The 107,323-nt window shown below is 45.9% G+C and carries 91 protein-coding genes, 4 pseudogenes and 2 riboswitches; of the genes and pseudogenes, 19 read left to right on the forward strand and 76 right to left on the reverse strand.

What is annotated here, in order from left to right:
* The 3 genes from Q5C82_RS17865 to hmoA form a co-directional block, all read left to right on the forward strand.
* Positions 1–380: hypothetical protein (locus tag Q5C82_RS17865; RefSeq protein ID WP_302268184.1), on the forward strand; the 380-nt coding region annotated here is incomplete at its 5' end.
* 94 nt (positions 381–474) lie between these two features.
* Complete coding sequence (locus Q5C82_RS17870; RefSeq protein ID WP_003219543.1) at positions 475–837, forward strand: VOC family protein; 363 nt, start codon at positions 475–477, stop codon at positions 835–837.
* Positions 838–936: 99 nt separating this feature from the next.
* Positions 937–1,260, forward strand: a complete 324-nt coding sequence (hmoA, locus tag Q5C82_RS17875; RefSeq protein ID WP_003219541.1) for a heme-degrading oxygenase HmoA — start codon at positions 937–939, stop codon at positions 1,258–1,260.
* Positions 1,261–1,296: 36 nt separating this feature from the next.
* Here the strand turns inward: hmoA and Q5C82_RS17880 are convergent, their stop codons facing one another.
* The 27 genes and pseudogenes from Q5C82_RS17880 to Q5C82_RS18010 all read right to left on the reverse strand — a co-directional run bounded on the left by Q5C82_RS17880 (position 1,297) and on the right by Q5C82_RS18010 (position 31,176).
* Positions 1,297–1,992: a DUF421 domain-containing protein gene (locus Q5C82_RS17880; RefSeq protein WP_003219539.1), complete on the reverse strand. Its 696-nt coding sequence runs from the start codon at positions 1,990–1,992 to the stop codon at positions 1,297–1,299.
* A gap of 75 nt (positions 1,993–2,067) precedes the next feature.
* On the reverse strand, positions 2,068–3,411 hold the full coding sequence (lplD, locus tag Q5C82_RS17885) for an alpha-galacturonidase LplD (protein WP_003219537.1): 1,344 nt from the start codon (positions 3,409–3,411) through the stop codon (positions 2,068–2,070).
* Positions 3,412–3,419: 8 nt separating this feature from the next.
* A complete protein-coding gene (locus tag Q5C82_RS17890; RefSeq protein ID WP_003219535.1) occupies positions 3,420–4,307 on the reverse strand; it encodes a carbohydrate ABC transporter permease in 888 nt (295 codons plus the stop codon).
* Between the two features lie 13 nt (positions 4,308–4,320).
* Complete coding sequence (locus tag Q5C82_RS17895; RefSeq protein WP_003219533.1) at positions 4,321–5,277, reverse strand: sugar ABC transporter permease; 957 nt, start codon at positions 5,275–5,277, stop codon at positions 4,321–4,323.
* A 54-nt stretch (positions 5,278–5,331) separates the two neighbouring features.
* Positions 5,332–6,840, reverse strand: a complete 1,509-nt coding sequence (locus tag Q5C82_RS17900; RefSeq protein ID WP_032727356.1) for an extracellular solute-binding protein — start codon at positions 6,838–6,840, stop codon at positions 5,332–5,334.
* A gap of 122 nt (positions 6,841–6,962) precedes the next feature.
* Positions 6,963–9,536, reverse strand: a complete 2,574-nt coding sequence (locus Q5C82_RS17905; protein WP_013307934.1) for a hypothetical protein — start codon at positions 9,534–9,536, stop codon at positions 6,963–6,965.
* A gap of 44 nt (positions 9,537–9,580) precedes the next feature.
* A complete protein-coding gene (locus Q5C82_RS17910; protein ID WP_003219529.1) occupies positions 9,581–11,575 on the reverse strand; it encodes a beta-galactosidase in 1,995 nt (664 codons plus the stop codon).
* Positions 11,576–11,580: 5 nt separating this feature from the next.
* Positions 11,581–12,234, reverse strand: coding sequence for a rhamnogalacturonan acetylesterase (locus tag Q5C82_RS17915; protein WP_003219526.1), 654 nt, complete (start codon positions 12,232–12,234; stop codon positions 11,581–11,583).
* A gap of 162 nt (positions 12,235–12,396) precedes the next feature.
* The gene (gene rhgX, locus Q5C82_RS17920; RefSeq protein WP_045590040.1) at positions 12,397–14,235 is read right to left on the reverse strand and encodes a rhamnogalacturonan exolyase; all 1,839 of its coding nucleotides are present in this window, start codon (positions 14,233–14,235) and stop codon (positions 12,397–12,399) included.
* Between the two features lie 46 nt (positions 14,236–14,281).
* The gene (gene rhgW, locus Q5C82_RS17925; RefSeq protein ID WP_079996301.1) at positions 14,282–16,144 is read right to left on the reverse strand and encodes a rhamnogalacturonan lyase; all 1,863 of its coding nucleotides are present in this window, start codon (positions 16,142–16,144) and stop codon (positions 14,282–14,284) included.
* Between the two features lie 120 nt (positions 16,145–16,264).
* On the reverse strand, positions 16,265–16,891 hold the full coding sequence (locus Q5C82_RS17930; protein WP_003219519.1) for a YesL family protein: 627 nt from the start codon (positions 16,889–16,891) through the stop codon (positions 16,265–16,267).
* Complete coding sequence (locus tag Q5C82_RS17935) at positions 16,888–17,550, reverse strand: YesU family protein (protein WP_003219517.1); 663 nt, start codon at positions 17,548–17,550, stop codon at positions 16,888–16,890. Before Q5C82_RS17935 ends, Q5C82_RS17930 begins: the two co-directional genes overlap by 4 nt.
* Positions 17,543–18,241: a rhamnogalacturonan acetylesterase gene (gene rhgT, locus Q5C82_RS17940; protein ID WP_079996300.1), complete on the reverse strand. Its 699-nt coding sequence runs from the start codon at positions 18,239–18,241 to the stop codon at positions 17,543–17,545. The genes Q5C82_RS17935 and rhgT overlap by 8 nt, the downstream gene beginning before the upstream one ends.
* Before the next feature lie 13 nt (positions 18,242–18,254).
* Positions 18,255–20,540 (reverse strand): helix-turn-helix domain-containing protein, encoded by a 2,286-nt coding sequence (locus Q5C82_RS17945; RefSeq protein ID WP_003219514.1) that lies wholly within the window; start codon positions 20,538–20,540, stop codon positions 18,255–18,257.
* Positions 20,541–20,562: 22 nt separating this feature from the next.
* A complete protein-coding gene (gene yesR, locus Q5C82_RS17950) occupies positions 20,563–21,597 on the reverse strand; it encodes a rhamnogalacturonyl hydrolase YesR (protein WP_003219512.1) in 1,035 nt (344 codons plus the stop codon).
* A 15-nt stretch (positions 21,598–21,612) separates the two neighbouring features.
* Positions 21,613–22,503, reverse strand: coding sequence for a carbohydrate ABC transporter permease (locus Q5C82_RS17955; protein ID WP_003219510.1), 891 nt, complete (start codon positions 22,501–22,503; stop codon positions 21,613–21,615).
* 3 nt (positions 22,504–22,506) lie between these two features.
* Positions 22,507–23,436, reverse strand: a complete 930-nt coding sequence (locus Q5C82_RS17960) for a carbohydrate ABC transporter permease (RefSeq protein ID WP_003219509.1) — start codon at positions 23,434–23,436, stop codon at positions 22,507–22,509.
* The gene (locus tag Q5C82_RS17965; protein ID WP_003219507.1) at positions 23,433–24,716 is read right to left on the reverse strand and encodes an ABC transporter substrate-binding protein; all 1,284 of its coding nucleotides are present in this window, start codon (positions 24,714–24,716) and stop codon (positions 23,433–23,435) included. Before Q5C82_RS17965 ends, Q5C82_RS17960 begins: the two co-directional genes overlap by 4 nt.
* A gap of 103 nt (positions 24,717–24,819) precedes the next feature.
* Entirely contained in the window at positions 24,820–25,926 is a 1,107-nt protein-coding gene (locus Q5C82_RS17970; protein ID WP_003219505.1) for a response regulator transcription factor, read from the reverse strand.
* The gene (locus Q5C82_RS17975; protein ID WP_003219504.1) at positions 25,926–27,659 is read right to left on the reverse strand and encodes a sensor histidine kinase; all 1,734 of its coding nucleotides are present in this window, start codon (positions 27,657–27,659) and stop codon (positions 25,926–25,928) included. The genes Q5C82_RS17970 and Q5C82_RS17975 overlap by 1 nt, the downstream gene beginning before the upstream one ends.
* Entirely contained in the window at positions 27,656–28,285 is a 630-nt protein-coding gene (locus Q5C82_RS17980; protein ID WP_079996299.1) for a YesL family protein, read from the reverse strand. Before Q5C82_RS17980 ends, Q5C82_RS17975 begins: the two co-directional genes overlap by 4 nt.
* A gap of 114 nt (positions 28,286–28,399) precedes the next feature.
* Positions 28,400–28,675: pseudogene (locus Q5C82_RS17985) on the reverse strand (YesK-like family protein).
* A 51-nt stretch (positions 28,676–28,726) separates the two neighbouring features.
* Positions 28,727–29,269: a GNAT family N-acetyltransferase gene (locus Q5C82_RS17990; RefSeq protein WP_003219496.1), complete on the reverse strand. Its 543-nt coding sequence runs from the start codon at positions 29,267–29,269 to the stop codon at positions 28,727–28,729.
* 124 nt (positions 29,270–29,393) lie between these two features.
* Positions 29,394–29,963 (reverse strand): spore coat protein CotJC, encoded by a 570-nt coding sequence (gene cotJC / locus Q5C82_RS17995; protein WP_003219494.1) that lies wholly within the window; start codon positions 29,961–29,963, stop codon positions 29,394–29,396.
* A gap of 14 nt (positions 29,964–29,977) precedes the next feature.
* Positions 29,978–30,241: a spore coat protein CotJB gene (cotJB, locus tag Q5C82_RS18000; protein WP_003219491.1), complete on the reverse strand. Its 264-nt coding sequence runs from the start codon at positions 30,239–30,241 to the stop codon at positions 29,978–29,980.
* Positions 30,225–30,473 (reverse strand): spore coat-associated protein CotJA, encoded by a 249-nt coding sequence (gene cotJA / locus Q5C82_RS18005; RefSeq protein ID WP_003219489.1) that lies wholly within the window; start codon positions 30,471–30,473, stop codon positions 30,225–30,227. Before cotJA ends, cotJB begins: the two co-directional genes overlap by 17 nt.
* A 73-nt stretch (positions 30,474–30,546) precedes the next feature.
* On the reverse strand, positions 30,547–31,176 hold the full coding sequence (locus Q5C82_RS18010) for a TetR/AcrR family transcriptional regulator (protein ID WP_003219482.1): 630 nt from the start codon (positions 31,174–31,176) through the stop codon (positions 30,547–30,549).
* Positions 31,177–31,425: 249 nt separating this feature from the next.
* Between Q5C82_RS18010 and Q5C82_RS18015 the strand changes: the two genes are divergently transcribed.
* Positions 31,426–32,409 (forward strand): amidohydrolase family protein, encoded by a 984-nt coding sequence (locus tag Q5C82_RS18015; RefSeq protein WP_003219480.1) that lies wholly within the window; start codon positions 31,426–31,428, stop codon positions 32,407–32,409.
* A 38-nt stretch (positions 32,410–32,447) separates the two neighbouring features.
* Here the strand turns inward: Q5C82_RS18015 and Q5C82_RS18020 are convergent.
* The 8 genes and pseudogenes from Q5C82_RS18020 to Q5C82_RS18055 form a co-directional block, all read right to left on the reverse strand.
* Positions 32,448–33,316: pseudogene (locus Q5C82_RS18020) on the reverse strand (NmrA family NAD(P)-binding protein).
* Positions 33,313–33,756 (reverse strand): nuclear transport factor 2 family protein, encoded by a 444-nt coding sequence (locus Q5C82_RS18025; RefSeq protein WP_003219474.1) that lies wholly within the window; start codon positions 33,754–33,756, stop codon positions 33,313–33,315. The pseudogene Q5C82_RS18020 and the gene Q5C82_RS18025 overlap by 4 nt, the downstream one beginning before the upstream one ends.
* A 77-nt stretch (positions 33,757–33,833) precedes the next feature.
* The gene (locus Q5C82_RS18030; RefSeq protein ID WP_003219472.1) at positions 33,834–34,418 is read right to left on the reverse strand and encodes a TetR/AcrR family transcriptional regulator; all 585 of its coding nucleotides are present in this window, start codon (positions 34,416–34,418) and stop codon (positions 33,834–33,836) included.
* Positions 34,419–34,519: 101 nt separating this feature from the next.
* Positions 34,520–34,975, reverse strand: coding sequence for a hypothetical protein (locus Q5C82_RS18035; RefSeq protein WP_003219467.1), 456 nt, complete (start codon positions 34,973–34,975; stop codon positions 34,520–34,522).
* A 135-nt stretch (positions 34,976–35,110) separates the two neighbouring features.
* Positions 35,111–35,830, reverse strand: coding sequence for a YebC/PmpR family DNA-binding transcriptional regulator (locus Q5C82_RS18040; RefSeq protein ID WP_003219465.1), 720 nt, complete (start codon positions 35,828–35,830; stop codon positions 35,111–35,113).
* 159 nt (positions 35,831–35,989) lie between these two features.
* On the reverse strand, positions 35,990–36,166 hold the full coding sequence (locus Q5C82_RS18045; protein WP_003219463.1) for a hypothetical protein: 177 nt from the start codon (positions 36,164–36,166) through the stop codon (positions 35,990–35,992).
* A complete protein-coding gene (locus Q5C82_RS18050; protein ID WP_003219461.1) occupies positions 36,156–37,298 on the reverse strand; it encodes a Rap family tetratricopeptide repeat protein in 1,143 nt (380 codons plus the stop codon). Before Q5C82_RS18050 ends, Q5C82_RS18045 begins: the two co-directional genes overlap by 11 nt.
* A gap of 143 nt (positions 37,299–37,441) precedes the next feature.
* Positions 37,442–38,463: pseudogene (locus tag Q5C82_RS18055) on the reverse strand (hypothetical protein).
* 179 nt (positions 38,464–38,642) lie between these two features.
* Here Q5C82_RS18055 and Q5C82_RS18060 point away from each other — a divergent pair.
* The 3 genes from Q5C82_RS18060 to Q5C82_RS18070 are packed head-to-tail and all read left to right on the forward strand — an operon-like array spanning position 38,643 to position 41,611.
* Positions 38,643–40,652 carry a ribonuclease YeeF family protein gene (locus Q5C82_RS18060; RefSeq protein ID WP_003219458.1) on the forward strand — a complete coding sequence of 670 codons (2,010 nt, stop codon included), beginning with the start codon at positions 38,643–38,645 and terminating at the stop codon, positions 40,650–40,652.
* A 4-nt stretch (positions 40,653–40,656) separates the two neighbouring features.
* Positions 40,657–41,142: an antitoxin YezG family protein gene (locus Q5C82_RS18065; protein WP_003219457.1), complete on the forward strand. Its 486-nt coding sequence runs from the start codon at positions 40,657–40,659 to the stop codon at positions 41,140–41,142.
* A 13-nt stretch (positions 41,143–41,155) separates the two neighbouring features.
* A complete protein-coding gene (locus tag Q5C82_RS18070; protein ID WP_003219456.1) occupies positions 41,156–41,611 on the forward strand; it encodes an antitoxin YezG family protein in 456 nt (151 codons plus the stop codon).
* Between the two features lie 81 nt (positions 41,612–41,692).
* Here the strand turns inward: Q5C82_RS18070 and Q5C82_RS18075 are convergent, their stop codons facing one another.
* The 7 genes from Q5C82_RS18075 to srfP all read right to left on the reverse strand — a co-directional run bounded on the left by Q5C82_RS18075 (position 41,693) and on the right by srfP (position 55,384).
* Complete coding sequence (locus tag Q5C82_RS18075) at positions 41,693–42,337, reverse strand: DUF1643 domain-containing protein (RefSeq protein WP_003219455.1); 645 nt, start codon at positions 42,335–42,337, stop codon at positions 41,693–41,695.
* A gap of 90 nt (positions 42,338–42,427) precedes the next feature.
* On the reverse strand, positions 42,428–45,418 hold the full coding sequence (locus tag Q5C82_RS18080; RefSeq protein WP_003219454.1) for a type I restriction endonuclease subunit R: 2,991 nt from the start codon (positions 45,416–45,418) through the stop codon (positions 42,428–42,430).
* A 6-nt stretch (positions 45,419–45,424) separates the two neighbouring features.
* Complete coding sequence (locus tag Q5C82_RS18085; protein ID WP_003219453.1) at positions 45,425–46,726, reverse strand: restriction endonuclease subunit S; 1,302 nt, start codon at positions 46,724–46,726, stop codon at positions 45,425–45,427.
* Complete coding sequence (locus Q5C82_RS18090; protein WP_003219452.1) at positions 46,723–48,735, reverse strand: class I SAM-dependent DNA methyltransferase; 2,013 nt, start codon at positions 48,733–48,735, stop codon at positions 46,723–46,725. The genes Q5C82_RS18085 and Q5C82_RS18090 overlap by 4 nt, the downstream gene beginning before the upstream one ends.
* A 990-nt stretch (positions 48,736–49,725) precedes the next feature.
* On the reverse strand, positions 49,726–51,105 hold the full coding sequence (gene rlmD, locus Q5C82_RS18095; RefSeq protein ID WP_003219450.1) for a 23S rRNA (uracil(1939)-C(5))-methyltransferase RlmD: 1,380 nt from the start codon (positions 51,103–51,105) through the stop codon (positions 49,726–49,728).
* A gap of 56 nt (positions 51,106–51,161) precedes the next feature.
* Complete coding sequence (locus Q5C82_RS18100; RefSeq protein WP_003219448.1) at positions 51,162–52,073, reverse strand: diacylglycerol kinase; 912 nt, start codon at positions 52,071–52,073, stop codon at positions 51,162–51,164.
* A gap of 152 nt (positions 52,074–52,225) precedes the next feature.
* The gene (gene srfP / locus Q5C82_RS18105) at positions 52,226–55,384 is read right to left on the reverse strand and encodes a surfactin resistance protein SrfP (protein ID WP_003219446.1); all 3,159 of its coding nucleotides are present in this window, start codon (positions 55,382–55,384) and stop codon (positions 52,226–52,228) included.
* 131 nt (positions 55,385–55,515) lie between these two features.
* On the opposite strand from srfP, the pseudogene Q5C82_RS18110 reads away from it, so the two are divergent.
* A pseudogene (locus tag Q5C82_RS18110) lies at positions 55,516–56,377 on the forward strand (TetR/AcrR family transcriptional regulator); the annotation flags it as partial.
* Positions 56,378–56,395: 18 nt separating this feature from the next.
* Here the strand turns inward: Q5C82_RS18110 and gatB are convergent.
* Genes gatB through gatC form a run of 3 tightly spaced genes read right to left on the reverse strand, consistent with a single transcriptional unit; the run spans position 56,396 to position 59,603 of the window.
* The gene (gene gatB, locus Q5C82_RS18115) at positions 56,396–57,826 is read right to left on the reverse strand and encodes an Asp-tRNA(Asn)/Glu-tRNA(Gln) amidotransferase subunit GatB (RefSeq protein ID WP_003219444.1); all 1,431 of its coding nucleotides are present in this window, start codon (positions 57,824–57,826) and stop codon (positions 56,396–56,398) included.
* A gap of 13 nt (positions 57,827–57,839) precedes the next feature.
* A complete protein-coding gene (gene gatA / locus Q5C82_RS18120) occupies positions 57,840–59,297 on the reverse strand; it encodes an Asp-tRNA(Asn)/Glu-tRNA(Gln) amidotransferase subunit GatA (RefSeq protein ID WP_003219443.1) in 1,458 nt (485 codons plus the stop codon).
* Positions 59,298–59,312: 15 nt separating this feature from the next.
* Entirely contained in the window at positions 59,313–59,603 is a 291-nt protein-coding gene (gene gatC, locus Q5C82_RS18125) for an Asp-tRNA(Asn)/Glu-tRNA(Gln) amidotransferase subunit GatC (RefSeq protein ID WP_003219442.1), read from the reverse strand.
* 414 nt (positions 59,604–60,017) lie between these two features.
* Between gatC and putP the strand changes: the two genes are divergently transcribed.
* Both putP and Q5C82_RS18135 read left to right on the forward strand, forming a co-directional pair.
* On the forward strand, positions 60,018–61,496 hold the full coding sequence (gene putP, locus Q5C82_RS18130; RefSeq protein WP_003219441.1) for a sodium/proline symporter PutP: 1,479 nt from the start codon (positions 60,018–60,020) through the stop codon (positions 61,494–61,496).
* A gap of 105 nt (positions 61,497–61,601) precedes the next feature.
* On the forward strand, positions 61,602–62,300 hold the full coding sequence (locus tag Q5C82_RS18135) for an MgtC/SapB family protein (protein ID WP_079996296.1): 699 nt from the start codon (positions 61,602–61,604) through the stop codon (positions 62,298–62,300).
* A gap of 36 nt (positions 62,301–62,336) precedes the next feature.
* On the opposite strand, the gene Q5C82_RS18140 is transcribed toward Q5C82_RS18135, so the two are convergent.
* The 5 genes from Q5C82_RS18140 to Q5C82_RS18160 all read right to left on the reverse strand — a co-directional run bounded on the left by Q5C82_RS18140 (position 62,337) and on the right by Q5C82_RS18160 (position 69,725).
* Positions 62,337–63,338: a phosphotransferase enzyme family protein gene (locus tag Q5C82_RS18140; RefSeq protein ID WP_003219439.1), complete on the reverse strand. Its 1,002-nt coding sequence runs from the start codon at positions 63,336–63,338 to the stop codon at positions 62,337–62,339.
* 183 nt (positions 63,339–63,521) lie between these two features.
* Positions 63,522–64,712, reverse strand: a complete 1,191-nt coding sequence (locus tag Q5C82_RS18145; protein ID WP_003219437.1) for a CamS family sex pheromone protein — start codon at positions 64,710–64,712, stop codon at positions 63,522–63,524.
* 15 nt (positions 64,713–64,727) lie between these two features.
* Positions 64,728–66,734, reverse strand: coding sequence for an NAD-dependent DNA ligase LigA (gene ligA, locus Q5C82_RS18150; RefSeq protein WP_003219436.1), 2,007 nt, complete (start codon positions 66,732–66,734; stop codon positions 64,728–64,730).
* 23 nt (positions 66,735–66,757) lie between these two features.
* Positions 66,758–68,977, reverse strand: a complete 2,220-nt coding sequence (gene pcrA, locus Q5C82_RS18155; RefSeq protein ID WP_003219434.1) for a DNA helicase PcrA — start codon at positions 68,975–68,977, stop codon at positions 66,758–66,760.
* Positions 68,978–69,038: 61 nt separating this feature from the next.
* Positions 69,039–69,725, reverse strand: coding sequence for a heptaprenylglyceryl phosphate synthase (locus Q5C82_RS18160; protein WP_003219433.1), 687 nt, complete (start codon positions 69,723–69,725; stop codon positions 69,039–69,041).
* A gap of 245 nt (positions 69,726–69,970) precedes the next feature.
* Between Q5C82_RS18160 and Q5C82_RS18165 the strand changes: the two genes are divergently transcribed.
* Complete coding sequence (locus Q5C82_RS18165; protein ID WP_003219431.1) at positions 69,971–71,548, forward strand: FMN-binding glutamate synthase family protein; 1,578 nt, start codon at positions 69,971–69,973, stop codon at positions 71,546–71,548.
* 37 nt (positions 71,549–71,585) lie between these two features.
* On the opposite strand, the gene Q5C82_RS18170 is transcribed toward Q5C82_RS18165, so the two are convergent.
* From Q5C82_RS18170 to Q5C82_RS18180, 3 genes are read right to left on the reverse strand one after another with little or no spacing between them, the layout of a single operon-like run.
* Positions 71,586–71,900 carry a YerC/YecD family TrpR-related protein gene (locus tag Q5C82_RS18170; protein ID WP_003219429.1) on the reverse strand — a complete coding sequence of 105 codons (315 nt, stop codon included), beginning with the start codon at positions 71,898–71,900 and terminating at the stop codon, positions 71,586–71,588.
* A gap of 2 nt (positions 71,901–71,902) precedes the next feature.
* Complete coding sequence (locus tag Q5C82_RS18175; RefSeq protein WP_003219422.1) at positions 71,903–72,898, reverse strand: DUF3048 domain-containing protein; 996 nt, start codon at positions 72,896–72,898, stop codon at positions 71,903–71,905.
* 26 nt (positions 72,899–72,924) lie between these two features.
* The gene (locus Q5C82_RS18180; protein ID WP_003219420.1) at positions 72,925–74,667 is read right to left on the reverse strand and encodes an adenine deaminase; all 1,743 of its coding nucleotides are present in this window, start codon (positions 74,665–74,667) and stop codon (positions 72,925–72,927) included.
* A 129-nt stretch (positions 74,668–74,796) separates the two neighbouring features.
* Between Q5C82_RS18180 and Q5C82_RS18185 the strand changes: the two genes are divergently transcribed.
* On the forward strand, positions 74,797–75,030 hold the full coding sequence (locus tag Q5C82_RS18185; RefSeq protein WP_003219419.1) for a DUF2892 domain-containing protein: 234 nt from the start codon (positions 74,797–74,799) through the stop codon (positions 75,028–75,030).
* Positions 75,031–75,044: 14 nt separating this feature from the next.
* Here Q5C82_RS18185 and Q5C82_RS18190 read toward each other — a convergent pair whose 3' ends face one another.
* On the reverse strand, positions 75,045–76,319 hold the full coding sequence (locus Q5C82_RS18190; RefSeq protein ID WP_003219418.1) for an APC family permease: 1,275 nt from the start codon (positions 76,317–76,319) through the stop codon (positions 75,045–75,047).
* Positions 76,320–76,462: 143 nt separating this feature from the next.
* Between Q5C82_RS18190 and Q5C82_RS18195 the strand changes: the two genes are divergently transcribed.
* Positions 76,463–76,885 carry an Lrp/AsnC family transcriptional regulator gene (locus Q5C82_RS18195; RefSeq protein WP_003219417.1) on the forward strand — a complete coding sequence of 141 codons (423 nt, stop codon included), beginning with the start codon at positions 76,463–76,465 and terminating at the stop codon, positions 76,883–76,885.
* A 39-nt stretch (positions 76,886–76,924) separates the two neighbouring features.
* Here Q5C82_RS18195 and purD read toward each other — a convergent pair whose 3' ends face one another.
* The 22 genes from purD to mneS all read right to left on the reverse strand — a co-directional run bounded on the left by purD (position 76,925) and on the right by mneS (position 101,182).
* A complete protein-coding gene (gene purD, locus Q5C82_RS18200; RefSeq protein WP_003219416.1) occupies positions 76,925–78,193 on the reverse strand; it encodes a phosphoribosylamine--glycine ligase in 1,269 nt (422 codons plus the stop codon).
* A 15-nt stretch (positions 78,194–78,208) separates the two neighbouring features.
* Positions 78,209–79,747: a bifunctional phosphoribosylaminoimidazolecarboxamide formyltransferase/IMP cyclohydrolase gene (gene purH / locus Q5C82_RS18205; protein ID WP_003219415.1), complete on the reverse strand. Its 1,539-nt coding sequence runs from the start codon at positions 79,745–79,747 to the stop codon at positions 78,209–78,211.
* Positions 79,744–80,331, reverse strand: a complete 588-nt coding sequence (purN, locus tag Q5C82_RS18210; RefSeq protein ID WP_003219414.1) for a phosphoribosylglycinamide formyltransferase — start codon at positions 80,329–80,331, stop codon at positions 79,744–79,746. Before purN ends, purH begins: the two co-directional genes overlap by 4 nt.
* A complete protein-coding gene (purM, locus tag Q5C82_RS18215) occupies positions 80,328–81,368 on the reverse strand; it encodes a phosphoribosylformylglycinamidine cyclo-ligase (protein ID WP_003219413.1) in 1,041 nt (346 codons plus the stop codon). Before purM ends, purN begins: the two co-directional genes overlap by 4 nt.
* 100 nt (positions 81,369–81,468) lie before the next feature.
* Positions 81,469–82,899: an amidophosphoribosyltransferase gene (gene purF, locus Q5C82_RS18220; RefSeq protein ID WP_032727235.1), complete on the reverse strand. Its 1,431-nt coding sequence runs from the start codon at positions 82,897–82,899 to the stop codon at positions 81,469–81,471.
* On the reverse strand, positions 82,875–85,103 hold the full coding sequence (gene purL, locus Q5C82_RS18225; RefSeq protein WP_003219411.1) for a phosphoribosylformylglycinamidine synthase subunit PurL: 2,229 nt from the start codon (positions 85,101–85,103) through the stop codon (positions 82,875–82,877). Before purL ends, purF begins: the two co-directional genes overlap by 25 nt.
* The gene (purQ, locus tag Q5C82_RS18230; protein ID WP_003219410.1) at positions 85,087–85,770 is read right to left on the reverse strand and encodes a phosphoribosylformylglycinamidine synthase subunit PurQ; all 684 of its coding nucleotides are present in this window, start codon (positions 85,768–85,770) and stop codon (positions 85,087–85,089) included. Before purQ ends, purL begins: the two co-directional genes overlap by 17 nt.
* Positions 85,767–86,021 carry a phosphoribosylformylglycinamidine synthase subunit PurS gene (purS, locus tag Q5C82_RS18235; protein ID WP_003219409.1) on the reverse strand — a complete coding sequence of 85 codons (255 nt, stop codon included), beginning with the start codon at positions 86,019–86,021 and terminating at the stop codon, positions 85,767–85,769. Before purS ends, purQ begins: the two co-directional genes overlap by 4 nt.
* A complete protein-coding gene (gene purC / locus Q5C82_RS18240) occupies positions 86,014–86,739 on the reverse strand; it encodes a phosphoribosylaminoimidazolesuccinocarboxamide synthase (RefSeq protein ID WP_003219408.1) in 726 nt (241 codons plus the stop codon). Before purC ends, purS begins: the two co-directional genes overlap by 8 nt.
* Before the next feature lie 74 nt (positions 86,740–86,813).
* Positions 86,814–88,109, reverse strand: a complete 1,296-nt coding sequence (gene purB / locus Q5C82_RS18245) for an adenylosuccinate lyase (protein WP_003219407.1) — start codon at positions 88,107–88,109, stop codon at positions 86,814–86,816.
* On the reverse strand, positions 88,106–89,248 hold the full coding sequence (purK, locus tag Q5C82_RS18250) for a 5-(carboxyamino)imidazole ribonucleotide synthase (protein WP_032727237.1): 1,143 nt from the start codon (positions 89,246–89,248) through the stop codon (positions 88,106–88,108). Before purK ends, purB begins: the two co-directional genes overlap by 4 nt.
* Positions 89,241–89,729, reverse strand: coding sequence for a 5-(carboxyamino)imidazole ribonucleotide mutase (purE, locus tag Q5C82_RS18255; protein WP_003219405.1), 489 nt, complete (start codon positions 89,727–89,729; stop codon positions 89,241–89,243). Before purE ends, purK begins: the two co-directional genes overlap by 8 nt.
* Before the next feature lie 140 nt (positions 89,730–89,869).
* A riboswitch (purine riboswitch) is annotated at positions 89,870–89,971 on the reverse strand.
* 79 nt (positions 89,972–90,050) lie between these two features.
* Positions 90,051–90,248 carry an NETI motif-containing protein gene (locus tag Q5C82_RS18260; RefSeq protein ID WP_003219403.1) on the reverse strand — a complete coding sequence of 66 codons (198 nt, stop codon included), beginning with the start codon at positions 90,246–90,248 and terminating at the stop codon, positions 90,051–90,053.
* The gene (locus Q5C82_RS18265; protein WP_003219396.1) at positions 90,248–90,802 is read right to left on the reverse strand and encodes a DUF2179 domain-containing protein; all 555 of its coding nucleotides are present in this window, start codon (positions 90,800–90,802) and stop codon (positions 90,248–90,250) included. The genes Q5C82_RS18260 and Q5C82_RS18265 overlap by 1 nt, the downstream gene beginning before the upstream one ends.
* A 214-nt stretch (positions 90,803–91,016) precedes the next feature.
* Positions 91,017–91,184, reverse strand: a complete 168-nt coding sequence (locus Q5C82_RS18270) for a Fur-regulated basic protein FbpA (RefSeq protein ID WP_003219394.1) — start codon at positions 91,182–91,184, stop codon at positions 91,017–91,019.
* Positions 91,185–91,342: 158 nt separating this feature from the next.
* Positions 91,343–92,146 carry a hypothetical protein gene (locus Q5C82_RS18275; protein ID WP_003219392.1) on the reverse strand — a complete coding sequence of 268 codons (804 nt, stop codon included), beginning with the start codon at positions 92,144–92,146 and terminating at the stop codon, positions 91,343–91,345.
* A gap of 210 nt (positions 92,147–92,356) precedes the next feature.
* Positions 92,357–93,679 (reverse strand): hypoxanthine/guanine permease PbuG, encoded by a 1,323-nt coding sequence (gene pbuG / locus Q5C82_RS18280; RefSeq protein ID WP_003219390.1) that lies wholly within the window; start codon positions 93,677–93,679, stop codon positions 92,357–92,359.
* A 135-nt stretch (positions 93,680–93,814) separates the two neighbouring features.
* A riboswitch (purine riboswitch) is annotated at positions 93,815–93,916 on the reverse strand.
* A 143-nt stretch (positions 93,917–94,059) separates the two neighbouring features.
* Positions 94,060–95,601: a glutamine-hydrolyzing GMP synthase gene (guaA, locus tag Q5C82_RS18285; protein ID WP_003219388.1), complete on the reverse strand. Its 1,542-nt coding sequence runs from the start codon at positions 95,599–95,601 to the stop codon at positions 94,060–94,062.
* A 163-nt stretch (positions 95,602–95,764) separates the two neighbouring features.
* Positions 95,765–97,978: a transglutaminaseTgpA domain-containing protein gene (locus Q5C82_RS18290; protein ID WP_003219386.1), complete on the reverse strand. Its 2,214-nt coding sequence runs from the start codon at positions 97,976–97,978 to the stop codon at positions 95,765–95,767.
* 21 nt (positions 97,979–97,999) lie between these two features.
* Positions 98,000–99,196, reverse strand: a complete 1,197-nt coding sequence (locus Q5C82_RS18295; protein WP_003219384.1) for a DUF58 domain-containing protein — start codon at positions 99,194–99,196, stop codon at positions 98,000–98,002.
* A complete protein-coding gene (locus tag Q5C82_RS18300) occupies positions 99,196–100,158 on the reverse strand; it encodes a MoxR family ATPase (protein WP_003219383.1) in 963 nt (320 codons plus the stop codon). The genes Q5C82_RS18295 and Q5C82_RS18300 overlap by 1 nt, the downstream gene beginning before the upstream one ends.
* Before the next feature lie 151 nt (positions 100,159–100,309).
* Positions 100,310–101,182 carry a manganese transporter MneS gene (gene mneS / locus Q5C82_RS18305; protein WP_003219380.1) on the reverse strand — a complete coding sequence of 291 codons (873 nt, stop codon included), beginning with the start codon at positions 101,180–101,182 and terminating at the stop codon, positions 100,310–100,312.
* A 413-nt stretch (positions 101,183–101,595) separates the two neighbouring features.
* Here mneS and gabP point away from each other — a divergent pair, with 413 nt between their 5' ends.
* From gabP to Q5C82_RS18335, 6 genes are all read left to right on the forward strand, one after another.
* Positions 101,596–103,005 (forward strand): GABA permease, encoded by a 1,410-nt coding sequence (gene gabP, locus Q5C82_RS18310; RefSeq protein WP_003219378.1) that lies wholly within the window; start codon positions 101,596–101,598, stop codon positions 103,003–103,005.
* Positions 103,006–103,156: 151 nt separating this feature from the next.
* Entirely contained in the window at positions 103,157–104,698 is a 1,542-nt protein-coding gene (gene cotA / locus Q5C82_RS18315; RefSeq protein ID WP_003219376.1) for an outer spore coat copper-dependent laccase CotA, read from the forward strand.
* A gap of 98 nt (positions 104,699–104,796) precedes the next feature.
* Entirely contained in the window at positions 104,797–105,786 is a 990-nt protein-coding gene (locus Q5C82_RS18320) for a DUF4003 domain-containing protein (protein ID WP_003219374.1), read from the forward strand.
* Between the two features lie 13 nt (positions 105,787–105,799).
* Positions 105,800–106,615 carry an alpha/beta fold hydrolase gene (locus Q5C82_RS18325; protein ID WP_003219372.1) on the forward strand — a complete coding sequence of 272 codons (816 nt, stop codon included), beginning with the start codon at positions 105,800–105,802 and terminating at the stop codon, positions 106,613–106,615.
* A gap of 82 nt (positions 106,616–106,697) precedes the next feature.
* Positions 106,698–106,907: a cold-shock protein gene (locus tag Q5C82_RS18330; RefSeq protein ID WP_003219370.1), complete on the forward strand. Its 210-nt coding sequence runs from the start codon at positions 106,698–106,700 to the stop codon at positions 106,905–106,907.
* 186 nt (positions 106,908–107,093) lie between these two features.
* Positions 107,094–107,252 (forward strand): hypothetical protein, encoded by a 159-nt coding sequence (locus Q5C82_RS18335; protein ID WP_003219369.1) that lies wholly within the window; start codon positions 107,094–107,096, stop codon positions 107,250–107,252.
* The last annotated feature ends 71 nt before the right edge of the window (positions 107,253–107,323 follow it).

The following is a 107,323-nucleotide window of genomic DNA, read 5'->3' on the forward strand; positions in this document are numbered from 1 at the left end:
TCGGCGGCGGCTCCGGCCCTGGTATTGGCGGCGGCGCTGTGCCTGGCTTCGGCGGCGGCTCCGGCCCTGGTATTGGCGGCGGCGCTGTGCCTGGCTTCGGCGGTGCGCCGCAGGGACCCCCGCCTTCAAAAAAGCCGGCGAAACCGAAAAAGCCGCAGAGCCCTCAGGGAGTTGCTTATTTAGTTGAACCCGTTGCCATTCAGCCTTGCCTTTTTCGCTTTACCTATGTTTGGTTAACCAACGGCAGCTCATTTTGGTTCTACCCGATCATTCTAGGCAGAAGATCCGTCGGAGGCTTTTACTGGGATTCTTCACGGCGCCGCTGGGTTTATTTCGCCTTAGACACAAATCTGATAGATGTCGTGAGCTGCTCATATTAATCGAAAATCAGCCGGTTTTTCCGGCTGATTTTTCATGTTACTTCGGCCGTGAACAGGTTATAGTATAATTATCTTTCAAATTGGAGGTTTCCCTATGATCAAACAAATTGGCACTGTTGCTGTATATGTTGAAGACCAGCAGAAAGCGAAGCAATTTTGGGCGGAGAAGGTTGGCTTTGATATTGCGGCGGACCACCCGATGGGACCTGATGCAAGCTGGCTGGAGGTTGCGCCAAAAGGAGCCCAGACCCGTTTAGTCATTTACCCAAAAGCCATGATGAAAGGCTCTGAACAAATGAAAGCTTCTATCGTGTTTGAATGTGAAGACATCTTTGGTACATACGAGAAAATGAAAGCAAACGGTGTAGAATTTCTCGGCGAGCCCAATCAAATGGAGTGGGGCACCTTCGTACAATTTAAGGACGAAGACAGCAATGTATTTTTATTGAAAGAATAACAATGGACGGTGGCTCTATTCCGCCGTGCGCTTCCTTTGACATTGAGAATCAATTTCATTTACAATCATTCATATATGAGAATGATTGGAGAGAGACAAATGTTTGTTCAGTTGAGAAAAATGACGGTAAAAGAAGGCCATTCAGATCAAGTTATAGAACGTTTCAGCGCTGAGGGAATCATTGAAAAACAAGAAGGTTTAATTGATGTGACAGTGCTTGAGAAAAACGTCCGCCGCGGTGATGAGGAAGTCGTTGTCATGATTCGCTGGGAATCCGAGGATCACTGGAAGCAATGGGAAAAAAGCGATGCACATATCGCCGGCCATAAAGCGAACAAAAGCAAACCAAAGCCTGACTATCTGATCAGCACTGAAGTGAGCATGTATCATGTAAGAGCTGTTAAACAAGGGACTCATCAATAACGAAAAAGAGCTTGGGCTATGCCGCAAGCTCTTTTTTCATGAGGACCTGCTTTCTTCAAATGTGATGGCATACAGCGGTTTATTAGGATGCCATTCAGCAAATAATACATCCTCAGTCTTTTCAATTCCCTGCTTTTTCAGCGTTTGCTTCAGCCACTGTTCGTCTACCCCTGCTTCTTGCAGGTTGTCATACACAATCTCCCCATCAAGAATTAACGTGGTGGGCAAAGACACATTTTGCTGCGGAAGATTCATATCTTTTCTCGTCGGATTGCCAAAATCTGATTTCTGAAGAACGCTGACCATCCCGTTTGTTTCTAATATGGCATATTCCACTTCCTGTATGGAAAAGCAGCCTGCCTGCCTTAAAAGGCTTTGCAGCTGATTAATGTCGAGCTTGTTTTTCTTTAGCATTTCATATTTGAGCTTTCCATTATGGATGACGATATTCGGTTCGCCTTCCAGAAACTTTCTGGTTCCTTTAAGTTTTTGTGTAATCAATTCAATCAAATAAATAAGCAAGCCCCATAGGAGTGATGCATAAATAATTTCTTTTATCTTGATTTCATGATCATAGACGGCGTTTCCAACCAGTTCTCCTAAAATTAAAGCAGAAATAAAGTCAAACGGGGTGAGTTGAGAGAATTGGGTTTTCCCAAGAAACTTCAAAATGACAAATAAAATAAAGAGACCGCAAACTAATTCTATTGCTACATTCAGATAATCTCCCACGTTGATAGCACCTACTTCTTAAGAGCTACTACCATTATGGTCAACTTCACGTTTTCTAAACGGTCACTGCTCCTATTATAATATCGGCTGGTGCTTTAAGAGCATGTCGTCAAAAAGCTGCTCCGCATCACGTCGGTCGAGCGTGACAAGCGGGTCATTGAGAAACGCTTGAAAAGCGAGACCGCGGTCCTTTGTTAACCCCGCTTCCACCACTGCCTCCTGATTGGATACGTGTCGTGCCGCCAGCATTTTCACACCCTTCGGCAACGCTCCAGAGAAAATCGGCTGTACGCTGTTGCGGGTAACCAAGGCGTTCGTTTCGACAATCGCTTGTAAAGGAAGACTGGAAACCTGGCCTTGATTCGGCACATTTACATTCGTGACGAGTTCACCCAATCCGAGGAGAGCCGCTATGATGTTCACGCCTTCTTCTCCCGAGGCTTTCCCGGCAACGCCCCGTTTTTGCGCGATTAATTGTTCTGTTTCTTTTCGTTTCTCGTCTCTGTCTTGTTTTCTGAATGATACAGGTGTGAGGTGAAATTTCCAAACCTCAGGCTGTTTGAGGTAAGGGCCGGGAAGAAACTCTGCCAGATGCCTGTCACCCGCAGCGGGGATGGCGCTATACATTTCAAATAAATCAAACGCAACACGGTGTGCCGAACGAAAGACACTGTCCCTCCAGCTTTCCCCCTCTAGCTCATATCCTGATTCTCCATAATGCGAGCTGAATTCATGGAATATAGGCAGCAGGTCAATATGGCGGTAAGAGGCTTCCGTAACCCATGTGAAATGGTTAATGCCGAGTACATTGACACGGATATCTTCGCGCCGGAGCACCTCTACTCCGAGCCTTTCTGTGACCATTTCCGCCAGTAGTTTTTGCGTGCCGAATACTTCGTGGCAGCAGCCAATCGCTTTGATGCCCGGAAACACTTTATACAGCACTCTTGTACAGACAGACATCGGGTTTGTATAATTGATCACCCATGATTCAGGTGCGTAGTCTCTTATTGCCCGGGCAATGTCTGCAAACATCGGAACGGCCCGCAAGCTTCTGATGATCCCGCCCGGCCCGACAGTATCACCCACAGACTGATAAATGCCGCAGCGCTCAGGGAAGTGGACATCGATTTCCATATCCTCCAGTGAACCCGGCAAAATGGAAATAATGACGATATCCGCGCCCGATAACGCCTTTTTCAAAGTAGAAACCGCTTCGTACCTCCATCTGCCGTCTCCGCTGTGATTGCCGATCACTTCATTTTTCTGAGCGGCTTCAAAATCAAGATCATAGAGCGCCACCGTGCCTGACATCCGTTCATCAATCGACAGATCACTCATCAGGCTTCTGGCCCAGCCTTGAGACCCCCCGCCGATATAGGCGATTTTAATTTGATCTAACGTACTGATATGAAACACTCCCTTTCTCAGCCTTTCACCGAACCGATCAGCATTCCTTTTGCAAAGTGTTTTTGCAGGAATGGATAGACCGCCAAAATAGGCAGCGTCGCAATGACAATGACGGCGAGTTTTATTCCCTGCTCCGGCGGAACGGTATTTTGCATCGTATCGCCATTGGTTGCCGTTAAATCCGATAAGATTGTAACTTGGCGGAGCACCATTTGCAGCGGCCATTTTGCACTGTCATTGATATATAAGAGAGCGTGGAAGAAATCATTCCAAATCCCGACCGCATAAAACAGCGCAAAAGTCGCAATAACCGGCTTTGACAGCGGCAGGGCGATCCGCCAGAAAACGCCGATTTCGGAACAGCCGTCAATCTTTGCCGATTCCTCCAGCTCGCGCGGCAGCTGCTGAAAGAAGTTTTTGATAATAATAAGGTTGAACGGATTAATCGCCATCGGCAGAATCAATGCCCAATACGTATCCAAAAGGCCAAGTGATTTTACGACAAGGTATGTCGGGATCATCCCGCCGGAAAATAGCATAGAGAAGATCACCAGGTTCAACAGCAGATTCCGCCCCTTCACATGCCGCTTCGCCAGCGGATACGCCATCGTAAAGGTGAAAAACAGCTGCACAGCCGTCCCGACCACGGTAATGAAGATGGATACGCCCATGCTTCGGATGAACGTCGGTGTTGAAAACACATACTTGTAAGCATCGAGTGTAAAGGTTTTCGGGAATATAAAGAAGCTGCGCTGGGCAAGTTCAGCTTCTGTCGCAAAGGAACCTGCGATAATATACAAAAACGGCAAAATGGTAATTGCACCGACACCGCCGAGAAATAGAATGTTGCAGACGTCAAACACCCGTCCGGCTTTTGTGTTGTGCATCGTGTGAATGTCAGCCATACCTCTCCCTCCTCTAAAACAATCCTTCCTGATCAAACTTTTTCGCAATGTAATTGGCGCCGAAAATCAAGATAATCCCGACAACCGATTTAAACAAACCGACCGCCGTGCTGTAGCTGTACGCGCCTTGGGTAATCCCCATCATGTATACATACGTGTCAAAAATGTCAGCCACGCTGCGGTTGAGCGAGTTCGTCATCAAATACACCTGTTCAAAGCCGAGATTCAAAAAGCTGCCGATTCTTAAAATTAACAAAACGATAATGGTGCTCCTGATTGCTGGCAGTGTAATATGCCACATTCTCCTGAAGCGGCCCGCTCCGTCCATGATAGCAGCTTCATACTGCTCCTGATCAACCGTCGCCAACGCGGCCAGAAATAAAATCGTTCCCCAGCCTGTCTCCTTCCAGATACTTTGCATCACAATCATCGGCCGGAACCAGTCCGCGTCCGATAAGAAAGAAATCTGCTCACCTGTCAGGTTCATAATGAATTTGTTGATCACACCTGTATCGACAGTAAAGAAAACAAAGGTGATGCTGACCACGATTGTCCATGAAACAAAATGGGGCACGTAAATAAAGGTTTGGATGCATCTTTTATACACGGCCTTTCTCACCTCATTCAAAAGCAAAGCCAAAATGAGAGGCGCCGGAAAGGCAAATAAAAGATCCAGGCTCGCGAGCATGAGGGTGTTGCGCAGAAGCCGGAAAAAATCCGGATTCATAAAAAAGTCTTTGAAATAATCAAAGCCGACCCATTCGCTTTTCCAGAAGCCGAGATATGGCGAATAGTCTTTAAAAGCGATCAGCACGCCCCACATCGGCAAGTATTTGAAAATCAAAAAATAAAGCAGACCGGGAATAAGAAGAAGATAAAGCCATTTGTCCCGCTTGAGCGCAGCCATCCAGCTGGTGCCTTTTCCAGCAGTGAGAACAGGTGAATCTCCCTTCTTTGGCACTGTTTCCATATCTGTTCTCCTTTCGTGGTACCAGTGCGCCTGCCGAACGGCAGGCGCACCGGTTTATTTTGACGATTGATGCAATTTGTTCAAGTCCTTCATCAGGTCATTGCCGCCGCTTTTTTTCCAAAGCTCCACCGCATCCTCGAACCCTTTTTCGTCAATTTCTCCAATGATAAATTGTGTTCTCGCGTCGAGAATGATGTTGTCAAGCTGGGCTCCTTTTTGGGTATAGACATCAGATACAAGCGACTCAGCCGGGTTAAAGACGGCTATTTTTTCTCCTTCAGTTATGATGTCCTTGCGATGCTGGAAGAGCTTTGTTTTCTGGTCTTCGATGTAATACTCGCTTTTCGGAATCGACATGCTGAACTGCGCCAAACCTTCATGCTCATACAGGAGAGACTTGTTGTTTTTTTCAAGCGAGGTGAATACCCCATCCTTGAGCTCGTAATTGCGGCCCTCCACTCCGTTGTTCGTGAGAATCTGTGCTTCCTTATCATTCATCTTATCGAGGAAGGACAGCACCTCTTTCAGCTCTTTTTCGGTTTTGACACTTGATTTTGGTATCGCGATCATGCCTGAATAACCGGATGTCGGGAAGGTGCGCTTGCCATTCGGCCCCTCAAGCGAGCCGACGATATCAATCACATCCTTTTTCGACTTATCCGCCTCCTCCATCGCGCTTTGGATTTGAGACGCTCTGGAGCCTGTATCAACGATGACACCCGCTTTTCCTTTCACAACCGGATCATTCCACTTCGCTGAATCCATGACCGCAAAGTCCTTATTGATCAAGCCCTCATCATACAGCTTTTTAAAAAACTTGAGCGCATCCATGTATTCCTTCGTTGTAAAATCAGGAATCAGCTTTCCGTTTTCAACGCCGTAGCGGTTCGGAGCGCCGAACCAGATTTGCAGAACATCCCACGGGCTTCCGTTGCCGAGCCCCATCCATTTCGGCACGACCATGCCGTACGTATCATCCTTGCCGTTTCCGTCAGGATCTTTTTCCTTAAAGGCTTTCAGCACTTCATAGAAATCATCAATCGTTTCCGGCATATCCAGACCGACGTTTTTAAGCCAGTCGGTTCTGATGATCATACACGCTCTGATCAGGTCCCTCGTTCTGTAGATTCCGTACACCTCGCCGTTCACCGAGCTGTTCTTCAAAATCTTTTCATCTGCCTGGCTTAAATTCTTGTAGTCTTTTAAATAAGGAGACAGCTCCCAAAATGCCCCTGCTTTGACAGACTTGATAAAGCCCGCTGATTTATCTTTAATCACAATCGCATGAGGCATCTCTCCGGAAGCCATGACGATGTTGAATTTGTCGTTGTAGGATGAATCAGGCACCCATGTGACTTTAATCTCTTTGCCTGTGTATTTTTCGAGCGCTTTTAACGAAGGGCTCTTTTCACTCGGGCTTTCCGGCGATAAGAGCGGCGCCATAATTTTAATCGTGTCTTTCGAACCGCCTGCTGAACTGGATGTTTCCGAATTGCTGCATCCGGTGATCATCATGGCAGCGAGCGGCAATGCCAGCCATTTTTTTCGCATTCTATTTTTCATGATGCGTAAGTCCCCCTTTTTTTCATTTTGCATTTCCCCTTTGCCCCTCCCAATATAAAGCGCTTACATAATTTCTTGCAATCTTCATTTTTTGCATCATTTCTCCTATGAAATTCCGGCTGTTATCCTTTCTTGCCGGATGTATCTTTTTTTGCCGGAAGGGAATCCCCGATCAGTTCCAGCGCTGCTATGACGTTCAAACACCATTGAGAGACGGTGTTCGTTGTGACCCATGGGAGCTCCTCCAGCTGCGTCCATGTCTCAATGCGCTCTGGTTTGATCGGAAGCGGCGTATGGCTCAGCTTATCATCGAGCAAAAGATTCCACGCTTTGGCGGCGAGCTTCTGATCTTGTTTTTTTCTTGCGGCGTAGGCGGTCATGGCAGCGGCGAACATCGGCCAGTGAAAATGCCTGTCATGAAGCGCGCCTCCGCTTTTTTTCCGTTTTTCTTCATCACTGAGTGTGTAAAATTCGCCGAATTCACTCAGCATTTCCTCCCATTCCCGGTCATCAAGAAGCTCAGCCAGCTCCATCCACACTTGCGGCGCGCCGAAGGCAATGATCATATGATATCCGCCCGCTATGCCGTCTCCCATGTGATGAAGCCTCGAGGTCGCCGGATCATATTCAAATGTCGGGCCAGATAATAAGCGGAGCGGGAGCCGCTTCAGACAGCTAATGCCCGTTTCGATTTTTCTGAGATATTCCGGATTTTCGGTTCGCTCCCATTCAGCCAGCCAGTTCGAGCAAAATGCCGCCCAGTCCGGTCCCGTTCTGGCGTGGGTCGGGTGCTTGCCTTTCTCGTAAAAAGCACGCATCGGATCGGTTTTGACGAGGGCGTAATCGGCGTCCTTTACTTCTGTCAAAAGATCTCCCGTCCGCTCATCTCCCGTCAGATAGTAATAGAATTTATAAAGCCCGGCCATGCTGATCCTCGCTTCCTTGCATCCGCATCCCCAGTGAACAACATTATGCCGTGAGCCAAGCCCTGCATATTCCCCGAGGTGAAAGCTGTCCGTTTCGCTCGTGTGGCGGGTCATGGCTTCAGCCATGCGGAAGATATCCTCTCTGCCAGAGCGGAAAAACGCCTGCCACAACCATAAGGTCGGAACGAGCTCATTATTTTGCCATGCATACCCGCCGAGATCATACCGCCACATATGCCGGATCGGGTCATACGTATGCATGACATCGCCATAATGCCAAAACCCGTACCACCTGCGCTGCTCTACTTCCTTTTTGTAAAATAGAAATGCGGCGTCGAGCTGTTCTTCCAGCTCTTTTTTGAGCGGATGAGATGTGTCAATGACACTCCAAACCCCGAGCGCCTTTGATTCGTAATAGACGTCCGGCTCACATACAAGCAGCGGCGGCGCCTGCCATTTATCAGCGAGCGTATGAAGGACATCATCAGATGGCATATGCGAAAAGCACGACAGGCTGATTTCATTTGTGTTGGCAATGCCGGTCGGATCAGCGCGCATTTCATCAAATCCTTCATATGCGCTGGCCACGTGGGTGTTTCCTGTATAATGCCGCAAATCCATCACCTCTCCATCCGGAGGCCAAAACCAGACGGTCATTTTTGGATGGCTGCCGGCAAGGCCTGTGATTTCCAGGGCTGACGGATATTTCTCAAAAAAGTACCGCAGACCGAGGGCTATGCCGCCATTTTCGCCGCCCGCATAGCAAAGCCCCTTCGCCCGGCTGCCATGCAGCATGCCTACCCACGCATAATCTTTTCCGGTCCGTTTTGACAGGCTGTAATGATCGCTGGAATCCTGCACGAGCTTGACATCATTCCAAACCGCGTTCTGTGTGCCATGCGCAAACCATTCCTTGTGCTCTTCACTTGGAAACAGCGTTTCACCATTAATTTGTTTTTGATAAAGCGGATACCGTTCATTGAATTTACGTGTGCCAAACAGCTGGACTGGTTCTTTGTACATCCCTTTCTCTCCCGCAAAACGGAAATGGCGATTGTACGGCTCCCCTTCCAAAAAAAGGTCGAACACTATGCCAAGTCCCCTAATGAATTCTTGTTTACCGTTCCTGTCAATTAGCTGCGTATGTACGATGCCGATTTCAGACAGCCCGGTATAAAACGTCAATCTGGCCACAAACGGCAGCCATTCCTCATTTGTTTTTTGGAGGATATGCACGCCCTCTATTTTGATCACTGCTTTGACAGGGCCGCTCTTCTCAATCGCCGCACGTTTGATGAGGCTGACAGACGTTTCACGAAAAAGAACCGTTTCCGCCGCCGTCTCTTTTCTCGTTTCTCTTATGGCAACGAGCCTCCCGCCTGCGGCGATCGGCTTTCCATTGATCTGCAATGATTGAATGAAATCGGAGCCTGTTTTATGGATGGCACAGACGAGTGTTCCTGTATTCACTTGGATGTCATGCTCTGACTCATTGATACGGAGCACTTCTGTTGGCTGCGGGGATTCTCCTTTTTGCACTGCAAAGCTTTGGTGTTCCTGTCCTCCGAACACCGCTGCGTGCTTCGTCCACTTGATGCTCCCGTCCGGCCAATAGGCCGACGGTTCGCTTTGCACATATTGCCTTTCCGCGTTTTCATTCACAAGCGACAGACGGTTACCTTTTTTCAATTCCCCTTTTTTCCATGGCACGCCCCACGTCACACCGCATGTCATCTTTGGCTTTTCTGATAACCATTTCATCTTTTTCATCAGTTCTCCCCCTCCATAGAAAAAAGCTGATTCGATGCAAAGAATCAGCTGTGATTATCAAACTGAATCACACGGTATTCATGCGGTCCGACTGCCAGCCTTCCCGCTTTCGCTGAACGGTTCGTCAACAGATCCATACCTGCTTCCGGCAGTGTCACGCTCCCGCCTTTTCCATCCATATTGACGATGATCCACACAAGGCCGTTATCGCCTTTGCGCGGGGCAACGATCGTGCCGGGTGTCACATCCGACCGGACGGAAATGGCTGCTTCAGCAGCGTAATGCCTGACGAGCGCTTCCAGCATCGCATTCCCTTCTTTCCCCGATGGAAGCGAGCCAAGCATAATGATTTTTCCCTTGCCGTGCTTCTGTTCTGTCAGAAAGGCATGGCCTGCTCCCGGTCCTGACTCAACCGTGCCTAGGGTGTTTCCATTCTCTGTATCAAACACCGCGCTCCACATCCCGAGAGGCGCTGTGATGCCAAACGCTTTTCCTGTATTTACGTTCTCGTTCATTGGAAAGGTAAACCGCGTTTTGATCCCGGCTGTTTTCTCAAGTTCGCCAAGCCCGCAATCGGTATGAATCGTATGCTCGCTTGAGCGTCCCCCTGCAAGAGGCCCAACAATCCAAATGCCGCCAGCTTTAGCAAATGCCGAAGCTTTTTTGATAAAATCAGAAGACAGATACGGCACAAATGGCGTAAACAGCAAGCGATAGCCGTCCAGCGGAACGCCTTCTGGAATGAGGTCACGGTGAATCCCCGTGTTAAGAATACGCTCATAAAAATAGGTCACAAGCGAACGGTGCTGGAGTCCCCGGTGAGGCTCTGTTTTGATAAATGCTTTTGCTCTGTCGGAATAAGTCATCGCCGCCTCGGCTTGAACGGGCACAGTCGATAAAATCACCTGTTCGACTTCCTTTCTTGCCCGCTCGACTGCCATCACGTTCTGATAGCCCACGGTCGGCTCGCCCCAGGCACTGAGAACCGAACCGTGTGAAATCTCGCTGCCCGAACGCTGCTGGCGCCACAGCCAATAGCAAAAACCCTCGCTTCCTAAGGCGTAGGAAGATACGGCTTCGGCCTGTAAATACCCGTCGGCATGCGGAAAAGCGGAGCTTTCGAGCGAGGCAGCATACGACGGACTCGTTTCCAAAATCCAAAACGGGCGCCCTTGTTTCAAGTTCCTCCACAAATCACAGTTTAATAAAAATGCAGAGGCGTTTTCCTGCGAAGCGTACGTATCATAGGAGGCAAAATCGAGATTCCGAAACATCCGCTCATTGTCCACGCTGAACATGACGGAGCTGTTATGCGTGATCGGCGCATCCGAATAGCAGCGGATCATTTTGGCCTGTTCATCTGCAAATGAAGCGATCATCTCCATCGAAAACAGCTGATACATTGTGCTTAGAGAGGCGTGATGCAGAAACGGTGCCGGCCCCGGCTGCGGCACCTGCTCAAACGTCTGGTAGGTTTCGCTCCACACATCCGTTCCCCATGCCTCGTTTAACCGCTCAATCACGCCATAGCGGTTTCTGAGCCAGTCATGCCACAAGTGCAAGCACGTCTCACACATGCATTCAGCCACATGGCATTTAAACTCATTGTCAAGCTGCCAGCCGATGAGTCCCGGGAGCTGGCCAAGCTCCTTGGCGATGCTTGTGGTAATGATGGCGGCTTTTTTTCGGAAATACGGGTTGTTCGTACAAGCATGCTGACGGGAGCCATGCCCCATGACCTCTCTTTTTTCGTTTACATGCATACGCTCCGGCCGGCCGTGCGACAGCCAAATCGGCGGTGTAGGCGTCGGCGTGCACATGATCGTTTCGATGCCGTTATCATACAGACGGGTGATGATCTCTTTGAAAAAACTGACGTCAATTTTTCCTTCTTCCGGTTCCATGACAGACCAGGCAAATTCACCGATCCGCACAACATTCACGCCAACTTCACGCATGATGTCAATGTCCTGCTGAATCGTCTCTTCATCCCATAATTCGGGATAATAACAAGCGCCGTGATACAGTTTTCTCCTCACATTTTTCACCCTTCTTTGATGATCGATTCTGTCAATGGCAGGCCGAGTTCCTTTATGCCTTTTGCCACAAGTTTCGCCATTTCATTTGCGCCTTTTTTTGTAAAGTGCGTGTAATCGTTAATTCCTTCTGACACCATAAAATAGGTGTACACTTTTTCCTCGCCCTTCTCGGTAAAGAAAGCAAGACTTTTCTCCATCAGATCAATGAGCTGGACATTCTCCTCAGCAGCCGTCTGCTTCATGGCAATGCAATAGTCAGGAAAGTCGTTCAAAAACATGTCATTTTCATAATGAAAGCGTGCTACAGGGGTAATGAGAAGCGGATGGGCGCCTTTTTCCCGCGCGCCTGCGATATACTGCTTTAAATATTGTTTATAGGTGGTATAGGGCTCGGTGTAGCGCTCCGGCTTATTTTTCGACGCGTCATTATGGCCCATCTGCACAAACAGCCAGTCATCCGGCTCAATCACATCAAGAATCGCCTGAAGCCTGCCCTCTTCCACAAATGTTTTCGAGCTTCTTCCCCCGATTGCTCTGTTAATCACTTGAATATGCTCCGGCAGATGCGAGCCGAGAAACTGCCCCCACCCCCCTTGATTTGTGCTGTCTCCATACGTTTGAACAGTTGAATCGCCAGCAAGATAAATGTGATTTGCCATTTCTCATTCCCCCTCGTTTTTTTCGTTTCATATGGCATCAATCATGGACAGCTCTTCCCTTGAAAAAACCGGTGATTTCAGCGCCTGAACATTAGTCGTCCTGGCTTTGATAAGTCATCTTGTCGTACTGTTCAGCCTTTGCTTCTTATCCCTTAGTTCCTCCTATAGCGGCGCCTCCGCTTTGCTGCCCGCTATGTACAGGGCGGGCTTCGGTGGTTTTTTCATTCCCGTTCCGAGATAAAAGCCCGTGTGCGGCGGCTGGTTGTAGGCGGTATTCTGCCAGGCGATGCCGAGCCTGTAAACCGGATCGTGCATAAGCGTGTAAAAGCGATGGCGGGTGAGATGTGTCGTTGTATAGATGCGGAGTGCGCTGCTGTCTTCCGTTCTCCATATCACTTCTTCCCGCCAGTCTCCGAACAGGTTGGCCTGAAGAACAGGATTTCCTTTTGTGCCGTTGTTGGACAGCACGCCGTCCGGCTGAAAAATCGTCTTCAGACAGCGGTTTTCAGCATCCCACTTTTCAATCTTCGGCCTGCCGACCGTTCCGTCCCAGTCATGATCAAGCAGCTCCCTGACCAAGTCGCCGTCCCACCAGATGGCGAAATTGGCTGAGGCGGGCGCTTTGTCACTGATCTTTTCTCCTTTACTGGTAAAAAGGCCGTATGACATTCCGTCATTGCCAGGCGGATCAATTCCCCAGACGAGCGATCCTTTGTAATTTGGGTCGATATGAGCCGCCATGCCCCTGCCGACGTCAGTTCCGGCATGAACGCCCCATAAAATCTCGCCGGTTCCGGCATCACGCAGCGACAGTCCGTATGGCTTCGAGGCATCCTCATGCACCTGAAACACTTCAAGCCCTTTGCGGGACGGATCCAGATCCCCTACATGCATCGCGTCTCCGTGTCCGAGCCCCGTTGTGTACAAGCCTGTACCGTCATGATCAACCGCCATGGCGCCGTAAATGATTTCATCCTTCCCGTCTCCGTCAACATCTGCCACGCTCAAGCTGTGGTTGCCCTGCCCAGCATACGCTTCATGGCCCGGCTGATTGGAATCAAATATCCAGCGTTTTTTGAGCCTTCCGTTTCTGAAATCGTATGCCACGAGTACAGCTCTCGTATAGTAGCCGCGCGCCATCACGAGGCTCGGCCGCTCCCCATCCAAATACGCGATCCCGGCGAGAAAACGGTCCATGCGGTTTCCGTAGCCATCTCCCCAATCTTCCAGCTTTCCGCGGGGCGGTTCATATTCCACGGTCGTGAGCGCTTCACCGGTTTCTCCTTTAAACACAGTCAAATATTCCGGACCGGACAGGATTCTGCCCTGTTCGTTCCTATAATCGGCATGCTCATCGCCGATGATGTGTCCTTTCCCGTCTGTTGTGCCGTCAGCGGTTTTCATGGCGATTTCTGCTTTTCCGTCACCGTCCAAGTCATAGACCATAAACTGGGTATAATGCGCGCCTGCTCTGATGTTTTTGCCGAGGTTGATGCGCCACAAAAAGGTGCCGTCCAGTTTATAGGCATCTATGAGAACCTCCCCGGTGTATCCGTCATGGGCGTTGTCTTTTGCATTGGACGGGTCCCACTTCAGAATGATTTCATATTCTCCATCTCCATCCACATCCCCGACACTGGCATCATTGGCGCTGTACGTGTACGGCTTTCCGTCCGGCGTGATACCGCCTTCCGGTTTGTTAAGCGGCACCTCTAGGACATTTTCCCGCCAGACGGGAGCTTCTTTGGACAGCTTTTCTTTCCGTCCTTTATTGACGGCCGCCACCTGGTAAACAGAGTCCGCCGTTCCGTTTTGATCGAGAAAATTGGTGCTGTCCGCGATCGGCATGCGGGTGATCCGCGCTCCATCCCGATAAAGGTGAAAAGCCGTCGTCTCATGATCCGTTCCGAGAAAACGCCAGCTGACAAACACGCCCTGCTCCGTCTTAACCGCAATTAAGCCTCTGGTCAAGTACTCCATCTGCCTCTTTTTTGGTTTCATTTTAATGGGAACGGGCTGCACGCAGCCCGTTCCTTCCCCCCTTCTATTAAGGCGTATACATATTCGGTTTTGGCAGTTCCGCCATGCCGTCTCCTAAAAAGAAGCTCGTGTGCGGCGGCTGGTTATACGCGACATTTTGCCAGGCGATGCCAAGCCGGTACACAGGATCGTGCATCAGCGTGTACAGCCTGTACTCAGTCGGAATGGTTGTCGTGTAAATCCGGAGCGCACTGCTGTCCTCCGTTCTCCACACGACTTCCTCGCGCCAGTCCCCAAGCAGATCAGCCTGAAGCGCCGGTGTTGCTTTTGTGCCGTTGTTGGAGGCCACGCCTGATGCAGTCAGCATATTTTTCGATACGCCGTTTTGATAATCCCACTTATCGATTCGGTTGCTGTCCAGCTGTTCCCGCAGCAAGTCGCCGTCCCACCAGATGCCAAAGTTGGTCGATGACGGAACACTGCTTCCGATTTTGACCCCTTTCGCTGTGTAGAGAGAACCGTTTGCCCACACTTCCTGTCCCGGATAACGCGGGTCAATATCAGCAGCCATCCCCCGGCCTACATCCTTGCCGGCATGAACGCCCCAAAGGATTTTTCCGGTTGCCGCATCACGGAAGGATAAGCCGTATTTTGCATTTTTGTCCTCATGAACTTGAAACACCTCAAGACCCGGCCGGCTCGGGTCAAGATCCCCGGTATGGAGGGCATCCCCGTGGCCTAAGCCAGTTGAGTACATGCCTTTTCCGTCATGATCAACAGCCATTGAGCCAAAAATAATCTCATCTTTTCCGTCACCGTCAACATCCGCGATGCTCAGGCTGTGATTCCCCTGTCCGGCAAACGCCTCATTTCCAGACTTCGAAGAATCGAACGTCCAAAGCTTTGACAGCTTTCCGTTTCTGAAGTTATAGGCGACAAGCGCGGTTTTGGCATAATACCCTCTGGTCATGATCAGGCTCGGCCGCTGTCCGTCGAGGTAGGCAATGCCAGCGAGAAAACGATCAACCCGGTTGCCGTAGCTGTCTCCCCAATCTGACACATTGCCGCGGGCCGGTTCAAAATTTGTTGTGACAAGCTCTTTTCCGGTAGCACCTTGAAACACAGTAAGGTATTCGGGTCCTGAAAGCACACGCCCCTGTTCATTTCTGTAATCAGCATTGGCATTTCCAATCACTTTGCCTGTGCCGTCTTTTGTCCCGTCTGCCGTTTTCATTGCCACTTCCGCTTTTCCGTCACCATCAAGGTCATACACCATAAATTGGGTGTAGTGCGCTCCCGCTCTGATGTTTTTGCCGAGATTGATCCGCCATAATTTCGTTCCGTCCAGTTTATAGGCGTCAATCAGCACGTCACCCGTATAGCCATCCTGTGAGTTGTCCTTTGAATTAGACGGGTCCCATTTCAGGATCAGCTCGTATTGCCCGTCACCATCCACATCGCCAACACTTGCGTCATTGGCGCTGTAGGTGTAAGCTTCACCCTTTGGCGTCGTGCCGCCAGCCGGTTTATCCAGCGGGACGGAATGATACGGCTGCGCCCATACGGAGGCTTTTTCAGAAGCCGCTTGTTCAGTACCGTTTACGACAGCTCGAACCGTATACGTTGAGCCCGCCGATCCGTTTTTATCCACATAGTTCGTGGTTTTGACAGGTGCAGCATTCAGCTTTTGCCCGTCTCTGTACACATTGAACGAAACAGATGCGTTTTCAGTGCCAAGAAACCGCCAGCTGACAAAAATGCCGCCGTCCGTCTTGACCGCCACAAGCCCCCGGTTCAGTGCTTCCATCTGCCGCGCTGCTCCTTCAGCTTTCATAGGAAATACAGAGGCTCCCATCACCAACAAGACAAGCAACGTAACAGCGGTAAACATGCGTTTCCTTCGTTTAATCATCAGACAGCTCCTTCTCATTTTTCTGTAAGCGCTTACTTAAATTGGATTTTATGCGCTGTGTGAGCTGTCTTCAATTACACTTTTTTGCATCTGCCTTTTTCGGACACTGTACTTTTTTGCATGATTGTCATTTTTTTGTTAACCTGCTTGGTGGTGCTGAGCCTCCGTCTTTTGAAATCCTCTGAGAGCAAAAAACATCATCACTAGCCCAAATAAACACGGGCCGTAAAATGGGATCAATCCCGGCAGCGTATACAGCAAGTAAAGGACAAATCCGCACCCGATCAGCATACAGCCGGTCGTCAGCGGCCGCATGGCGCCAAACAGCAGCGCTTGCGGAATATATTTTCGCAGCGGGAGCTGGTAATGCACATAAAGGGGAAACACATACATCAGCGCGATGATATACAATACCCCCGCAAACAGCGTGCAGCTGGTTACAGCAAAGGACAGCCAATCCGTACTGGCTGAAAAATAATGATAATTCGCGGACAATATGAGCAAAAGCGCCGCAAACGCCAATCCAATCGCATTGACCTTGAGAAATTCTTTTTTGTAGGTATCGAGAAATAACGGAAACACCGGGATATCCTTTTGCCCCATCAGCCATTTCCGTATGACGGCACACATCGCGGCAGTGCTCGGCGCCCATCCGAAAAGAACGCCGCCCAAAAGCGTAAACAACAGCCACAGCCCATTGAGCCACGCAATTTTCACCACCGCTTCACAGCCTGCATAAAGCGCATCCGTTACCGTCGTCTTCATCTTCTCACCGCTTGATGTACAGCAAAATCTCGATAAGCGGCTTTCATGGGCGCCATCTGCCGGAACCCGATTTTCCCTTTTGTTAATACAGGCCCGTATGTGCTGCCGTCGTCCATCCATTCAAGAATGGGCAAATCATTGATTGAAAAGTGCACATAGCCTTTGTCTTTAATGAGCTTCATATGATACGGGGAATCAGCGTCGTCTGGAGATGGCAGCGGATCGGCTCCCATCGCGGCAAGGTGGAAACCGCGGCTTTTTCTTAAATTGCAGGTGCGGAACGCTCTTTCCTCCGCGTATTTTCTGCGGAAATACGACAGATGGAGCGCATTGATGTCCCCCGAATGATACTCAGGGTATTTTCCCGTTCTTTTCTTGAGACTTGGATCAAACAAATCTTCGCCTCCAATCCCCGCAGCGGAAAAAAACAGCATACACAGCCCAGGCTGCTCAATCGGGAAGAAGTCCCACGTCACAATGATGCCGTCCGGAAACGTTTCCGGGCACCAATAGACAAAGTGTGCTTCGTCCTGAACATGCGACAGATGCAAGCGGTGATCGTCAAATGAGATCTGTCCGCCCCCCTCCATCCGCCAGTCCTTCACATCGCTTGCTGACCGGAGCGGATTGCGGTACAGGCACGTGCCTTCCTTATACATATTCTTTTCCCTCCCGGCTCACAAGATGGTCCTTCAGCGGAAGGCCGAGTTCTTCAATGCCTTCTGCCACAAGCTTCGCAACCTCCATTGCCCCTTCTTCTGAAAAATGCGTATTGTCCTCAATACCGTCCGGATAATTCGGATGTTCATTCGGCTGAAACCAAACGAACAATCTTTTCGATTCCTCCGGTCCGTATGCTTCATAGAGCTCCTTTGTTTTTGCCTGCAGATCAATCACAGGCACATCAAGCTCCTTCGCCAGTGCTTTCATCGCATCAGGGTACTCGCCGAGTGTATGCTCGATCCGTCCGTTTTCATCAAAGCGGCGGCGCTGCACCGATGTGACGAATACAGGATGCGCTCCTTTTTCGCGTGCCGTATCTGCAAACAGGGTGAGAAATTGCTGAAATGTAGAGTACGGCTTCGTCCCCCGCGGTTTCTGGTCATTATGGCCGAATTGAATAAACAAATAATCGCCCTGTCTGATGCGCTCGGCAATCGCTTGGAGCCTTCCTTCTTCCACAAAAGAATTGGTGCTCGCCCCTCCTTTGGCGTGATTGTGCACCTTCACATCTTCAGAAAACAATTGCCCGAATACCTGCCCCCACCCGGCCATCGGCGCTTCATGAGGCGGGCAATCACTCACGGTGGAATCCCCCGCTAAAAACACTTGAATCACTTTCTCCATCACATGTTCTCTCCTTTCACGGCGTTTCCTGATACATTTGCCTGAAGACACCCGGCGGCATGCCCACCTGTTTTTTAAAAATCCGATTAAAGTAATTGTGGCGGTAGCCGACTTCTTCTGACACGTCATGAATTTTTTTATTCGTATTCACTAAAAGCTCTTTCGCTTTTTCGATTCTGATTTGGGTCACATAATCTATAAAATTAATGCCGGTCACTTGCTTAAATGCCTTGCTTAACGTATATGAATTCATGCCGAGCGCATCGGCACAGCTTTCCAGCGAAATATCCGCCATATACTGTTCGTGAATCATGGCGATGACACGATCCGCCACCTGTTTTTGCTGTCTGTTTTTTCTGCCCTCAAGCTTGGAAAGGTAAGGCGTCACCACAGCATCCATCAGCCAAGCTGTCGCTTCAATAGGTTCGCATAATTCTGAAATTTCAAGAAGCAGAGCCCGATGCTGAAATAGTTCACTCGGATTGAGTCCGGAATGCAAAATATCCTCCTGAATGCGGGAAAACAGCTGAATCAGGGCGGCGTGCACATGCCTGTCTATGGCCGCCTTTTCCGCCAGGTCCTCCATGCATGCACGTATCAATTCCTCGGCCTCCTGTTTTCTTTCCAACCGGATGGCTTGAACAATTTGTTTTTCCAGTTCAAAAGGATAATAAGGGGCGGAGTGCTCTCCCTGAGGGAAGTCGGCCTGCAAATCAATCACCTGATGCCGGTTTGCAAACTGCCTGCGGGATTTGCCGCTTTTTACATCCTGAAATAAAGCAGGGATCTCCGTAACACGCTCTTTCTTCCTGCTCATCGTTCCGGTCAGGCTTAATCCGGTAACATCGTCAAATTGGCGTGCCAGCTCCGTTACATACGCCTTCAGATCAGAGCTGTTTGTTTTCATCACAAGCAAGGTGACGGAAAGCCGGCCGATATCAAGAATGGAGGGCTGAAAACAGTGTTTTGCTGCAAGCTCCTCGGCCAGATTGGTCAGCGTAAATATAGCAAGCTGTTCATCACCGGCTCGGAAGATGCTTTTTTCACAGCGGAGGCCTGTTACCTGGAGATCAAGCACCTGAAACACATTTTCTCCGATACTCCATCCAGCCTCCTCCATCCGCGATCTGAGACTTGCCTCGTTGTCATAGTAAAAATCGCCCTGCAAGAGGTGCTGTAAGAAACTCTTTTTCATATGGGGTGTCTGCCGCAGGAGTTGCTCTTGAAGCTTTCGGCTTTCAAGGGATAGATCATTCCATCGCTTTTCAATCCACTTGAATTCATCCTGCCCGGACGCCTGCCATGTTTTCTTCTCTCCACAGGTAAATAAGCCAAGCAAATGCTGTATGGGACGGTAGATTTTTTTTGATGCATACCACGTCATGCACACCGCCAAGCAGATGCAAATGACAAGCATCACGATAATCACTTTCGATAAAAACACCATCGGCGCTGTAATGGCAGAAAGAGGCGCCGCTGACACAAAGGTCCACTGCTGATGCATACGGTTCATGTCTCCAAAGGAGACGGAATACACCTTGCCGTCCCATTCCATCTGAAAATGGCCTTTCCCTTCCGGCTGTTTTTTTACCTCTTTAAGTAAAGTCTTTTCAAAATCTATTTCTCCCTCGTGAAAAAGCACCTCCTGATTTTGATCCAGAAGCAGCGCACTGCCATCAGGATAAGGGGACAAGCTTTGCAGGATCGACTCCATTTCTTTCGGATCAACCGCCAGCATGATCGCGCCGAACGGTTTCTCTGCTGCACCCGGAATAAGCTGGATCAGCATCGCTTGATTTCCGGATCGGTTCCAATAAATACTGTTGTCTGCGGCAAGCAGCGAGCGATACTTGCGAAGCGCCTCCTGTTCTGTCAAAGCGCTGTATTCGGGGTTCAGCACAAGAGGCCGGGGGCTGTTCAGAAAGATGGAAGCCTGCTCGATCAGCGGCTGCTGGTCCCGTAAAAGAAACAGTTTTTTCGTTAATTGATAGGAGAACGTAAAGTCTTTCTCCAAATCCCTCTCGGCCAATCCGTTCATCAGCGAAGAATCATATGCCATCTGGGTGAGAGTCAGCTCCAGCACTCCCAGCTTCTCATCCATTCGGCTGACTTCACGCGCCACCTGTGTTTCATGCGATCTTTGCAGCTCTTTCTCTACCTTGTCGATCGAAAGAAAGTAGACAGCGCCGCCAGTCAGCAATCCGGGAATACAGGCAATCAGCAAAATGAAGACAAAGTTTCTTTTGAAATACGTTCCCTTCCAGCGTGAAACCCGTTCCTTCTGTTGAGGCTGTTTTTTCATCCCTTTCCCCCCGCCGCCAGCTTTACTGATACACGCGTTTTTTCGTTCTTAACACATCAGCAAGAAACGTCAGCGCAAGTCCCTGTCCCCATCCTTGTATTCGTTTGTAAGGCACCTGTTTGTATCCTTCGGCATTTTTCATGACGGCTGTCCCAGCCGATACCTTGCTGACCCGTCCGTCCTCTTCCACCGCATCTAAAATGGCGGCAAGCGATTTCTGCACATATTTTGTATAGAGCTTTCCGCTCGACAGCAGAGCAGAGCCAATGCCAGCCGATGCCGAAACTTCGAGATACGAATCCGGGTCATCCAAAATGGTATGCCACAGCCCTGTATCGTCCTGGAGCCGGACGAGCGCGCTCAGCTGATCTCTGAGCGATCCATCAATGATCATAAAGGATGGATGCGTCACCTCAATGAGCGGGAGCGCCTTCGCCATCGTAAGTGCCGCCCAGCCGTTCGCCCTGCCCCAATAAATCCCCGACAGATGATTTTGCGCTTTATTGTCCCAGGCGTGGTAATACAGATTCGTGACAGGGTCCTGAAGCACGTCTTCATGCCCGTGAAACTGGCGCAGGCCATCTTCAAAATAATCCTCACGCTCCATCACTCGCCCGATTCTCAGCATAAACAGCCCCGCCATCATCAGCGTATCCGCCCATGCCTGCTCGGGAAACACATAATCCGCCGAGTTAACCGTATGCTGAAGAATACCTTCTCCAAAGCGCGGCGCATGATGAAGCACATATTCCGCCATCTCGCCAGCCGTTTCCAAATAGACGTGATCTCCCGTCACCTGATGCAGAAACAAAAGCGTATGGCCGATGGAAACCCCGTTGATCGAAAGCGGCGGCAGCCCATCCTCCAGCTGTTCATCCACCCACGTTTTTAACAGATTGATATATTCCTCGTTTTCTGTCGCTTCATACGCCTCCGCCACGCCATAAAACGCGACGCCGCCCGGCCAATCCCACGCAAAATCCATCTGAAATGTCCGTTTCACGATCCGGTCAATGACGGACGTCACCTTTTCTTCATCAAAAATAAGCTGTGCCATCTGCAACACTCCTTTTTATTTTAATCCGGTCGTACTAATGCCCTGAACGATATATTTCTGAAACAAAAAGAATACAAGAATCACAGGCAATAACGAGACGGCCGACATCGCAAACATCGCGCCCCAGTTCGAAGCCGATTCCGTATCGAGGAAAAGCTTCAGCGCAAGCGAAACCGGATAAAGCTCCGGCTTATTCAAATACAGGAGCGGCTGAATCAGCTCCTCCCACTTCCAATAGAAGGAGAAAATCGCAGACGTCGCAAGCGCCGGGGCAATCAGCGGAAGAATGATCCGCCAAAAGCAGGCAAAACGCCCGCAGCCATCGATTCGAGCGGCTTCATCCAGCTCCTCGGGGATCGTCCGGATAAACTGGATCATCAGAAAAATAAAAAACGCATGCCCGAAAAATTGCGGAACGACAATCGGTTTAAAAGAATTCAGCCAGTCTAATTTCGCAAACATAATATACTGCGGAATCATCAGCACTTCATGCGGCAGCATTAACGTCCCCATCATGCAGGCGAACCAAAACGTTTTCCCCTTAAACGGGATGCGCGCAAATCCGTATGCAATGACGGCCGATGACAGGACGGCGCCGATTGTTGACAGCCCGACAATGATCGCCGAGTTTTTAATAAAGGTCAGAAACGGCTGCCCCGCAATGCCCTTCCATCCTTCAGCATAGTTGCTGAGAATAAAAGGATCGGGAATGAGAGAATGAGAGGTTGTAAAAATACTGGAGCTTTCCTTAAATGAGCTGACAAACAGCCAAATGACCGGGTACAGCAATAACACTGCCAGCGATGCCGTAAAAACGTGGAACAGTATGCGTTTGGGCCTGACGCGCCCGGCTTTTTTTCTCTTAAAAACCGGGACTTCTCTGACAGGCTGGTTGACCGGCTCCATCCGTCATTCCTCCTTTGACTCGTAATGAACCCAATATGACGATGTTTTAAACAAAATCAGCGTAATCAGCCCGACAATGATAAGCATGATCCAAGCCATCGCCGATGCGTATCCCATTTGAAAATAGTTGAACGCCCGCTGGAACAAATAGAGCGAATACAAAAGCGTCCCGTCAAGCGGCCCGCCCTCGCCCTTCGAGATGATATAGGCAGGTGTAAATGTCATAAAAGCAGAAATCGTCTGCATCACAAGATTAAAGAAAACAATCGGCGTGAGGATCGGAAGCGTAATTTTAAAGAAACGCTGCACCCGATTTGCCCCGTCCACGCTTGCCGCTTCCAAATACGAAGACGGAATGTTTTTCAGCCCGGCCAGAAAAATCAGCATCGATGACCCGAACTGCCAGACGGACAGCAGAATCAATGTCCACAGCGCACTTGTCGGGTCCTGATACCAAAGAATTTTTTGATCAATCCCGACAAAAAACAGCAGTGCATTGATGACCCCGTCATTGCCAAAAATATTGCGCCACATAATTGCCACGGCCACACTCCCGCCGATGATCGAAGGCAGATAAAAGAGCGTTCTGTAAATGGCCGTTCCTTTTGATGCATTGTTTAAAATGACAGCGATAAAAAGCGCGAAGCCGAGGCGGAGCGGAACCCCGGCAAGCACATACGTAAACGTCACCTTCAGTGACTGCCAATACTTTTCGTCACCCGTAAACATTTCCTTGTAGTTATTGAGCCCGATCCATTTCGGCGCTGTAAACAAGTCATAGCTTGTGAAGGACAGAAACAGGGACGCACCCATCGGAATCACCGTGAAACATAGGAATCCGATAATGAACGGAGAAATAAAAGCATATCCCGCCAGATTGTCTTTTCTCATACTCCGGCTTTTTTTCATTGCATCAGCCCCATTTCCCGTCAATTATTCCTCTCTAATATCTCATTAGCCTGCTTCCGGAACGTTTTGGCGGCTTTTTCCGGCGATACCTTCTGATACAGAATCTGATCAGACGTATCCTTCAGCAGCTTGATGACCTCCGCGCTTCCCACAGGCTCCGGCGGATCGGCTTTGCTGATGTTTTTTGATGCGTTTTCTACATATTCCACGATGTTGGCTTCTTCCTCATTCAGCTTCGGTTTAATCGCGTCCGCCACCTTGTCAGATACCGGTACACCCCGCTCGCCTTTGATCAGCATGTTGGCTTCTTTATTGTTGACGAAGAAATCGATAAACTTTGCGGCCTCTTTTTTATGCTCAGAGCTTTTCGGAATCGAAAACAGCATACTCGGCTTCAGCGTCAACGCCTTTTCCTTCATTTGCTCCGGCGGCAGATAAAGAGACAGCGGCGAGTCTGTCAGCCGGGCAAAGCCCAAATATTGATTGGAGTAGTTCCACGTAATTGCTGACTTGCCTTTGACGATAAAGTCATCCTCCATCCCTTTAATCTGTGCGCTTTCATCAGGTGTTGGGGATGTTTTAGCTTTCACCAGCCTTAGCTGCCGCTCAAAATAATCGACAAACAGCTGATCATCCTGATACGCGAGGCCTGTGCCGTCTTCTTTATAAAAACGCTCACCCTTCGTGCGCAAATAATAAGGGAAGAAAATATCAGGCGGATGCATTCCGTTGGAGCCGTAGACACCGGCTTTTTCCTGAAGGTCATACGCCAGCTTCTCGTAATCCTCCAACGCCCAGTTTTCCTGATTGATGGACACACCGGCTTTCTTAAGCAAATCATTATTCGCAATCACAGACAGTACGTTGACGCCTAGCGTAAACCCATAGAGCTTATTGTCAATTTTTCCGCCCGACAGCATATTCTCGTCGATTGAACTGACATCAATCGTTCCATCCTTTGTATACGGCGTTAAATCTTCCAGCTGGTTCTTCTTTCCGTACTGTGCCAAATAAGCGGTATCCATTTGAATGACATCAGGAAGCTGGCCGGCGGCAGACATCGGCGCGAGCTTTTTCCAGTAGTCATCCCAGTTCGCAAATTCCGCATCAATATGGACGTGCGGATTCTTTTTCTCATATAGCTCAATCACCTTCGTTGTATAATCATGCCTTGGCTGCCCGCCCCACCATGCGATTCTGAGCGTAATGTCTTCTTTTTTCCCCGATGCCTCTTCACCTGCAGAACATCCGCTGAAAAAAAAGACGCAGACAAGCGATAACAGCACGTAACAAATCTTCTTCAAACCAATCCCCCCTTTAATGTAAGTGCTTACATTTTATTTTAAAGCGTTCGGATGGGGCGAAACACTCAAAAAACAGTGGCGAAAGTAAAAAAAACAGAGATGGCTATCCTGCGGAAGCGCCTCCCTGTTTTCTTCTGAATTCTGACGGTGTCAGACCGGTATATTTTTTAAAGACGAGACTGAAATACTTCGGATTATCGCCAAATCCAATCTCTTCTGCAATTTCTGAAACACTCGCGTCCCGCCTTATTTTCATCTGCTTCATCGCATGCTCAAGACGCACTCGCGTAACGTATTGGGAAAATTTCTCTCCTGTTTCCTGTTTAAATAATTTCCCGAGATAATCAGGATTCATAAACAGCATATCCTTCGCCGCCCATTTCAAGGACAGATTCGGATTTCCGAGCTCGTCGGCAACAAGCCTGATCATTTTCGAAATCACTGTGCTTCCTTGCAGGTCACCAGACGCTTCGAGTGTGTCGCGAAACAGCTGCCCAGCGTGCCGGAGTTCTCCCGCCTGACTGATTGCTACTTGGCGGTCCGCGAAAACGTCCACCGCCTTTTCAGCGGCGTTTTCCTCCACGGCGATCACGGTCCATTCTCCGCTGCTGCAAACCGCTGTCAACGCCGTGCCGAGCACTTCTCTAGCCGCGGCATCAACAGATTGTTCCCCTTTTAAAATCAGGAGGCGGACCTTTTTTTCGGCAAGGGAAGAAGGCGGAGACAACTGGGCCACACCGGCGATCACCCCCTCCAAGTATTGATCGGCAGCAAAAGAACGGATATGATCGAGCTCATGTTTCAGATGAGCGGTTTTCTTTTTCCGCACCTCATGCTGCTTCAGTTCGGCAATGATTTCCTCCAGTGAGCTGATAATCTGCTGTTCATTGCAGGGCTTCAGCAAATAATGCTTGACCCCATATTTCATTGCTTCCTTCGCGTACTCAAACTCTCCAAACCCGGACAGGACGATAAATTGAACCGACGGACTCACGGCTGACACCTTTTTGATCAGCTCAAGCCCGTCCATGCCGGGCATTTTGATATCTGTAATGACGATATGCGGCTGCTTATGTAAGATCTTCTCATACGCTTCATTCCCGTTCTGCGCCTTGCCGATTAATGAAGCGCCAAGCGCCTCCCACTCAATGATTCCTGCCATTCCGTCAAGAATAATCCTCTCATCATCAGCTAGCAATATCTTATACATCACACCACCTCATTTCGGCACGGTATTGTGATCACAATCCTCGTTCCCTTTCCTTGCTCACTCTGAATGCGCAAGCCGTACGGCTCTCCGAATGTCAGCCGAATGCGTTCACGAATATTCCAAAGTCCGATCCCTCTACCGCCAGATGTTTCAAGCATCCGTTCATCCATACCGGGCCCGTTATCTTCGACCGTAATACAGACACAGTCTGTCGTCTTTTTCGCCTGAAGGCGGATGGCGCACGGCCTTGTGAAGGGCTCAAGCGCGTATTGAATCGCATTTTCCGCCAGCGGCTGGAGCGTCAGTTTCGGAATGAGGCAATGCTTCACCTCTTCGTCGATATCCAAAGTGAAGTTCAGGCGCTCTTCAAATCGAAACCGCTGAATGGTCATATAGTGAAGAACGATATCCGCCTCCTCCTGAATGGTCACTGTATCCTTCTTCATATGAATGCTGTTTCGCAGAAGAAAACCGAGCGCTTCCACCATTTTTGAGATTTGCTTTTGCTGATTCGCCTTTGCCAGCCAATTGATGGACTCGAGCGTGTTATATAAAAAATGCGGGTTGATCTGGGCTTGCAGTGCCTTCAATTCGGTTTCTTTAATGATGAGCTGTTTTTCTACATTTTCTTCCATCAGCTCGTTAATCCGTTTCATCATGACAGTAAAGTGACGGTTCAGCATACCGGCCTCATCCTGTGTATGTTCCGGCAGAGAAAGCGACACGCCCGCCTCAATGCCACCGTCCTGCACCGATTTCATCGCGGACACAAGCTGCTCGATCGGCTCCGTGATACTGTTGGCAATTTTCCTTCCGAAAAGCAAAACCACACAGAAAAACAGAAGAAAACACGTGCCGATCACCGTTTTCATAAAGGAAATTTTTTCGAACATCTGATCAAAGGGGATGACGTTATAGTAGCTCCAATTTTGATAGGATGATTGAAGGAAAGAAATAAAGTAACGTTTGCCATTCTTTTTTATCAAATCATATCCGGGGTGCTTTAGCGTCTCTTTTGCCGCTTCAGGCGCAAGCACCGAAGCATGGGCCGAATACACCAAATTCCCGCCTTGGTCGGCGATCATGATGTCTCCGACCGAATCGCCCCAATCCTTTGGCAAATCACGGATCATCTGTTTCACATTGACTTGGATCAGCACCATGCCCAAGCCGTTCAAACTCAGCTGGTGATAGGATCTAATCTGCCGCGCTGAAATCAGGACAGGATCTGAACCGCCGAGCGTCATCCAAAGATTTCTTCCATTTTTCGCTTTGGCTCGCTTAAACACCTCTTCCTGCTCCTGCTTTAAAAGATCTGAAGAACTGCTTCCAGCTGAATACTCTGAGCCGCGGGCATCAATCAAATGAATGGAATCGATGTACTCTTCATCGCCGGCATATTCCGCCAGCTGATCCCACAGCTCCTGCTTCATTTGATACTGATCGTACGTATCATCACGGTTTTGCATGCTCAAGATGCGCTGAATCTGTTCGTCTGTAATGATTTCATATGACACATCCTCTATCTTCTTCAGCTCGTCTTCGATCCTTTCAGAAGACATCCGGAGCACCTCCGAGGATTTGCGGAAAATTTGCTCATCATACACGTGAAAGGCGTACTGCACCCCGCTGTATACAAACAAAAAGGAAATGGCCATAATCAGTGAAAGAAACACAAACAGCTTATCCCTAATCTTGATCCGCCTGTACCAGCCAGCAGCTCTTTTTTTCATGCCGCCTTTTCTTTCTCCTGACGCTGATCCATTGACCGAAACGCTTTAAAGGATAGCTTCGTTAAGATCAGGCTCAGTAAACTCCCGCTGAAAAACAGCAGAAACGTGACGTGAAACAACACGAGAAACAACACACCGACAGCACCCGCCGCCATCATGAGCGTCACCGCCGGACGGCTGAAGGCGATCAAAAAGCTGATGCTCAGCACTTCTCTGATTTTCACGTCAAAATGAGAAAACACCGGAAATACATACAGCACAACAAATGCGAAAATCAAGCTGATGCTCAGGAACACATTGACGAGCACAGGCTGATTCATCTGAGCCGCAATCCGCATATCCGCAAACAGAAACAGGCCGGCCGTCACCAGAATGAGCCCGAGGATCTGTGCTGCCCGCCACTCCTTTTTGAACGCCCGAAAAAAGACAGAAAACACTGGGGCATCCGTGTTCCCCTTCGCCCATTCTCTCGTGACTGAAAACATCGCGGCAGTAGCAGGCAGCAGCCCAAACACAATCAGACCTGCAAGAGAAAACAATATCCAAAGCACATTCAAATACGCCAGTCTCATCACCCACGTACAAAAACGATTCAGCCCATTCGTCACACTGTGTATCATCAACATCACCTTCCTGCTTCAGAAAACGCTTTCATTCGAAGTAATAAGTATTTCTCTTTTCGAAAGAAAATTCCTGCCACCCTGTTTAAAATTCGACATGATTAGAGACAGCAGACGTCCTTATCTTCTCCTGTATCGCTGGATGGCCCTATCGATCAAATATCCGGCAACCGATCCGCAAATCACATTGAATCCAAGCATTCCGAGCGCAGCCCCTTCCCAGCCGCGTACATACACGAGGCTGTACCAGATCGCAAACACACCAAGGACGATCAGCCCAGCCAAAATCCATTCCGGACACCTTATATCAGGAAACTACAGCCGTATAAAAACGGATACGCCAGCGAACAGACAAGCCATCCCGATCCCTGTCACAAATAAAATTGGCCACAACATCGCCTGTCCTCCTTTTTAGAAAAAGACAAAAAAGCCTCCTGCAAAGGACGCTTATTCTGCCGAAATCTCTTTCTCAAACAAATGATACCCGGATGCATCAGCACCCATGAATTCATATCCCATACGCCGATAAAAGGAATGCAAGGCATCGTTATCAGCGACACAATCAAGCCGGATCCGTGTTTTTCCCGGAAAGTATATGCCTGTCTCCACCCAATGAAGGACGCGTGCTCCAAGCCCCTGTCCCGCAAACCGGCGGCTTACTGCGAGGCGGTGCAAATAAATGGACTCCTCATGCCCATCGTCTCCCCAAAGCGTCCGGTCCCACTCGCTAGGTTCAGGCAGCAGCATCACGACAGCTGCAAGCTCTTCGTCTTTTTTAAACACAAACACATGTCCATTTTCAATTGACCCCGTGATGTCATGTGTATCTTGCCCTTTCAGCAGTCCGCTCCATTGGTTAGAACCCCGATCCCGGAGCCATTCAGCTGTTCGGACGAGCAATCCAGTAATCGATTCTGCATCCTCATAGACAGCCGGACACGCGTAAAATCCATCTGCAATCGTTTCGTTCTTCATCTTAAAAGCTGACATAAAGGCCTCCCAATCAAAAAGTAAGCTTGCACACACACCTTGATTATAATGCAGACTAAACAGCAAAAACAGACCATTTTCTCTGTATGTAAAAGGGTGTATGAAAGAGAGGCCAATCTGCCCATTAGAAAATCTTCTTTTTATCCCGCTCTTCTTTTAAAATTTCAACCGCTTCCCTAAAGCGCATGGAGTGTACAATTTCACGTTCACGCAAAAAACGCAGGGAATCGTTTAAATCAGGATCATCCGAAATATCAATCAGCCATTGATACGTCGCCCGCGCCTTTTCCTCTGCAGCAATGTCTTCATATAAATCGGCAATTGGGTCGCCCTTCGCCTGGATATAGCTCGCAGTAAACGGAACGCCCGCCGCGTTGTGATAAAAAAGCGCGCCATCGTGATTGGCGTAATGATCTCCAAGCCCGGCTTCACGAAGCTGCTCCGGTGTAGCGTCTTTCGTTAACTTGTAGACCATGGTCGCAATCATTTCCAAATGGGCAAACTCCTCCGTGCCGATGTCTGTTAAAAGGCCGATGACCTTATCAGGAATCGTATAACGCTGGTTTAAATACCGGAGAGCAGCGGCCAGCTCGCCGTCCGCTCCGCCATACTGCTCAATCAAATACTTCGCCAGCGTCGGGTTGCACGTACTGACCTTGACAGGGTATTGCAGCTTCTTTTCATACACCCACATTCAGGCATTCCTCCTTATACTTGCCACGGCCATGGCCCTTTTCCCCAATCCCAATCCTTGCCCGCGGGGCTGTTGCCGAACTGCAGAAGCGGCCCGTAAGAGGATTCGAACTGTCTTTTCAAGTGCCTTGAATAGCCGGAATATTGATTGAATTGCTTCAGCGCATCTTCATCATGAGGATGTGTATTTAAATAAAGACTCAGCTCAACAAGCACAAAATCAGCAGCCTGTATTTGCTCAAGCTGACGATAATATTCGGCATCAACCTTTTTTGCCATGTGCGTCTCCCCCTCGATAAGGGTTTTCATAAAAATCATAGAGATCCTTCCAAAGGGTGCCTTTCCTCAAAGCCTCCATCGGCGAAAACTGCTCCATGTGCTCAGGCTGAAAGGTCATATAAAGGTTAGGGGGCGTTCTGTAATATTTCTTCCCTATGGGCGGACAGGGATCAAAACGGCTGTGAAAGGGCGTGTATGATTTGACAGGCGTAAACGGCTGCATATCCTTCATTCCGGCTCCTCCTTTCTCAAAAACAATGACCTTAATAGGTATGAGGCAGGGGGCATGATTATGACTAAAAGCGTTAATAAGGAAGCTTGATCTGTTCTTCGATCCCCGCGATACGGAGCGGGCCCAGCAGCGTTAAACGAGTTAATTGATTCGCCATAAACAACGGACTGTACTTCATGCCGCTCTCCAGCCAGGAACAAATGACCCCGATATGGGCGGACGTGATATAGCTGATGAGAATCTCTTTCGGCACCTGCAGCGTTTTCTCTGATTCCTCAATCGAAGAAAGCAATTCCTCGTAAATTCGTTTCTGAACGAACTCCGCCATAAGACTTCTGAATTGCGGCAGACCCCTGTCGCTCAGCATCACTTGGAAGTATTCGGCATGTTCATGGATGTACTCAAAAAGCGTAACAAAAGATACAGGAGGATGATCCTCATTAATACTGACCGGTTCGACCAGCGTTTCTGGCTTTACCTGCCGGATCAAATCATCAAGAACCTCTGTCATGCTTTGAAACAAAAAATCCTGTTTATCCTGATAATGTAAATAAAAGGTGCCGCGGGTCAGATCCGCTTTTTCCGTAATTTCCTGAATCGTAATCGAATTGGCATCTTTTTCTTTCAGAAGGGCGATTAAAGCGTCTCTTAAATATTTGTTTGTTCGTCTGATTCTCGGATCGACTTTGTGTTTTTTAGACATTTTTTTCCTCCCTGTCTAACTTTCATTTTCTTCTGAACAAATCATCCGCAGGTGTCTACTTCTACACATTTGGGCGTTCTCTGTTTATTGACCTTTTCCCAAAATCTACTGTACCATGAACGTACATCTTGTACATGGTGTAAAGTAATGAACATTATGTTCAATAATTATTTAACGAAGCTTCGTTGCGTAAAATGAGTGCACTCCATCTGATTTCACCCTTATGATAAAGAGAGGAGTCTTTGGCATATGAAAGGAAAAATCGCATTAGAAGAGCACTGGGAATCTCCTGATTTTCCGGCTACAGGAAGCCACAATTTTACTGACGATGAGTATTTCAGCGCTGTCCAAAAACGATTGCAGGAATTCGAGAAACGAATTGAAGACATGGATCGAAACGGAATCCAAACCTCAATTCTCTCATTGACACAGCCTGGTATAGAAGGCATCACTGATCCTGACAGAGCTATAAAACTCGCAAAGCAAATGAACGATCACGCTGCGGAATTCTTCGTTTCTAAGCATCCTGGCCGATTTACAGCGTTTGCGGCAGTTCCGCTTCAAGATCCTGAAGAAGCTGCGAAGGAACTCGAACGGGTCGTAAACGAGCTCGGCTTTGTGGGTGCCTTGGTCAATGGATACAGCAACATCGGGGACGAAAACACCGCTCAATATTTAGACGAACCCCAGGTACGCCCTTTCTGGGAAAAAGCCGCACAGCTGCAGGTTCCCGTCTATCTGCATCCGCGTATCCCGCTGCCGCATCAGCAGCGCATCTATAAAGGCTACGAAGGCCTCCTCGGTTCAGCGTGGGGCTTCGGTTTTGAAACAGCAACACATGCCATCCGCCTGATGCTCAGCGGCCTTTTCGACGAATACCCTGATTTGACTGTCATCCTTGGTCACTTAGGCGAGGGCCTGCCGTTTACATTACCGCGGGTTGAACACAGACTCCGCCATCAGCGTCCTGAAACCCACGGCAGCCATAAGAAAGCGCCAACTGAATACCTCCGCAAAAACTTTTATCTTACAACAAGCGGTGTGTTCAGAACCCAGGCTTTAATTGATACATTGTTAGAGGTTGGCTCAGACCGCATCCTCTTCTCGGTCGACTATCCGTATGAAACAATGGAAGAAATCTCTTCCTGGTTTGACCAATGTCCAATCAGCGAAACGGACCGGTATAAAATCGGCACTGAAAACGCGGCTAAGCTGTTTCAATTCAATCGATAATTAAGAAGACCTCCGGCAGAGCCGAAGGTCTTTCTAGATCAATCAGTCCAAAATGAGATCAACGTTTCCAGTATGCAGCATGAGCAGCCGCGAATTCAGTCAGCGAACGGGGTTCTTTTCCCGTCACACGCTTCACTGTATCCGTTACCCGATGTTCCGCACCATGACGGATCGCTTCATCCAGCCCCGCCATAAAATGGGCATAATCCGCCGGCAAACCTGCTGCCTCCATCCTATTTTGCAGCTCGGAATGAGAAATGCTGACGTGCTCCACCCGGCGTCCCGCCGCAGCTCCGATGATCTCCGCCGCTTCGGCATAGCTCAGCGCCTCAGGTCCTGTCAGAATATGATGTGTTTGATGAGGAACATCATCAATCAAAGCTCGCACAGCCGTTTCTGCGATGTCATCAGCGTCTATAAACCCCAGCTTTCCCTCACCCGAAGCCGTGATGATGTTCCCCTCGGTTTGAATAGACATTCGATGCTGGACATTGATGAAATTTTGCATAAAGTATGAAGGCCGCAGCACCGTCCACTCAGGAAAATTGTGCACTGCCTGATGAAGCGCACCAAACACAGGGCCATCTTCAGGGACAACCGACGCACTAAGCATCACCACACGCTCCGTACCGAGCCGCTTTGCCTCCTTTAGAAACGGGAGCACATAAGGAGCCGGATCAAACACACCGACCGGGGCAACAAGATAGATCTGTTTTACCTGTTCCAGAGCAGACGCAAAACTGGAGGCATCCTTCCAATCAAAATACACATACTCAGCATCAGCAAGCTCGCCCTTTTTCCGGCTGGCAATCCGCACCCTGTACCCGAGCTCTATTAAGCGGTTGGCGATTCGGCTCCCAGTTGTGCCGGTCCCGCCCGTGATTAAAATCGGCTGCTGTTTCATCATTTTCCACTCTCCTCTGTTTGCAAAATTGATCCTCCAAACGCCTCTTTTACAACGAGCGGATTCCAGTAATCCTTATAATGCACAATGAGGCCGTCTCTCGTTTCGATGACACTGATATAGCTTTGGCGATAAGGCAGCCCAGTCTCGATCACATGGCCGTCACATTGAAACTCCGCAATGATCGTATTTGTATCTGCTGAACGGTACACTGTCGGAGCCGTAAACGAAGAAAGATGAATATGATTAGGATAATCTTTAATATAATCGTAAATGGCCGCTTTTCCTTCTATCCTTTTTGGTGACCCCTCTGGCGCATAAGGAAACTCAAACACGGCATTCTCATCCCAAAGCTCCGTCCAGCTCTTCATGTCCTTCTCAAGCATATACGCCATAAACTTTCTCAATGTTTCACATGCCTTTTCAAATTCATTCATCAGCATTCATCATCACCTCATTTTTATTTTAGACCATTCAGTCCGAAAAGGGCATACATGGGCAAAGAATTCTTTACCACATGTTAATCAAGCACCGATAAACTTACGTCAACATGATCCTGAAGCCGGTCTATATCAGCCGTCACTTTAGCGACAAACGTCAGAGACAGCCTGCTCTGATTCAAATACCGGGCAAGCGTCAATATATCAGTGTCTTCACCGGTCAATTCTCCTTGATCCTTCGCCCTTAAAAGCGCCTGATAAAAAGCGTCCTCAAGCTGCTTGGACTGTCTTTCAAAATACCGGGCAAGCTCAGGATCATGCGGGATCTGTTCAATCGCGCTGTTAATGATGTAACACGCCTTCGCCCGTTCCGGATCCCTAAGGACATTGACACCTTCCTGAAAAATATCACGAATGGCTTCCTTTACAGATCCAGATGCCTCAAGTCTTTCGATAACTGCAGCGTTTTTCCCCTCAAGATATGTTTTCACAGCTGACAGAAACAAATCACGCTTTGTACCATACGTATCATACAAACTTTGGCGCGCAATGCCTAAATGAGAGAGCAGCTCCTGAAGAGAAGTGCCTTCGTAGCCATACTCTCCGAAAACCTCTATCGCTCTATGCAGGACAAGTGCGGTATCGAATTCTTTATTCCTTCCCAAACGAATATCACCTCCTACAAGAAGATATTACCTTTTCCAGACTGAACAGTCAAGAAAAAAAACACCCTTGATCAGCAAGAGTGTCCGTTCTACCACGCTTTTTATTTATGGCCGTCTTTTCCCCAGTGCCCCATTTGGTGATGATGATGCCCATAATTTCCATCATGATGGTGGTGATCATGGTGTCCGACATTTTCATCATGATAATGGTGGTGATGGCTATCATTAACGTGGTGCATTCCGTGACTTGGATAACTCATTGAGCTCGGATAGCCTCCATAGCCGCCGCTTGGGAAGCCGCCGCCGAATCCTCCAGACATGCCATATCCAGGATAGCCTGAGCCTCCATAACCTGGATAGCCCATCCCTGTGTACATACTATGGTCCGGATAGCCTTCGCCTCCGTACATACCATGGCCCGGATAGCCTCCGCCTCCGTACATACCATGGCCCGGATAGCCTCCGCCTCCGTACATGCCGAATCCCGAACTGCCTGCACCATAGCCTGGGTAAGCGCCAAAACCGGGTCCGCAGCAAATGTGTCTTGAATCAGTCATTCCAATCTCTCCTTCACATAGGTTACAGTCCAGCGTATGAGAAGGCCTTACAGATCGTATAGACATCCGCCTAAACACAGATAAAACAATTTCATGGACAATAACAAAAGCAGACCATGACAGTCTGCTCCTTTTTTATTCACCAAGATCCACGTTATGATAAACCTGCTGAACATCTTCTAAATCTTCTAATGCATCAATCAATTTTTCAAACTGTTCCTTCGCATCATCCGGAAGCGTCACTTCACTTTGTGCAAGCATGGTCAGCTCGGCTACTGTAAATTCCTCAACGCCCGCGTTTTTAAATGCCTCCTGCACCGCATGGAATTGATCCGGCTCGGCATATACGATCACACTGTCATCCTCTTCTAAAATGTCACGAACATCGACATCCGCTTCCATCAGGATTTCAAGCGCTTCATCAGCAGTTTTGCCATCCACACCGATGACAGCCGTCGCATCAAACATGTAAGCAACAGATCCGCTCACACCCATGTTTCCGCCATTTTTCCCGAATGCTGCACGCACTTCCGGCGCCGTACGGTTTACATTATTCGTCAGGGCATCAACGATGATCATTGATCCGTTCGGACCGAAGCCCTCATAGCGAAGTTCATCGTAGTTCTCTTCCGCTCCGCCCTTCGCCTTCTCAATCGCACGTTCAATGATGTTTTTCGGCACGCTGTAAGTCTTCGCGCGCTCAAGCACAACCTTCAGCGCCTGGTTGGATTCCGGATCAGGCTCACCCTGCTTCGCCGCCACGTAAATCTCACGGCCAAACTTCGCATAAATCCGACTCGTATTCGCGTCCTTAGACGCCTTCTTCTCTTTAATATTGTTCCACTTACGGCCCATGATGTTCCACTCTCTTTCATATATATCAATCTAAATACTGTTATTCACTTTATCCATTATACCTCAAATGGTTTGGTTGTTTCGAGTGTCTTGCGTTAGAAATAGAAGGAATGCCGTGATGTGGAAAATCGAACGTCTTCCGTAAAGCAAGAAAAAGCCCTAGCTAAGGGCTTTCTTCTGATCACTCATAAGATTGTAAGGGGAATGATCGATATACGTCGTATTTCTATCTGTTGATTCCTTAAATCCGTCGGACTGTGTCAAGAAAGGAAACGAAATACTGCCGAAAACTAGAGTAACAGCAAGGCACATCATCATTTTTTTCTTAATAGGCATATAAACACTCTCCTTTTAAAATATCATCTTGCGCTTTCAGCACTTTCCGATAAAACGCAGCAGCGTGTTCAAAAAGACAGCGGCTTTCAAAAACAGCGGCTGCACTCCGGGCACATGCTTCAATGTACGCGTGCAGGTTCTTTTGTTCGAAATAGCTTAAAAGATCATGAATTTTGTGTTCGTCAACAACCTCTATGTACACTGCCTGCAAGAACAGATACAATTCTTTATAAAATTTGTGAGGCCCCGCATTTGGATAGGTTGTAATATGTTCTAATCCTTCCTCTATGAACTGAAACGCCTTCTGTGTTTGTCCTGCTTTACATAATGTCCAGCTTAACCCGAACAAGACTTTCGGAAGCAGATCAGGGACTTTCTCTCTGCTTACTTTCGCAGCTTTTTGGAAATGTTCTATAGCCATATGATCGTCTCCTGATCTGTCATAACTGTTCGCGATGTTCAATAGAGAAATGGCGATAAATCGGTCGTTTTGAATATCCATTGCCAATTCCAGTGCCGCTTCTAAATGCGGAAGCGCTTTACCGTAATGTTTGAAATCATCATAGTTGCCGGCGATCACAAACAAGCTTTGTATGGTTCTAATGCTGTATAGGGGATGGTTTTGATAAATGTCTAAGGCTTGAAGAATATGATGCATCGACACATGGGTTTGCTTCATATGGTAGTACGCTTCTGCCACTTTAAAGTGGAATTCCGCTTTCTCAATTTCATCTGACACAAACGGCAGTTCTTTCTCCGCCTCGCGATAAAACCCGATCGCTTCAACATATTCTTTCTGATCAAATTCATACATGCCGCGGAAAAACAAAGAGTAGTATTTCAAAAGGCCTGTGAGTTTTTTCTGAGGAGTTTCAATTGTTTCCAGAAGCTCTGTCACGGTAGGGCGATTTCCGTATGTTTGTCCCGGCTCCAAATAATCCAGCATCAGCTGGTGCCGAAAACACATCAGAGAATAATAGATCAGTAAATCCTGGTTTTCTTCCATCTGCTGAATGTCCTGCTCCACCTCTGCTTTCAAAACCTCAGCATCCGGAACACTGAACTGGCGAATCATCTTGTACCATTCATTAATCTTAACACCAACACGCGAAGACGGTATGGCTTGACTCAACGTCTTCCCTCCCTCTCTATAAGATATGTCATATTCTATCAATCCCAAATTTTGAAAACAACACAGAAGGAAGAAATTGTTTTTTCATCCTGTCAATTTGTTTTTCTCGGCAAAAAAGGACCCTTTATGCAAGGTCCCATATCTCACTTAATGTCAACCACAACAAAATCCTGAACCTTCACTTGTTCCTCAGGCAAATCAAACTGATAAAGCATCTCCTTAGAATGGATATCAAACACACCCACGTACCCGCCGATGCCCTTTTTATGCTCTTCCTGAGCAACAACATAAAGTTGATTCCCCTTAAACTTTGCCTCCATATAAGGGAATTTCAAGCTGTATGTATGAAAAGAAAAATCCTTCCCATATTCCAGCAAGTTCGCTTCACCCTCTTTGTCTTCGTACGCCACGTAAAAACTGCCGCTTTCTTTGTCATAGTACACGGTATCAGCGTATTCAAGATCATCAGGATACGGAATATATGTCGTTTTCCATGTCTCTTTTTCAATCACAGTCAGTTCGTGCTGCGAGCTCGCGACAATAAAATCGACTGAGTCTGCGAATTTATCCCCATACGAGGCTAAACTTAGGGTCTCAATGATTTCCTCTGTGTTTCTGTCGATCACGTAAATAGCCATGCCTTGAATCACATAAATATAATTCGCGTCACTCGACCCCATCGTGACAAGTGAAGGCAAGGTGAGGCTATATTCCTTTTTCGTTTTTTTGTCGTTTATATGCACGTCATTCCCCGTCGTATCAACGTTATAGGCCTTAACAGAAACATCCTTCCCCTCATACCAAAACGAAAATGGATTTGATAGCGGATGCTTTTTTATGGCATCCTTCTCCAGCGTGTAATAAAAGGACTCATGTTCCGCTAATAATACAATGTCTGTTGATGCGTAAGACTTCGTTTGGATGTACGGCACATCCGCCACCTTGAACGTGCGCCTATTAAATCTTTCGCCTGTTGAGGTTGAGAGCAGCGTGCTTTCTTTTATGAGAGGGTTGGAATAGATAAAATAGATGCGGTCTTCTTCGAGATGAATGGCGGAAGTTTTGACAGGAATATTGCTTTTATTTGTAACTGAAGATACAGAGCAAACAGGATGATGCATATCATAAACCCTAATAAACCGAATATAATGCGTTTTTTCTTCATCAAAATGCTCCTTTAACTGTCTATCAATAATCATTTCGACTATGTTTACACAATCCCTTCGTGAATAAAGACACATGCCAAATGACTCATTTTTCCATCGAAACACGTTTCCACAGCCATTCTTATCCTGCTCCGTGGTAAAATTTTGATATTGAGCGAACAAAAGAAGGGAAATGGTCATGAAAGTACTTGAAGTGAAAACACTGCTTTCTGAAGCGACAGACCGCGCGAAAGAGTATAAAGAACTAAGAACGCAAATGGTCAACTTGAGAAAAGCATTAAAAAGCGTCGCCGATCTTGGCGACAGCGAATTCTCAGGAAAAGGCGCCAGCAACATCAAAGCCTTCTATCACGACCACGTTGGCGTCACCGACCAATGGATCGACTACATCGACATGAAAATCGCATTTTTCAACAGCATCGCCGGAGCAGCCGAAGACAAAGGCCTCTCAGACGCATACATCGAAGAATCCTTCCTGGAGCACGAACTGGCAAATGCCCATAAAAAATCGAAATCCATCATGTCCGAACAGAAAAAAGCGATGAAAGACATCCTGAACGATATCGACAACATCCTCCCGCTCGACCTGTTTTCAACAGAAACCTTCAACGACGAGCTGGCAGATGCCAACGACAAACGCAAAAAAACACTGGAAAAATTGGACGCCTTGGACGAAGACCTAAAGACAGAATACGCCCTGTCAGAACCAAATGAACAATTCATCAAGTCCGACTTCCAAAAGCTCCAAGAAGCAACGGGCAAAGGCAAAAACGCCACACCCATCCACTACAACGCCAAGGCGTACCGTGAGAGTGACATACATAAGAAAAAAGGCGACATTGAAAAGCGGACTGAGGCTTACTTGAAGATTAAGAAAGAGGAAGCGAAGGAACGCGAGATTGAAAAACTGAAAGAAAGACTGAAAAACTACGATTATGCGGATGCCGATGAATTCTACGAAATGGCAAAAACGATCGGCTATGAAAATCTGACAGCAGAACAGCAAAGATATTTCACCCAGATCGAAAACACGCGTGAGCTTGAAGCGGGCTTCAAAGGGGTTGCCGTCGGCCTTTATGATTCCGGAAAAGACGCGGTCGTAGGCCTGTGGGATATGGTCACAGATCCGGGCGGAACCGTTGAAGCCATTACAGGAGCTGTGGCTCACCCGATCAAAACGTATGAAGCCATTTCAGCAGCAATCGAAGAATCATACCAAAAAGACATGGTAAATGGTGACACGTACTCAAGAGCAAGATGGGTGTCATATGCGGTTGGCACGGTTGTCACATCAATTGTCGGCACAAAAGGCGTAGGAGCCGTCTCAAAAACTGGCACAGCCACTAAAGTGACGACCAAAGTTAAAACAGCAGCAAGCAAATCAGCAACAGCACAAAAAGCCATAACGGTCTCAAAACAAACCATTGATCACATCAAACAAAAAGTAAACAAAGGCATAGAAGTATCAAAAAAACACGTCAAAACCAAATTAAATCAAATCGGAGATCTCACACTTGCGGATATTCTCCCCTATCATCCCCGTCACGATTTAGTGCCGGCAGGCGTTCCTTACAACGCAGTCAACGGGGTCACACTTAAAGAGGGACTGCAAAAATTCGCCAAGGTCATCCTTCCGAAACCATACGGAACGTCATCAAGCGGAAGACGAACTCCAGCGCCAGTTGTACCGCCGGTAACCGTCAAATACGGCGAGCACTACGCAAGATGGAGCAGAAAGAAAGTGCTGAAGCCTAATATCATCTACAAAACAAAAGAAGGCTACACGTACACCACTGACAACTATGGTAGAATTACAAGTGTTAAAGCAGACTTGCAGCTAGGAGAAGCAAAACGAAACCAATATGCACAGTCGCATGCTGGAAAGCCCCAAGACCGAAAGCCTGACGATGATGGCGGGCATTTAATCGCCACCCAATTCAAAGGCTCAGGCCAGTTTGACAATATCGTGCCGATGAATTCTCAGATTAATAGGAGCGGCGGCAGATGGTATGAAATGGAGCAGGAATGGGCAAAGGCTCTTAAAGAAGAACCTCCGCAAAAAGTTAACGTTAATATAAAAGCCATATATAAAGGTGATTCACTAAGACCAGACAAATTTATTGTTAAGTTCAGAATTGGAGATGCTGATTTTGAAAAAGTAACAATAAAAAATCAATCCGGAGGTTGAGATCATGGACACACCAAAAATGGGAGACTTGTATCAAAGAATAGCAAATCAGATAAATGAAATGATTCCATCTGAATGGGAAAACGTATATCTTTACGCTGAGATATTAGACGACTCTTCGGAAGTATATTTTTATTTTAATATACCGGGCAAGAATGAATTCCTATACTCACATAACATTCCAGAACATTTTAATGTAAGCGAAGATATTTATGATGATTTATTAATCGAACTTCAAGAATCATTCGAAGAATTACGAGAAGAATATGAGAAAAATAATCCAGAAACTTGGACGAACTTGACTTTGAAACTAGATAGGACAGGCCAGTTTTCTATAGATTATAATTATGAAGATGTAATTGCTTCAGAGCTAAATGGATCTCAAAGAAAGGCTGTTTGGGTGTATAAAAATCTAGGTTTAATGCCAAAAAGGAAAACGGTAAGAGACTTTTTAGAGGATTATATCAAGACTAACGAAGGAAAAATTTAAATTAGTTTCTGATATGGGACAGTTAAATCAACAAATAGCAGAACAGCTTAATGAAATGATTCCATCTGAATGGACAAAAATCATTCTTTATGCGGAAATATTAGATGATTCATCAGAAGTTTACTTTTTCTTCAATACACCACAAAGTGAAGAGTATATCTATTCTCATGATATACCGAAACAATTCGATGTTAGTAAAAAAATATACGTGAGTTTATTAATCGAACTTCAAGAGTTATTCGAGGAGTTAAGAGAAGAATTTAAAGCAAACAACCAAGATACTTGGACCAATTTAACGTTTAAACTAGAGAATACTGGTAAATTCTCAATAGACTATGATTACACCGATGTCATCGCCTCAGACTTAAACGGATCACAACGGCAAGTGGTATGGGAATATAAGAATTTAGGTATCTTGCCTGAAGATAAGAAAGACAAAGATTTTGTAATAAACTACTTCAGTCTATAAATCAAAAATGGCTCAGCTCTTTACTGCTGGGCTATTTTTGATATTGAAATCTTTTCAATTGTATCCGTAAATTCCGATATTTCACGCTAACCCCAATAATTCATTACTATTTATTTTGATTAAATCAATTAAAGTTGCTGACCGTCCAGCATGTCTCGGGTCGCCATGTTCTGTTAAGATTGTGTTTGTATTTCCCATATTAAATACAAAAATATCTTTATCAGTATTCGAAATTACCTCTATGATTTTATATACTTGAGAATAGTAATAAAGGTTGTGTACAGTTTTCACATTTGGTTTCCCCCATGCAAGGACAACTATATCTGAATCATTTATCATTGAACTAACAGTATTAATATTATTCTTTTGAACATGATTTAATAGATTTGCACCGTGAATACTTTTCAATTTTGCTGAGATGTCTGCTGGATTTGGAGCATAGATAGGTATAACATTTCCTACGTAAAGTTTTTTTACTTGAATTTTCTCATGGGTATAACAATAGAAAAAATCAATTAATTTATTTACAGTTCTATCTGAAATATTTGAATCAGCTTCCGATGGATTCATTAATATTACTGTAACAGTAATACCTTCCATTTCCATTCGATTTTTAAAAGGAATTGATAAGCTATATCTTAAATTTACACCCGGTATAATATTTTGCCTATCATCAATAGTAATAGACGAAATATCTACTTTATTAGAATCGTAATAATGCGTCAATATAAAACTTCCTTTCTGTAAATAATATATGTAACGGAGCGAAGACTAACCTTAAAAGATTAAAATCATAACTCCGTCCAAACTAAAGAGCTAACTATTCACTTCTCCATAAACTTCATTCATCATATCTTCCATAATATAAGCCTTAAACTCGTCGTTCTCTAAAATCTTCATAAAGAACTCTTGATTGCTGCTCATACGGTCAATAACGAAGTCCATAAAGGATTTTTCAAAGGCGAATTTGAAGTTTTCTTTTGTGTTGTTTTTTGCTTTTTGACGAATGTCTTCGTCATTTAACATATCCTCTTTCACTTGCTCGCGAGAAAGGAAATCTGTTTCTGTGAATTGCGTGCCAAAGCGCTCATTTAACTTTTCTAACACGCTCGATAAACGAACCTTTTCATCTTCAGCTGCACCACCAGCACCATGTTCATGAGGATCTAAGTCGTATCCACCCGTTTTCTCAAGCTCAATGCTGCCTTCAAATACTTTTTGATTGCGGTAGTATTCAAGTGCTACATCATCCGCCAAGTAAACGTCCTTATCTCCTCGACCACGTGGCAATTTACGTAACAAGTACGTCAGGTAAATATATTGCTTGTGTAGATCTAAATCAATAAATGTTACAACTTGTAGCACAAAGCCATAAGTACGTATAAATTTCGTAGCCACTTGTTTAAATGCGAATTGTTCTTCTCCCGAAAGTTTTTTAAAACGCTCCACACCTTTATCGAGAAGCGCATTTAACTCGGCTTGAGCCTTCGTAGACTTCTTCACACCGCCCGTTACTTCAAGCTCATTTACCTTTTGCACCTCTTCCTCAGTAAATACTTGATATGGCTCTAGCTCGGCCTGCATATCATAAAGGATATTCGGATCAGAAATTTTTGTTAGACTTGTCGATTCATAATAAGGCTGGAAAGACGCTTTTATGTCTTCTGGATCATTTACAAAATCCAAAACAAATGTATCGTCCTTACCAGGGCATGTGCGATTTAAACGAGATAGTGTTTGCACTGCCTTAATACCGCTTAATGGCTTATCTACATACATTGTGTGCAACAGTGGTTCATCAAATCCAGTTTGATATTTCTCTGCAACCAGTAGCACTTTGTATTCATCAGAATTAAATTTTTCAGGTAACTCTTTTTCAGAGAACTGATTCATTTCTGACTCAGTATAATGAATCTCACCATCTTTCACAGTACCGGAGAAAGCAACTACTGTTTTTAAATCATCGTAGCCCATTTCATTAATATACTTATCGAAAGCCATTTTGTAACGTACTGCGTGTAAACGGCTTGCTGTAACAACCATTGCCTTTGCACGGCCGCCAATTTTGCGCTGTACGAAATTGCGATAATGCTCGATAATAATTTCTGTTTTTTGTGCGATGCTATGTGGATGTAGTGACACGTATTGTGCTAGCTTTTTAGTAGCTTGTTTTTTTGATACCTCTGGATCATCTTCAACTGTCTTTGCAATTTTCCAGAACGTTTTATAGGTCGTATAATTTTCAAGTACGTCTAAAATAAAGCCTTCTTCAATCGCTTGGCGCATTGTGTATTGATGGAATGCAGCTGGCTTGCCATCTATGCCAATTGTACCGAACTTCTCTAATGTCTTTGGCTTTGGTGTCGCCGTAAACGCAAAGAAAGATACGTTATCTTGTTTACCACTTTTCATGATGGCTTCAACGATCTTTTCGTCCACATCACCTAAGTTTTCTTCCGCAATACGATCTTCCTCATAAGCTGCTTCTAACGTTTTATCCGATAACACATTCGTTAATGCAGTTGAAGCTTTACCACCCTGGGATGAGTGCGCCTCATCAATAATGACCGCATACTTTTTATGCTCTAAGCCCGCTACTTTCTCTAAAATGAATGGGAACTTTTGAAGCGTCGTAATAATAATACGTGTCTCATTATTTATGGCACGTGCTAATTGCTCTGAATCTTTATCAATCGGCTCTACCATCCCTGCTTTATGCTCCAGCTGATACACTGCATCTTGCAATTGCTTATCTAATACTCGGCGATCGGTAATTACGATTACACTACTAAAAATTGATTCATTGTCCTCGTTATGTAACTTCGCTAAACGGTGTGCAAGCCACGAAATCGAGTTCGTCTTACCCGATCCCGCAGAGTGCTGGATTAAATAATTATGACCGACAAGCTTTTGTGCAACATCTGCTTCTAACTTACGTACAACATCAAGCTGATGGAAACGGGGGAAAATGAGCATTTGACGCTCACCTATTGTTTCACCGTTTGAATCTTTAATGTCGTCTTTCTTAATAAAGATGAAGCGGTATAAAATGTCGAGCAAGCTATCTGGAGCTAAAATTTCTTCCCATAAATAATGAGAACGATAATTGTCACCATAAGTTAACGGATTACCTTTCCCACCATTATTGCCTTTGTTAAATGGGAGGAAGTACGTATTGCCTTTATCAAGCTTTGTTGTCATAAACACTTCATCTGGGTCAACGGCAAAGTAGACAGCAACACGCTCATTAAATTTAAATAGCTGCTCACGTGGATCACGATCATTCTTTAATTGTTTCATCGCATCTTCAACTGTTTGATTTGTTAATGGATTTTTCAGCTCCATTACTACAAGTGGTAAACCGTTTAAAAACAGCACCATATCTAAGCTATTGTTATGCTTATCACTGTAAAACACTTGGCGAGCAACATTAAAACGGTTTTTCCCATACTGTTCATTTAATGTTTTATTCATATCGGTGGGTGGCTGGTTATACGCAAGTTGTAATGTGACACCACGATCTTTAATCCCTTTACGTAAACATTCAACCAAACCTTGTTTATGTAGCTGGTCTTTAATGCGCTTTAACACTTGTTCTTTATAAGTAGGACCATACGATTTTTCTAACGTACGCATCCGCTTTTCCTGCGTATCTTCTAAAAATGCAAATAGCTCTTCAACATCGATGGCATGCTGTTTGAAAGAGCTACTTGCCTCACCTTCTAACACACGCTTTTTAAAGCCATTCGCGATTAATGCTAATTCGATATTTGTCTCAAAACCTGTTTCTGTAGTATCGATCGCCATTACCATTCACCTCACTTCATCAAGTTCCATATCACGTACATCGATTTTGCCTGTTACTGCTTCGTAGATAAGGGATTGGCGGTATTCTTTTAGTTTTTCGATTTGGTTTTTTAACGTAGAAATAATTTCTTTATGTTCAATTAACACATTCTTAACTAATTCACCAATTTCACTTTGTTCTTCGATTGGCGGCAACGGTAGAGTTATATTTCCTAATGCTTCTTGAGTTAATTTAGGCTGCGCCGAACCACTAATATATATACTATAATCAATACTTTCTAATAGATTCACAAAATAGTCTATGTCTCCATTTTTTGGTTTCAATATATGAGCATGATTATTTACCCAATACTTTCCTCTTGCTAGAAAAGCTAATGGTGTTGAGCGAGAAAATAAATTAGCACCGTCTTCCCCTATTAAAATTAGAGTTTCATCAAATAAGTAATAATCAACCTTATCTATTACTCCAGATGCCCCATAATAATCATAAACTTTTTCAGTCATTTTCCCTCGTTCTTCTGAACTTAATGGAATACGTTTGTAATCTAGATTGTTAAATGTATATTTTACTTTCTTCATATCCCAATGCTCAGGAATTTCACCAATCCACTCTATTCCTGAATTTTTCATTTTCACATTCGGATTTAAACCTTTTGTAACAGCTTCTGTAATGATTGATTGGCGTTGTTCATTCAATAAATTAATTAAGATATTTTTCGAATTCGACAATTGATATAGCTGCATATTCTTTCTGCTAATATATTTTAAAATAATTCTTTGCTCTTCTATAGGTGGGAGAATTAATTTAAGATTTTTTATGATACTTGAATTTAACCCAGACATGATTGAACCTTTACTATTTAAGTCAATTTGTACTTTGATATAAATCGAATCTTGTATCAAGTAGGCTGCAAATTCTGGTAATATAATACTCTCGTTAAATCGAATTCGAATAAGATGAGAATCCATAATCCCTTTTTCAATAATCGATGGAACAACTTTACACTTACCTACAGTACCCATCATTGAAATTAAAACATCGTTCTCTATAATTTCATAAGACTTTAACTCGTTAAATTTCTCTTCACTTATAAATCTATGACCTAAAGTAAAATCATCTTTTATCAAATTTTCTTGACCGTAAACTTTATATCCTTCAGTAATAAGTATCTCTGATTTTAATGCACTACCGAATGGCCCTATCTTTATTCCTTCACTTCCTGGTAGTAGACAATGTTTTAATTTTTTAATATTCCAATGTGATGGAATAGCGCCTACCCCTTGAATATTAGATTCGTTTAACTTCATTCCATCACCTTCTTCAATTGCTCAACAATCTCTGCTTCTAATGCACGAATCTCGTCCATAATTTCAGTTGAGCTGCGTAGTGCTGTGTATTTGTAGAACTGGCGAGTGAATGGAATTTCGTAGCCGATTTTTGTTTTTGTTTCATCAATCCATGCATCTGGTACATGTGGTAATACTTCACGTGCAAAATAGTCATGAATGTTCTCTTTTAATGGTACATTTTCAGTATCACGTAAGTCTGTATCTGGCTCGATGTCTGTTTTATTTTTCATACATATATCGGCTGTTTCATCTTTTTCAGATAGACCAGCTAAAATTGCTTTCAATACAGGTGCTCCGATAGTAATACCGGCTTGCTTCAATGCATCTTTTAATACTTTCGTGAACTCGTCACGATTTTTATATACTGTTTCACTTTCTAATGTGCGTAAAACATATAAAATTTGAGTTTGCAGCTTTTTACCTTCCTCAATTTCAAAGTGACCTGCATCGCCTTTTTTCTTTGAGGTTGCTAAGTTTGCAAAACCTTTTCCCTCTGCAACACGAGCAAGACGCTCTTCATTGACTTGGAAGTTTAAACGTAATGGACGTTCTACTGTAATTTTTGCGTAGCCGAAGTCCTCATTATCAAAAATCTTCACGTACTCATTTGGCTGTGCATCACCGTATAAACGAACAATCTCATTAATTTGCTCTTCTGTAATTTCGTTACGTTTGCTACCCATCGACTTCTTCATTTTTTTTGAGAAATCCACAGCATTGACTAAACGTACTTTCCCTTTATGAAGTGGTGCTTTATTGTTCGTCAAAATCCAAATGTATGTTGCGATGCCTGTGTTGTAGAAAAGATCGTTCGGCAATGCTACAATACCTTCTACTAAGTCGTTTTCAAGCAGATACTTACGAATTTCGCTCTCACCAGAGCCTGCATCACCGGTAAATAACGGCGAACCATTCATAATGATGGCTAAACGAGAGCCTTGTGGATTTTCTGCTGTGACTGGCTTCATTTTTGAAAGTAAGTGCATTAAGAATAGTAGCTGTCCATCACTCGTTCTTGGTGTACCTGGACCAAAACGACCGTTAAACCCTTGTTTCTCATGTTCTTCTTTAATTGGCTTCTCATACGATTTCCAGTCTACTCCGTATGGCGGATTTGAAATTAAGTAATCGAATTTATCACGTGGGAATTGGTCTTTTGATAACGTATTCCCCAAACGAATGTTACGCGCGTCTTCCCCCTTAATCAGCAAGTCTGCTTTACAAATCGCATATGATTCAGGATTAATTTCTTGGCCGAAGAACTCTAAGTGTGCTGTTGGGTTTTGACTTAGTAAATACTCTTGTGCTACAGAACCCATCCCACCGGTACCAGCTGCACAGTCATACAAGGTTTGTGTTAAACCTGGCTTCGTTAAAATGCTGGCATCGTCATGTAAGAATAATAAGTGCGTCATAAGGCGAATTACTTCACGTGGCGTATAGTGATCCCCTGCTTCTGCATTTTCATTGAAACGACGAATTAATTCCTCAAATACATAGCCCATCTCAATATTTGACACTGTTTCTGGATGTAAGTCGATTTCACTAAAGCGTTTAATCGTTAAGTACAACAAGTTATTTTGTTCGAGCTTATCAATTTGGCGATCAAAGTCAAAGTGATCCATAATATCACGAGCCACTTTTGAAAAACCATTTATATAATCACGTAAGTTATCCGCAATGTTATCTGAATCTGTTAATAGCTTGTTGAAATCATATTTGCTAGTGTTATGGAAGTTTTGCTTTGAGACACGATTTAAAATCTGCTCACGAGCATCTTCTTTCATCGTAGCAAACTGCTCTGCCTTCGCTAATACTTCTTCTTTTGTGCTCTCTAATACGCAGTCAAAACGACGTAATACTGCTAATGGCAAAATGATTTTACCGTAGTCTTCTGGTTTATAAGGTCCACGTAATATCTCAGCAATTGACCAAATGAAGCTTACTTTATCTTGGAAGTTAATCATGTTATATACCTCATTTAATAATTTTTTTCGAATCTACTTCTCATGTAGCTAGATTGAGATAATTTGAGCAAGTTTTAAGGATGCTTATCTCATTGTAATAACTGAGCATTTATTTCGCTCATACCACCTACTGACACCCTATTCACTGATTCATCAAAATAGATATCATTACCTATTATTATAAGAGTTTGTACAACAAAAAGTAATACCATATAAAAATCTCCCTCTACATTTGCTACTACATGTTTCTTTTTTTAGTAAGCATCCAAATTTTATGGAGTGTCCCTATAAAGTAAGAGGGGAGCACAAAACCCCAATATTCGATGAGAAGTCAAATGCTACAAATATTTATACTTTTTGAAAAAATCCGCTTATATAAGGGGCTTTTGTAATAACTATTTAGATTATTAAAGAATAATAGAGAAAAATTTATGTATACAAATTGTATTACTACATTTCTAAATAAAATTGCTGAGCTATTGACACATTGTTTCATAAATCCTGAGCGAAATAGTGTCTATTTCTACTCTTATTTATTAATATTAGAAATCAGCTGTGATCACTACAAGTCATTCTCAATGACTTAAGACATCTAGCATCGATTTGGACAATCAGGAAATTTTGCATATCCTTGAAAACAATCTAATCAACAGAAAAAGAAGTCAGAAAAGCATATTAGAAAATTTGAGAAGGAATTAGATCGCTCAAACAAAAGAAATCACTCAGTTTATTTATTGACGAAAAAATATCCAAAGCAGATTATGATGGAGTTTCAGCGATATCAATGACCAGACGGACATTATCAATTCTAAAACCGAGCAATAGAAGTCTTCTCTTGAAACCAATATCATTGAAATTAAACAACAGTTAGATGCTTTTATGGACTTTCAAGAATTAACTCAAGAAATACTTCCCGCTTTCTTGAGACAATTGAAATAAAAGCAGATGAAGTCCGAGAATTTTTTATCGATTCTCGACCCCATCTGCTTCTTATTTAATTAATTTTAGTACAGCCACACACTCCACATGATTCGTATGCGGAAACATATCCACAGGCTGCACTTCGAGCGTCGTATACCCGCCATCCTCAAGCACCCGCAGGTCTCTCGCAAGCGTGCCAGGATTACAGGACACATACACCACCCGCTTCGGTTTCATCTCCACAATCGTCCTCAGGAGGGTTTCGTCGCAGCCTTTTCTTGGCGGGTCGACGACTAGCGTATCTGCTGTGATGCCTTCTTCATACCATTTTGGAATCACGGTTTCCGCTTCCCCGACCGCGAACTCTGCGTTTGTGATACCGTTTAATTCTGCGTTTCGCTTCGCATCTTCAATCGCTTCCGGCACAATTTCAACGCCGTACACCTTTTTCGCCTGCTTTGCCAGGAAGAGAGAAATCGTTCCGATGCCGCAGTAAGCGTCGATGACGGTTTCTTCTCCTTTCAGCTCCGCGTACTCAAGCGCTTTGTCGTAGAGCACTTTGGTTTGCTCCGGATTGACCTGATAGAACGATCTGGCGGAGATGGCGAATTTGACGTCTCCGATGAGGTCGTAGATGTATTCTTCGCCCCAGATGACATTTGTATCGTTGCCGAAGATCACGTTTGTTTTATTTGGGTTGATGTTTTGCACGATTGATTTCACATGCGGGAATTGCGCTGTGATATCTTCAATGATCTTCGCTTTGTGCGGGAAGTCGTTTGTTTTTGTGATGAAGACGATCATCATTTCACCCGTAACGACGCCGTATCTGACCATGATGTGGCGGAGCCAGCCTTTGTGGCGTTCTTCGTTGTAGGCTTTGACACCGTAGTTTGCGCAAATGTCTTTGACAGCTTGGACAGCTTCGTCGTTTTTAGATTGCTGGATCAGGCAGGCGCTCATGTCGATGATGTCATGGCTTCTTTGCTGATAGAATCCGGCGACGAGTCCGCCTTCTCGTTCTCCTACCGGCACCTGTGCTTTGTTTCTGTAGTTCCAAGGGTCTTCCATGCCGAGTGTCGGGTGCACGGTGACGTTTGACAGATCCAGCTTGCCGATCCGTTCTAAGACGTCTTTGACTTGTTTCTGTTTAAACAAGAGCTGGCCTTCGTAGGTCATGTGCTGAAGCTGGCAGCCTCCGCATTGCTTGTAAATCGGGCATGGAGCGTCGGTTCTGTGCGGGCTTTCTTCCTTCAGCTCGATCAGGCGGCCAAAGGCGAACCCTTTTTTGACACGGGTGACTTTGATTTGGGCTTTTTCTTCCGGAAGGGCGTTCGGCACGAAGATCGGGAAGCCTTGGACCTTTGCGACGCCCGCTCCTTCGTGGGTCAAATCCTCAAATGTCACGTCGTAGTATTCGTTTTTTTCTACTGGGGGTTTCATTTTCATCTATGTTCACCTCTTGTTTTAAGCGAAAGAAAAACTTGGCCTATTCAAGCCAAGTTTTAGTCATCCAGCTGTTCCGCTTTCTCCTTCGGCATGACGACGTGAATATGTCGGTACAGATTCACGAATTCGCCCGGCAGCATGCCGCCGTACTCGCCGTCCAGGTTCAGCTGCATCTTTTCTGATACATTGACTTTCACGCGGTTCGCTTTTGTATAAATAATGTGCTGGTCGTTGATGTGTTCGCCGCGGAGCGCCATCGTGGCGACCCTGATAAATTCAGCAAGGTTTGCTTTCTTTAGTATCATCAAATCAAACATGCCGTCATTCAGGCTGGAATCCGGCGCGAGTTTTTCGAACCCGCCGACGGAATTTGTCAGCGTGACCAAAAACAGCATGATTTCACCTTGAAACAGCTTGCCGTCATATTCAATCTCGACTTCTGTCGGACGAAGTGAGGGCAGCATTTCCATTCCCTTTAAATAATAAGCAAGCTGGCCGAGCATCGTTTTAAGTTTGCTTGGCACGTCGTACGTCAGCTCCGTCAGGCGGCCTCCGCCGGCGATATTGATAAAATACTGGCCGTTCACCTGTCCGATATCAATCGGGCGGGCAACGCCGTTAATGACCGTATCTGCCGCTTTTAAAATATCCTCGCGTGGAATATTGAGCGCTCTGGCGAAGTCGTTCGTTGTGCCGACTGGAATGACACCGAGAGTCGGACGGTTGTCTAAAGGCGCAAGCCCGTTAACGACCTCGTTGATCGTTCCGTCCCCGCCTGCCGCAACGATTAAGTCAAACTCACGCAATGCCGCTTCCTTGGCGGCGTGCGTTGCGTCTCCTGCGCATGTCGTAGCATGGGTGGAGGTTTCATAGCCGGCTTGTTCAAATTTTTGCAGGACCTGGGCAAGATGCTTTTTAAAGATCTCCCGTCCTGAAGTCGGATTGTATATTATGCGTGCACGTTTCATTATCTCATCATCCTACTTAAGAGTATCCGATCCATTTTTACACTAACAACCTTTAATTATACTATGAGTTAAAAAAATCGCAACAAAATGTACATAATCTTACAGGTGAAAACGCACAAAAGCCTCAGCAGAGCTGAGGCTTTTTGTTTTTTTTACTCTTCTTCCGTTCCCGGTTTTTTCTTGCGGAACTTCGCCAATACTTCGTATACGATTGGCACGATCAAGAGTGTCAGGAGCGTTGAACTGATTAAACCGCCGATAACCGTGACGCCGAGTCCTTTTGAAATGACCTGGCTTCCGCCTTCGAAGCCGAGTGCTAACGGAATCAAGGCGCCGATTGTCGCGATGGCTGTCATCAGGATCGGACGGAGTCGTGTAGAGCCGGCTTCTAGGAGCGCTTCTCTTGTAGACAGTCCTTCCGCTTCCTTATGAATCACGCGGTCAATTAAGACAATCGCATTCGTAACAACGATACCGATCAGCATGAGCATACCGATCATTGCGTTCAGACTGATCGTTTCACCTGATACATAAAGTCCGACCAGGGCACCGATGACTGTGAACGGCAATGAGAACAGAATCGCAAATGGCGCCAGTGCTCCGCCGAATGTAATCACGAGCACGAGATAAACGATCGCTATTGCGGCCAGCATCGCTAAACCGAGCTTCGTGAAGGAATCAGCGATATCTGCTGATACGCCGCCTGTATCAATTGATACGTTATCAGGAAGGTCAAGCTTATCAATTTTCTTCTGGACATCAGCTGATACAGCTGTAACGTTGTCTGTTGTCACTTCACCTGTGACATCTGCATAGACTTTTCCGTCACGTTTTGACACCGTATCTGATGTTGATCCTTCTTTCACTTTTGCAACATCGCCGATTTTGACTTCCTGGCCAGTGGCAGAAGTGATCTTTTTATTCTCTAAATCTTTCACACTCTTATACTCGTCTTTTTCTGTCTTAATGTTCACATCAAGCTCTTTGCCGTCTTTTTTCACGGTTGTGAGCGGTTCTTGTGATGTTTGTGTCATTAAGGCCTGAGAAATTTGAGACGCTGTTAAACCTAGTTTGCTTAATTTTTCTTGGTCAGCGACAAATGTGTACTCATCATATGTGCTGGAAAGGCCTGAGCTTACATTTTTCAGATCCTTTTCATCTTTCATGACTTTTTCAATGTCTTTGACCGTGTCTTTAATGTCGCTTTCTGAATCGCCATACACATAGTATGTTAATTCATTGTTGTTGCCAGAAGCGCTGAAGTCCTGCGACTTCCATTCTCCGCGGTTTGACTGATCTTGGATTTTCTTCAGCACGTTGTCTTTTTCTTTATCAAAGTCAGGCGTGTCGCTTTCATATTTGATATAGAATAACGCACCGTTTGAATCTCCCCCCGCAAGCGGGCTGCCAGAGCCTAATGAATACTGAACCGTATCGACATGCTTGCGGTCAAGCAGGATCTTTTCCGCTTTTTCGGCTTCAGCTTCGGCTTCTTTTTTCGTTTCACCCGGTTCTGGGCTGTATGTGAGCTGCATCGTTTTCTCTTCCTCAGACGGCAGGTAGCTGGCACCGATTAACGGCACGAGGAACAAGCTTCCAAGGAGCATCAGAACAGCGATGATAGACGTGATCCATTTGTGGCTCAGCGCCCAGTTCAATACATTTTTATAGATGTTTGCAAGTCTGCCAGGTTTGTGTTCTTTCGCTTTGACCTGCCCGCCCGTTAATGATTTTTTGAACAGGCTGTGCGCGAGCATCGGCACAAGCGTGATCGAAATCAACAGGGATGCGGCAAGCGCAAATACGATCGTTAAGGCAAATGGAATAAACAATTCACCGATTTGTCCGCCTACAAGTGCGAGCGGCAGGAATACCGCGATTGTCACGATCGTCGATGACATGATCGGTTTAAACATTTCCTTCGTCGCTTCACGAACCAAGATTTTTCCGCGGAGCGGCTCATCTTTGAGTCTCATGCGGCGGTAAATGTTCTCAATCACAACGATAGAGTCATCGACCACACGTCCTATGGCCACAGTCATCGCACCGAGCGTCATGATATTCAGTGTGATATCAAGCTGCTGCAGCACAAGAAGTGCGATCAGCAATGATAATGGAATAGAAATAATCGAAATTAATGTTGATTTGATATCTCTTAAGAATAAGAGAATAATCACAATCGCAAAAATAGCGCCGAAAATGGCTTTGCTTAACATCGTTTCAACTGACTGTGTGATCGGCTCTGCCATATCGAGTGTTGCGCTGTAGTCGAAGCCTTTATGGTCTTCTTTAAACTTCTTCAGCTCAGCTTTGACATCGTCAGCAACCTCTACTGTGTTTGCATCGTTTGCTTTGACGATGTTAATGCCGATACTATCTTTGCCATTTGTGCGTGAAACAGATTCAGCTTTTTTCACATCTTTCATTGTGGCAATGTCAGAAAGCTTGACCGTCGGCACGTCTGTGCTTGCACTTTGTTGCGCCTGTGCTGCCGCTTGCGCGCTCTGAGCTGCTTGTGCACTCTGCGCCGCCGCTTGAGATGCTGCGCTGCTGCCTGCACTTGAAGCAGATGCCGTCGGGATTCTCATATTCTTCAAATCTTTGATTGTTTCAATATCGCCGCTTACAACGACAGATTTTTCTTTATTTCCGAATGTGTACAATCCAAGCGGGGTTGTCACATCTGAACCTTGAATCACTTGTTTGACTGTATCTTCATCAAGGCCATATTCTTTCAGTTTGTCTTCTTTGAAAGAGAATTCAACCTCTTCCACCTGCTGGCCCGATACTTGGACGGAAGCAACGCCTTCTATGCCTTCAAGCTTAGGAACGAGGCTGTCCTCCACTTTTTTCGTCAGCTCTTGCAGATTGTCTTTATCACTGGACACGCTAAGCGTTAGAATCGGGAAGGAGTTCAAGCTGTAGCGTGAAATCTCCGGATCCTTCGCATCATCAGGCAGGCTGACGTTTTCTAATGCCTCAGCTGCTTCTGTTTTAGCTTTATCCATATCTTTCTCATAGTCATATTCAATCATGACCGACGATGCATTTTCATAGGAGGTCGAAGTCACAACACTGACCCCGTCCAAATTCTGCACCGCTTGTTCAACCGGTTTGGTCACCTCATCAGCCACTTGGCTTGGCGTCGCGCCCGGATATGTCGTGCTGATCGTCAAGTAAGGCATATTGACGTCAGGAATGGATTCTTGCTTCATATTCATACCCGCATACAATCCGGCTGCTGTTACAATAATCGTCATCAGCCATACGGCGAATTTGTTTTTCAGAACGAAATTAATAACGTGATTCATCATATCCTCCATTACATTTTTTATTGACTGACTGGTCATTCTATATAATACTAAACGTTACAACGCAACAACGTCAACTCATATACCAGAAAATTTTACTAAATTTTTCAAGGATTAAGGGGAAGCACGTCATGAATGAAAAAAAAGAGAGAATCATAAAAACCAGCATTCATTTATTTGCGAAAAAAGGATTCGCAGCTACGACGATCCAGGAAATCGCCAGTGAATGTGGCATCTCCAAAGGCGCTTTTTATTTGCACTTTAAATCGAAAGAAGCGCTGCTGTTATCTGCCTGTGAATATTACATTGGCATGTCTATGAAAAAAATGAAAAATATAGAAGAGGATCTCGCCGGAAAACCGCCTAAGGAAGTGCTGAAAAAACAAATTGGCGCTCAGTTTGAAGATTTTCGCGATCATAAAGATTTTATCGTTCTTTTGCTTAACGAAAATATCATTCCGGAGAATCAAGAAATCAAGCAATACTTTTACAACATAACAGCGGAAACGGATAAACTGTACCGGAACGCCTTGCTGACATCTTATGGCGAAGAAATCGAGCGGTACGTCGCGGACCTCTCCATCATGGCAAGAGGCATTGTGCATTCCTATATGAATGTGATGGTATTTAACGGAGAGCTCAATATCGATGCAGAAGAAATCTCAGCCTTTATCATCGAGAGACTGGATGACCTCGTACAGGGACTGAGCCGTTCAACCCTCAATCCAATTGTGCCAAAAGACATTTTCAGACCGATGCCTGCAGGGAAAGACCAGCTGCTTGAGGACATTCAGAAAGTAAAAGAAAACACACTGCCCGAGGATATCACTGTGTCACTGGAAGTTATTGAGGAAGAACTGTCTCAGGATAAACCGCGCAAGCCGATTATTAAAGGCATGCTGTCCAATTTAACCGGAACCACCGACAAAGAAGTTGAAAAGCTTCGGACTCTGATCTCTGTCTTCATCTCGATTTGACCATAAAAAAAGCAGCCCCTGCGGGCTGCTTTTTTTAGCGTTTTTTAATTTCTTCAAGCAGGATTTTGTTAACCATCGGCGGGTTGGCTTGTCCTTTGGACGCTTTCATAATCTGTCCGACAAGGAAGCCGATCGCACGGTCTTTCCCGTTTTTAAAGTCTTCGATTGATTGAGGATTGTTGTCAAGCGCCTCTGTGACAAGTTTCAGAAGCACACCTTCATCAGAAATCTGAACAAGGCCTTTCTCTTTGACAATCTTCTCAGCGTCGCCGCCTTTTTCAATCAATTCCTTAAACACTTTCTTCGCGATCTTAGAAGAAATGGTTCCTTTTTCAATCAATTTGATCATGCCGGCAAGGCCTTCAGGTGTCAGCGCAACGTCAGCAAGCTCTTTTTGCTCAGCATTCAGATAAGCTGACACTTCACCCATCAGCCAGTTGGACGCTTGTTTGGCTTCAGCGCCTTTTTGAACGGTTTCTTCGAAGAAATCAGCCATTTCTTTTGTCAGCGTCAGAACCATCGCGTCATATGCAGGCAATCCAAGTTCTTCGATATAACGCTTGCGGCGCTCATCCGGAAGCTCAGGAATGCTTGCTTTTACGCGTTCCTTCCATTCGTCATCAATGTAGAGCTCGACAAGGTCTGGCTCTGGGAAGTAACGGTAGTCGTCAGATCCCTCTTTGACACGCATGAGAATGGTTTTCTTCGTTGCTTCGTCGTAACGGCGTGTTTCCTGCTGGATGACGCCGCCGGAGAGAAGAACCTGTTCCTGGCGTTTTTCTTCGTGCTCAAGGCCTTTTTGAACAAACGCAAAGGAGTTCAAGTTTTTCAATTCTGTTTTTGTGCCGAATTCCTCTTGGCCGATCGGACGAAGAGAGATATTGGCGTCACAGCGAAGTGAGCCTTCTTCCATTTTACAGTCAGAAACACCTGTATATTGGATGATGGACTTTAGCTTTTCAAGATACGCGTACGCTTCTTCCGGCGTGCGGATATCCGGCTCTGATACGATCTCAACAAGCGGCGTTCCTTGGCGGTTGAAGTCAACAAGAGAATAGCCGTCGCCTGTATGCGTCAGTTTTCCGGCATCTTCTTCAAGGTGAAGACGTGTGATTCCGATGCGCTTTGTTTTTCCGCCGACTTCAATTTCGATCCAGCCGTTTTCGCCGATTGGCTTATCAAATTGAGAAATCTGATACGCCTTCGGGTTGTCCGGATAGAAATAGTTTTTGCGGTCAAACTTCGTATCCGTTGCGATCTCACAGTTGAGTGCCATAGCGGCTTTCATTGCAAATTCAACTGCTTCTTTGTTCAGAACAGGCAGGACGCCCGGGTATCCGAGGTCAATGACGCTTGTCTGCGTATTCGCTTCCGCGCCGAATGGCGTTGGGGAGCTTGAGAAAATTTTTGATTTTGTTTTTAATTCGACGTGGACTTCAAGTCCGATTACCGTTTCAAAGTTCAATTTTTTTCACCCCTTACAGTTCAGGTTTTGCTTTATGATGGTCTGTCGCTTGTTCAAATGCATGAGCAACACGGTATACAGTGCTTTCATCAAAGTGTTTTCCGATGATTTGCAGGCCGAGTGGAAGTCCGTCTGCTAATCCGCATGGCACGCTGATTCCTGGTACGCCGGCAAGGTTGACCGGAATCGTTAAGATATCGTTTGCATACATTGTGAGCGGATCTTTCGTGTTTTCACCGATTTTAAATGCAGGTGTCGGTGTAGTCGGTCCAACAATAACATCATATTTCTCAAATACGTCTTCGAAGTCTTTCTTAATCAAAGTACGCACTTTTTGCGCTTTTTTGTAGTACGCATCGTAGTAGCCTGAGCTTAAAGCGAACGTTCCGAGCATGATGCGGCGTTTCACTTCATTTCCGAAACCTTCAGCGCGCGTTTGCTTGTAAAGGTCGATCAGGTTGTCCGCGTTGTCTGTACGGTAGCCGTAGCGGATGCCGTCAAAGCGTGCAAGGTTGGCTGACGCTTCAGAAGATGACAGCAGGTAATATGTCGCAAGCGCGTATTTGCTGTGCGGAAGAGATACTTCTTCCCATGTAGCGCCGAGGCCTTCAAGAACTTTCAGCGCGGCAAGTACAGATTCTCTCGCTTCTTTGCCGACACCTTCACCAAGGTATTCTTTCGGAACCGCGATTTTCATTCCTTTGATGTCGCCAGTTAATGAAGAAAGAAAATCAGGCACGTCCACATTTGCGCTCGTGGAGTCCATTTTGTCTACGCCGGAAATCGCTTGAAGCAAGAATGCGTTGTCCTCAACCGTACGAGTAATCGGCCCGATTTGGTCTAATGAAGACGCAAATGCGACGAGCCCGTAACGGGATACACGTCCGTATGTAGGCTTTAATCCGACAACGCCGCAGAAAGATGCTGGCTGACGGATGGAACCGCCTGTGTCAGATCCAAGAGAAAACGGAACTTCTCCCGCAGCAACCGCAGCCGCTGAACCGCCGCTTGAACCGCCGGGAACTGTACCTAAGTTCCAAGGGTTTTTCGTCAGCTTGTAAGCTGAGTTTTCGGTAGATGATCCCATGGCGAATTCGTCCATGTTTAACTTCCCGATTGTGACCGCTTCAGCGTCTTGAAGGCGCTGAACAACAGTAGCATCGTAGATCGGATCGAAGTTTTCGAGAATTTTGCTGGAGCAAGTTGTGCGCAGCCCTTTTGTTACGATATTATCTTTTACGCCGATTGGCATACCAAAAAGAAGACCGTGCTCAGAACGGCCATCAACCGCCTCATCAAGCTCCTTCGCGTACGCGCGCGCTCTTTCTTCATCTAATGCCAAAAAGGCTTGTACCTTATCATCAACCGCTTGGATGCGTTTATAAGATTCATCAACCAGATCAGAAATCTTAATCTCTTTTTTATGTATGAGCTGTTTTAATTCTGTGATTTTATGATCAAATAATGACATTCTTGTGTCCCTCCTTTAGTCCAAAATTGATGGCACACGAATATAGCCGTCTTTATGGTCAGGCGCATTTTTCATAACGTCCTCAACCGGAAGACCTTTACCCGCTTCATCTTCTCTCATGACATTTTTCATTTTCAGCACGTGAGTTGTAGGCTCCACATTATCTGTGTTGACCTCATTAAGCTCCTCGGCAAATGAAATGATGCTGTCAAGCTGTTCAGTGAACATTTTTGCTTCTTCTTCAGTAATCGCAAGTCTTGCAAGGTGCGCAACGTGCTTTACTTCTTCTATTGAAATTCGTGACATATGATCCACCTCCACATATTTCTCCGTTAAGTCATATAATACTGATCATATCAAAAACAAGCCCTCTAAAGCAACAAAACGCCTTGGGATAGGCCTGTGTTTTCGAGACAATACCCTATATATTTTATACTAAAAAGAGGCAAAGGAGAAACGAAATATTTTTCTGAATATTTTTACTTTTATTATTTTTTGAAAGCGTTTTATTCTTTATTCCCTTCTAGGTTTGCAACAGTATTTTCCGCTGGTGATCTAGGTTTCATCGCTTGAATGGCCGGGAATACTTTGTTAGGTTAGGTTAACAAGTGCACCTGCAAATGAATGATTTTAGGGTTTGCACTTGCGCCAGGCAGCTTAACTGGCACCATCAATTTGAGAGGTGATGCAACATTATTAGAATTGAAGAGAGGGTAAAATGTGAGTATTGAAATTATTATATCGTTAGGAATTTATTTTACTGCCATGCTGTTAATCGGCTGGTACTCGTTTAAGAAAACAACTGATATCAACGATTACATGCTTGGAGGAAGAGGTCTCGGACCGTTTGTCACAGCTTTGTCTGCCGGAGCGGCGGATATGAGCGGATGGATGCTGATGGGAATTCCAGGGGCCATGTTTGCGACAGGCTTGTCGACGCTATGGCTTGCACTCGGTTTGACAATCGGCGCGTATTCGAACTATCTTCTTTTGGCTCCCCGTCTTAGAGCGTATACGGAAGCGGCGGATGATGCGATTACGATTCCCGATTTCTTTGATAAACGATTCCAGCATTCTTCGTCAGTGCTGAAAATTGTATCAGCTTTAATCATTATGATCTTTTTCACACTGTATACTTCTTCAGGTATGGTATCAGGCGGAAGATTATTTGAATCTGCTTTTGGAGCCGATTATACACTTGGACTCCTGCTGACTGCAGGCGTTGTCGTGTTATATACACTGTTTGGCGGCTTCCTTGCTGTCAGTCTGACTGACTTTGTACAGGGTGCGATCATGTTTGCAGCACTAGTGCTTGTGCCGATCGTTGCTTTTACCCAGCTGGGCGGCGTTTCTCCTGCTTTACATGAGATTACAGCTGTAGACCCAAAGCTATTGGATATTTTTAAAGGCGCGAGCGTCATTAGCATTATTTCTTATTTGGCCTGGGGCTTAGGCTACTACGGCCAGCCTCATATCATCGTCCGTTTTATGGCGATTAAGCATATCAAGGATTTAAAACCAGCGCGCAGAATCGGTATGAGCTGGATGATTATCTCTATTCTTGGTTCAACCGTAACGGGTTTAGTCGGTGTGGCTTACGCACATAAATTCGGAGTTGCTGTAAGTGATCCTGAAACGATTTTCATTATTTTTTCTAAAATATTGTTCCATCCATTAATTACAGGATTTTTGCTGTCTGCTATTTTAGCAGCCATTATGAGTTCGATCTCTTCTCAGCTTCTGGTAACAGCGAGCGCAATGACAGAAGATTTATATCGGACATTTTTCAGACGTGAAGCATCAGATAAAGAATTGGTCATGGCCGGCCGGCTGTCAGTATTGATTATCGCGGTCATTGCAATTCTGATGTCCTTGAATCCAAGCAGCACGATTCTTGATTTGGTTGGTTATGCGTGGGCCGGATTCGGTTCTGCTTTTGGTCCTGCCATTCTACTGAGCCTGTATTGGAAACGAATGACTGAATGGGGCGCCCTTTCAGCCATGGTTGTGGGAGCTGCGACAGTATTAATTTGGATTACAACTGGTTTAGCTGACTCTACAGGCATTTATGAAATGATTCCAGGATTTTTCCTAAGTATGATTGCAGGTATTATCGGAAGCTTGATCACAAAACGTCCTGCAAAAGCCTCTTACCGTTTATTCGGTGTCATGGAAAAGCTGTTAAAACGCAAGAAGTAAGCAATAAGCCATCAAGCACCGCTTGGTGGCTTTTGTGCTCTTGTTTTGCTATAAATACTGTGAGAAAATCATATTTATTTAAAAACACCTTAGAGAAGGGGGAAGTTGCTGTTGAGCTGGTATATTGATCCTGATATATTATTAAAACTGGGCATTGCCACTTTGATTGGCATGGTCATCGGGCTTGAGCGCGAATTAAAAAATAAGCCGCTCGGATTAAAAACCTGTATCGTTATCGCCGTCAGCTCATGCATGCTGACGATCGTCAGTATTAATGCGGCATATCATTTCCCTAAATACTACCGCATCATGATGGATCCGCTGCGTCTGCCGGCCCAAATTATCTCCGGCGTCGGGTTTATCGGAGCCGGTGTCATCTTGCGGAAAAGCAACGATGTCATTTCCGGCCTGACGACATCAGCTATGATCTGGGGGGCAGCAGGGCTTGGGTTGGCAACGGGGGCCGGATTTTATAAAGAAGCGTTTGCCAGTCTTCTGTTCATCCTGATCAGCGTGGAATTTCTCCCATGGGCGGTCAGAAAAATCGGTCCAGACCGCCTTCAGGAAAAAGACATCCGCATCAGAATGTCGCTTTCTGATAAAGACAAAATGACAGAGATTTTAAAAGAAATGAAAAGAAGAGATATCAAAACACACTCCGTCCGGATCGACGACCTGGGCGAAAAGGAATTTCCAATCATGGAAGTGAAGGTCCGCGTCCATAAAAACAGGTACACGACCGATGTCTACTATGACATTAAAGACATTGAAGGCGTAGTCGGCGTAAAGTGCGATACATTATAAAAGCCAATGGGACAGAACCCCATTGGCTTTTTCTATCTACATCAGTCCTGAAAAATCAAATGCTGTGATCGGTGTGCCATTCTCTATATCTGTTCTGAAGCCGGCGAGCATTTCTTTTTCCTCTTCTCCTATTGCGTTAAGGTCAAACATCTGATGAAGCAGTCCGTAAATCAGCATATGGCGGAGGCGGAGGAAATCAGGTATCCTTTTCAGCCATGCAGGATCAAGTTCATTTTTCTCCCAGTACCCTTTCATGAAATGCGTCATAAATTCTTCTGTAAACGCAGCTTTATCTTCATATGGCACAACCGGGTACCACAGCACATTGTAGAGAAGAATGCTGATATCGTTAATGAACCAATTATAGCCGATATCATCAAAATCAAATGCTGTGATTTTGCCATGATCCCAATGAAAATTGCCATGATGCAGATCCGCATGCACCAAACCGTAGCTGTCCCGGCTTTTTGGCAGCCGCCGCAGTTCATTCATCAGAGAATCGGCTTGCTGAAACACCTTTGTCTGATCTTCGGGCACATACTTTCTCAGCTTTAATTGCTCCTCTTCATCCCATTCCTGTCTTTTAAAAGCAGGGTTGCTCAGTTGATAGCTTTTTGTCAGGCTGTGCATCTCGCCTGTGTATCTGCCAAGCTCATAAAATAGCGTTTCATTCCAGTCCGATTCTTCCACTTTTTGCCCCGGCGCTTTCTCATACACTCTCAGTAAAAATGAACCGCCGTTTCCATCCGGCACTTCTTCAACGTCTTTTCCGCCCAGCGACGGCAGCGGTATGGCAACTGATAGCCCGCCTTCCGTAAGGTGACGGAGCCATTCCATTTCTCCCATAATATAATCAGAAGATCTCCGAATTGTATGGGTGATCTTTAAAATATAAGATTGATTGTCTTTTATACATTCATATACATAGTTTTCCGCATCAGCCAGAAAACGCACCTGGCTGTTTGAGAAACCGTATTTCATCGCAGCCTCTGCCAAAACCTGATCTTCATGAAATATGTTTTTGATTTCTTTATGCACGTCTAACTCCCTTTCTTTGCTATTGATTTGATATTGATTGTTTTCACACGAGTTCCAGCATCAACATACCTCCCCCTGATTTGTGTCTCGGCAGAAGCAAAAATACATCTTTTTCCTATTCCTGTTAATTGTAACATAAAAAAACCCTTGTGCCATATTGGCACAAGGGTTCTGCTTTGTTTATTAGTCATAAATGTGAACAGTCGGCTCTTTATCTCCGGCATTGCGGATAATGACCGCTTCCTGTCCGTCTGAGGATGTGATATTGACTTCGACATCAACTGAGCCCTTGGAGTAGTAGTCCATCACTTCACCCGTTAAGAACTGAGTAAACGCGACGACTTCACTTTTACCGTAGAATTGCATTGGAATGTCAATCTTCATTTTCGTCATTTCATTATTTTCATATAACGCTGTACCGACAACGCCTGTGTAGTTCGGGAAATATTGTTCAATTGAGTTTTTGAACCGCTTAAAGACCTCGGTATCATCCGGGTATTTTTCTGCTGTCGTTGTATCCGCCGGATAAAATACATATTTTTCATTTATGTCATCCCAATTTGAGATATCTGTGGAGCCTGCTTTGACTTCTGTTTTGGCGATGAAGTTCCCCGGCACAATCGATGTTTTTGAAGCCTGCTTGTAGAGCGCGACTGTGATCGGCACATTCTTCAGGTTATCTTTTTTTCGGAGGCGGTTAATGACCTCTTGTGCGATTTTTTCTCCCTGCTCGCGAAGCGTGCTGTCCTTAATCTCCACTTCTTTTTGAGGGTCGCCTGTTTTTTCACGATAGTAATACACGGAGTTTAATGCCAATCCGATCATCACGCCGCCAAGCTGGATGGAATTCTTGTCTTTTCTGACTAAATAATCGTGCTCCAGCATGGACGCTAAATAAACCGGGCTGTTTTCGTTCTTTTCTTCTGTTGAACCGGAACTCGGAAGTGCTGGGTTCAAGCCTTCATTTTTGAAGTTTTTATCTTCTTTTTGGGCTTTTTTTAGATCAGAGCCGGTTTTTTTCCGTGCCAGCCAGCTTAATACTGTATCTTCATCTAAATATTGCCCTTCCTGGAACAGATAATCGTCAGTCGAGAAAGAATCTTGGGCAAGACGCATCAGCCCTGTTTCAAATTCATCAATGTCCAGCCTTGTATTCAGCTGTTCCGTTGTTAAGCCGCGCGCTTTTCCTGCCTTAAACGGCAGCACCATTTTGTAATAGGAGTCAGAGATATTATATTTCGGGACAATCGCTTTTTCTGACGATTTCGCCGTCTTTTGCGTAATCTCTTCCTCCTTATCCCCCCCAAAACCTGACGAGCAGGCAGACAGCATTAACACTGCCGCCGTTGCCGCCATTGCCAACGTCTTTTTCAATAGAAAACACTCCTCTTATTTCTTTAGCTCTCCCATTAACTGTTCTTCATTCCATACTTCAATGTTCAGCTCTTGTGCTTTTGTCAGCTTGCTTCCCGCCGCTTCTCCGGCGATGACCAAGTCTGTGTTTTTGCTGACGCTTCCAGTCAGCTTGCCGCCTAGCGCTTCGATTTGCGCTTTGGCATCGTTTCTTGACAGTTCTTCCAGCTTTCCTGTCAGAACAATTGTTTTACCGGCAAAGTAAGAATCGCTTTCCTCTGCTTTTACTTTTTTCGGGCCTTTGTAGTGTGTGTTTACGCCCAGCTCCTGAAGTTCATTCAAGAGATCAAGCATTTCTTCTTTATGAAAATAAGTGATGACCGCATCAGCCATTTTTTCACCGATTTCATCGATCGCGAGAAGCTCCTCTTTTGAAGCTTTTTTCAGGTTCTCCAAGCTTTCAAAATGCATGGCAAGCGTCTTTGCAGCCTTTGAACCGATAAAGCGGATGCCGAGTCCAAATAGCAAGCGCTCTAACGAATTTTCTTTGGACTTTTGAATGGAGCTGATCAGATTTTCAGTAGATTTTTCGCCCATGCGTTCGAGCTGGATAACCTGTTCCTTCGTCAGCTTATACAAATCCGCCACATTGCGGACAAGGTTCTCCTCAAACAGCTGTGTGATCACTCGTTCGCCAAGCCCGTCAATGTTCATGGCATTGCGGGAAACGAAATGGATCAGTCCTTCCCGGATTTGCGCCGGGCATTCAGGATTAATGCAGCGAAGCGCCACTTCTCCTTCGATGCGGACGAGTTCACTCCCGCATTCAGGGCATTCCGTCGGCATGCTGAATTCCTTTTCTTCTCCTGTGCGCTGTTCAACGAGGACGTTCACGACTTCCGGAATGATATCGCCCGCTTTTTTGACGACAACCTTATCTAATATCCGAATATCCTTCTCTTTAATTAAATCTTCGTTATGAAGGGATGCTCTTGAGACCGTTGTGCCGGCAACTTTTACCGGCTCAAGAATGGCGGTCGGCGTAATCACACCCGTTCTGCCGACATTTAATTCGATGTCGAGAAGTTTTGTCACGACCTCTTCAGCAGGAAATTTATACGCGATGGCCCAGCGTGGGCTTTTCGCCGTAAAACCGAGCTCCTCCTGCTGATCAAGGGAATCAACTTTAATCACGATGCCGTCAATTTCATACGGGAGGTCAGCGCGTTTAGCCTGAAACTCATCGATCAGTGCAATAACTTCTTCTATGCTGCCGCATTTTTTTCGTTCCTGGTTCGTTTTAAATCCGATTTCGTCGAGAAAATCAAGCCCTTGGCTTTGCGTCTCCACACCCATCTCATCAAGCTCCGCTATACTGTAGACGAAGATATCGAGGTTTCGTTTCGCTGCAATTTTCGGATCGAGCTGTCTGAGTGATCCCGCGGCGGCATTTCGCGGATTGGCAAACGGTTCTTCTTCGTTTTTGATCCGTTCCTCATTGAGCGTTTCAAACGAACGCTTCGGCATATACGCCTCGCCGCGCACTTCGATCGACAGATCACGTTTCATTTTGAGCGGAATATTGCGGATCGTCTTCAGGTTCTCCGTAATATCCTCTCCCGTCGTTCCGTCACCTCTTGTGGCTCCTCTGACAAAATAGCCGTCTTCATAACGGAGAGAAACAGCAAGACCGTCTATTTTCAGCTCCACATTATACGCCACATCGTCGCCGACGGCCTGGCGCACCCGGCGGTCGAAATCACGAAGATCATCGTCATTAAAGGCGTTGCCCAAACTGAGCATTGGCGTGCCGTGAGTGACTTTCTGAAACGCTTCAAGCACGGCTCCGCCGACACGCTGCGTAGGAGAGTCCGGCGTTCTGAGGTCTGGATGCTCCTCCTCGATCGCTATCAGCTCCTGCATCAATCTGTCGTATTCGGCATCAGGGACGCTCGGTTCATCTAAGGTGTAATATTCATAGCTATACTTGTTGATGGTGCGGCGCAGTTCGTCTGCCCGCTGCTTCGCTGTTTCTTTGTCCATCTGCTTCTTCCTTTCCTCTTCAATTACTGCTTTTCAATAGGAGCAAATGCTGCTAACAGGCGTTTCACGCCGACTGGGCTCGGGAACGCAATATCGAGCTCCGTCCCTTCTCCTTCGCCTTTTACACTGACGACAGTTCCTGTTCCCCATTTTTTATGGCCCGCCTTATCTCCGACTGCCCAGTTTAAGGTGTCGCCGCCTGTTTTGCTGGCGTAGGATACCGGACGTGAAACAGGGCCGCGTCTCGGCTGCATTTTTCTTGCAGACGGCGCTCTCGTTTCTTTTTTCTCATTTAGGTTTTCCAATAAATCATCCGGTATTTCAGCAATAAAGCGAGATTCCGGGTTCATATTTGTTCGCCCAAACAAAGTGCGCATTTTGGCGTTGGTCAGATAAAGCTCTTGCTCCGCCCTTGTAATCCCAACGTAAGCAAGGCGGCGTTCTTCTTCCATTTCCGCTTCCTCCATTAATGAACGGCTATGCGGGAAGACGCCTTCTTCAAGCCCCATCAAGAAAACAACCGGAAACTCCAGCCCTTTTGCGGCGTGCAGTGTCATAAGGGTGATTGCATCCTTGCCGCCTGACTCTTCCTCTTGCTGGTCGAGCTGATCAATATCTGCAATCAGCGCCAAGTCTGTCAGAAATGCTACAAGTGTCTTGTCTTCACTTTTCTGTTCAAAGTTTTTCGTGACAGACAGGAACTCGTCGATGTTTTCTAAACGGCTTTGGGCTTCGATTGATTTCTCAGCCTTCAGCATTTCTCTGTATTCCGTCTTATCAAGAATTTCTTCTGTCAGCTCTGTAATAGATAAGTAATCCTGCATATTGGTTAGGTTCTCAATCATCTGCCTGAAGCTGTCAAGCGCGTTGGCTGCCTTGGCGCTGACGCCGATAAAATCAACCTGCTGAATGGCTTGGAAGAATGATAAGCCGTTCATCGCCGCATACGAAGCGATTTTTTCAAGTGATGTCGCACCGACTCCGCGTTTCGGCACATTGACAATGCGCGTGAAACTGATATCGTCATCCGGATTGGATACGAGGCGCAAGTACGCGAGAATGTCTTTAATTTCTTTTCTGTCATAGAACTTTGTGCCGCCGACAATGTTATAGTTCAAGCCTGCTTTGAGAAGCGTTTCCTCAATCACACGGGACTGCGCATTTGTCCGGTACAAAATGGCGATATCCGAGAGCTTCCGCGTGCCTGAGCTGTGAAGCTGATGAATCTTGCCGGCCACAAACTGTCCTTCGCCGAACTCATTATCTCCGCGGTAATAGGAAATTTTGATGCCTTCATCGTTTTCCGTCCACAAATTTTTCGGTTTGCGGTTTGAGTTGTTTTTGATGACCTCGTTAGCCGCGCGCAAAATCCGTTTCGTTGAACGGTAATTTTGTTCAAGCAAAATCACGCTGGCGTTCGGATAATCTTTTTCAAAAGAAAGGATGTTGGTGATATCCGCGCCGCGCCATCTGTAGATCGACTGATCAGAGTCACCGACAACGCAAAGGTTCTGGAAACGCTCTGCAAGCTGCTTAACAAGCATGTATTGGGCTCTGTTCGTATCTTGATACTCATCGACGTGGATGTATTGGAATTTGCGCTGATAAAATTCAAGCACTTCCGGTACACGGTCAAACAATTTAATGGTCGTCATAATCAAGTCGTCGAAATCAAGCGATTGGTTTTTCAGCAGTTTTTTCTGATAATCAGTGTATACATCGCTGACGACCTGATCATAGTAGCCGCCGGCAACTTTAGAGAATTCTTCCGGTTCGGTCAGTTCGTTTTTCGCACTGCTGATCGTGCCGAGAATGCTTCTTGGGTCAAACTTCTTCGGATCAAGATTGCGCTCCTTCAAAATCCCCTTGATGACTGAAAGCTGGTCTGCCGTATCAAGGATGGAGAAATTGCGGTTGATCCCGATCCGGTCGATATCTCTGCGCAAGATCCGCACGCACATGCTGTGGAATGTGGAAATCCAGATATCGTCCGCGCCCGGTCCGAGAATGCTTTCCACACGTTCTTTCATTTCACGTGCTGCTTTATTTGTAAATGTGATCGCCAGAATGTTCCACGGCGCCACATGCTTTTCCGCCATTAAGTAAGCGATTCTGTGTGTCAGGACACGCGTCTTTCCGCTTCCCGCTCCCGCCATCAGCAAGAGAGGCCCGTCCGTTGTTTTGACAGCTTCCTGCTGAACGGGGTTTAATCCGCTTAATAATTGATTGCTAATATAATTCAAAATTTGTTCACCCGCCTATACAAAACATATGTTCTATCATAAACCAAATCCGTACAATTTACTACTCGCCTTTCACAGCCGCTACTGTTTTCAAAGCCCGGTCAAAATCTTCATATACCGCATTGCCAACAACAATCACGTCAGCATGCTCAGCATACTGCTTTGCCGTTTCCGCATCTTTGATGCCGCCGCCATAAAACAAGGTGGACGTTTCCAATACAGCCTTCGTTTTCTTCACGGCTTCTATGTCTCCAAGTACGCCGCTGTATTCCAAGTAAAAAATCGGAAGATGCAGCAGCTCAGACACACGCGCATAGGCGACAATATCGTCAATACTCAGATCGGCATCCGCTTCAGTCAATGCCGCCGCTTTGCAATCAGGATTAGCGATGCAGTAGCCTTCCGCCACGATTTCTTCCATAGACATCAGTTCTCCGTATTCCTTCATGGCTTTCTGGTGCATTCCGACAATCCAGTCCGCGTTTTTGCTGTTTAATACACTCGGAATAAAATATAAGTCAAAGCCGGGAACGATTGCTTCAATTGCTGATACCTCAAGGACACACGGCACCAAAAACCGTCTCACCTTAGACATCATCCGCAGGACATTGTCCTCTGTCACACCATCGCTTCCTCCGATAATGACCGCATCCGTTCCTGATTCACAAAGAATCTCCAGCTGTTCATCAGGCAAATCTTTATTTGGATCGAGTTTAAAGACATGCTTCCACTCCGTTACATCGTACACGTCATACGTTCCTCCATTCGTTTGTTACCATTTAAACATTATAACAAATTCACATAGCGCGGAAAAACGGAAAAAGCCGTTAATCTCGTTATTCACTGAAAAAGGTGTTTTGATTCTTTTTTCATAAAAAAGGGAGCTCCAAAAAGCCTTCAATAGCTTCAAGATCTAGGCAAAAGATTCCCGTCTGTTATTGTTTGGAAAGTGTTCAACTGTGGAAATGGATACATAAAAAGGGAGGCTGACAGATGGAATCCATCATTGTTGCACTCATCGCATTTATTATCGGGATTATTGCCATCCCCATCGTTTTGTTTGTATGGATCTACATAAGGGATGAAAAACAGGAGGAGCATTCGATTCTCCGCAACTATCCCGTCATTGGAAGGTTTCGATACATCCTTGAAAAAATCGAGCCGGAGCTCAGGCAGTATTTATACAGCAATGACAATGAGGAGCAGCCCTTTTCCCGAAAGGAATATGAACAAACCGTCATCTCAAGCAAATACAAAAGCAGAATGATGGGCTTTGGATCTGTAAGAGATTTTGATAAACCCGGCTATTATATTCGTAACGCTATGTTTCCTAAACTACGAGAAGAAATGCACGTAAACCAAACGCCTAAAATTGAAACCCGAATCTATAAACTCGATGCTGACAATCTGTTCAAACGCAAGGAACACGCCGAACATATCAAGGCTGATCCGTATTTTCTCCATCCTGATGATGTGCAGGTGATCGGCGAGCATACATGCGAGAAGCCTTTTTATGTGAAGGGATTAGTCGGCCAGTCTGCCATGAGCTACGGTTCCCTTGGAGAACGGGCGATTACGGCGCTCTCAAAAGGGCTTCATCAGGCAGGAGGCACATGGATGAATACCGGTGAGGGAGGATTGTCTGAGTATCACTTAAAGGGCGGCGCCGATATCATTTGCCAAATCGGACCGGGTCTTTTTGGCGTACGCAAAAGAAACGGAGAATTTTCATGGGAGGAGTTTAAAAGAAAAAGCAGGCTTGACCAAATTAAAGCCTTTGAACTGAAACTGGCGCAAGGAGCGAAAACCCGCGGCGGCCATGTGGATGGCGCCAAGGTATCAGAAGAAGTGGCAGACATCCGGAATGTCGAACCGGGGAAATCGATTGACAGCCCGAACCGCTTTTATGAATTTTCAAGCGCTCCCGAAATGCTCGACTTTATTGAAAAACTTAGAGATGTTGGGCAAAAGCCAGTCGGCATCAAACTCGTCGCAGGGCACCCTGAAGAATTGCATGAGCTTTTCTCTTACATGCAGAAAAGCGGAAAGCATCCGGATTTTATCACGATCGACGGAAGTGAAGGCGGTACCGGAGCTTCCTTTTATGAGCTCGCAGATACAGTAGGCCTACCGATTATGACAGCGCTGCCTATTGTTGATACACTCCTTAGACAATATGGCTTGCGCGGCCAGCTGAAAATCTTTGCTTCCGGGAAACTCCTGACTCCTGACAAAATCGCGGTCGCTTTAGCCCTCGGCGCTGATTTTGTCAACATTGCCCGCGGCATGATGTTTTCGGTCGGCTGCATCCGCGCTCTCGTCTGCCACACCAACACATGTCCGGCAGGTGTGGCGACAACAGATCCAAAACTGCAAAAAGCACTAAGCGTTGAGGAAAAACAGCATCGTGTCTGCAATTACGTCATTTCGCTGCGCGAGGGGCTGTTTAACCTCGCAGCCGCAGCGGGCATCAATTCGCCGGTCCGCTTTTCCAAGGAGCATGTTGTCTATCGAAAAGAGGATGGCAGCATCGTCGACATCGACAAACTGATCCACCAATTTGTTTCATAAAGAAACCGCCCATGCCGAACGGCAGGGCGGTTCTTTGTTATTTTGAAGAAGACTCAGTTTCGGTCTCCTTCACACGGTCGAGCGCCATTTCATAAGCGTCATTTCCGTAATTTAAGCAGCGTTTCACACGGGAAATCGTAGCCGTGGAAGCACCTGTTTCTGTTTCAATCTTATGATACGTGTTTCCTTCGCGAAGCATGCGCGCCACTTCAAGACGCTGAGCCAGCGATTGAATTTCGTTAATTGTGCAAAGATCATCGAAGAACCGGTAACATTCCTCCAGGTCTTTCAGCGATAAGATCGAGTTGAATAACTGGTCCAGCTCTTTGCCGCGTAATTTATCGATTTGCATCGTTACACACCTTCTCCTTTACTAATGGAAGCCGCATCGAGATCAGGCACGATATTAATCCAAGTCTTTCCTGGCACAAACGGGAGCCATTTGCCGTCTTTTAACGGCACAATTCTACCGTTTACTTGTTTCCAGTCTGTTTCAATAACGTTTCCGTGCTGAAACAACAGACCTCTCCCCCCTGATTCCAGGTCGATGTCCCGCCTTCCATCTTGATCAATAGTATGATGGCTGGCTTCAACAATGAAAATATTTTGCATTGCAACCGGCTTTCCGGTTTCCCGGTCTGTCGTTATGACACCATCAGAGCTTCTTGTATAAGCTTCAGCTTTTTTATCATATTTGTATTCGACAAGATTTGTAACGTTCTTTGTTCCATAATCTACCCGAACATTGTAAGATTCATTTGCAGGTTTTGCTTCTGATGTTTGAAACAGCAGCGGATCTGTTTCCCGCTTCAGCTCATATCCCTTTTGTTCCGCCGCCTTTTTTATGTAATCATAAGACGTGTAGGAATTGTGGGGCGGTTTGCTGAAATCAGCTCTCCAAAATAAGCTTCCGTCAAAATCCAATCCGTTCATATAATCGGCAGCTCCGGATTCCAGCTGCTCTTTGGCGCCAGGACTCCAGCCGTGATGGACAAATATGCTGTCAAAGCCATCGCTGAGAGTGACGAAATATTCCCGCGCGCTTCGCACAGGTCCGACAATTTCAGGCATCTGGCTTTGGAAAATGGCCAGAAATCTTGTAATTTGCCCTTCGGCCAGCGCTTCTATGACAATGTCGGCTTTAGACAGTCCTGATTGTGGCCTCGCCTTCGGGTGATTGTTCACCACAACAGCAACAGGCCGGCGTTCAGTCACCTTCTGTTCAGTCTCCAGTCCCGTCAAAGGAGCTTTCAGCTTCTTTTCAACATTCGGGACAGCATCCTTCTGCTGGCAGGATACCAGCAGAAAAAACACGAAAAACAGCACGCAACCTGTCATCCATTTTTTCATATGTCGGCTCCCCGCTCTTTTATATTTTAACGCATTATCGATGGAAAGAGTACAGTTTTTTTCATGACGTCGAAGATTCCTCTCGGCGTAATGCGTATATACGGAAGGTGCGTACTTTGCAAAAAGAGCAGCGTATAGACGGGATCACAAAACTCGTAGCCTCTTTCAGTCAAAAGATCTCTCAGTTTTTGTTCCTTCTCCAGCACTTCTTCATATGCTTCCGAAGAGGCGCAGCCGCACAGCGCAAGCGGAATTTCATGCAGAATGTTCCCGTTTTCCGCAAGGACGATTCCTCCCCCGATCTCTTTCATGCGGGCGAAAGCGAGCAGCATATCCGCTTTATTTTTTCCGATCGCGACAATATCGCCTGTCGTTGTAAAGGAGCTCACAAATCCCTGCACGCTTGAGGCAAAACCTTTTATTATCGTATTGACGCGCCATTTCCCATGTCTGTCAAGCATCGTCAAATAACTTTCATCATGGTCAAATGAGAGCTGTTCCATCGAATTGTCGATCTCAATCATATATGGCTCCATAATGACCGCATTCCGCATTTTCACGCCCATCGGCATGGAAAACTGCAAATCATCCATCGTCATATCATATGAAAGCTCAAGCGGGACAAGACCGCCTTTGCTCCAGCCCGTCTTTGTAAACGCCTTCAAATCACAGCCGTCCTCACGAAGGATGATCCCTTTTGACAGAACGGTAACGGGATCCGGATTTAACGGATCTTCAAGTATATTTAGCGATGCCATTCTTCCCGGTCCGACAACTCCTAAATAATCATCCATTTGGTAATACTTCGCAATATTAAATGATGCCATATTGTAGGCATCGATTGCCGGAACTCCTTCTTCTAACGCGATGCGGATCAGCTCGTTTGTCATGCCGCCTTTATAGAAATTCGGCGTCGCGCCGTCTGTCGTGTAAAAGAAATGGTCATAATAGCGGAAACCCTTCTCATGCAGCTCCTGTAAGATTTTTCTTACATCAGGGCGAATGGAAGAGTTCCGAAGGGAAACATAGTAGCCCAGTTCCAGCCTTCTCATCACTTCATCACCTGTCATCGCTTCATGGTCACAATCCGCTCCGAACAGCTTCATTTTTGTAAGCGTTTTATCTGAAGCGCCGGGAAAATGCCCTTCAATGCGTTTCCTCTGCTTCTTTGTAGCTTGCATGCAGTGAAGCATTAAATCATCACCATCTACCAAACGAGGCCATCCGGTCATTTCTCCGCCTTGAATCACATCCGGATGTTCAATCCACTGCTTTCTGACATCAAACGGAAGAACGTGATCCTCGTTCAGAACCTCGGTCTGGAGGTCATAGCGTGACCACCAAAAATATTGAACAGGCTGCTTTTTGAGTTCATTTAAAATAGTAAGCGCTTTCTTTTTTCCGCTTTGTAAAAGCAAAAATAAGTTATCATTCACAAATGTCGTTGTTCCGTATTGAGACACATATTCCGCCAGCGTTTGGGGATTATATATTTGAAAAGGATGTGCGTGCGGTTCGATATACCCTGGCACAATGTATTTTCCTTCACAATCAATCGTACGAATTTCTTCGGCTCTATTCGGAAGTTCATGACCTACATAAACAATGCGGTCCTGATAAATCCAAATGTTTTTTTTCAGCCATTGTTTTACATATGGATTTAAGACGAGAGCATTCCGTAAAAGGAGCGTTGGAAGCAGCTTTGAGTCTACAACATCAACCTGTGCCCTGATGTCTTTGTTTTTCCAGTTTAAGGTGCGTTCGGACATTCACATACTCTCCTTTACATGTATTAGACTCATGTTATCACATCCTTCCTCATCACGCACGGTATAAACGTTACAAATTTTTGAAGGTTCGATTAAAAAACTTTTTTAAGTGAAAAGGAGCGGATTTCCATGAAGCCAAACATCAGTCTCGTCAATGCTGTCTTCAGAATCGCCTGCGGACTGACGATTATGTCAGCCGCCAGCGCAAAGTTTACAAAAAAGCCTTGGTGCAGAATGCACCTCTTTTACATCTTTATGGGGGCCTTAAAAGCAGGTTCGGGAATCTTGCGCTTCTGCCCTGTGACCTACATGGTTCAAAACGGCGCTTCCGACAATAACGAACAGGAGCATCAAAACAGATAAACAAAAAAGCTTGCTCACGAAACGTGATCAAGCTTTTTCTCACGACATTCCTTTGTCTTCATATAGAGATACCCTACGGCTGCCAGTGCTGCCGGATAAAGGAGTGCCCAGCCGCTGAAAGAGTAAATCACAGCGCACGCCGCAAACGCCCCGAACGCCATCCACCAGCCTGAATCTCTCCAGCTCAGCAGTTTCAGCGCTGCCGCCATTGTACATATGTAAGATGCGATGAATGCCGCACTCGGCCCTTTTAACAGAGTTGTCAAATCGATTTGAAACAAGCCATATGCCCCAAGCACTAAACTAAACACTGCGGCAAGCGCTGTTAATACACGGATAGGCGTATGTTTTGTCTCACTGAGTTTCCCAAAATATACAGGAATGTGCCCCTCTCTCGCCAATGCATACACCATTCTGGAAAAACCCGCAATATTGGCATGAATGGTGGCGAATGTGATAAACAGAGCTAAACATACCGTTACATATACTCCGCTTTCCCCCGCTCCTTTTGATATGAGCATGGCAAGCGATGCGATTTCTCCATTCTCTCCATATGAATGAGTCCCCACCGTCACAAATGACAGCATGATATACAGCCCCGCCACACAAGCCGCTCCCAAGTACAAGCTGAGCGGGACATCTTTTTCAGGACGATGAAATTCCTCAGCCAATGGGGTAATCATTTCCCAGCCTACAAAAGAGAAAAAAATCATAACTGAAACAGATCCTGCGGCAGACCAGCCATGCGGAAGAAACGGTTCGAATTCTGCTGCTTTAACGTGAGGCAGTGACACGGCAACAGAAGTGACAAGCAGAAATACGATGACACAAATGACGAGTGTACTGATGTTCGCGGATAGTTGAATGCCTCTCATATGAAGCAAAATGGAGACAGCCAGCATACAGCATGCAATCAAAGTAATCTGCCAATCCGAAGCCTCTGTAACGTAACTGACGTAATGCGCGCCAGTCAAAGCGATGACGGGAACGCCGATTGGAACAGACCCTAACATGATCCAGCCCAAAACCGCTCCGGCTTTTTTCTGAAAAGCCAGCTGCACGTAAGCCGTGATTCCTCCTGCGCTGGGCGCTATTTTCACAAGCCGGGCCAGTGTGCCGACAAGAAGAAAAGATAAGAAAGACATGAACACCCAAACGAATAAAGAAGCGGGACCGGCTGCGTCAGCAGTGACAGACGGCAGGATTAATATCCCGCAGCCTAAAACGGCCCCAATCGTTAATGCCGTCCCTTGTATCCAAGTGATCGAACGCTGCAATTCAGGCAACATGATGCCTCCTCTCCCGTTGATGGCTTTATTATAAGAAAAATAAGACGGCATCCATATGCTACAATTAAGTTAAATCAACCGCATTACCTTATGATAAAAGGAATTTTCACAAATTCGCTTAAACATGTAAAGGAGCCAGACAAATGGACGATACAGATCTTCACATTCTCTCGCATTTGCAGCGAAATGGCAGATTAACGATGGTTGAGCTGGGAAAGCTTGTCGGCCTAAGCTCTCCAAGCGCGGCGGAACGTGTCAGGAAGCTGGAAGACAAAGGAGTGATTACCGGCTACAGCGCGAATATCTGTTACGAAAAACTAAACAAGCATGTCACGGCTTTTATCCTGATGGAGCCGAAAAGCTGCAAACACTACGCCGCCTTTGCAAAAGCGCACCCGGATGTGGCAGAAAACCACCGCATTACAGGGATGTACAGCTATGTGACAAAAGTGGTGACAGAATCGGTACATACGCTCGAAGATTTTATTGACGCTTCGATGGACCACGGAAAACCGACCACGCTCGTTGTCCTTTCTTCTTCCGCTCACCACCCCGCTTTCGCATAACAAAAAAACCCGCAGCTCAATCTGCGGGTTTTCTTCACTTTATTTTAGAGCAGCTTTTAAAGCGCGTGCCCCTATGTCTTTTCTGAAAAAGAGTCCAGGCTTGATGATCTCATCAACGGCTGTATACACTCGGTCTCTCGCCGCTTCAAACGATTCATCAAAAGCCGTCACATTGGCGACGCGTCCGCCGTTTGTGACGAACTCTCCGCCTTCTGCTTTCGTTCCGGCATGGAAGACCACAACCTGCTCAGTTTCCGCTGCAAGGCTGCCGATCGGCGTGCCTTTTGCGTAGCTTTCCGGGTACCCTTCTGAAGCAAGCACAACACTTACAGCCGCGGTATCCTTCCACCTTAAGTCAACTTCCTTATCATCCAAAAGATCAAGAAGCACCTGTACCAGATCAGATTCCATGCGTGGAAGCACGACCTGAGTTTCCGGATCGCCAAAACGGGCATTAAATTCGATGACCTTCGAGCCGTTTTCAGTGAGCATTAATCCCGCGTACAAAACGCCAGTGAAGGAACGGCCTTCTTGTACCATTGCTTTTGCAGCGGGCTTGACGATTGTTTCTACAGCATGACGGACAGTTTCTTCCGAAATTTGCGGAACTGGAGAGTATGCGCCCATTCCACCCGTATTCGGGCCTTTGTCTCCGTCAAACGCCCGCTTGTGATCCTGGGCAATCACCATTGGATACACCTTTTCACCTTTGACGAATGCCATCAGAGAAAATTCTTCGCCGGAAAGAAATTCTTCAATGACAACAGACGCGCTCGCATCACCGAACTTTTCATCCTCAAGGAAATCATGCAGACATGCAATCGCTTCTTCCTCTGTCATAGCAACTGTAACGCCTTTTCCAGCCGCAAGTCCATCTGCTTTTATAACAATCGGAGCGCCTTTTTCCTGCACATATGCCTTTGCCTCTTCAAAAGATGTAAACGTGTCGTATTCTGCGGTCGGTATGTCGTATTTCTTCATTAAATCCTTAGCGAACTGTTTGCTTCCTTCGATGATCGCAGCGGCTTTTGACGGGCCGAATACACGCAGACCGGCTTTTTCGAATTCATCCACTAAACCTTCAATTAAAGGAACCTCAGGGCCAACAATCGTTAGGCCGACCTGATTTTCTTTTGCAAACGAGACAAGCCCGGCGTGGTCGCTTTCCTCAATGTTTACAAGCTGTGCGGAAGCTGCCATGCCGTCATTTCCAGGAGCGGCAAATACCGTATCAACAAAGCTGCTTTGCGCCACCTTCCATGCCAGCGTATGCTCTCTTCCGCCTTTACCGATAATTAATACATTCACGTCGTTTTCATCCCCTTAATGTTTGAAGTGTCTAATACCGGTGAATACCATGGCAATGCCGTACTCATCCGCTTTTTTGATGGAATCCTCATCACGTACAGATCCCCCCGGCTGAATGATAGCCGTAACGCCTGCTTTTGCCGCTTCTTCGACAGTATCCGGCATTGGGAAAAATGCATCAGATCCAAGTGCGCTGCCTTTCGCTTTTTCTCCTGCTTGCTCGATGGCAATTTTCGCTGATCCGACGCGGTTCATTTGGCCCGCTCCTACACCGACTGTCATGTTATCCTTCGCGAGAACGATCGCATTTGATTTCACATGCTTTACGACTTTCCAAGCAAGCTTTAAGTCTTCCCACTCTTGCTCGCTCGGCTCTCTTTTTGTCGGAATGCTGATCTCGGCATCATCGAAGCCGTGCATATCTAAATCTTGAATCAGCAGTCCGCCTTGAACGGATGTCAGCTGTTTTTCTTTTTGAACGGTAGCTGTCACATCAAGCGTCATCAGACGAAGATTTTTCTTCGCAGTCAGGATGTGAAGTGCTTCTTGGCTGAATGAAGGCGCAATGATAATTTCTAAGAAAATGTTGTGAAGCGCTTCGGCAGTTGCCTTGTCCACTTCACGGTTAAGAGCGATAATGCCGCCGAAGATAGATGTTTTATCCGCTTCAAACGCTCTGTCGAAGGCTTCTGAAATCGTTTTTCCTGTTCCAACGCCGCACGGATTCATATGCTTCACGGCAACCGCAGCCGGCTCAGTGAATTCACGGACGATTTGAACTGCTGCATCTGCGTCTTTAATGTTGTTGTAAGAAAGCTCTTTGCCGTGAAGCTGTTCCGCTTGCGCAATGGAGCCTTTAACAGGAAGTGCTGTTTGATAGAATGTTGCTTCCTGATGCGGGTTTTCCCCGTAGCGAAGCGATTGTTTTTTCTCAAATGTTACAGTGAATTGTTCTGGTTCTTTTTCACCGACAACGTTTGTCAGATAGTCAGCGATCAGTGCATCATATGCCGCAGTATGACGGAATACTTTTGCCGCCAGCTCGCGTTTTTTCTGAAGGGATACGCCGCCTTCTTCTTTGATTTGATTCAGCACTGGGCTGTAATCCGCTGGATCAACGATAACCGTCACATCCTGATGGTTTTTTGATGCCGCACGCAGCATGCCCGGTCCGCCGATGTCGATATTTTCGATCGCTTCTTCATATGTGACATCTTCTTTAGAAATCGTTTCTTTAAATGGATAGAGGTTGACGACAACGAGGTCAATCGGCTGAATCCCGTGTTCATTGATCTGCGCCATATGCTCTTCATTGCCGCGAACCGCCAGAAGACCGCCGTGAATATTCGGATGAAGTGTTTTGAGCCGTCCATCCATAATCTCAGGAAAGCCTGTCACTTCAGAAATTCCGATGACATTCACACCGTTTTCTTGAAGAAGCTTTTTCGTTCCGCCCGTTGAAATGACTTCAACGCCAAGCTCTGTTAATTCTTTTACGAAAGGAACGAGATTTGTTTTATCTGAAACACTGATTAATGCACGTTTAATGGTCATGCCTTTTCACCTCTGTTATTTAATCCTAATAGCTGTTTAATCACACTTGGATACCATTTATGCTCAAGCTTGTGAATCCGCTGTTCAATTGTTTCCAATGTATCATGTTCGTCAATTTCGATTGCCTTTTGAGCGATGATCTGGCCTGTATCCATTCCTTCATCGACATAATGCACGGTGATCCCGGCCACCTTCACACCCGCGCGGTACGCCTGTCCAACTGCGTCGATCCCGGGGAACGCCGGAAGAAGTGACGGGTGAATGTTAATGATTTTTCCTCCGTATGCCTCAAGCAGCGTATCACCTATCAGCCTCATATAACCGGCAAGAACAATCAATTCAACGTCATGAAGATGAAGCTGTTCGATAATGGCCCGTTCAAATGCGGCCTTGTTTTCATAAGACTTCGGCTCAAATGCAAAGGATGGAATGTGAAATGTTTCCGCCCGTTCGATGACTTTCGCCTGCGGTTTGTCGCAAACGAGGAGCGATACGGACGCATCCCAATTCTCCTCTTTCAAACGCGTGACGATGGCTTCGAAGTTTAAACCGTTTCCTGATGCAAATACCGCAAACTTTTTCATGAAAGTGCCGCACCGCCGAATGTGACGCCTTCGCCTTGTTTCACACGCCCGATCAAATAGGCGTTTTCGCCTTGGCTCTCAAGCGTTCCGATCACATCTGTCAGATGCTCTTCTTTGACAGCCAAAACAAAGCCGATGCCCATATTAAAGACGTTGAACATGTCTTCTTCCTTCAGCTTGCCATACTCTTGCAGGAAAGAGAAAATCGGCGGGATCGGCCAAGAGCCGTGATCGATTTCCGCGCTTAAGCCTTCCGGAAGCATGCGCGGGATATTTTCGATGAATCCTCCGCCTGTCACGTGTGCCATGCCGTCGATTTTTCCGCTTTTCATCGCGGCAAGCACAGGCTTCACGTAAATTCTTGTTGGTTCAAGCAGCTCCTCGCCAAGCGGGCGGTCAAATGGTTCGTATGTTGTATCAAGATCAAGCTCCGCATCATCCAGAAGCACTTTTCTTACAAGGGAAAATCCGTTACTGTGAAGACCGCTGGAGCTGAGGCCGATCAAAAGATGACCTTCTTTGATGTTTTCTCCAGTCACGATTTCGTCCTTTTCCGCCACTCCGACTGAGAAACCGGCAATATCGTATTCATCTGCTGTATATAATCCCGGCATCTCAGCCGTTTCGCCGCCGACTAAGGCTGAACCTGACTGCTCACAGCCGTTCGCTACACCTTGTACGATCTGCTCAATTTTCATAGGGTCCGCTTTTCCGACCGCTAAATAATCAAGAAAAAACAACGGCTCTGCGCCTTGTGCCAGCACATCATTGACACACATCGCAACAGCGTCAACGCCAATCGTGTCATGCTTATCCATGGAAAAAGCGAGCTTTAATTTGGTGCCGACACCGTCCGTTCCCGAAATTAAAACAGGTTTTTGATAAGAAAGCTCAGACAGGTCAAACATGCCGCCAAAACCGCCAAGGCTGCCCATAACGCCAAGCCGTTTTGTGCGCTCCACATGTTTTTTCATTCGTTTTACAGCTTCATATCCGGCTTCGATGTCAACTCCTGCGTTTTTATATGCTTCAGACATCCTATTCACTCCTTTAAGGCGCTTTTCAAAATATCTCCCCGAACGAGGGCAGAAAGAGAAAGGCAGCCGAACTGCGCTGCCTTTATGTCATTTTCAAGTTTTATTTGGTTAATACTGCTTCTTTTACATGAGGAAGCACTGTATCCTGGTAAATTTCAGTCGGATATTTTCCTGTAAAGCAAGCGAGACACTGTCCGCAATTAGAGTCATCGTATTTTCTGCCGATGCCTTTCAGCAGCCCTTCCACACTCAAAAATGAGAGGGTGTCCGCCCCGATTTCCTGACGGATTTCTTCAACTGAATGGGAAGATGCGATCAGTTCTTCATGTGTGGAAGTATCAATGCCGTAAAAGCACGGATGAGCGATCGGCGGTGAACTAATTTTCACATGCACCTCTGTTGCACCCGCTTCTCTTAGCATCGTGACAATCCGGCGGCTTGTTGTTCCGCGCACGATAGAGTCATCTACCATGACGACGCGTTTTCCTTCTACAACCCCGCGAACCGCAGATAGTTTCATTCTGACGCCTTGCTCGCGCAGAGCCTGAGACGGCTGAATAAACGTTCTGCCGACATATCGGTTTTTGATTAAGCCCAGCTCATACGGGATGCCTGTTGCTTCTGCATAGCCGATCGCAGCTGAAATACTGGAATCCGGAACCCCTGTTACGACATCAGCTTCAACTGCGGATTCCTGAGCCAGCATTTTCCCAAGGTTTTTACGCGCACTGTGCACGTTAATGCCGTCAATATTACTGTCAGGTCTGGAGAAATAAATATACTCCATGCTGCAAATGGAACGGTTGATATTCATAGAGAATCGCTCTGATTTCATGCCTTCATCATTGATGATCAGCATTTCACCCGGTTCTACCTCACGAAGATACGTTGCGCCGACGACATCAAATGCGCATGTTTCTGATGCGACGACATAAGCGTCGCCCAGCATGCCGATGGATAGCGGTCTAAGCCCGTTCGGGTCAAGCGCTACGATCATTTCTGTTTCGGTCATGATCAGGAACGCGTAGGCGCCTTTCAGCATGGAAAGCGAGTTTTTTATTTGATCCTTCAGCGTGAAGTGGCCGCTTCTTTTGATCAGGTGAGCCAAAACCTCTGTGTCCGAAGAGGTTTGAAAAATGCTCCCTTGATTTTCGAGCTGCTGCTTCAGCTGGGTGGCGTTGACAAGGTTTCCGTTATGGGCAAGCGCCAGACTGCCGTTGCTTTGGGAACGGAAGAGGAGCGGCTGTACATTTTCGTATCCGCCGCCTCCAGCCGTCGCATACCGAACGTGCCCGATTGCGCCTTTTCCCTTTACTTTGCTGAGCTCGCCATTTTGAAACACTTCAGTGATCAGCCCTTGGCCTTTGTGCGCCGTCAGTTTTTCACCGTCAGTTGCTACAATGCCAGCCCCCTCCTGTCCTCGGTGCTGGAGGCTGTGGAGGCCGTAATACGTGATTTGCGGGGCTTCTTCATGTCCCCAAATCCCAAATACGCCGCACTCTTCATTTAAGCCTTTGATTTCAGCAAGCATGGGATAGCTCCTTTCCATGCGCGCTCAAGCTCTTTCGTTTGCGCATGAATCAATTGTTGTCCGTCTTGGTTTTGAATCGCCAGAATACCATCAGCCGTTACCTCACCGATATGAACTGCATCTTTCACAGCTGCTTCAAACGCTGCTTGATGTTCTTTTTTCACTGAAACGACGAAGCGGGATTGAGATTCAGAGAATAATAATGCTGCTTCTCCTTCAACAGTCACGTTTGCGCCAAGATTTTCTGCCGTCATGACACTTTCTGCAATCGCTACGCCTAAACCGCCTTCAGACACATCATGCGCAGATTGAACAAAGCCTTTTTTAATCGCATCAAGCAATGCTCTTTGGCGTGACAGTTCTACATCAAGATCGATTTGCGGTGCTTTTCCATAAATACTGCCTTCTGTCATTTTTTGCAGCTCGCTTCCGGCAAACTCAGGTTTTGTTTCGCCAATCACGTATACGAGATCTCCCGCCTGTTTGAAATGCTGTGTTGTAATGTGTGCTGTATCTTCAATTAAGCCGACCATGCCGATAACAGGTGTCGGGTAGATCGCCGTGCCGTTTGATTCGTTATAAAGCGATACGTTTCCGCCGATAACCGGTGTGCTGAGAACATTGCACGCCTCGCTGATGCCGTCAGCCGCTTTTTCGATCTGCCAGAAGATTTCCGGTTTCTCCGGGTTTCCGAAGTTAAGGTTATCTGTGACTGCAAGCGGTTCTGCGCCTGAGCAAATGATGTTGCGCGCCGCTTCAGCGACAGCGATTTTCCCGCCGACTTCAGGATCGAGATAGAGATAACGCGCGTTACAGTCTGTCGTCATCGCCAGCGCCTTTTTCGTTCCGCGGATTCTGAGAACACCCGCATCAGACCCAGGAGCGACAACTGTATTCGTCCGCACCATGTAGTCATACTGATCGTAAACCCACTCTTTGCTTGCGATCGTCGGCTGCTGCAGGAGCGCCTTCAGTGTTTCATTCGCATCATCAATTTGAGGAGCCGGAACGTCCGTCTCTAAAAACTCGCGGTAGTATGCTGGTTCTTGAGAAGGCTTGTGGTAAACCGGAGCTTCTTCTGCCAAGGCATCAACAGGCAGCTCACACACAACCTCACCTTTGTGTGTCAGGCGAAGCATTTTATCATCTGTCACACGTCCGACAGAAACCGCTTCTAGATCGTACTTGTCAAAAATATCGATAATTTCCTGCTCACGTCCGCGCTCGATGACCAAAAGCATCCGTTCCTGTGATTCAGAAAGCATCATTTCATACGCAGTCATGCCTGTTTCACGCTGAGGAATCAGGTCAAGATTCATCTCAATACCAGAACCCGCTTTACTTGCCATTTCCGCACTTGAGCTTGTTAAACCGGCAGCTCCCATATCCTGAATGCCGACTAACGCATCACATTGGATGACTTCCAGACATGCTTCAAGCAAAAGCTTCTCCATAAACGGATCGCCGACTTGAACAGCAGAGCGCTTTTCTTCAGACGAATCAGACATTTCTTCAGAAGCAAACGTAGCACCGTGGATTCCATCACGCCCCGTTTTTGCTCCTACGTACATTACTGTGTTGCCGACACCCTTCGCCTGGCCTTTTTTGATGTCTTCATGGTTGATTAAACCGACGCACATTGCGTTGACGAGCGGATTTCCTTCATAGCTGCTGTCAAACTGCACTTCTCCGCCGACTGTCGGGATGCCGATACAGTTGCCGTATCCGGCGATACCCGCTACTACTTCTTCAAACAAGTACTTCACACGCGGTGAAGTCAGTTCACCAAATCGAAGAGAGTTCAATACAGCGATTGGACGGGCACCCATTGAGAAAACGTCACGGATAATGCCGCCTACGCCAGTCGCAGCGCCTTGGTAAGGTTCGAGAGCTGATGGGTGGTTATGTGATTCAATTTTGAACACAACCGCTTGGTTGTCACCGATATCAACGATTCCGGCACCTTCCCCCGGACCTTGCAGCACACGCTCGCCGCTTGTCGGGAATTTACGCAGAATCGGCTTTGAGTTTTTGTAGCTGCAATGCTCTGACCACATGACAGAAAAAATTCCGATTTCTGTGTAGTTCGGCAATCTGCCAAGAATGGATTCAATCAATGCAAACTCATCATCACTGACACCCATTTGCTGATACATTTTCTCTTCTTTTATTTGTTCTTTACTTGGTTCAAGCAGTAGTGACATGAGTTTCCCTCCAATTTTTCACGATAGACTGAAACAATTTAAGACCGTCGGCGCTTCCAAGCAGTTCATCGACCGCGCGCTCAGGGTGAGGCATCATGCCTAATACGTTGCCTTTCTCATTCACGACACCGGCAATGTCGCTGACACTTCCGTTAATATTGGAGCCGTATGTGAAAGCAATTTGATTGTTTTCTTTCAATGAAGCAAGCGTTTCGTCATCACAGTAGAAATTTCCTTCACCATGGGCAACCGGGATTGTAATCGATTGGCCCTTTTCGTAGGAAGATGTGAATAATGTTTCGTCGTTCTGAACAATTAATTCAACCGGACGGCAAATGAACTTCAAATCTTTGTTGCGTCTCATTGCGCCTGGCAGAAGGCCAAGCTCCTGTAAAATCTGGAATCCATTGCAGACGCCGAGAACTGGTTTTCCTTCAGCCGCCGCCTGTTTGACAGCTGGCATAATATTCGCAAACCGGGCGATAGCGCCGCATCTCAAGTAATCGCCGTAAGAAAACCCTCCCGGAATTAACACGCCGTCGAAGCCGTCAAGTCTTGTTTCCTCATGCCAGACGTATTCCACTTCATGGCCGAGCTCATCCTTTACAGCATGATACATATCGATATCACAGTTGGAGCCTGGTAACACAATCACCGCAAATTTCACTGTGCGACTACCTCCTCAACTTCGTATCTGTAATCTTCAATCACTGTATTCGCTAGAAGTTTTTCGCACATTTCTTTTACTAGGACGTCAAGGTCACGGTCAGATTTTTCAATGGTAAGCTCCATGTATTTTCCGATGCGCACATCTTGAACTTCGTTATAAGTCATACTGTGCAAGGCATGCTGGACAGCGCTCCCTTGTGGATCTAGTACACTTTCTTTTAAGCTGACATAAACTTTTACTTTATACATGATGAATGCCTCCCAGTCTTTTGAAAATCTCTTCGTATGCGTCGGTTAAGCTTCCCAGATTGCGTCTGAATAAATCTTTATCCAGCTTTTCGTTCGTGTCTTTATCCCACAAGCGGCATGTATCAGGTGAAATTTCATCCGCCAAAAGCACTTGCCCGTCTGCATCTAAACCGAATTCAAGCTTGAAATCTATTAATCTGACATGACAATCGTCAAAAATAGCTTGAAGCTCTTCATTTACTGTTTTTGTAATGGACTTAATGGTTTCTACCTGCTCAGGAGTTGCCGCTTTTAAGAGCCAAATATGATCTTCTGTGATGAGCGGATCACCCAGCGCGTCGTCCTTGTAGTAAAACTCGATAATCGGCTGTTCAAGCTCTGTGCCTTCTGGAATGCCGAGACGTTTGGACATGCTGCCTGCTACAACATTTCTGACTACGACTTCAAGCGGCACAATCGTTACCTTTTTAATGAGCTGCTCTGTTTCCGAAATGCGCTCGATAAAGTGGTTGTTAATGCCTTTAGCATGAAGGTGTTTGAAAATGAAGCTTGAAATCTCGTTATTTAAGCGCCCTTTTCCGCTGATTTCCTCCTTTTTTTCTCCGTTAAAGGCAGTTGCGGAATCTTTATACACCACATACAACGTGTTTTCATCATCGGTTTTGTAGATCTTTTTTGCTTTTCCTTCGTATAAAAGTTCATTCTTCACAATATTCACGGAAGGCCTCCTAACCCGAATGTTGGGAATTTTCAAACTATGACGGCGTAGAAGAAGCCGCCTAAAAGCTTCTTCTATGCTAAACCTAAACGTTCAAAGATCAGATCAACATTTTTCAGATGGTAGTTGTAATCAAAGCAGTCAGCAATTTTTTCCGAAGAAAGACGGGACGTGATTTTCTCTTCCGCTTCCACAAGTTCACGGAACGGCACTTGTTTTTCCCATGCCTCCATTGCTTTCGGCTGCACTGTGTCATAAGCTTCTTCACGAGTCAGGCCTGTGTCAATCAAAGCAAGCAGCACGCGCTGAGAGTAGATAAGGCCGAGAGTGCGGTCCATGTTGCGCTTCATGTTTTCCGGGAAGACCGTTAAGTTCTTCACGATGTTAGAGAAGCGGTTCAGCATGTAGTTCAGCGCGATTGTCGCATCCGGAAGAATAATCCGTTCTGCTGAAGAGTGAGAAATATCGCGCTCATGCCATAATGGAACATTTTCGTAAGCCGTCATCATGTAGCCGCGGATCACGCGTGCCATGCCTGTCATGTTTTCGGAACCGATCGGATTGCGTTTGTGCGGCATTGCAGATGAACCCTTTTGCCCTTTCGCGAAAAATTCCTCAACTTCGCGTGTTTCACTCTTTTGCAGTCCGCGGATTTCCACTGCGAATTTTTCGATGCTTGTCGCGATCAAAGCAAGTGTCGCCATATAGTCAGCATGGCGGTCACGCTGAAGGGTTTGAGTTGAAATCGGTGCTGCTTTCAAGCCGAGCTTCTCACATACATATTGTTCAACAAATGGGTCAATGTTCGCATATGTGCCCACAGCGCCGGAAATCTTCCCAACCTCGATGCCTTCTTTCGCTTGTTTGAAACGCTCAAGATTCCGTTTCATTTCCTCATGCCAAAGCGCAAGTTTTAAGCCGAATGTTGTAGGCTCAGCGTGTACGCCGTGTGTGCGCCCCATCATGACTGTGTATTTATGTTCTTTCGCTTTTTCTTTTATAATGTCAACAAATCTCTCAAGGTCCTTGAGCAGAATATCGTTTGCCTGTTTTAATAAGTAAGAAAGAGCAGTATCAACAACGTCAGTTGACGTTAAACCGTAGTGCACCCATTTTCTTTCTTCACCCAGTGATTCGGAAACGGCGCGTGTAAAAGCGACAACGTCATGGCGCGTGTCCTGTTCGATTTCTAAAATGCGGTTGATGTCAAATGACGCGTTCTCCCGCATGAGCTTTACGTCTTCTTTTGGAATGACGCCCAGCTCCGCCCACGCTTCACAGGCAAGAATCTCCACCTCCAGCCATGCTTGAAATCTGTTTTCATCCGTCCAAATCGCGGACATTTCAGGTCTTGAATAACGTTCGATCATTCTGCTTGTCCTCCGTCTCTATTCATCCATTTATTTGTGATCTCCTGAATCCAATGGTCTTCAGGTTGCTTCATAAATGTAATATGCCCCATTTTGCGGCCTTTTTTGATTTCATGTTTTCCGTATATATATAGCTTTGCTTCTTTTAAAAGCTCCGGCTCTTCCTCAACAAGCTTCACTTCATCGCCGAGAAGATTCACCATCATACCCGGCTTCAGCAAATCTGTTTTCCCGAGCGGAAGGCCGCATACCGCTCTGATATGCTGTTCAAACTGGCTCGTTTCGCAAAGGTCCAGTGTATAATGCCCTGAATTGTGCGGTCTTGGCGCCAGTTCATTGACCAAAAGCTCTCCGTCTTCAGTCAGGAACATCTCAACAGCAAGCGGTCCGACAAGGTTAAGCTCGTCTGCAAGCTTAACGGCCAAATCAGCAGCCTTCTTCTGAATCCCTACCTCCACCCGTGCAGGCACGATGCTTTGGAACAGAATATTGTTGTGGTGAATGTTTTCAGCTGCCGGAAATGTTGCAATTTCGCCGTTTATCGATCTGACGACGATCACCGACAGTTCCATTTTAAAAGAAACCCAGCTTTCGAGAATGCAGGTTCCGTGTTCTAAAAGAGCTGCAGCCTGCTCAATTTGCGCCTCTTCCTTGATCACAAATTGGCCTTTGCCGTCGTATCCGCCGCGACATGTTTTCAGGACTGCTGGAAGCCCAAGCTCCTGTACCGCCTGTTTCAGTTCATCCTTTGTTTTGACGATGCTGTACGGCGCGACTCCACAGCCCGCGGCTTGAATTGCTTTTTTCTCCGTTTCACGGTTTTGGGTAATGAGCAGCAGCTCACTTCCTTGCGGGAGATACGCATGACCTTTTAGCCAATGCAGCGCATCATAGTCGATGTTTTCAAACTCATATGTGATGATGTCGCTGATGTCAGCCAATTTTCGAATCGCTTCACGGTCATTGTAATGAGCGGTAATTTCGATATCCGCAACCTGCCCGCACGGTGAATCTTTCACCGGATCAACGACCGCGACTTTATACCCCATTTGTTTGGCGGACACAGCCATCATTTTCCCAAGCTGGCCGCCGCCGATCATGCCGATGACAGCTCCCGGATAGATGATTTGTTTAGACAAGCTGATCACTGCTTTCTAACACCGTCTGTTTTGTATTTTCTCTTCTCTCATCCAGCTTACGGGCAAGATCTTCGTCAAAAGCTGACAAAATTTGCGCCGCTAACAGGCCTGCGTTCACAGCTCCCGCTTTGCCGATGGCTGTTGTCGCAACAGGCACGCCTCCAGGCATTTGCACGATAGAAAGAAGTGAATCCAGCCCGTTCAGCGCCTTGGACTGAACCGGGACTCCAATGACCGGCAGAGTTGTTTTCGCCGCCGTCATCCCCGGAAGATGGGCCGCTCCTCCGGCACCGGCGATAATCACCTTGATGCCTCTTTCTCTGGCAGTTTCAGCGTATTCAAACATGAAATCAGGCGTCCGGTGAGCGGAAACGACCTTTTTTTCGTACGGAACATTGAGTTCGTCAAGTATGTCGCATGCGTTTTTCATTGTCTCCCAATCGGAAGTGCTTCCCATGATGATTCCTACTAGCGGCTGCATTCTGTCCCCACCTTCTAATGCTTTAGTTTTCAGAAAATAAAAAATACCCGCTCTGCATTGCACTTATGAGGAAGCAATACAAACCGGGCATGGTGCATGTATCGTCAGTCGTTCGCTTCTGCGATATATCCATGTCAGTTTTATCGATCACTTTCCTGCATAGTCCGGCAATTTACGGTTGCCGGGTAGAAACTTATGGGCCATATTCCCAAGATTATATGAGGTCGTGTTTTGATTTCATGTTTATCTTAACAACGGACATGGATAATGTCAACGATATTATCGAACGATACAAAAATTCATTCTACTAATGTTCGTGTTTTAGATCAATTTCCCTTCAAATACGATTTTTTTCCCGCACGGAACGATCTGAATTGACCCATTTTCCTTTTTCTCCATAAAAATAGGCTCTTCCATTCGCCGCACTGGCAGATATCCTTCTTCTTTCATTTGCTGAAGCACCGCATCAATCGTTTGCTGCTCTGTCACTTCAAACTTTTTCTTCTTCGGCTTTGCCATTATTCTTTAATTCTCCTCTTCTTCACCGCTTTGACCCAGAAGCCGCCATGGATTGTTTTTGGTTCATACGCAATAATAAAGGCTTTTGAATCAAGTGTTTTAATCGTATCATACAGCTGGAGTTCATATCTTCTCGGCGTCAGAATCTGAAGGGCTGTGCGGTCACCTTCAAGCCCGCCGGCCACCCAGTTTGTCACGCCGTAGCCTTTTTCACGGAGCTGCCTCGGAAGATCAAGATCGAGCTCCTTCGTAATCACATTGACCATAATATAGCCGAGCGCCAATTTCTCTTCTATTTTCATGCCGACAATCACGCCAAGACCGTAACCGATCGCGTACGCGATCACATTTTGAATCTGGTCTAAGTTATCGAGCACCAGACTCAGTCCTGTCACATAAACCAGTATTTCAATCGTACTGATGCCGGCCGCTAAATAACGCTGGCCTTTCAGCGTTAAAATCATTCTTATTGTAAAAAATGACACATAGACAATATTAATAATGAGAATTATGAGAACCATGGCTAACCCATTTGATAAGATGGTTTGCATCATTTTATTTCATCCCCCTACTCTTCAGCTTGCATAAAGCATTCATATTCTACTAGAGAAATGAGTCGTTTACAATGAGCTGAGGCCGTAAGCCTAAGGAAAATATTTCGACACGCTTTATGTGATTAAACAGTAGTAGTTTACCCTCTTTCTCACCTTTTCAAAATCAAAATAAAAAAGCCCGCTTTTCAGCAGACTCACCTCTTCTCATATATTGTCAGATCTCTTTTTTCATTTTCAGAAGGGACTTGTATTCTTTCTCAAGCTCACTCAGCGTATAATCAGCCAGCTGTTCCCCTCTTCCCTGATAAAATTCCGAGAGCAGTAATTTGGTTTTTAAAAATTGTTTCTTTTGATTAATCGCTCGGCGAAGTACATCAGCCATGTCCATCATCCTCCTTAAACATAAAGGTTTGTGCGCTGGACGTTTACAGCATTTTCCCTATCATACATGGATTAATCCTACAAATCAACTATGTTTTTTAGATATATTTGTAAAAAGTGTGACATAAAAAAACCGGCTATGAACAGCCGGTTTTTTCATTAAAGCGGAATCAGCGACGCCGTCAAATACTCAGAAATCAACGGCCAAGTCACCACCGCAAACAGCAGCGCTATCGCAACCACAGCAAATACACAATAGATATAGTCAATCGGTGCATCCTGTGCCGCCTGATACAGACGCTGAACATACAGCGCCATCATAAAAAAGATCGAAAACAAGATCAGCACTGTAAACAGAACTGTCAGCATCGGGATATTTACGATCGCAAAGATCAGCCAAAGGATTGAAACAGCAATCACCGGTACAAGCAATGAACCCAAACCGGCAGCCGCTTCCCTGAACGTCACCTTCTGCTTCATCATATAGCGGGAGACGGCCCATACGGCTAAGACCATGACCGCGAAAAAGAGAAGCAAATACACAAGAACGACTAAAAATCCGTCATAAAAAGCGTGGTGGCGTTCTCCGAAACCGAGCGGCCGATTCCAGCTCGCCTTTAACTGAAACCAGTTCCCGATTGAAAAGATCATACTGAATATAAGCATTGAGATCAGACCATACTTATAATGAGAAAAACCATCCGCTACGACGGTTTTCGCCGGTGATTTCAAAATCGAGAACGCAAAACCGCAATATCTGTTGATGGCTGCCCATACAGACGCAAGCTTGTCTTTAGCAGTTGATATACCGCGTTCCTGGCGCGGTTTCTGCTTTTGTTTTTGCTTCTGCTTGCTTTGCCTGCTCGCATTTCTGGACATTCTCGATAGCGGTTCCTCATCAGCATCTATTCTTTCACTCTGATTAACTTCTTCTTCAAACGTTTCTTTTCTTTCTTCCGTCATGTCAGCAACTCCTATCAAAAAAATACGGCGGAATACCATTCAGCAAGAAAATAAAACACTTATATAAGGTACCGAAGCCTTCCTGAACAGTCAAGTCATTTCCATTTAAGTAAAGCATGGCGGCACATCTACATGACGGTATATCGTATGAATTGGTTTTACCTTTTGCAACAAAAAAAACCAGCCGCCTCGGCAGCTGGTCTTCATTCTTTATTTTAAGAAGATAAAGTACAGGATAAATACGACAAACAGCCCGTACATGATCGGATGAACCTCTTTGGCTTTTCCTTTGCACACCATTGTAATCGGATAGAAAATAAATCCGATGGCAATCCCGGTCGCAATGCTGTACGTTAACGGCATCATGATCATGGTAAGGAAAGCGGGAACGGCCACCTCGAACTTATCCCAAGCGATTTTGCCAAGCGGCGCGACCATCAGTGCACCAACAATGATCAGTGCCGGCGCTGTTACGTTTGATGTAACGACTGATAGGAGCGGCGAGAAAAACGTAGCCAGTAAAAAGAGAATACCTGTTACAATTGCCGCAAATCCTGAACGGGCACCCGCAGCGACACCTGAGCTTGATTCAACGTAAGAAGTTGTTGTAGACGTACCAAGCACGGCTCCGATCACAATAGAAGATGAATCAGCTAAAAGCGCACGGCCCGCACGCGGCAATTTGTTTTCCTTCATTAAACCAGCTTGAGTTGCCACAGCAACAAGTGTACCTGCTGTATCAAAAAATCCGACAAACAAAAATGTTAAAATGACGATCAGCATTTGTACGGAGAAAATATCCGGCAGGTGAATCCAAGCTTGTCCGAACGTCGGCGCAAGGCTCGGCACACTTCCGACGATTTGAGACGGTACTGGAACCAAACCAAAAATCATGCCGGCAACCGCTGTTAACAGCATCCCGATAAACACGCCCGCGTTAACGCGAAGCACCATTAAAATAACCGTTACAATCACACCGAAAATCGTTAACAGCACAGGTCCGCTGTGAATGTTTCCGATGGTGACGAGTGTAGAAGGGTTTGCAGCAATGATTCCTGATCCCTGTAATCCAACGAATGTAATAAACAGGCCGATCCCCGCGCCGACTGCCAATTTCAGCTCAGGCGGAATGGCGTTGATGATTTTTTCACGAAAACCTGTTAAAGAAAGAGCAACAAAGATAAGACCTGAAATAAAAACACCAGACAAAGCTGCCTGCCAGGAAATGCCCATGCCAAGGACGACAGAAAACGCAAAAAACGCGTTCAGCCCCATACCGGGCGCAATGGCGATCGGATATCTCGCTATCAATCCCATTAAAATACAGCCTGCTGCAGACGCAAGCGCTGTCGCCGTAAAGACCGCACCTTGGTCAATTCTCAGCGCCTCCGGAAAATCTTTCACGCTCTCCAAAGCAAGTGTAATCGGATTGACGAACAGAATATATGCCATAGATAAAAAAGTCGTTAATCCGCCAATGATTTCATTGCGATAGCTGGTGCCCAGCTCATCAAACTGAAAAAACGTTTTCAAGCTATTTGACTCCCTTCACTCTTTGCTATTTATTCTGTCCTGAAAACGCCAAATAAAAAACGCCCCAATACATTTTGGGACGCTTGACTACAGACGGATTTCAGTTTGAATAAATAAACGTGTTTTATTTATATCAAACGAAAGAAATGTTTACGTAGTCAAGCCATTTACGGTAGCTTGGTAGAGACTTGCGAGCCATATCCCCGCGATTATACGAATTCATCTTATTTGATTTCTGTGTCTATTGTACCAACTTCGATTTGAATTGACAATATAAAAAACGAACAATAGTCGGATGAAATTCGATTTTGTTCGTAATAAACAGAAAAAACCATCTTCTTGGCAAAATCGCCTAAAAGATGGTTTCCGTTAATTGTTTATTATTCCCACTCAATCGTCGCAGGCGGCTTACTTGTAATATCGTACACCACGCGGTTAATGTGCTTCACTTCGTTTACGATACGTGTAGAAATGACTTCAAGCACATCCCACGGGATACGCGCCCAGTCAGATGTCATGCCGTCGATTGATGTAACGGCGCGGATTCCGATTGTGTAATCATACGTTCTTGCATCACCCATAACACCAACGCTGCGGATGTCAGGAAGAACAGTGAAGTATTGCCAGATATCACGCTCTAATCCGTGATTTGCTACTTCTTCACGCAAAATCGCATCTGATTCACGAACGATTTCCAGTTTTTCTTCTGTTACTTCGCCAAGAACGCGGATTCCGAGGCCCGGTCCTGGGAAAGGCTGGCGCCATACGATTTCATCCGGAATGCCGAGCTCTGTGCCAAGCGCGCGCACTTCGTCTTTGAAAAGCGTGTTTAACGGCTCGATCAGTTCAAACTGCATGTCTTCAGGAAGCCCGCCGACATTGTGGTGAGATTTGATCGTTTGCGCCGTTGCAGTACCGCTCTCGATGATATCAGTGTAGAGCGTTCCTTGTGCAAGGTAGTCGATGCCTTTGAGCTTGTCCGCTTCATCATCGAACACGTAAATGAATTCATTACCGATGATTTTGCGTTTTTGCTCAGGATCAGAAACGCCTTTTAGTTTATTTAAGAATCTGTCTTTTGCGTCTACTTTAATCACGTTCATGTTAAAGCCTTCGCTGAATGTTTTCATAACACCTTCAGCCTCGCCTTTACGGAGAAGACCATGGTCTACAAAGATACAAGTCAGCTGGTCGCCGATCGCTTTATGAATCAAAACAGCAACAACAGAGGAATCAACGCCGCCGCTTAGCGCGCATAGAACCTGTTTGTCCCCGACCGTTTCACGGATTTTTTGCATTTCGATTTCGATAAAGTTCTCCATTGACCATTTGCCTTCACAATCGCAAACGCCGAATACAAAGTTTTTCAGAAGGTCATTGCCGTATTCAGAGTGGCGCACTTCCGGGTGGAACTGAACGCCGTACCATTTTTTGTCGGCTTTGCTCATCGCTGAATTCGGGCAGTGATGGCTTGTCGCGTCAACCGTGAAGCCTTCAGGAACTTCTACAACCAAATCGCCATGGCTCATCCAAACCACTTGTTCGTTCGGAAGATCTTTGAACAAATCAGGTGTGCCTTCGATGTGGATGTTTGCTTTTCCGTATTCACGCTGGCTTGCCGCTTCAACTTTACCGCCAAGGTAATGAGTCATCAGCTGCATGCCGTAGCAAATTCCCAAAACAGGAATATCAAGCTCGAAGATTTTTTCGTCACAGCGGAAAGAGTTTTCATCATACACACTGTTTGGACCGCCGGATAAAATAATTCCTTTTGGATTCATTTCTTTAATTTCTTCAGCCGTCAATGTATGGGGATGCAGCTCGCTGTATACACCGAATTCACGGATACGGCGTGTAATCAGCTGGTTATACTGACTGCCGAAATCAAGGACAAGAATCATTTCATTCACTAACTTTGTCATGGTTGTCACCTAATCTCCTCTAAGTTTTTTGACACAGAAAAAAAACGAGGACAGATATGAAGCTCGCTCCGCCCTCTTTGGCAAGGCCGTTTTGTCGGAGTCAGGCAACTCGCTCCCAGACTCCGATAATATTCACTAATTCTAACAACACGTTGATAAGCGGTCAAGACCATCTTCTTTTAATTAAATTTTCCCATAACTCTCTGGATTCATTCCAAAGCGCAGCCGAATCTTCATTTCTGTAAAGCGCCCGTTCATAGCATAATGTCAGCTTTGACATGTCTTCTGAGTCGTATTTTCCATCGATTCGTTTTGCATAATCACGCAGCGTTTCACTGTCTCGTTTCGGCAGTCCTCTTCTTCTCAGCTGTTTCAGCAGCGCGCCATACGCCTCAAAAAACACGTACTGATCGCTACGCCGCTTCAATTTTCTCACAACGAAAACAGGAATCCATAACGAACGGAAAACATACAGCAATACCGCTGTCAACAGGAGGACCGCGAGAATTGCAAGTCCTAAATACCAGCCCGCACCGGCATGTGTATGTGAAGCAGACGGCTGTTTAGAGCCAGCTGGCTCCCGTTTTTCCTTTTGTTTTTCCTCATTTTCGGGCTGTTTTTTCTCTTCTTTCTGCTCCTCTTTTGTTTTCTCCGGCGAGCTGCTGCTTTCGCTGCCGGAATCCTTTGTGTCAGAAGAAGCAAACTCAGCCGGATTTGTAAACCCTTTAGTCGGCTCAAATGTGACCCAGCCCTGTTCCGGGAAATACACCTCTACCCAGGAATGGGCGTTGTTATTGGTCACTTCGTAAATGCTGCCGTTTTTGTTCCCTGCTTCTTTATATTCACCGGACGTATAACCCTTTATCCAGCGGGCCGGAATGCCGGCCGAGCGCAGTAGCACCACCATAGCGGAAGAGAAGTTATCACAGTAGCCCATCTTTGTTTCAAACAAAAATTGATCGACATAATCCTCATCATTCTTAGGGATGGACACGTTTTCGGTTTCATATGTGAACTCATTTGATCCTAAGTAGTCCTCAACCGCTTTCACCTTATCAAACATATTACCTTGATCCTGAGTCAGCTTGATCGCAAGGGTTCTTACCCGCTCAGGCAGTGAATCCGGCAGCTGCATATAGCGATCGCTGAATCTGTATTCCTCACTGTTGTTTCTCACTTTTACCTTTCTCAGCTCATCCAGCTTGTAGACCGGAGAATGGTACGTTACTGTATAGTTCCCCATATTTCTGATCTCACCGGCTTGTTCACTGATCGGAGAAATTTGTTCCGTGTTCCCGTTCATTTCAAGTGAGACAGCCCGCTTTGGCTGAATGGTTTCTGCACCGATCGGATACATCACATGGTTATACCCGTAGTGCTCATCGACTTTTACACGGACGGTGTTGCGCTCTGTCGCAACCTTATGGTCAAACCATAGATTTTCTACTTTTCCTCCGCTAAGCTGATAGGACATGCCTGTGTCTGTTTCAACCCAGCCTTTTCCTGTATACGTATCCTTCGTTTCCACACGGAAATACGTACGCTCTTTTCCCTGCCATGTAAAAACAGGTGTATCATCCTGCTGAAACGGGCCGCCAAGTGATTCATCATGGTTCCCGTAGCCGATTTTGCTTTCTCCAGCCGGCACATGATCTTGATTCGTGATTTTTTTGAGAAAAGGTACCGGATCGGGCCAAGCCGGTTCTGATTTCGGAGCGGCAAGTCCGAATCCCACCGCAGCCAAAACCAATACAGATAAAGGAAGAAACCATTTCAGGACAGATGTTTTTGGCAGTGTGATTCTTTCCATCAGCTTGATGCGGTCTAAGTATAAAAGGCCCAGCATAAAGAAGCCGATCAGCACGATACGGATGACGGCAAAAGTGGCATCATATGGCGTAAAGGTATCAAGAATCGTAATATACGCTACTGTCATGATAAAGAAAAATAATATTCTCCTCTGGTAAATCACCCAATAATGAAGGAGATAGACCAACAGCCACAGCAGCACAAAAAACAGCAGGGTTCGAAACGAAGGAATCATGTCATTCCATTGCCCTGATTGAATCAGCTTGATATTCAAATAGACATCCTGTAAAAAAGAGCTGACCCAGCTCAAGTCAAATATAGAACCTTGATAAAACAGGATGTGTATCGAGATCAACGTAAATAAGACACAAAAAGGAACGGTGACAAACCACCTCATCCTGAAAAAAGTCAGCAGAAACGTCAAACCGATAAAGACACTAAAAAAGCCCGTATGTTTCGTATCTGTAAAACTGTCAAGCGGTCTGAGCCACTCCCACAGCAATAAAAATGCCAGAAAATAAAATAACAGCAAGCTCAAACGGCTTTCATTCTGATCATCGTGCGGCATGTGCACCCGTCACCTCTCTTTCTAAACAACACGCGAAACTCGTCCGCCTCTCATGACCTGAACTCTGATTTGACGTTTCATCATCCGTTCGATCATGACATTTTCAGCTTGAGAAAGTTCAGCATCTTTCTCTTTTGCAAGTATCACTGTAACCCGGCCTCCCCTGGTTTCTGCGATGTTCAGCAAATCTTCCGTGAACTGCCCCGTGACGATCACTTTGTCAGCCTGGCGAACAGATGGCTTCCCCAGCTCCTCCCGTACATATCGACTTACCGGATCAGCCGCATCAGAATGAGCGACGGCTAAATGATGAAGCATGTGGTTAAAATGATGCTCCCCCTCCTGAATTGGAAAAATCGTTTTTTCCTTTCCGACCGAGGCCAAGCCTGCTCCCGCGCCGTTTTTTAAAACAGAATGAAGAATCGAAGCTGTCATAGAAACGACCTCTTCGAATGCTTCAGAGGAAGAACGGTCCATCAGAAGAAATAGGTTTTTGCTTCGAGACGGTTCAAATTCCTTCGTCATCAGCTGGCTCCGCCGTGCAGAAGTTTTCCAGTCTAATGCAGCAAACCGGTCTCCCGGCTGATAATTCCGGACACTTGCTGCGACTGCGGAATGGTGCTGATGAACAGGAGAAGAACCGCTTACACCGTCTTCCTGATGCCTCTCATTCACCTGATAAGAAAGACGCTGAAAGGATGGATAAACAAGCAGGGTATCTTCCAGCTCATAAAAAGCTGTTTTTTCAATCAAGCCGAGGACATCCCCAGTTCTCACCCTGACAGCATGAAAATGATGCTCTCCACGCGGTACCCGAGCTAATTCATACGACATCGTTATACTCCGTTTAAACCAAGGAAAAACGAGCCGTTTGGCCACGGCTTCGTCTCGGTTCAATGACTCGATTCCTTCTGGCAGGCAATCTTCAATCACCATATACATCATGGGAAACGGCAGCTTCCTTCTCAGCGTAACCGACACGTCCAGCCTGTCCCCCGCAAGTAATTGTGTTTTGGCCATTTGCCGTGAAGCCTGAAAAGAGCGGAGCGGATACAACGCCAGCAGCCCGGCATACACGACAAAAGGGAGAAACGTGTAAAACAAAAACCAGCTGACAAAACCGCCCTGAAACATCGCGTAAGAAAAAACAGCAGCCGTCAATAACATTAATACAATCAGCTTCCACCCATATACGAACCATTGCAATTTCTTCTTCATCAGCGGATCGACGACCTTTGAACCGGTACCTTCACAGCTGACATGATCTCCCGTACGATCGTTTCAGCCTCGATCCCTTCAAACTTCGCCTCAGGCTGCAGCAGCATCCGGTGCGGAAGCGTAAAAGGAGCCAAATATTGAATATCATCCGGAATGACATAGTCGCGATGGTGCAGCAGCGCGTATGCTTGGGCCGCTTTCATGAGAGCAATTGATCCGCGCGGACTGACGCCTAATTGAACAGAAGCATGCTGTCGCGTTTTCTGCACGATTTCAACAATATATTCTTTTATGCTGTCATCGGCGCGGACATTTTGCACTTCCCGCTGCAAACGGATGAAGTCTTCTTTTGTTATAACCGGCTCGAGCGTCTCAATCGGATGGCTGTTTTCCTGAAGAGATAACACGTCCAGTTCCTCATTAAAGGACGGATAACCCATGCGAAGTTTGAATAAAAAACGGTCAAGCTGAGCTTCCGGCAAAGGATAGGTCCCTTCATATTCGACCGGGTTTTGCGTGGCCATTACAAAAAACGGAGCGGCAAGCGGCATCGTATGGCCATCCACCGTTACGCTTCCCTCTTCCATCGCTTCAAGCAAAGCAGACTGTGTCTTCGGAGAGGTGCGGTTGATTTCATCGGCCAGCACGATATTTCCCATAATCGGGCCGGGACGGTATTCAAATTCCATTGTTTTCGCATTATAGATGGATACGCCTGTTACATCAGATGGCAGCAAATCCGGAGTGAATTGGATTCTTTTGAAATCGGCGCCGATTGACTTTGCCAGCGCGCGGACCATCATCGTTTTTCCAACTCCGGGTACATCCTCAAGCAGCACATGCCCTTTGGCAAGAATGGCTGCTAAGCTGAGTATGGCGATATCTCGTTTTCCAACCATTACTCTATTAATATGTTCAACTGCTTTCCCCAGCAAAGGATGCAGGTCTTCTTGGTATGCCATTCTTTTCCTCCTAGTCATCTACAAAATTCTTCATATTGTAACCTAACTTTACCACAAAAAGCGATCTGTATAAAAAAACGATTCTAGCAAATTGTTTCCAATAAAGCAGGACAAATCACACAAAAAAAGCTTCCTGTGACAGGAAGCTCAATTACTTGTGTTCTAAAGGCTCCATATGAACATGCGAATAATCAATCGCATGCTCCTCCTTCATTCTCCGCTCAATTTCATTGGCAATATCGTGGCTTTCCGTAATATTTAAATCTGCTGATACCTCAACGACCACATCAACGTAGACCGTACTGCCCAAGTATCTCGCTTTAATGTCTTTTAAACGACTCACACCCGAGATCTTTTCGATCGTCTGTTTATAAGCTGACATGTCCTTTACGTCGAAGCCATCTGTCAAAGAGTGAGATGATTCTTTAAAAATATCCCATGCCGTTTTGCAAATGAGAAGACCGATCACAAACGCCGTGACCGTATCAATCCAAGCAAGGTGGAATTGCGCAGCCACAATTCCGATAAACGTGCCGATACTGACAAATGCATCTGATTTATTATCAGCAGCCGCGGCAAGGAGCGCCTGGCTCTTCACCTTTTTGGCCAGCCTTCTATTGTACTGGTAGACGACAAGCATCAGGGCTGCCCCGCCCGCTGCTGTCCAAGCCGCAATCATATCCGGGGTCTCTTGTTTAGCAGAAAAAATAGATTCCCCGGCGCTGAACAGCACTTGCAGTCCGACAACCATCATAATAAAAGATGCGATAAGTGATGCAATCGTTTCCGCCCGAAAGTGGCCGTATGGATGATCTTCGTCAGGAGGCTTTTGAGAGATACGCAGGCCGATCAGCACAGCAACAGAAGCAATAATGTCAGTTGTGTTATTTAACCCGTCAGCTGTAAGTGCTTCCGAATGAAAGAGATAACCGATGATCAGCTTAATCGCGGACAGAACAAGATACGCGGCAATACTGACCAGCGCTCCGGTTTCTCCTTTTTTCAGTTCATCATATCTCTCCATACAAAACCTCCTCTCCGCTCGCGTTTTCCTATTATTATGATACAAAGCTGAACCGCAGTGGGTCTACAGAAACATGATTCACCTGCCACAGAAAAATAGTAACGATGGAACTTTGTTTCTCTAAACCAATTTATTTCTCCCTCTAAAAAAGGCCTTCCAGTCCAATGACACCAACGCATCTCTTGATACACCATATATTAGGGGATTATAACAACCTACCAAAAGAATCATTACAGAAACATTTTTTCTTTTATTTCAAGCATTTCTGCTGAATACACCGTAAACAAAACCCTACAAATTTGAAATAAACTGTTATATTTTCTTACATGATTTTTCGACAAACTGTATATTTATGATAGAGTTTCAATTATCATAATATTCAGTAATAACTTCATTCTTAAAGGAGGCAACTTATGAACCAGTCTCAATCAGGATTAAAAAAAGAATTAAAGACCCGCCATATGACAATGATTTCGATCGCTGGCGTGATTGGAGCCGGCCTATTTGTAGGCAGCGGTTCAGTGATTCACTCTACCGGGCCCGGTGCCATTGTTTCTTACGCGTTAGCCGGATTATTGGTGATTTTTATCATGAGAATGCTCGGTGAGATGTCTGCCGTAAACCCGACGAGCGGATCGTTTTCTCAATACGCTCACGATGCCATCGGACCGTGGGCAGGATTTACAATCGGCTGGCTGTATTGGTTTTTCTGGGTGATTGTCATCGCAATCGAAGCCATTGCTGGTGCTGGCATTATTCAATACTGGTTCCATGATATTCCGCTATGGCTGACAAGTTTGATCTTGACGATCGTGCTCACCCTGACGAACGTCTACTCCGTTAAGTCTTTCGGTGAGTTCGAATATTGGTTCTCCCTCATTAAAGTTGTTACCATCATCGCGTTTCTCATCGTTGGTTTTGCCTTTATTTTCGGCTTTGCGCCAGGCAGTGAACCAGTGGGTTTATCCAATATTACAGGCAAAGGCGGATTTTTCCCCGAAGGCATCAGCTCCGTATTACTCGGCATTGTCGTTGTCATCTTCTCTTTTATGGGAACAGAAATTGTTGCCATTGCAGCGGGAGAAACATCCAACCCGATCGAATCCGTGACAAAAGCGACCCGATCCGTTGTATGGCGCATCATCGTCTTTTACGTTGGCTCTATCGCCGTTGTGGTGGCACTTTTGCCTTGGAATTCAGCAAATATTTTAGAAAGCCCTTTCGTCGCTGTACTTGAGCATATTGGAGTGCCGGCAGCCGCGCAGATTATGAACTTTATCGTCCTCACAGCCGTACTCTCTTGCCTGAATTCAGGTTTGTACACCACATCCAGAATGCTGTATTCACTTGCAGAAAGAAACGAAGCGCCGCGCCGTTTTATGAAATTGAGCAAAAAAGGCGTTCCCGTACAGGCCATAGTCGCCGGAACTTTTTTCTCTTATATCGCGGTTGTAATGAACTACTTTTCACCGGACACCGTCTTTTTATTCTTAGTCAACTCATCAGGCGCAATTGCTTTACTCGTCTATCTTGTCATCGCTGTTTCCCAGCTAAGAATGCGAAAAGAACTCGAAAAAACAAATCCTGAAGCATTGAAAATCAAGATGTGGCTCTTCCCTTTCCTAACCTACTTAACCATCATCGCTATCTGCGGAATTTTAGTATCAATGGCGTTTATTGATTCCATGAGAGACGAACTGCTGCTGACAGGCGTCATCACGGGAATCGTTTTGATTTCTTATCTTGTGTTCAGAAAACGCAAGGTGAGCGAGAAAGCGGCTGCCAAGCCAGTCACACAGCAACAGCCCGACATCCTGCCATAATGCTGATCAAATCCTAAACGGCCTGCCGTTTAGGATTTTGTTATTTTCTTCTTCGGGCAGGCAGCGACACACAGATTTTTTTGTAACCATCACGTCCTTATTGTCATTAACTATAGTACCAATTTGGAAAATTTAGATAAGGACGATGAAAATGACACTTGAAAAATTTGCGGATGCTCTCCCAATCCCAGATACACTAAAGCCGGTGCAGCAAACAACAGAAAAAACATACTACGAAGTCACCATGGAAGAATGCGCCCATCAGCTTCACCGCGATCTCCCTCCGACCCGCCTGTGGGGCTACAACGGCTTATTTCCCGGGCCTACCATTGAGGTCAAAAGAAACGAAAACGTGTATGTAAAATGGATGAACAACCTTCCGTCAGAGCATTTCCTTCCGATCGATCACACGATTCATCACAGTGACAGCCAGCATGAAGAGCCAGAAGTAAAGACTGTCGTTCATTTACACGGAGGCGTCACGCCAGATGATAGTGACGGGTATCCAGAGGCTTGGTTTTCTAAAGACTTTGAACAAACAGGCCCTTATTTTAAACGAGAGGTTTATCATTATCCGAATCAGCAACGCGGTGCTATTTTGTGGTATCACGATCACGCCATGGCGCTCACCAGGCTGAATGTCTATGCCGGACTTGTTGGCGCTTATATTATTCACGATCCAAAGGAAAAACGCCTAAAGCTGCCTTCCGGCGAATACGACGTGCCGCTTCTTATCACAGACCGCACGATCAATGAGGACGGTTCTTTGTTTTATCCAAGCGGACCGGAAAACCCTTCCCCGTCACTGCCTAAACCTTCAATCGTTCCGGCTTTTTGCGGAGACACCATACTCGTCAACGGGAAGGTATGGCCATACTTGGAGGTCGAACCGAGGAAATACCGCTTTCGCGTCATCAACGCCTCCAATACGAGAACCTATAACCTGTCACTCGATAATGGCGGAGAATTTATTCAGATTGGTTCAGACGGGGGGCTCCTGCCGCGCTCTGTTAAACTGAACTCTTTCAGTCTTGCGCCCGCTGAACGTTACGATATCATCATTGACTTCACAGCCTATGAAGGACAATCGATCATTTTGGCAAACAGCGAGGGCTGCGGAGGTGACGCTAATCCAGAAACAGATGCGAATATCATGCAATTCAGAGTCACCAAACCGTTGGCACAAAAAGATGAAAGCAGAAAGCCAAAGTACCTTGCCTCATACCCTTCCGTACAGAATGAAAGAATACAAAACATCAGAACACTGAAACTGGCAGGCACCCAGGACGAATACGGCAGACCCGTCCTTCTTCTCAATAACAAACGCTGGCACGATCCTGTCACAGAAGCACCAAAAGCCGGCACAACTGAAATTTGGTCCATCGTCAACCCGACGCAAGGAACACATCCGATTCACCTGCATTTGGTCTCCTTCCGTGTGTTGGACCGGCGTCCGTTTGATATCGCGCGTTATCAAGAAAGAGGGGAATTGTCCTATACCGGTCCGGCTGTTCCGCCGCCGCCAAGTGAAAAAGGCTGGAAAGACACCATCCAAGCACATGCAGGTGAAGTCCTGAGAATCGCGGTGACATTCGGACCTTACAGCGGACGATACGTATGGCACTGCCATATTCTTGAACATGAAGACTATGACATGATGAGACCGATGGATATAACAGATCCCCGTAAATAACCCGACAAACTTGCCTCTCGCAGGCAAGTTTTTTCTATATGAAACTTTTGGCCCCATTTTTCGTATAACATAAAAACAGCAAAAAGGAGCTGCTTTTTATGCTGACAAACGACCTAAATGAAAAAACAAAACAATACATTTCCATTTATGCCGAATTAAAATCAAAATTAAAATGGAAAGTTGCACACGATCAGATATTAATGCTCATTTCTTCTGCATATATTGTGAATAAAAGAGAGTTTGACTTTCAGCGCTTTTATGATTTGAGCAGCTATATCAAATCAAACATCGGAAGCTTCTCAACACTCAATTCGCACCACCGCTTTACTGTTGCTTCTATTCTGGACATTCATTTTCAGCATGAGGCAAAACAAACGTTTCATACTTTCATTGATGTATACAATGAAATGGTGAAGCTTGGATATAAGCGGGATATGTTCACGTACCTTGCCGCTCTGATCTTGCTCACCGGCAAATCTGAAACGACAAATCAAAGAGAACAGATGAACATGGGGCTATCTGTTTATCAGCAGATGAAGAAAAATCATTACTTCCTCACTTCAACTCAGAATATTCCGCTTGCCGTACTGCTTGGCGAAAACGGAAAAGGTTTGCAGGCATTAAACAAGGCGGAAACATGCTATCAGCGGCTGGCAGCCAACGGGTTTAAAAAAGGACATTACTTACACCAGGTCAGCCATATTCTGGCCTTACAAAGTGAAAAAGACCCTGAAACGCTTGTTTCCCAGTGCAAACATATATATCAATCCATCACTGATTCTTTCAAAAAGCCAAAGGATTACCATTATCCAGATCTTGCCCTTCTCACATTTCTGGAAGAGCCAAATATCAAAACCATTTTGGACATCACTCACGAATTAAACCAAGAAAAAGCATTTAAATGGCAAAAGGAAATGAATTTCAAAATTGCTGTCAGCCTATATCTCAGTGAGCATATGGAAAAAAATCTGCTGATGGAATCAGGACTATACACCGCAATCGAAACGGTCATTCAGGCCCAGCAGGCAGCCGCGACAGCTGCTATCATCAGCTCAACAGCAGCCAGTCATTCTCATGACGGAAACTAGAGGAGGAGAAAAAATGCCATACATCACACTAGAAGATCAGACACGCCTATACTATGAAACGCACGGGAGCGGTACACCGATCCTGTTTATACACGGCGTGCTGATGAGCGGACAATTTTTCCACAAACAATTTTCAGCACTTTCTGCCAATTATCAATGTATTCGTCTCGACCTCAGAGGACACGGCGAATCCGACAAAACGCTTCACGGACACACCATTTCCCAATATGCCCGTGACGTAAGGGAATTTCTAAAAGTAATGGAGCTCGATCAGGCCGTTCTTGCCGGCTGGTCAATGGGCGCTTTCGTCGTATGGGATTATTTCAATCAATTTGGGAATGATAACATACAAGCCGCTGTGATCATCGATCAATCCGCTTCCGATTATCAATGGGAGGGTTGGGAACACGGTCCGTTTGATTTTGACGGTTTAAAAACGGCGATGCACGCCATTCAGACTGACCCGCTGCCATTCTACGAAAGCTTCATTCATAATATGTTCGCAGAACCGCCTGCCGAGACAGAAACAGAATGGATGTTGGCAGAAATCCTCAAACAGCCGGCTGCCATTTCAAGCACGATTTTATTTAACCAAACGGCTGCTGATTACCGCGGCATCCTTCAAAACATCAATGTGCCGACATTGCTGTGCTTCGGAGAGGACCGGAAATTTTTCTCGACAGCAGCTGGGGAACACTTGCGCAGCAATATTCCAAACTCGACGCTCGTCACCTTTTCTAAAAGCAGCCATTGCCCGTTTTTAGAAGAGCCCGACGCTTTTAACAGTACACTCCTCTCCTTTTTAGATGGTCTGATTGGAAAACCATAAAAAAAAAGGAATTAGGAGATTGAGGAAAAGTATGAGACAATAAGAAATGTGCAGTAAAATACATGAGGGAAGAAGTGACTTTATGTCTTACTATAACAAACGTAATCAAGAACCGCTGCCTAAAGAAGATGTGAGTACATGGGAATGCACAAAAGAAGACTGCAACGGCTGGACCAGAAAAAACTTTGCCAGCAGTGACTCGCCATCATGCCCTTTGTGCGGAAGCAAAATGATCGACGGCATCCGTTCATTAGTGAATCTCCAAAACAACAGTCAAACGAAAACAAGCTAGCTCTTCCCTATAACAAATGCAGTCTCCTGCAAGCAAACAATCCTCGAACGGAGACGCAAATTCTATATCCAGAATAAAAGCCTCTTATTGCAAGAGTCCGTAAATGAGAAAGAAGCCCAAACTGTAAATGTTTAGGGCTTTTTGTCTGTTTTTATGGTATTATATGGATATCTAAGGGGTGATAACGTGTTCTCAAACCAGCAGCAAAAAGACCTGAAAAAGAGAGCTAGGTTCAAAAAGCTGAACCTTGCAATCAACGCTTATGTTGAACTCCTGTTTTTGTCGATACCTCTGATCCATCTTTTTAAATGGCTCGGATCATTAGCCCTGCACCTCGTCCATTAAAAAACCACTCAGCCCAGGGACTGACCCCCGTTTTTGAGACAGGGATCAAAACACCTTTTAAACAGCCAATT

Source organism: uncultured Bacillus sp. (assembly GCF_958411575.1).
Taxonomy (GTDB): Bacteria; Bacillota; Bacilli; order Bacillales; family Bacillaceae; genus Bacillus; species Bacillus spizizenii.

Coding starts and splice junctions, on each gene's coding strand:
- Q5C82_RS17870 (WP_003219543.1), top strand. CDS start 475: ATGATCAAACAAATTGGCACTGTTGCTGTATATGTTGAAGACCAGCAG.
- hmoA (WP_003219541.1), top strand. CDS start 937: ATGTTTGTTCAGTTGAGAAAAATGACGGTAAAAGAAGGCCATTCAGAT.
- Q5C82_RS17890 (WP_003219535.1), bottom strand. CDS start 4,307: ATGGCTGACATTCACACGATGCACAACACAAAAGCCGGACGGGTGTTT.
- Q5C82_RS17895 (WP_003219533.1), bottom strand. CDS start 5,277: ATGGAAACAGTGCCAAAGAAGGGAGATTCACCTGTTCTCACTGCTGGA.
- Q5C82_RS17900 (WP_032727356.1), bottom strand. CDS start 6,840: ATGAAAAATAGAATGCGAAAAAAATGGCTGGCATTGCCGCTCGCTGCC.
- Q5C82_RS17905 (WP_013307934.1), bottom strand. CDS start 9,536: ATGAAAAAGATGAAATGGTTATCAGAAAAGCCAAAGATGACATGCGGT.
- Q5C82_RS17915 (WP_003219526.1), bottom strand. CDS start 12,234: ATGGCAAATCACATTTATCTTGCTGGCGATTCAACTGTTCAAACGTAT.
- rhgX (WP_045590040.1), bottom strand. CDS start 14,235: ATGAAACCAAAAAAGAGGCAGATGGAGTACTTGACCAGAGGCTTAATT.
- rhgW (WP_079996301.1), bottom strand. CDS start 16,144: ATGAGAAGGAGCTGTCTGATGATTAAACGAAGGAAACGCATGTTTACC.
- Q5C82_RS17930 (WP_003219519.1), bottom strand. CDS start 16,891: ATGAAGACGACGGTAACGGATGCGCTTTATGCAGGCTGTGAAGCGGTG.
- Q5C82_RS17935 (WP_003219517.1), bottom strand. CDS start 17,550: ATGTATAAGGAAGGCACGTGCCTGTACCGCAATCCGCTCCGGTCAGCA.
- Q5C82_RS17945 (WP_003219514.1), bottom strand. CDS start 20,540: ATGAAAAAACAGCCTCAACAGAAGGAACGGGTTTCACGCTGGAAGGGA.
- yesR (WP_003219512.1), bottom strand. CDS start 21,597: ATGGCACAGCTTATTTTTGATGAAGAAAAGGTGACGTCCGTCATTGAC.
- Q5C82_RS17955 (WP_003219510.1), bottom strand. CDS start 22,503: ATGGAGCCGGTCAACCAGCCTGTCAGAGAAGTCCCGGTTTTTAAGAGA.
- Q5C82_RS17970 (WP_003219505.1), bottom strand. CDS start 25,926: ATGTATAAGATATTGCTAGCTGATGATGAGAGGATTATTCTTGACGGA.
- Q5C82_RS17975 (WP_003219504.1), bottom strand. CDS start 27,659: ATGAAAAAAAGAGCTGCTGGCTGGTACAGGCGGATCAAGATTAGGGAT.
- Q5C82_RS17980 (WP_079996299.1), bottom strand. CDS start 28,285: ATGTTGATGATACACAGTGTGACGAATGGGCTGAATCGTTTTTGTACG.
- Q5C82_RS17990 (WP_003219496.1), bottom strand. CDS start 29,269: ATGTCAGCTTTTAAGATGAAGAACGAAACGATTGCAGATGGATTTTAC.
- cotJC (WP_003219494.1), bottom strand. CDS start 29,963: ATGTGGGTGTATGAAAAGAAGCTGCAATACCCTGTCAAGGTCAGTACG.
- cotJB (WP_003219491.1), bottom strand. CDS start 30,241: ATGGCAAAAAAGGTTGATGCCGAATATTATCGTCAGCTTGAGCAAATA.
- cotJA (WP_003219489.1), bottom strand. CDS start 30,473: ATGAAGGATATGCAGCCGTTTACGCCTGTCAAATCATACACGCCCTTT.
- Q5C82_RS18010 (WP_003219482.1), bottom strand. CDS start 31,176: ATGTCTAAAAAACACAAAGTCGATCCGAGAATCAGACGAACAAACAAA.
- Q5C82_RS18015 (WP_003219480.1), top strand. CDS start 31,426: ATGAAAGGAAAAATCGCATTAGAAGAGCACTGGGAATCTCCTGATTTT.
- Q5C82_RS18025 (WP_003219474.1), bottom strand. CDS start 33,756: ATGCTGATGAATGAATTTGAAAAGGCATGTGAAACATTGAGAAAGTTT.
- Q5C82_RS18035 (WP_003219467.1), bottom strand. CDS start 34,975: ATGACTGATTCAAGACACATTTGCTGCGGACCCGGTTTTGGCGCTTAC.
- Q5C82_RS18040 (WP_003219465.1), bottom strand. CDS start 35,830: ATGGGCCGTAAGTGGAACAATATTAAAGAGAAGAAGGCGTCTAAGGAC.
- Q5C82_RS18045 (WP_003219463.1), bottom strand. CDS start 36,166: ATGCCTATTAAGAAAAAAATGATGATGTGCCTTGCTGTTACTCTAGTT.
- Q5C82_RS18060 (WP_003219458.1), top strand. CDS start 38,643: ATGAAAGTACTTGAAGTGAAAACACTGCTTTCTGAAGCGACAGACCGC.
- Q5C82_RS18065 (WP_003219457.1), top strand. CDS start 40,657: ATGGACACACCAAAAATGGGAGACTTGTATCAAAGAATAGCAAATCAG.
- Q5C82_RS18070 (WP_003219456.1), top strand. CDS start 41,156: ATGGGACAGTTAAATCAACAAATAGCAGAACAGCTTAATGAAATGATT.
- Q5C82_RS18080 (WP_003219454.1), bottom strand. CDS start 45,418: ATGGCGATCGATACTACAGAAACAGGTTTTGAGACAAATATCGAATTA.
- Q5C82_RS18085 (WP_003219453.1), bottom strand. CDS start 46,726: ATGAAGTTAAACGAATCTAATATTCAAGGGGTAGGCGCTATTCCATCA.
- Q5C82_RS18090 (WP_003219452.1), bottom strand. CDS start 48,735: ATGATTAACTTCCAAGATAAAGTAAGCTTCATTTGGTCAATTGCTGAG.
- rlmD (WP_003219450.1), bottom strand. CDS start 51,105: ATGAAAATGAAACCCCCAGTAGAAAAAAACGAATACTACGACGTGACA.
- Q5C82_RS18100 (WP_003219448.1), bottom strand. CDS start 52,073: ATGAAACGTGCACGCATAATATACAATCCGACTTCAGGACGGGAGATC.
- srfP (WP_003219446.1), bottom strand. CDS start 55,384: ATGAATCACGTTATTAATTTCGTTCTGAAAAACAAATTCGCCGTATGG.
- gatA (WP_003219443.1), bottom strand. CDS start 59,297: ATGTCATTATTTGATCATAAAATCACAGAATTAAAACAGCTCATACAT.
- gatC (WP_003219442.1), bottom strand. CDS start 59,603: ATGTCACGAATTTCAATAGAAGAAGTAAAGCACGTTGCGCACCTTGCA.
- ligA (WP_003219436.1), bottom strand. CDS start 66,734: ATGGACAAAGAAACAGCGAAGCAGCGGGCAGACGAACTGCGCCGCACC.
- Q5C82_RS18165 (WP_003219431.1), top strand. CDS start 69,971: ATGGAATCCATCATTGTTGCACTCATCGCATTTATTATCGGGATTATT.
- Q5C82_RS18170 (WP_003219429.1), bottom strand. CDS start 71,900: ATGCAAATCGATAAATTACGCGGCAAAGAGCTGGACCAGTTATTCAAC.
- Q5C82_RS18175 (WP_003219422.1), bottom strand. CDS start 72,898: ATGAAAAAATGGATGACAGGTTGCGTGCTGTTTTTCGTGTTTTTTCTG.
- Q5C82_RS18180 (WP_003219420.1), bottom strand. CDS start 74,667: ATGTCCGAACGCACCTTAAACTGGAAAAACAAAGACATCAGGGCACAG.
- Q5C82_RS18185 (WP_003219419.1), top strand. CDS start 74,797: ATGAAGCCAAACATCAGTCTCGTCAATGCTGTCTTCAGAATCGCCTGC.
- Q5C82_RS18190 (WP_003219418.1), bottom strand. CDS start 76,319: ATGTTGCCTGAATTGCAGCGTTCGATCACTTGGATACAAGGGACGGCA.
- Q5C82_RS18195 (WP_003219417.1), top strand. CDS start 76,463: ATGGACGATACAGATCTTCACATTCTCTCGCATTTGCAGCGAAATGGC.
- purH (WP_003219415.1), bottom strand. CDS start 79,747: ATGACCATTAAACGTGCATTAATCAGTGTTTCAGATAAAACAAATCTC.
- purN (WP_003219414.1), bottom strand. CDS start 80,331: ATGAAAAAGTTTGCGGTATTTGCATCAGGAAACGGTTTAAACTTCGAA.
- purM (WP_003219413.1), bottom strand. CDS start 81,368: ATGTCTGAAGCATATAAAAACGCAGGAGTTGACATCGAAGCCGGATAT.
- purF (WP_032727235.1), bottom strand. CDS start 82,899: ATGCTTGCTGAAATCAAAGGCTTAAATGAAGAGTGCGGCGTATTTGGG.
- purL (WP_003219411.1), bottom strand. CDS start 85,103: ATGTCACTACTGCTTGAACCAAGTAAAGAACAAATAAAAGAAGAGAAA.
- purS (WP_003219409.1), bottom strand. CDS start 86,021: ATGTATAAAGTAAAAGTTTATGTCAGCTTAAAAGAAAGTGTACTAGAT.
- purB (WP_003219407.1), bottom strand. CDS start 88,109: ATGATCGAACGTTATTCAAGACCTGAAATGTCCGCGATTTGGACGGAT.
- purE (WP_003219405.1), bottom strand. CDS start 89,729: ATGCAGCCGCTAGTAGGAATCATCATGGGAAGCACTTCCGATTGGGAG.
- Q5C82_RS18260 (WP_003219403.1), bottom strand. CDS start 90,248: ATGGCAAAGCCGAAGAAGAAAAAGTTTGAAGTGACAGAGCAGCAAACG.
- Q5C82_RS18265 (WP_003219396.1), bottom strand. CDS start 90,802: ATGATGCAAACCATCTTATCAAATGGGTTAGCCATGGTTCTCATAATT.
- Q5C82_RS18270 (WP_003219394.1), bottom strand. CDS start 91,184: ATGGCTGATGTACTTCGCCGAGCGATTAATCAAAAGAAACAATTTTTA.
- Q5C82_RS18275 (WP_003219392.1), bottom strand. CDS start 92,146: ATGACGGAAGAAAGAAAAGAAACGTTTGAAGAAGAAGTTAATCAGAGT.
- guaA (WP_003219388.1), bottom strand. CDS start 95,601: ATGACAAAGTTAGTGAATGAAATGATTCTTGTCCTTGATTTCGGCAGT.
- Q5C82_RS18290 (WP_003219386.1), bottom strand. CDS start 97,978: ATGCCGCACGATGATCAGAATGAAAGCCGTTTGAGCTTGCTGTTATTT.
- Q5C82_RS18295 (WP_003219384.1), bottom strand. CDS start 99,196: ATGAAGAAGAAATTGCAATGGTTCGTATATGGGTGGAAGCTGATTGTA.
- Q5C82_RS18300 (WP_003219383.1), bottom strand. CDS start 100,158: ATGGCATACCAAGAAGACCTGCATCCTTTGCTGGGGAAAGCAGTTGAA.
- mneS (WP_003219380.1), bottom strand. CDS start 101,182: ATGGAGAGATATGATGAACTGAAAAAAGGAGAAACCGGAGCGCTGGTC.
- gabP (WP_003219378.1), top strand. CDS start 101,596: ATGAACCAGTCTCAATCAGGATTAAAAAAAGAATTAAAGACCCGCCAT.
- cotA (WP_003219376.1), top strand. CDS start 103,157: ATGACACTTGAAAAATTTGCGGATGCTCTCCCAATCCCAGATACACTA.
- Q5C82_RS18320 (WP_003219374.1), top strand. CDS start 104,797: ATGCTGACAAACGACCTAAATGAAAAAACAAAACAATACATTTCCATT.
- Q5C82_RS18325 (WP_003219372.1), top strand. CDS start 105,800: ATGCCATACATCACACTAGAAGATCAGACACGCCTATACTATGAAACG.
- Q5C82_RS18330 (WP_003219370.1), top strand. CDS start 106,698: ATGTCTTACTATAACAAACGTAATCAAGAACCGCTGCCTAAAGAAGAT.